The organism is Mesorhizobium sp. B2-3-4, assembly GCF_006442315.1.
In the GTDB taxonomy this organism is placed as follows: Bacteria; Pseudomonadota; Alphaproteobacteria; order Rhizobiales; family Rhizobiaceae; genus Mesorhizobium.
Map to the genome: position 1 here is coordinate 56718 of NZ_VFVY01000022.1, position 83821 is coordinate 140538.

Consider the following 83821-nt stretch of genomic DNA (forward strand, 5'->3'; position numbering starts at 1 on the left):
AGATCGGCGCCTTCGCTTCGCTGGCGCATAGCCCACACCCAATCCGACACGATGACGTCGACGCTGCCCGCAAGCAATGCGGTCTTGCCCGCTTCGGCGCCAGCAAGTCGCTGCGCCTCGATTGATACGCCGTATGCGGTGTCCAATGCATGCCGCCGCATGACATCGACTTCCCAAGCAGCAGTGCCATATCCCAGCACGCCAAACCGGACGCGCGGCTGTGGCTGTGCCGCGGCTTGCGCGGAAACCGCCAACAGCCAGCAACCGATAGCTGCAAGAGCCGTCCGCCGCGAGATGTGGCCGTGTTCGTGCCGGGTTAGCCATTCGCCTGGGAGGTTCGCAGTTAGCACGGGCCGCACCGATGTGGAGAACCTCACCTAACGTTGTGGCGGCAGGAATGTTCCTCGACGGGCACGAACCATGGTCATGGAATTGACCTTGCGCCCATTACGAAGCGCGGGATTGGTCAAGCGAACGGAAGGCGGTTGGCACGGGCTACGGGCCGCTCTTGGGATCATCGACGTCCAGGGCGTCCATTACAGGGGCCAGATCGCCCCCTTCGGATCTCACGCTCTGCCCCCCCGGGCCCGCCGTTCTTTATCGCTTGCTCGATAGCATCCTCGATGTTTCCGAGTTCGTCCTCCCTTACGTCGCGACCGTAACCAGCCACCTCGGCATCCTGTTCGAATTGCTGGGCGAGCACCGCGACGCTGACTTCCTCTCGGCCAGGAAGTGAGCCGACATTCTCCTGTAACCAATTTTCAAAAAACTCTCTGGTCGCGCTCATCTCAGACCCTTTCGCCAGATTAAGCGCGGCGGTGATCCGAAGTTCCATGACGGCTTCACTTTCAACGATGGCGCTGTATCCACGGGACAGCTACGACGTTTTCGGACACTTGGCAGTGGCCTTTCTCTTTACGCCTCGATTCGAGACTCGCTCTTCTCGCGTGTCGTTCGACACCACGTGGAACAAGGTTGTTTCGCGCGGGTTGGGCGCTATGCCACGTTCTCCCGGCTCACAAGTTTTTGACGTTGTTATCGTCGGCGGCGGCCCAGCAGGGCTCGCCGCGGCCACGTATTTAGCCAGGTTTCTGCGTTCGGTGATCTCGTTCGACGCTGGGGATGCGCGCGCCAAGCTCATTCCAAAATCCCATAACTGTCCCGGCTTCCCCAAGGGCATCAACGGGGAAGAACTGCTCGGCCGCCTACGAGCTCAGGCACGCTTATACGGGGCGAGCGTCGCCGATGGTTACGTCGCTCACGCCGAAAGACGTGAGGAATATTTTGTTCTGACGACGGCCTGCGGGGTGGTCCTAGCAAGGCGCGTAATTTTGGCAACGGGCATTGTGGACAAGGCACCTCCGATTGAAGGGCTGCAGCAGGCGATCGCAGATGGCATTGTCAGGCTATGCCCGGTTTGCGATGCGTATGAAGCCAGGGGTAGCCGCATCGGCGTCGTTGGCCCGGAGCATCTCGCCGTCAGGGAGGCTCTGTTCCTGAAGGAATATGGCAGCCGAGTTGCCCTGCTCGCCAATTACCCGGACGATATTTCCGAAGCTGCTCGCGCCGTCGCATTGGCAGGCGGAGTAGAAATCTGGGACGCTGTCGATGACCTGATCCCTCGACGAACCGGGTTCGATGTCGTCATGGCCGAAGGCGCCCCGCTGCGCAACATCGATGTCGTGTACCCTTCCATGGGCTGCGACGTACGCTCCGAACTCGCCGTTGCGCTCGGAGCTATGTGTGACGAAGAGGGCTATGTCCTGGTCAACCAGCATCTTGAGACTTCAACGCCAGGGCTCTATGCCATCGGTGACGTGGCGGAGGGACTCAATCAAATTGCTGTCGCGTTCGGACACGCCGCCACGGCTGCAACTCACATTCACAACGACCTGCGCGAGTGCGCCCAGCCGGCGACGATGTCGATGAAGTCGACCTGAAGATGCGAACGCACTCTACCGCCGCCCAACTCTTAGCTCCATTGTGGCCCGGAGCTTTTTCCATCCGGCTTCACCCTGCTGGCTTCGGCTTCGATCAAGTTCTCTCAGGCGCGGTGGCAGGGTCTATGAAGTCGTACACGCCGGCGAACGGCGGGAGGAAGGAATGAAAGTTCTCGTCACCGGCGCGTCAGGGCTGATTGGGAACGCGCTTTGCGCGCGCCTGACAAGTGAGGGACATGAGGTGGTTCGCGTGCTTCACCGCAAAGATACCGGCATCCATCCTGAGACCCCAGCGGTTTCGCTGGATATGGCGCGGGCCTTGCGACCTGAGGACTGGACCCCGCGTCTCGCCGGTGTGGATGCCGTCGTAAACTGTGCCGGCGTCCTGCAGGATAGCGCCCGGGAAAACACCCGGCATGTCCATTCGACCGGCGCCTCGGCTCTCTTCGTCGCGTGTGAGCAGGCTGGTGTGAACAAGGTCATTCATTTTTCCGCCATCGGGGTCGATCGCCAGCAGCCCTCCGCCTTTTCCGCCAGCAAGCTTGCCGGCGATGAAGCATTGATGACGCGTAGACTTGAGTGGGTAATCCTGCGGCCTTCGGTGGTGCTGGGAAGGCCGGCTTTCGGCGCAAGTGCGCTTTTTCGGGGACTCGCGGCTTTGCCGCTCTTGCCGTTGATGCCCCACACGGGCCGTCTCCAGGTCGTTCAGCTCGATGACGTGATCTCCACCGTTCTCTTTTTCCTCAAACCCGGCAGCCCATCGCGCCTCACGCTGGAACTTGCTGGGCCCGTGGCGCTTTCGATGAGCGAGGTCGTCGGTTGCTATCGCCGCTGGTTCGAATGGCGCAGTGCTCGGGAGTTCATCTTGCCCAATTGGACCGCAGCTATCTTGTACAGATTGGGGGATGCCGCGGCTCGGCTAGGCTGGCGCCCGCCAATGCGCACCAATGCTGCAAAAGAGATCACGCGTGGCGCTGTCGGTGATCCCCGGCCGTGGATGACCGCGACCGGCATTCAACCGTCCAGTCTCACAGCTGCACTACGTCTAAATCCTGCGACGGTGCAGGAGCGATGGTTCGCCGGTCTTTACTTCGTCAAGCCGGCGCTGTTTGTCGTTTTGCCGCTCTTCTGGATTCTGACCGGTATCATTTCCCTCACCATCGGCTGGCGCAGCGGAGTTGACTTGCTGATTGGCACTGCTGCCGGCGCCTTGGCCGAACCGGCGGTCGTCGCCGGCGCACTGGCGGACATCGTCGTGGGGGCGTTCATCGCTTACCGCCCAACCAGCCGGCTTGGTCTTTTCGGCGCAATCACGGTATCGCTTTTCTATGCAATCGCTGGGATCATTTTGCGGCCGGATCTTTGGTTTGAACCACTCGGGCCGCTGTTAAAAATCTTCCCGATCCTCGTTTTGCATTTTGCAGCGCTGGCCATTCTGGAGGAACGCTGATGATGTACTTGGTGATCAAATACCTTCACGTCATCGGTGCGGCTGTGCTGCTCGGGACTGGCGCCGGCATCGCGTTTTTCATGCTTATGGCACACCGGACCGGAAACGCCGCTACGATCGCCGCCGTCGCCCGCCTTGTCGTCCTGGCTGATTTCCTGTTCACGGCTACGGCCGTTGTCGTACAACCCCTGACCGGACTAGGCCTTGCTTGGCTTGCGGGGTATTCGCTGTCCGAAAGCTGGATCATTCTCTCGATCCTGCTTTACATCGTAACCGGCGTGTTCTGGCTGCCTGTCGTGTGGATGCAGATCGAGATGCGAAATCTGGCGACACAGGCTGCCCTGTCCAACCAAGCCCCGCCCGAGCGCTACAATCAGCTGTTCAGACGCTGGTTTGTCTTCGGCTTCCCGGCTTTCGCCGCGGTCCTTGCCATTTTCTGGCTGATGATTGCACGCCCGGCGATCGAGTGGCCAGCGTTGTAGCTACGCACGATCGGCAACCATCATCCTGTCAATTGGCCTGTCAGGTCTGGCAGGCTCACGGCGGCGCAATGTAGTGCGGTCGGGAACAAGGCTCGCCGCCGCAAGTTCTTTGGGATGGCCAACCATCCCGTCACCGGCGTGCTCACCTCGATCGGCACATGGACCTCCCGCCCCGCGGCATTCCTGATCTTGTTGGCGTACGCAATCCTTTGGCTAATCTTTGAACGACAGAGCCTGGACTGGCATGGAGCGGCTACCTTGTTCACCTGGGCCATGACGCTGTTCATTCAGCGGGCTGAGCACCGCGACACCCAAGCCATTCACGCCAAGCTCGACGAGATCCTGCGATCAGATCACAATGCTTCCAACATCACGCGGATCGACGACGAAGAGCCTGAGGAAATCGAGAAAGAACGCTATCGCAGGCAGCAGGGCGATTGATCAGCGGCTTCTTCGGTTTGCGACAGGGGCTTCTTTCGAGAATCTCCGCGATAAGGCCGAACTCTGGGGCCCTGCCGCCGCCAGGGAGCAGTTCGTCTACGCCCGTCGCGTCACTCCACCGACAGGCAGGGCGATAAGATTTCTTGGCTACGGGGCTCTCCGCCCTTGGCAGCGCTCTGATGGGGGGCGCAAGGGATTGAAAGTCTCACACCTCACTGCTGGCTCTCAAACCCGAAAGAGAGAGAGGACCTTCAAACAGGACAGAGTCCACGGCGCGTCGAAAGGCCTAAAAAAGCCCGCCTCGCACAATTGCGAAGGCGGGCTAGATGGCCTGACGAGATGGGAGCATCAAGCTGGCTCAAAACCTTGCTTGACCGAAAATGTTCCGGATGATGTGAGGAAATCCAAAAGCATTGTTACGAACCGCAAACCGGCCAAGAACAATGCAAAGAGGCCCCCGCCACCCAAAGCGAACGCGGGCCCAGGCGGTCCACGCGCAACTAACGCCGTCGAAACTGGCCAGGTTGGCGGGAGTGTTTCACCAGTCCCGGATATCAACGACTGCCGAGCGGGTCAGCCAAGAGTTCCAAGGTTTTGGCTGCAATCTCATTGCGCGGCTGGTTGCGACGGTTGTGTGCCTTGCTGGTCTCCGCCGGTGCCCGTTTGGGGCGTAGGATTCTTGTCGACCTCGGGATTTTGGTCGACTGGTTGGCTGTTCATGGTGTCGGTCTTGGATTGAACGGGATCGTTCGCAGCCGGGTTGGCACCTGACATAGCCGCCGGCGGGCTGTGCTGCTGATCCGTCGAAGGATCTTTGATAAGGACACCATAGACCTCGGCAACACCCCAGGCGACGATCGCCAGGAGCAGGGCAGCCAGGAGAACGAAAAGAACCGGACGGCCAAGCGTGGCTTGGCGGGCGCGGTTTTCAGGAACATTGTTCGTCATAGGGAACGCTCTTTCAAGAGAGATGGCCCGCGCTTTCGGTCAATGCCGCACGGGCGACCAGGACGAGGAACATCATGACCAGACGCATGAACCTGATGAGGACGTGCCGCTGTATCACAACATCCGGCACGGGAGAGCGTTCCGAAACCGTCTCGAAAAAGTCGCCGCGCGAACCAGCGCGCCGTCAGACTTGAAAAGATCGGCGTTGAAAGATTAGCTGCCAGTGAATTGATGGCATGCACAATCAGAAGCGTGTGCCAATCGACAACGTTCCAGAGTTCGCGCCCGGCAAATCTTCCGACTTAGTCTTTTGGAATTACCTGCTCCAATCAAAAAGCGCGGAACAGATACATCATCACTTTCCCGTACCCGCATGTTGAGGCAGCACCGGAAGGGACAGCCGAATTCGCTGACCATTCGCGAAATTCTTGGCGAACTGTTCAGTTTCGAAAAGCCGTTGGGTGACTTTGCCGTTTTCAACGATCTGAACGGCCCACTCTCCGTCGAGCCGTTCAACGCGAACAGCGTTCGCTGGCGTCTTCTCGGCGCCTGATGCCATCTTCAAACCTCAGCTTTTGATTGCTTGTTTATCAGCACACATATCAAACACTGCAAATTACATAGTTTACCTAAATCGAAAGATTGATGTGCGGACAGCCGGCACGGGCGGAAATGTCTGGCAGTCACCAGGTGCCAACGCAGCCGGCAACTGCGGTTCAGTCGGGTGCCTGGGCCACAAGCCAAACAGCTTTCATCGGGTAGTGTCACGGGCAGGTGCCGCTTTTCGTCCAGCCGAGACAGTATGGTGAGGTGCCGCCTCGACTACTCATTCCGATAGGGGCTCGAGGAAAATCCTGCGTTGGCGTTCATTTCAAGCTGCTGTCGGAACAAATCGTGCGCTCGCAAATTTGGAGGTGTTTGCAGGCGGTGCGGTGAGGATCAATGGCGCCAAAAGAAGATTCGCGAACCGGAGCGCCGAAAGCGTTCCTAACCCGGTTGACGCGAGAAGCTGTTCCCCGTCACGAGATCGACTTCATCAGCAAGATTGGTAGGCTCGGTCGCGAGGAAGTCATTGAACTTCTGAACAAGCACCGCGGTGATCGAGAAGCTGTATTCTCGGAACTGGCTTCGCGCATGATTAGGTGAGTCCACGGCCTGTTTTCAGCCTAGGCCTGACTGGGTCAGCTGAAGTCGGAACGAAGATTCGCTTTGCTGCAGGCAGGCCTCGCTGATCGCCGGCATACGGCGCGCTTGTTCAAGGGCGCGAAAAAATAGCCCGCGCATCGCGCTGGCTCGGACGCCAATTTTCGAGGACCTCTTTCACCACGACTGTTTCAAGCTGTTCGCTGAACCGCGATCGATAGAGTTCCATCGACGCGTCGTGTGTCTGATCGGCAGAACTGCAGACCGCATCGGACACGACGACGACGCGGTATCCGCGATCGACTGCGCCCAAAACCGTGGCGAGAACACAGACGTCCGTTTCGCCGCCGGTGATGACCAGCGTATCCACCTGCATGCCATTCAGGAGATCGTCGAGGCGACCTTCGGTCCAGGGCGAATAGACCTTCTTGTCCAAAATCTTGGCAGGTGGAACGAAACGCTTGAGATCCGGCATGAGTTCGATCAGTTCAGGATCGATATTCTCGATGGTGGCCTCTGCCCAGCGCCGGTAATATTGCGCCCACATACCCATGCCCTTCCCGGGTCTCTCCGCCGGTATGAATCGCGTGAAGATCGTTCGATCGGCATTGGCGCCGGCAAGCTCTTCGATGGCGGGCAACACCTCCTTCGCCCAAGGGACCGGCCAGGGGCCGGCGGTTCCGAAGAGGCCTTGCATGTCGACGCAGATGTGAACGGCAGATTTGCCGAGGGGGCCGTGAACCAGACCGCGTGCAGCCATCTCAAACTCCCGGGTGCGCAGTTGCAAAGTGGCTTCAAATCGACGCGTTGTCATTGGCCTTCCGCGCTGCCTCGGCTTCGGCAACATCGATCGTGCAAACCTCAGCACCGCTGTCGTCGCGCACGCGCACCAGCCATCCCGTCAGGTCGTCGTTGCCCGGCTGGAGGTCAACCAGCATATCAATTGCGCAACGCACAGCTTCGGCGCGCGCAGCCTCTGCACTTGGCATCTCACAAGGTGGAAGCACGCGAGCCTCGTCCCCGTCGCGGTACTCGAATGTGTAGATCTTGCTCACCATGCCATCGGTTTCGCCAGGATCTGTCGGTCGAGCGTCAGTTCTATCGCCAGACCCTTCGAAGGTGGCAGTCTGCACGAGAATGGCCTTGGCACGGTCGATAGCCCCGACCCCCGAGGCCTCATCGACAAGTTCGCCTCGTGCCATTTCCACCGACACGGATTCGCCTCCCTCGCCCTGGAAGACCACACGCAGCAGCGACCTGCCCTCAAGACCGGAGGTTGGCTCGACATTGACACCGACGATCTGCATAAAAACCTCCTTGGTTGTCTGTGACAAACAACGGTTTTCAGCGCTGGTTCCAGGACCAAAGCGATTGTTTGCACAAAGACCAAAACGCGAAGCCAACGAACGCCATTAAGCCTGTCTGCAGGTATTCAAAGACTTGCTCTGGTCCTCGCTTCGGCAGTCAAGCTGCTACTCGTTATGCTCGTTATACAATTCCCTGGTGGCGCGGTCGCTCTGGCGTTGCTCAGCCGGCTCTTTTCGGCGACGAGTGAACATCGCGTAGAGGATCGCCGCCAGAAGGATCAATGGACCAGCAGCAACCACCAATACCCACATATCAACGCCAGACATTGTTGCCTCCTCGAGAAATGGGACTATCCAGTCGAGTTCCCCCCGCTAACAGCCCGAATGCCGAAATGTTCCACCGTTTTGCCCCGTGAGAGCGGGGCGCTTATGGGAGCCGCAATTCTGGTCCTGCCGGGACCCTCCCCAGCCGCCGCTATCCGGAGCCAAACGCTGTTTGTCGAAATTTGACCGACAGATCACTTTTCGCGGGAACCTGCGGCGGCACTCTCAGTTGGGTTGGCACCCAAACGGGTGATTTCAACCAAAGGAGATTGTCAAATGGCAGCCACCAAGAAAGCAAGTGCGAGCACCAAGGGGCTTGAGGACCTCATGCTCGACGGCCTCAAGGATATCTATTATGCCGAAAAGAAAATCCTCAAGGCGTTGCCGAAGATGGCCAAGGGCGCGGAAGACGAGCAGGTCGCTGCTGCATTCGAAAAACACCGTGTAGAGACCGAGGGCCAGGTCGAGCGGCTTGAGCAGGTGTTCGAAATCCTCGGCGTCGCCGCGCGCGGCAAGACCTGCCCTGCCATTGACGGCATCATCGAGGAAGGATCCGAGATCCTCGAGGAATACAAGGGCTCGACCTCGATTGACGCCGGCCTTGTCGGCGCCGCGCAGGCGGTCGAGCATTATGAGATCGCACGCTACGGCACGCTGATCGCCTGGGCGACCTCGCTGGGCAAGGATGACATTGTGGAACTCCTCAACGCTACTCTCGAAGAAGAGAAGGCCACCGATGAGGCTCTGACGTCTCTTGGCGAGTCCGGCGTGAACGACAAGGCGGCCGAGCAGCAAAAAGCCGCCTGAACCATCAGACCGAGGCAACAGGGGCCACGGCATCGCCGCGGCCCCTGAGGTCAGCTAGGCCACCGCCAATCTGCTGTCAGGCAGGCAATCGGCCGCCGCGCCTGGGGGCACTGTTGCTCTTCGGGAAGCCACAACGCACGGCAGCCGCTTCGCACAATTTTGCGCTGCGTCGAGGAGCTCCTCCTCGCTGGTCAAGCCGTTCATGAAGAGCTTCAGCAGATGCGACGCCGTCCTTGCTGCCTCGGGCGAGGTAAATGGCAATCCGTTCTGTTTGCAAACCGATCGGCTCACACGAGCCAACATTTCGATCTCGGTCGGCTCAAGACAACGACCGGGATACAGCATGGTTGTTTCCTTTCGTGGCTTCGTGTGCTGCGTGTGATCGGCGCTGGCGTTCAGCACTTCACTCGCATGACTGATACGTGACGAGTACGCTGCGATCTGAGACGATCCTTCCACGAGCGCGCACGAGGATGGCTGGAATGTCCAAGCCGGTCATTCACCTTCGATTGGTGGGGCTGATTGGTAATTTCTGTACATTTGCGCAACATGCGAAGCTGGACGAAAGCTTGCGATCAAGTCACGCGGCCACAAATATCACGCGGATAGACGACAAGGAGCCTGAGGAAGTCGACGAACATCGCCATCGCGAGCAGCAGAGCGACTGACGCTGCACATCCCCTTATGGAAAATAGATCCGGATCTCGGCTTGCTGGGAACCGGTTTATTTGTGGCGATGATCTTTCGGTCGGCTGTGATTACGAACCGAAGCCAAGCGACTTCATGTAAGCTGGGCGAACGGGTGGGAACCACCAGCCGCCTATTGAGTTCGACCATTCTGAACCCGGATGCGGAACATGGCGGATATCAGCAACGCGCAACAGAAAGTCATGGCCGAACTTATCCGGCGGTGGATCACGTCAGACACAAACCGGCGCCAGATCCGGCAATTGCTGGACCGGCCCTCCGATATTGATCTTCCGCCTGAACATAAATCATTGCTGGATGAGCTTGACCGCAAGCTCAATGAGTAGCGGCCGGTACTGTATTGACCGTCGGGACGCTTCGACCGGAGACGAGAAGTTCTGAAGGACACTCACGCCGACCGCGACCTGTTACCGAGCCGTCAATGACACCGCCAGCCTGACAAGCTCTGATGTATTAGCCGGTTTGCCCACGAATTTGCCGGCTTTGAAAGCTTCGCTCCTGCCATCAAGATCTGTGCCGCTGTAAACAAGAAAGGGTATTTGACGCAAAGCCAGCTGCTCCGCGATCTCACCACTATCGCAGTCCCGTAGAATGATATCCAGGATCGCGATATCCGGTTGTAGATATGAGAGAATCTCTCTCGTGCGCTCGCATGAAGCAGCGGCGGATACAGCGAAGCCGGCGCGCTTCAGCGAAGCCTCAAGGTCGGCGACGATGAAGGCCTCGTCCTCCACAATGAGAGCCAAGGGTTTTCGCATGGCAGCCTCCCTTTGGCGAAGCCGTCGACAGCCGCTCGCCAGTTGAAGGCAGAGTATGCCATTTGCGGCCAGAGTCACTTTCAAATATTTTCCAGCCCGGCGGACGGCAAGACGCTCTTCGAGCCGTGTCCCGGGAAGCAATCCATGCCACCTGGAACCATCAGCCGACAGGACTCCGCCATCCGGCCACTGCAAAACCACTGCCGTCCACGGTTCGCGTCGAAACCCGAAAGTCCATGGATCATTTTGCAGTTTCGCCAGTTAGGCGCCCACATTCGCAAAACCGGCATCGTGCCAGATGCTGGGCAAGAAGGCTGGAATGGGCAAGGCGAAGAAATCCGAAGACAAAAAATACCAGCGGGTAAGTGCACGGGAAAAATGCCAGCGGGTAAGTGCGGGCATCGTATCCGAGGCGCAGTATTTTGCCCGCAGGTGCGGCTTGTGCACGGAAGAAGCGGTAGCACTGATGATCGCGGATCACGGTTACGAAGGCAGGACCGTCCCTCTCAAGATGTCCAGGCTTGTCGAAAAGCGGTGACAAAGTCCCATCGTACCGACGAGGGCGCCGATGCCGAATGAACGGGCCCTTGGGGAACAAAGCTCACTGCCGATGTTCGATTCCACCCGGTTGGCAAAGGAGCTCGGGATCAAGAACACGCGCACATTGTTTGCGCCGCCGGCACTCGCCTCGCCGCAGACTCTCGGGAGATCGATGTGAAACGCTTGCTATTGTCGCTTCTAATGACTGCAGTGGTTTTGGCGCTCTGCTACTGGGCCTTCCTTTATGTCGATCGGGGCTGGCCGACGTCGCCTTTGAAGCGGGCGCCGGAGCAAAACCAGGGCGGCAACGCGCCGCAGGACACGTCGCCGGCCGCTGGTATCCGCAAGGATCCGCAAAGCAACAATGAAATGCCCGGCAATCAATAATCAGGCGAGGCAGTAGCCGGACCTGTCAATTGCGGTCGACAAATTCGTTGCTGCGACTGGTGGCGCCGCTCTCCGTCGGGTTCTGGTGCAGAAAAGCCAGATTATTTCCGTCCAGTATACGGAAAAACTCATCCCATTCGACAGGTTGCACTCGCTCGCCATCCTCACCGAAGTCGACCCGCAGAGTGGCGCCTTTGGCTGAATCTCGCACCACAGCAGGCCTGCCTTCACGCGCTTCTATCCACGCCCGGATCACTTCGTGATTTGTGGTTTTCAGGGCCTCGCTCATAGTCGTCTCTCCTTGCTGCAATAGTGCCTATCCGAAGGAAACCAGGCGCCCGTTCTATTGTTCCTGGACCGCCTGAAGCATTTTCCCCAGTGACAAAAGGCCCGTTGCTTTGGGCAACGGGCCTGATGGATCCGAGTGGACCCGGGATCGCTTGAGGGGGAGCGATCTGTCGTCAAACCGGCACGATGCCCGAATGTTCCACCGATCGGCGGCTTTCTCTCCGGATCGCGCAGTTCCTGCATGGCAGGAAGGAGTTTGGCCGTACCCGACTTAGGACGCCCGGCCGCTGCTGGCTCTCCTGTTCGAAATAGCACTTTGGCCTCGGAGGCTTGGCGGGTGTTCGGCGTTGAGCAGGCAGCGCCGGTTGTCGGGAACCATTTGCCGGCCCGCCGGTTCGGGGACAAATTGGAGCCTCAATTGCTGAAGCCTCGCCAAATGCCTGGAGCCTCGCCATGTCCAACGCAGCGGAAATTCTCGTCGACACTTTGATAGCCTGGAACGTCGAAGTTGTGTTCGGCCTTCCGGGAGACGGCATAAACGGCATCATGGAGGCTCTGCGGCGCAAGCAGGAAAAGATATCCTTCATCCAGGTGCGGCACGAGGAATCGGCAGCCTTCATGGCGTGCGCGTATGCGAAATGGACCGGAAGGCTGGGCGTTTGCCTGGCAACATCAGGCCCCGGCGGCACGCACCTCCTGACCGGGCTATACGATGCCAAGCTCGATCAGGCGCCGGTGCTCGCCATCACCGGCATGCAGTTTCACGACCTCATCGAGACGTTCACGCAGCAGGACGTGGATCTGACACGCGTCTTCAACGACGTCGCCGTCTACAATGCGCAGGTCTCTGACGCGGCGCACATGGAGAATGTGGCCAGCCTTGCCTGCCGCACGGCGCTGTCACGCAAGGGCGTTGCCCACCTTTCGATCGCCAGCGACATTCAGGAACAGCCTTCGGACGCTTCCATGCGCTCCAAGCGCAACCGGCCGGCGCACACGCCGCAAGGGATGTTTGCGCCGCGCTGCTTGCCCACGGATGGGGAATTCGACAGGGCGGCAGCCATTTTGAACGACGCGGCGCGCGTCGCGATCCTGGCCGGGCGCGGCGCGATGGGCGCGGCGGCGGAGCTTGAGGAAGCCGCGACCTTGTTGCAGGCGCCGGTCATCAAGGCGCTGCTCGGCAAGGCGGTGCTGCCTGACGATCACCCTCATACCACCGGCGGCATTGGGATACTGGGCACCCTGCCATCGCAGGAAGCGATGGAAACCTGCGACGCCGTGCTGATTGTCGGTTCGACGTTTCCCTATATCGAATATTATCCGAACCCGGGCCAGGCGCGCGGCGTGCAGATCGACTGCGACGCACAGCGCATCGGCTTGCGCTTCCCTGTGGAGTCGGGCCTGGTTGGCGATGCCAGGGAAACACTCGCCGCGCTCAACCGCAGGCTCACCCGAAAGGCCGACAGCCGGTTCCTGGCCGAGGCGCAGGCGTCGATGCGGACATGGCGTGAGATGATGCGGCAATCGGAGGATGGCCAGTCGCATCCGCTCAAACCGCAGCTTGTCGCCCGTGCATTTGGAGAGCGGCTGGCCGGCAACACCGTGCTTGCTGCCGATTCAGGCCAGAACACCGAATTGGCTGCGCGGCACGTCGACCTGCATCATGGTCAGGCCTTCGGCGTCTCCGGCGCGCTGGCCTCGATGGCATGCGGCCTGAGCTATGCGATTGCCGCCGGCATTGCCTTCCCGGGCCGGCCGATCGCCGCCATTGTCGGCGACGGCGGACTTGCCATGCAGCTCGGCGAATTTTCGACGGCTGTCCGCTACCGCATCCCGCTGAAAGTTCTGGTCATCAAGAACAACATGCTGAACCAGATCGCCTGGGAGCAGATGATGTTCCTCGGCAACCCGCAATTCGGCTGCGAATTGCAGCCGATCGATTTCGCCAAGGCGGCCGAAGCGATGGGCGGCAAAGGCTTCAGCATAGAGAGCGCGGATCAGGTGACGCAAGTGCTCGACGAAGCCTTCGCCACGCAGGGGCCGGTCATTATCCAGGCGCTGGTGGATGCCTACGAGCCGATGATGCCGCCGAATTATGCAAAAAATTTCCGCAAGGCGCTGCCTGAGACGCCTGGGCACGAGCGCATCGCGGACAATGTCGCGCGCGAGCCGGCCAAGACGATGATGGAGGCCGGCGAATAGGACAGCCGATGCCGACGATCATGAAGGGCATTCAGTGACGAAGCGACCTGGGCCCGCCTGAGAAATATCGGTCGCAACGTCAAGTAGTCTGGGAACATGTCAAACTGCCGGAGGTTCGGGCTGTATCGCAATCAGGCGATCAACTCAGGAGACTTCGATGATCAAACTTCTCATGGCATCTGCTCTCGCGCTCGCTCTCGCGGGCTCGGTCATGGCGCAGTCCGGATCCGGCGGTACCGGAAGTGGAGACAATGGTACCGGCACAACGACGGGTACCGGCAACGGTGGCACCGGCACCAACAGCGGTACCGGCACCAACAGTGGCACCGCACCAGCCGATCCGAAAGCCACCAACAGCACGACCAATACGGACGGGATGACGGACCGCTGCAAGGATGCAGCAGGGAACGATACCGACACCGCAAGCGGCGCCACGACGTCCACCAAGCAGAACTGCAATAAGTAGAATTCTGCCGTCGGCCAGGCGGCACCGCCCCTCGCGGTACGCCCGTTGTCCCACTCGCAGCATGTAAACAGGCCCGCCGATCTCGGCGGGCCTTTTGTTGCCGGGCAGGACGCGTGCGGTCGCGCCGTATTCAGTCCTTTACATAAGCTCCCGGCTGGCGGCCGGTCTTGGGCGCCTTGGCGTCCTTGGAATGCTCCGCGATCGATGGACCGGCACCGGAGGTCTTTTGCGTTGCGGGGCTGGGTGTTGCGCGCCGCGGCGGGTTTTGACCGTCCGACTGATGGGTCTTGTCCTCGACCTCGCCTTGCTTGCGGGTGAGCCCCATTCCCCCAGCGGGCTCCTTATTGCCTGCCGCATCCTGGGAGAACTCATCGGCCGGATCGGGATCGTTATTTGCGGGGTATTTCCTGGCGCCCGTCTCGCGGCGGTTTTCCTGATTGCTCATGACGTCTCTCCGGTTTGACTGCGATGAACAACAACCCTCACCTGGCAAGAGCGTTCCCGCACCAAGGCCGTTCGACCCTGGCGTGGAACAAACATCAATGCCCGGGATTAGGGAACGCAACGGAGGATCGGTCATGGACAGGGAAGAGCGCATCAGACGCCGCGCCCACGAAATCTGGGAGCGCGAAGGCTACCCCGAAGGGCGCCAGCAGGAGCATTGGGACCAAGCGGTGCAGGAGGTCGAATCCGAAAGCTCGGAAGCCGAGCGCGGTCCGGTTGTCCCTGACCCGACGGTTGGTTTTGGCTCCGCCCCAACCATCAACAGACCTGGGGGCTAAGCGCGTCGCGCTGAAAAGGATTCACCGGGTCGACGAGCTCTACCTGCCCTTCGGCGTCGATACTTGTTGGACGAGCTTCAAGACCACTGCCGCCAACAGGGCTTGGTTCGTGGGCTTCTGCAGCACCGCCACCTTTGCGAAACGAGGCGGCAGGGAAGAATCGCCATAGCCGGTCACGAAAGCAAACGGGATCCCCTTTTCTCGCAGCGTGTCGGCCAGCACGTAGCTCGTCTCGTCATTCAATTGCACATCCAGAAGCGCGGAATCCGGTTGTTCCCGTGCGATGCTGTCGAGCGCCGCTTCGACTGAAGGCACAGGCCCGACGACTTCGCACCCTGCCCGTCGCAGATGCTCCGCATGGTCCGCGGCGATAAGCCATTCGTCTTCCACGATGAGGATGCGCAGAGCGGCTGCCAAAGGGTCAGGCCTTCCGATCGAGAAGAAAAGATATCCTTACTTTCAAACCCGTTGGCTCGAAGAATGTTTCAGCCGTGCCACCGAGACGGTATTCGATTTCGCCTTTGACCAGCGAAAGGCCAAAACCGCCCTGCTTTGGCTGGGTGACGGGCGGCCCATCGATTTCTTCCCAGGCCAGGCTGAGTTTCTCATCGCGAAGCGACCATTCGACATCCACCTTGCCGTCCTCCTTGGACAGCGCGCCGTACTTGGCCGCGTTGGTGGTCAGTTCGTGCATCACCATGCCGAGTGACAGCGCTTGTCGCGGCTTGAGCTTGACCGACGGGCCGGACAGCGAAAAGCGCGGGCGGCCGAAAGGCGCGGCTTCCTGGTCGACCAGCTCCTCGATCGAGACTTCCGTCCAGTTCTCCCGTGACAGCGCTCCGTAGGCGCGCGCCATGGCATGGAGCCGCCCGAGTAGTGACGTGGTAAATTCCTCCTTGGTCGAAGAAGTCTCCACCGTGCGGTTGGCAATGCTCGTGATGACGGCCAGCATGTTCTTGACGCGATGGTTCAACTCCGAGATCAGCACGTTCTGGTGCTCCTCGGCTTCGGCCAGCGAAGTGACATCCACCAGCGTCACCACCACGCCCTGAATGCGCGCGCCCTTGTCGCGATAGGGAATGAGACGAACCATGAAAAATAAGCCCCGCCTATCGCGCGCCAGATGATGAATGACCGGCTCGCCGGTCTCGAAAACCGTTGCGATCTGGTCGCGCATTTCGGGATAGTCGAGCTGGCTGGAAAGCTCGGTAAGTGGGCGGCCGACGTCGGACGGGCGCAGATTGAAGAAGGACGAGGCCGCCGGCGTGAAGCTGCGGATCACCAGCTCGCGATCGAGGAACACCGTTGCGATATCAGTGCTCTCGAACAGGTTCTTAAGGTCGCTGTTGGCGTGGTCGAGCTCCTCGATCTTGCCGGACAGTTCGGCGTTGATCGTGTTCAGCTCTTCGTTGAGGGATTGCATCTCCTCCTTGGAGGCCTCCAGCTCCTCATTGGTCGACTGCGCCTCCTCATTGACAGAAACCAGCTCCTCGTTGGAGGATTTCACCTCCTCCAATGCCGTTTCGTATTCCTCGATGGTCGATTGCAGGCGCTCGCGGGTTTCGCGCAGATCGCGCTCGAGATGGGCTAAGTCGTCGGGATGGCCGCTGCCGCGCTCGACTTCCGACTTGTCACGGGAGGCCCCAACCGGCTGGAACAGCACGAGATAGAACGGCTCGCCACTGCCGCGGTCCGGCAGAGGCTCTACGGTGATGGTTACCCGTTGCACGCGGTCCTCCTCGCCGTCGACGACGACGTTCTCGCGCAGCACGATCTGGCGTGTCGCCACCGCCTCGCGCAGCGCCGCGCGCAAATCGAGCCTGAGGCCCCGCCGCGCCATGTGGAGCAGGTTACGGCTGGGCACACCCTGCGGCGGTTCGAGATAGCGTCCGGTTCGCGCCGAATAATAGACGACGTCGCCTTCCGCATTGGCCACCACATGCGGTGGCGCGTGGCGTTCAAGAACCTGCGATTCAACTGATTGCCGCAGCGGATAACCGACGAGTTCGCCTGTCCTGCCGTGTCGCCCATCGGACAGGATTGGGGCCCGCCCGCCGCCTTCGCCAACCAAAAGCGGAAGGCGTGCTCTCGCCAAGACATCCTCGCGAGCTCTGAAGATGCGTTGTTTCTTGTCGACGGTTACAAACAAATCGGTGTGCTGGCCGACGCTTTCGGAAGTGCCGAGGAAGAGATAGCCGGAGGGCCTCAGCGCATAATGAAAGATCGGAATGACGCGGTTTTGGATATCCGGGCCGAAATAGATGAGAAGATTGCGGCAGGAGACCATGTCCATGCGCGAAAAGGGCGGATCCTTGATGACGCTGTGCGGCGAGAAGATACACAGTTCGCGCACCTCGGTGGCCAGCACGAAGCTCTCGCTTTCATTGATGAAGAATCGCTGGCGCCTCTCGGCGGAGACACCATCCAGCATGCTGGCGGGATACCGAGCCGCGCGCGCGACAGAGAGCGCCGCCTCGTCGATGTCGGTGGCGAATATTTGTATCCTCGGCACTGCCGACAGAGTGTCCATATGCTCGCGCAGCAGCATGCCGATTGAATAAACTTCTTCACCGGTCGCGCAGCCAGGCACCCAGATCCTGATCGTGTCGGACGCGGTCTTGCCCTGGAAAAGCTTCGGCAAGATCTTCTTTGCCAGGAGCTCGAATGCATCGGCGTCGCGAAAGAAGTTGGTGACATTGATCAGGAGGTCTCGAAACAGCGCCGTGACCTCGCGCGGCTCCTTGCGAAGCAGCTCGATATAACCAGACAGCGATGTTATCTGGCCGATCTGCATGCGTCGCTTGACCCGGCGAACGAAGGTCTTGGTCTTGTAGCCGGAAAAGTCATGGCCTGACCGGGAGCGCAGGACCTCGTAGATTTCCCCGCGCGCCCGGTCGATGTTTTCGGAAGCATCCTCATTGCTTTCGGCGAGTTGATCAAGCGTGTGGAAGCCGCGGGCGAAGCCCATCAGCCGCTCACCCATATGCTCCGCTGCAACGGCCATGTCGACGACGCCGCTGGCAATCGCGCTTTGCGGCATGTCGGGGTTGCGCGGTCCCGAACCATCTGCGGCCTGCGCCAGCACGAAGCCGCCATGTTCCTTGATCATCTTGGCGCCAAGCGTGCCATCGCCGTCACCGCCCGACAGGATGATGCCGACGGCGTACTCTCCCTGGTCCTCGGCGAGCGAGCTGAAAAAAATATCGATCGGCTTGCGTTCACGGCTCGCCGCGCTTGGCCGCCGTAGCTGCAATTTACCGCCTTCCATCGTCAGGACGGCATTTTGCGGCATCACATAGACTCTGTCAGACTCCGCTTCCATACCGTCTTCGGCGATCGCCACGGGCATTGCGGTGTATCGGCCGAGCACATCATGCAGCATGCTCTCGCGCTCAGGGCTCAGATGGGTGACAACGACAAAGGCCATGCCGGGCGCGTCGGGCAAACCCTTGAACAGCCCTTCCATGGCCGGGATGCCACCCGCCGAAGCGCCGATGCCGACGATCGGCAATCTTGAATTCCGCGACACTTAGCCCCCACCTCCGACCCATTGCGCCGCTGTACATAAGGCGGCAAACATCTTTGACACGCTGGTTTGCTGAGGAAACCAGACAGGATTTCGCCGTCAAGCGTTTTTGATCAGCAGCCGCATCTGTGCGAGATCGCGGCCAAGGCGCGCGGAGCGGTTTTTCTCGCGCGCCGCCGCGATCATTGCGCGCAGACCTTCGCTGGAATAGCCGAGCTCGCTCGCCGTGCGCCTGGACAAGCCCCGCAGCAACTCGGCCTCGTCGCGGAGTTCGCATTGCAAAATGCGCAAATCCTCCAGATGACGTCCAATCTGGTCCATGTCAAAGCATGCCCTCTCCGAACGGCTATCGCAAGCTTTGTTTACCCGATAGCGACCGGCTCTCCCGCAAGGCTCCAAAAGTCGACGCGCGGGAACAACTTGCAGCTATCGGCGTTGATCAATGTCTGGGAATGTCAATATTTCTCTTGTCTGCGAAGCGTTGGCGTCTCTTCTGAAAACGAAGGAAGGCCGTAAGCATGCCTGCGGACTGGCAGCCCGCTCCAACGCGGATGATTGTTGGCGAAAATCGAGACGATGAGGAGCCAAAGTGCAACGGCTGGCAGAAGCCAAGATTCTGATTGTCGAAGACGAATTTCTCGTGGCTGACGATATTGCGCGCTACTTCGCCGGATTGGGCGCGCGTATCCTCGGCCCGGTGGGCACCGTCGCAGAGGCGCAAGTGCTTGCCGAAGAGGCGGATGCCGCTGTGTTGGACATCGACCTGAACGGCGCGTCCGTGTTTCCGGTCGCTGACCGTCTTTCCGAGCGCGGCGTCCCCTTCGTCTTCTTCAGCGCCTATGACCGCAACGTCATCCCTTCCCGGCTCGATCATATCGCGAGCCTTGTGAAGCCGACGGACCGGCGAAAAATTATTGCGGCGCTTTTTCCCGACACAAACTCGAACGAGAGTGTGGATGACCCGCTTGATGTGCTGGCGCTGCTGCCGAAATTGCGGCTGGCCGCCAGGCTCATGCTTCCGGACGCGGGCGCCGCCGACCGCCTGGTCGAAATGACACTCGAACTCGCCATCAGCGAGAGCGATGATCGCCCGGCCGGTATGTCTACCGAGCGATGGCTGAACTCGATCCTGAAACGGGTCGCAAGCAGTTCGGCCGGTCTGCTCCATTAATTGCGAATGCAAGCTGCCGAAGGCACAGCTGGGGGCTATAAAAGACGCTCGAAGCTGCAGCGGGTTCTGAATCCGACTTGTGAATTCGTACAAAGCCAACGCGCCTTTCTCGCCATCCCACTCAACGTACTGTCACCGTGAAAACCCGCGCCTTTGAAGGCCTCGGCGCGGGCCGATCAGGTTGTCCACCGATCTTCAACAGACACCAGGCGGCGGCATCTGCAGCGACACCAAACTGGTCTCGTCCGCCAATGTTCCAGCGACTCGAAAAAATCTGTTTGGCCACAACCGCCGCGCAAGGACGGTTTTGTTGTCCAGATGGAACATCCTGACCAGCTCGCAGTTCGGAGAGCCGCCACAGGAGCAATCATTATGAGCGCTGAACGTAGCCCGGCCGAAAACAGGGGCGATATCCAATCTGGCACGACAAGCGACAAAACGCCCGGGTTCGACCCGGCGGCGGCCCCTCAGGAAACCGATGCCGAAGCAGCAGACGCAGGCACCGTTCCGGTTCCCGCCGCGACAGGCACGCCCGCCTTCGCCAATCAGGCAAGCTTCGCCGATGCGATGCGGCCGCCGCACGATGAGCGCACGCCATCCCCTGCCAGTAGCGGCCCGGTGCTGGTCATTGCAGCGCTGGTGGTGATTGCGGCCGTCGTGTTCGTTGGCGCTGCGATACTGGGGCGATAGCGAAGCGAGCCATCCAGCGCCCCGAAGCTCTGTCCTCCAACCGGACTTTCAAGACAAATTGTCATCATAAAGGTGTTCATGAATGATGCCGAGGATTTCCGACCGCACCGCTTCGCGCGCCTCGGGCCGGATCAGTGGCATCAAAAGTTCGACCGTGTCCTTGACCTTTTGTGAGAGGTCGGCGCTTGCGTCGGTCAGCTCGCTACCGTGAGCGTAGACATTCTCGGTAAGTTTTTTGTCCAAATCAGAAAACAGTCCCATGACGTAGCTCCGCGTTTTTGCCGCAACACCCGGCAAAGTGATTGGTTCCGCAGATTGGCCATCTGGTTCAGAAAACGCGCGATGTCGAAGGAACATCCGCGCCCGGCGCAAGTTCGGGTCTCATTCCGAATTGTTCTGGTCATCGGAGGATCAAATGGAAGACGCCAAGCTCGCCGTTGTAACCGGCGCTTCAAGCGGAATCGGCAGGGAACTCGCCAAACTTTGCGCCAAGGACGGTTATGACCTGATCGTCGTGGCCGACGAGCCGGCGATCCGCCAGGCTGCCGAGGCGTTTCAGTCGCATAATGTGACGGTCGAAGCTGTTGAGGCCGACCTTTCGACCGAGGACGGCGCTGATCGGCTGATTGCGGCAATCGGTGACCGCCCGATTGACTTGTTGTTTCTCAATGCCGGGCGCGGGTTGGGGCGCGGCTTCGTCGACCAGGATTGGGCACAGGTCCGCCGCGTCATCGACACCAATGTCACCGGCACAGTCTATCTTGCCCGCCAGCTCGGCGAGCGCATGGTGCGTAACGGCCGCGGCCGAATCCTGTTTACCGGCTCGATTGCCGGCTTCATGCCCGGCACCTTCCAGGCGGTTTATAACGGCACAAAGGCGTTTATCGATTCCTTCGCGGTCGCACTGCGTCACGAGCTTAGGGACAGTGGCGTTACCGTCACTGTGCTGATGCCCGGCGCGACGCAGACGCGGTTCTTCGAGCGTGCCGACATGATGGACACCAAGGTCGGAACCGCTGAGAAGGATAATCCTGCTGATGTCGCCAGGGACGGCTATGACGCCATGATGGCCGGCGAGCAGCAGGTGATCAGCGGCTGGAAAAACAAGCTTCAGGTCGCGGCGGCGCATGTCACTCCAGCCGGCGCCCTGGCCGAGCAGCACCGCGGCATGGCCGAGCCCGGCTCGGCCGCCAAGGGCTGAGACCGGCGGCCTAATCAGCGGCGGAACATTTCACCTCCGGGCAAGTTCGGCATCATCGATCTTGTCCAGCACATCCCAAGGGAGCAGCACATGAAAGCCCTCACCTGGCACGGCAAAGGCGACATACGTTGTGAACAGGTGGCTGATCCGACCATCCAGGATGATCGCGACATCATCATCAAGGTCACCTGCTGCGCCATTTGCGGATCGGATCTGCATTTGATGAACGGCTACATGCCGACGATGAAGTCGGGCGATGTGCTGGGCCATGAGACGATGGGCGAAGTGGTGGAAGTCGGCCGCGGCCACACCAAATTCAAGAAAGGCGACCGCGTCGTCGTTCCCTTCAACATCTCGTGCGGCGAATGCTGGTTCTGCCAGCGCGGGCTATTCTCGCTTTGCGACCGCTCAAATCCGAACGCCAAGGAGGCGGCGAAGGTGATGGGACAATCGCCTGCCGGCCTGTTCGGCTACTCGCATCTTGTCGGCGGCTACTGGGGTGGCCAGGCCGAGTATCTGCGCGTGCCCTTCGCCGATGTCGGCCCGATCAAGGTGCCCGACGGTATCGGCGACGAGCAGGTGCTGTTTTTGTCCGACATCTTTCCGACCGGCTACATGGCGGCGGAAAATGCCGGCATCGAGGGCGGCGATACGGTTGCCATCTGGGGATGCGGTCCGGTCGGCCAATTCGCCATACAGAGCGCCTGGATGCTGGGCGCCGGGCGCGTCATCGCCATCGACAAGGTGCCGGAGCGATTGGCGCTGGCACGTACGCACGGCCGGGCGGAGACACTCGATTTCAGCAACTCCAACATCTACGACGCGCTGATGTCGATGACCAACGGGCGCGGACCGGATCGCTGCATCGATTGCGTCGGCACGGAGTCCGATCCCGGCGCAAGCTTCGATGCCATGCTCGACAAGGTGAAGGCGGCCGTCTATCTCGGCACAGACAGGCCGCATGTCTTGCGCGAGGCCATCTACTCTTGCCGCAAAGGCGGCACGATCTCGGTGCCCGGCGTCTACATCGGGCTTGTCGACCATATCCCGTTCGGCGCTGCCATGAACAAGGGCCTGACGTTTCGCATGGGACAGACCCACACGCAGCGCTATCTAGAGCCGCTGCTGCAGAAGGTCCAGAACGGCGATATCGATCCGTCCTTCGTCATTACCCATCGGGCTGGCCTCGACGCCGGGCCCGATCTCTACAAGACCTTCCGCGACAAGGAGGATGGCTGCATAAAAGTGGTGATGCGCCCGCACGGCTGAACCTCCTGTCCAACGGGCCGATTGATGCTGAGTGATGAAGGAGATTGCAAATGGTCAGGGATAAGCCCATGCCGGCAAAACAGAGCGCCAGGCCGCCGGTGACGTCGCCCGGCGCCGATGGCCTGCCGCATCCTCGCCGCGACGCCGAAGACAGCGATGCCGGCGCCAGGCCGACGGCCCCCAAGACGGCCGGTGCGCAGGAAGCATCCGGATCGCCGCTCGACAGCCGCATTGCCAACCGAAATGCCGGCCGCCCTCGCCAGGCAGGGGCGACGCCTCGCCCCACCGACAAACCGCTGGGCTAAGAAAGCCTACGGTGCGGCGCCGAAGTCCGGCGCCGCTCCTCTTTTGCGGTCAGGGCCCGCCTCCGCCACCGACAGCACCATAGACCTGGCCGGTCGCGTAGCTGTCCTCCTGCGAAGCCAGGAGCACATAGATCGAGGCCAGTTCAGCAGGCTGGCCCGGCCTGCCCATCGGGCTGTCGGCGCCAAACTGCGGGAGCTTCTCTGGGAACTGGCCGCCGCTTGGCTGCAGCGGCGTCCAGATCGGCCCTGGAGCTACGGCATTGACGCGAATGCCTTTCTTGGCCACCTGCTTTGCCAGGCTCTTGGTGAAGTTCTGGCCGCAGGCCTTGGTCATGGCGTAGTCGATCAGCGCCTCGTCCGGATCGTAGGCGTTGACCGAACTGGTGATGATGATCGACGACCCCGCATCCATATGCTTCAGCGCCGCTTTGGTGATCCAGAACATGGCGTAGACATTGGTCTTGAAGGTCCAGTCGAAGGCTTCCGTCGTAATGTCGGCAAGGTCTTTTTGCGGGTGCTGACGGGCGGCGTTGCTGACCAGTATATCCAGTCCGCCGAGGCCGGCAACCGCATCCTCGACCAGCTTGTGGCAGAAGCTTTCCTCGCGGATGTCGCCAGGCAGCGGCAGCGCCTTCCTGCCGGCTGCCTCGATCAGCTGCACGACCTCCCTGGCGTCGGGCTCTTCAGCCGGCAGATAGTTGATGGCGACGTCGGCACCTTCGCGCGCAAAGGCGATGGCGGCGGCGCGGCCCATGCCGGAATCACCGCCGGTGATCAGCGCCTTGCGGCCGGCCAGCCGGCCGGAACCCTTGTAGCTATTCTCGCCGTGATCGGGCCGCGGATCCATTTTGGAGGCGAGGCCCGGCCAGTCCTGCTGCTGCGGCTTGAATGGCGGCTGCGGGTATTGCTTGGTCGGGTCCTGCTTGGCGGGCGCCGCGGCCGGGCCGGAAGCCGCCGCCGCGTTGGCCTGCTGCGCCTGAGCTGGCGTTGCCAGCGCGGCAAGCATGCCGCCGGCCATGCCGCCGACCACGGTGCGGCGCGACGTTCCGGCGGGAGTTGATTTGTCCGACATGTCTTACTCCTGCTAAATGCCGGCTCCGCCGGCGATGATGGTGGTGTGGCTGCGCTGATGCGCCTCAGCTTGTGGCGCCGGTGCGCTCCACGAATTTGTTGAAGCGGCTCTGTCCGCCGTTGCCGGACTCTTCCTGATGCAGGAAAGCCAGATCGTTTTCATCGAAGATGCGGAAGAACTCGTCCCACTCGATCGGTTCGAGCGTGTCTTCAGGCTCGCCGAAGTCGATCCGCAGAATGCCGCCCTTGCCGCCCGTGCGGACAACGGCGGGACGGCCGTCCCGCTCCTCCACCCAATTGCGGATTTCCTCGTGATTGGTTGTCTTTTTCGCTTCGGACATCGCTTACCCTTTCTCGCTGTCGGCCGATGAGCCGCCTAACAGCGGCGAAGGAGCAATGTTCCAATGCATTGCGTTCGGGCTTGCGCCGTCTGGTTGCACAATCGGGCGAAGGAACTTTCTTGAAGCAAGGGAACAAACCTTTTGCCCGACAGTTCGGGGCGCCAAAGCCATATCTTGCCCAAGCCAAATCTCAGAGGAGTTATCGTGAAACGCATACTGGTTACGGGAGGCTGCGGCTTCATTGGCCGTCACGTCGCCCAGGAGCTTGTCGAACATGGCTATGAGGTGCGCATCCTGGACGCACTGCTGGAGCAGGTGCATGGCGCTGAGGCCATCACTCTTCCCGCCGGCGCCGAGTTGATGAAGGGCGATGTCCTTGACCGCGAGATCGTGGTCGAGGCGTTGTCGAATGTCGATGCGGTCGTCCACCTGGCCGCCGAAGTCGGCGTTGGCCAATCCATGTACGAGATCGCCCGCTATGTCGGCACCAACGATCTCGGCACCGCGATCATCTTGGAAGCATTGATCAAGCGGCCGGTCGAAAGGGTCGTCGTCGCCTCCTCGATGAGCATCTATGGCGAGGGCCTCTACGAAACCGCGGACGGCCGGCGCATCGACGATGCGCGCCGCAAGGCCAGCGACATCAAGAGTGGCCAGTGGGACCTTTTGTCGGACGGCGGAGACAGGCTTGCCCCTGTGCCCACCGATGAAGAGAAGCGGGCCGATCTTGCCTCGATCTATGCGCTCACCAAATACGCACAGGAGCGGGCCGTGCTGATCTTCGGCCAGGCTTACGGCATCGACGCGGTGGCGCTGCGCCTCTTCAACGTATTCGGCGCCGGCCAGGCGCTTTCCAACCCCTATACCGGCGTGCTTGCCAATTTCGCAGCCCGCCTGGCGAACGGCCAGCGGCCGATGATTTTCGAGGACGGCGAGCAGAAGCGCGACTTTGTCCATGTGCGCGACGTCGCGCGGGCCTTTCGCCTGGCACTGGAGCAGCGTCAGGCGCAGGGCCACGCCATCAATATCGGCAGCGGCCGCTCCTACACAATCAGCGAGGTCGCCCGCCTGCTCGCAGACGCGATGGGCGAGCCCGGCCTGAGACCGGAAATCCTCGGCAAGTCACGCTCGGGCGATATCCGCAACTGCTTTGCCGATATTTCAAAAGCGCACGAATTGCTCGGCTTCGAACCGGAACACCGGCTGGAACACTCCCTCGACGAGTTTGTCGCCTGGGTTCGCAACACCGTCGCCATCGACCGTGGTGCTGACATGAAGCGGGAATTGGAAGAGCGGGGACTGGTTTCATGAGCCATCACCGCGAGGCTGTCATTGCCATCATCGGCGGCAGCGGCTTCATCGGCTCCAATCTCGCCGACAGCCTATTGTCGGATGGCAAGCCGGTGCTGGTCATCGACAATCTCAGCCGCCCGGGCGTCGAGCAGAACCTGCAATGGCTGGCGCAAAAACATGGCAACTTGCTTGCCGTGGAACGGGCCGATGTGCGCAATGCAGAGGCGATGACGTCCACGCTGACCTTCGCGAAGGCGATATTCCATCTCGCCGCGCAGACGGCTGTGACCACCAGTCTCGTCACCCCGAAGGACGATCTCGATATCAATCTAAGGGGCACATTCCATGTGCTGGAGGCCGCTCGTCAGACCGGCGCACCAGTGATCTTCGCCAGCACCAACAAGGTTTATGGCGCCTTGCCGCAAATCGCGGTGCGGCAAGCACGGGACCGCTACGAGCCTTGCGACGATGACATCCGCGCCCACGGCGTCGACGAGGCTGTCGGGCTCGATTTCTGCACGCCCTATGGCTGTTCCAAGGGGGCGGCCGATCAATATGTCCTCGACTACGCCAAGTCCTACGGCTTGCGCACGGCGGTGCTGCGCATGAGCTGCATCTACGGACCGCGCCAATTTGGCACCGAGGATCAGGGCTGGGTCGCGCATTTCCTGCTGAGCGCGCTCTCCGGCCACCCCATCACCATTTACGGCGACGGCCGGCAAGTGCGCGACGTCCTGCATGTCAGCGATGCGGTCTCCGCCTATCGCGGCGTGCTTGCCGGCATCGACCATCTCAAGGGCCAAGCCTTCAATTTGGGTGGCGGACCGCGCAATGCTGTCAGCCTGCGGATGCTGTTGGCCGAGATCGCAAGCATGACCGGCCGAAAAATCGCGCTTCATTACGACCGCGAGCGCACCGGCGACCAACCGTTCTTCGTTGCCGATACCCGCAAGATCGAAGCCGCGCTCGGCTGGAAGGCGAAATTCACATGGCGAGATGGCGTTCGCGACCTCGCCGACTGGCTGCGGCAGCATCGACTGGCGCCAGGCCTGCAAGCCGCGAGGTATGTTGCATGAAAGTCGCCTTGGTCAATCCCTGCTGGACATACGAACACAGCATCTATTTTGGCTGCCGCCAGCCGCATCTGCCGCTGGAGCTCGGCTACTCCAAGGCAATGCTGGAATCCGACGGCCACGAAGTGCTGATGCTTGACGGGCAATTGCAAAACCTTGACAACGCCGCGCTTGCCGAGCGGGTGGCAGCCTTCGCGCCCGATATGAGCGTCGTGACCACTGCGCCGACCTACCTGTTCTGGCGCTGCGCGCCGCCAGAGCTGCGGGTGCCGGCGGAATTCCTGGGCCATCTCGCGGGACGCGGCGGCCGCACCGTCGCGGTCGGACCGCATGGGTCGGCGACGCCGGCGCCGACGCTGCGCAAGCTCGGCGTGGATATCGTCGTCAAAGGCGAATGCGAGGAGATCGTGGCCGATCTCGCCCGCCGCCACGACTGGGAAAACGTGCCGCACACGGCGCGCCTCGCCAATGGCGCGCTCGCCGCCAATGGCGGCACACATGCAAGCCGCTTCGTCGACCACCCTGCCTTGCACTGGCCCTCCGAGTGGATCGCGGCACATGCGCATCATCACCATCGGTTCGACGCCAACCAGCTCGGAGCCGGCGCCGAGGTGGAGGCGTCGCGCGGCTGTCCCTACAATTGCAGCTTCTGTGCCAAGATCGATTTTCGCGACGGCTATCGCCGCCGCAATCATGACGCCGTCTTGGCCGAGATCGACGGACTGATCGCACAGGGCGTAGGCTATATCTACTTCATCGACGAGATCTTCCTGCCGCAGAAGGCCCTTCTGGAGGCGCTGGTCGATCGCGACATCCAGTTCGGCGTGCAGACCCGCATCGATCTCTGGAAACCGGAGCTGTTGAGGTTGCTGGGCGCAGCCGGCTGCGTGTCGATCGAAGCTGGTCTCGAAAGTCTCACCGTTGAAGGCCGCGAAATGCTGGCCAAGCGCTGCCGGCTGGGCACCGAGGAACTTGCCGCGCTGCTGGTCGATGCCCGCCGTCATGTCCCCTTCGTGCAGGCCAATCTGATCGGCGTCGTCGAGGACGATCCGGCGCTTGTGGATTATTGGCGCAAGCACCTCATCGACAATGGCGTCTGGGCCAATGAGCCGGTGCCGCTTTATCCGTATCCGAGTTCGCCCAGCTATCGCGAGCTGTGGGGTGAACCCGACGATTTAGCCTGGGAACGTGCTCACGAGCACTATCTCGCCTCCTTCGAGACCTTCAGCGACATCCAGGAAAAACGCCCGCGTGCCCTGGCGGAGTTGGAGGCCACATGCTGCAGTCATTGATCCGTCATCCGCGGCGCATTCTGATGACGACCGACGCCGTCGGCGGGGTGTGGCGCTATTCGCTCGATCTGGCACGCGCCATGGCAGCCGAGGGCAACAGCATCGTGCTGGCGGGGCTGGGACCCGAGCCGTCGCGAGACCAGGCGGCTGAGGCGCGCTCCTTTGCCACGCTGGCGTGGCTGAGGACGCCGCCGGACTGGATGACCCGCGACGAGAACGACCTCGACCGGCTGCCCGCAGAACTCGACGCCCTCGTCAGCGCTCATGCCATCGATCTCGTGCATCTCAATGCGCCGTCGCAGGCGGTTGGTCTCGAGCTTCGATGCCCAATCGTGGCGGTATCGCATTCCTGCGTGGTGACATGGCTGCATGCGGTGCGCGGCGACGTCATCGCAGGCGATTGGGTCTGGCAGTGGGAGCGCCACAGAGCAGGTTTCGAACGGGCCGATGCCGTCATTGCGCCGAGCCGAAGCCATGCCACCGCGCTGCAGGCCTGCTATGGGCCGATCGCAAGACTGTCCGTCGTCCACAATGGCGCCATTCCCGGCTGCACTGCCGAAGGACGCGATACTTTCGTGTTTGCCGCGGCGCGCTGGTGGGACGAGGGCAAGAACGCCGATGCTCTCGACAAGGCGGCAGCGATCGCGCCGTGGCCGGTCTACGCGGCCGGGTCGCTCAAAGGCCCCGACGGGCAGCGTGCCCAGCTCGACAATTGCAGCGCGCTCGGCCGGGTCGGCTATGCCGAAGTGCGCCGGATGATGGCGAGAGCAGGCATCTTCGTGTCGCCGTCCATCTACGAGCCGTTCGGGCTTGCCGCGCTTGAAGCCGCGTCATCCGGCACGCCTCTGGTTCTCGCCGACATTCCCACCTACCGCGAGATCTGGGACGGCGCAGCGCTGTTCTTCGAGGCACGCGATGCTCAAGGGCTTGCAGGCTGCATCGCCCGGCTGGCGGGCGACGACGAATTGCGGGGTCGACTCGGCAGGCACGCGGCGGAACGAGCTCGCAGGTTCTCGCTGCCAGCCCAGTCCGGCGCGACGAGCGAAATCTACGATCTGGCGGCCGTGGCCGCCGCGGGACGCTAGCCATGGATTTCCAGTTCTACACCCACTCGGCCGTCTCCGACTGGAACCACGGCAACGCGCATTTCCAGCGCGGCATCATGCGCGAACTCGTCGCGCGCGGACACCATGTGATCGCGCTGGAGCCGGCGGACGGCTGGAGCCGCTCCAACCTCCTGGCCGAACAAGGACGTTTTGCCATCGAGCGCTTCCGTAAGGATTTCCCGGAATTGATGCCGGTGACCTATGACGCGTCCTTCGATCACGAGGCCTGGGTCGCCGACGCCGATGTCGTGATCGTCCACGAATGGACGGAGCCCGACCTCGTCGCGCGCATTGGACGTGCGCGGGCCAATGGCGGCGACTTCACCCTTCTTTTCCACGACACGCACCACCGGGCGGTATCGGCAACGCAGGCAATTTTGGCCTTGGACCTCGAACACTATGATGGCGTCCTGGTTTTCGGCGAGGCCCTGCGCGATGGCTATCTCCGCGCCGGGTGGGGCAAACGGGTCTTCACCTGGCATGAGGCGGCCGACAACCGATTGGTCAAGCCATCCTCCGGTATACATCCGGGATCGGACCTGATCTGGATCGGCAATTGGGGCGATGACGAGCGCAGCGCCGAGATCACGGAATTCCTGATCGAGCCGGCGCGCGAGCTTGGCCTGTCGGGAACGGTTCACGGCGTGCGCTATCCACCGGAGGCTCTCGCCGCAGTGGCCGACGCGGGCCTGCGTTATGAAGGCTGGATCGCCAATGCCGACGTGCCGAAGGCGTTCGCACACCACCGCGTCACAATGCACATTCCGCGCCGGCCCTACCGGGAAAGCCTGCCGGGGATTCCGACTATCCGCATGTTCGAGGCGCTGGCTTGCGGCATTCCCCTTGTCTCGGCGCCCTGGTCGGACGCCGAAGGGCTGTTTCGGGCCGGCCAGGATTTCTTGTTTGCGCGCGACGGGGCCGAAATGCGCCAGCACCTCCGCGACATACTGAACGATCCGGAGCTTGCGAGATCGCTGGCCGCATCCGGCATCGAGACCATTCTCGCGCGGCACACATGCCGCCACCGCGCCGACGAACTGTTCGACGTCCTGGCCAGATGCGGCAATCGCCACGTGGCCAAAGAGATACCGGCAAAGGAGGCCGCCGCATGAAAATCGCGTTCTATGGCTCCAGTCTGCTCTCGTCCTATTGGAACGGCGCGGCGACCTATTATCGGGGGCTGCTCAAGGCGCTCGCCAAGCACGGCTACGACATCGTCTTCTACGAGCCTGACGCCTTCGACCGGCAGAAACATCGCGACATCGAAGCGCCGGACTGGTGCACCGTCGTCGTCTACGAGGCCACTCCGCACGCACTGATGCAGGTCGCCGCACGCGCCGCGCAGGCCGACATCGTCGTCAAGGCAAGCGGCGTCGGCTTCGAGGACGACGTCTTGCTGCGTGCGGTGCTGGACCATGCGCGGCCCGATGCATTGACGGTGTTCTGGGACGTCGACGCGCCGGCCACGCTCGAGGAATTGCGCAACGATCCGGATCATCCCTTGCACGAGGCGCTAACCAGGATCGATCTTGTCCTGACCTATGGCGGGGGCGATCCGGTGGTCTGGGAATACCGGGCATTGGGCGCCGCCGAGTGTATCCCCATCTACAACGCGCTCGACCCGGAGACGCATCATCCCGTCGCCAGCAATTCGCGCTTTGCCTGCGATCTCGCCTTTCTGGGCAACCGGCTCCCCGACCGTGAGGCGCGCGTCGAGGCGTTCTTCCTCGAGCCGGCGCGGGCGTTGGAGGGCCAGCGCTTCCTGCTTGGCGGCTCGGGTTGGGGAGACAAGCCGCTGCCGTCCAATGTCACATGGCTGGGCCATGTCGGGACGAGAGACCACAACGTCTTCAACGTCACGCCCAAGGCGGTCTTGAACATCAGCCGCGACAGCATGGCAGCCAACGGCTTTTCGCCGGCGACTCGCGTTTTCGAAGCAGCCGGCGCCGGCGCTTGCCTGGTGACGGACGCCTGGCTCGGCGTCGAGATTTTCTTGACGCCAGGCGAGGAAATCCTGGTCGCAAGAGACGGCGCCGACGTCGCCGAGATCATGCGCACGCTCTCGCCGTCGAGAGCCCGAGCCATTGGCGCGGCGGCGCTGCGCCGCGTTCTTGCCGATCATACCTACACGCTGCGGGCTGAACTGGTGGACGCCATCTTCAAGCGGCATTTCGAAAGCGAAAAGGCGGAGGCGGCGGAATGAAGACGCAACTCGACATCGTGTTCCTTGGCCTTTCCCTGTCGTCGTCCTGGGGCAACGGACATGCCACAACCTTTCGCGGATTGCTAAGGGGCCTGAACGAGCTCGGCCATCGCGTCACTTTTCTCGAGCGCGACGTGCCATGGTATGCACACCACCGGGATCTGCGCGACCCCGATTTTTGCACCCTGCGCTACTACGACACCGTCGATGAATTGCGCCGCAGCTACGAGCGAGAGCTGCAGCGGGCCGACATTGTGGTGGTGGGATCATTCGTTCCCGAAGGGATAAGTGTAATCGACAGCTTGAGCTCGTTGTGCACGGGGCGGTTCTGCTTTTACGACATCGATACACCGGTGACCCTGGCCAAGCTCGCGCAGAACGATTGCGACTATCTGGTCCGTCGTCAGGTTCCTTATTTCGATTGCTATTTCTCCTTTGCTGGCGGCCCGACGCTTGAGCGCCTGAAGTCGGAGTTCGGGGCGCGGCGCGCCGAGCCGCTCTATTGCGCAGTCGATCCCAAGCGCCACCATCGAACCGAAACCGCCATTCGATGGGACCTCGGTTATCTCGGCACCTACAGTGCGGACCGGCAGCAGGCATTGGAAACCCTGTTGATCGAGCCGGCGCGCAGGCTACCGAAGCGACTCTTTGTCGTCGCCGGTGCGCAATATCCATCAAACATCGTCTGGCCCGACAATGTCGAGCGGATCGACCATCTGCCGCCTGCCGAGCACGCGGCCTTCTACAGCAGCCAGCGCTACACGCTGAATCTCACGCGCGCGTCGATGATTGCGGCTGGATGGTCACCCAGCGTGCGGCTGTTCGAGGCCGCCGCGTGCGCTACACCGATCATCAGCGACCGCTGGCCGGGGCTGGACAGCTTTTTCCCGCGATCAGCGATCGAGACGGCCGGTAGTGCCGAAGACATCATCGCAATCCTGGAAAGACAATCCGACCGGGCAAGGTTGGGCATGGCAAGCAAGGCTCAGGCGATTGTCCTGGCCGAACACACGGGGGCTGCGCGAGCACGCGAATTCGTTTCCGCGCTGAAGCAGCCAAATCAGGCACGTCCGGTGCTCGCTCGGGACGTGGAAAGTGCAGCATGACAGGCAGACAGGAGACAAAGGCAATGCGGCAATCCAGAAAGACGCAAAGGCTGACGGTACTTGTTGCCGGCGGCGCCGGCTTCCTCGGTTCGCATTTGTGCGAGACCTTGCTCAATAGCGGTCACAGGGTGATCTGCGTCGACAACTTTCTCACTGGCAGGCTTGAGAACATAAATGCGATGATCGGGCGGCCGCGTTTTCGCCTGATCAGGCAGGATGTCTGCCAGCCGGTCACGGTCGATGAGCCCGTCGATCGCATCTTCAACATGGCTTGCGCGGCGTCGCCCCCCCGTTACCAGGCCGATCCGGTTCACACCACGCGCACATGTGTGATCGGCACACTCAATCTCCTGGAACTTGCCGTCGCCAAAGGCGCCCGTTTTCTGCAGGCTTCGACAAGCGAAGTCTATGGCGATCCCGAACAGCATCCGCAGAACGAGGATTATCTCGGTCATGTCAACTGCACCGGGCCGCGCGCCTGCTACGACGAGGGCAAGCGAACCGCGGAAACGCTCTGCTTCGACTATCTGCGGGCGGACCGGGCCGATATTCGCGTCGCGCGGATCTTCAATACCTATGGTCCCAGAATGGATCCGGCCGACGGCCGCATCGTCTCAAATCTCGTCATGCAGGCTCTCGAAAAACGGCCACTGACGATTTTCGGCGATGGTCGCCAGTCGAGGTCGTTCTGCTATGTCACCGACCTGGTGGAGGGACTGCTGCGCCTGATGGAGGTCGACCCCAATCCGCGCCTGCCCATCAATCTGGGCAATCCAGGTGAGTTTACCATTCTTGAGCTCGCAAGCCTGGTTCGCGAGATGACGGGTACACGCTCGACGGTTACATTCCTGCCCCTGCCGCAGGACGACCCGCGGCGGCGGCGGCCCGACATCACACGGGCCAAGACGCTGCTCGGCTGGCGGCCAAGGGTACCACTGCGCGAAGGCTTGCTGCCGACCATCGCCTATTTCGCCGACCAGGACGACGGCATGATCGAGCCAATCACCGCAGCGAAAAGCTCGGTAGCGGGTAAGGCGCAGAACCTTTCCGTGTGAGAGCGCCGTCCCGGGGGGCGCTCTCCGTTTCGCCGGCGGGGAACATCCGCCAGACCTGCCGGTTTGGTGCGTCAACCGGCAGGGAGAACAAAGCGGTGCAAAAAAGCGAAGTGTCAAGGACATCGATCGGCTCGCGGCCGAGGAAACGGCAGCGTTCTTGCGCCGCGCTTCCATCACCTATCTGGAATGCTGCGTCAGCCTGATGATGACGCATATGGGTCGCGATGAAATAGCCGCTATCCTGGAGCAGGAAGCCGATATGCTGCGCAAGCTCGATTGAGCGCTGGCGACTTCACTGCATCGTCCGATCCAGAAAGCGGGACAGGCGCGCCTGATACCGCTCGATGAGAGGCCGCAGCCGGTCGCTCTCACCGGTCTCAGCCTGGTCGGCCATGGTCCACAATCCCAATTGGAAAGCGAGATAGCAGGGCAGCATGTAGCTCAACGATTCGCGATCAACCGCGCGGTGCATTGCAGCCTCCGCGCCTACCGTCAGCTGGAGCAGCTCGGGATCCGAAAGATCATATTCGACAACGGCGCCGGCAATGTCCCATTCAATGCCCTGGCAGCCAATAAGGTCGTGCGACCGACAGTGATCGAGAGCGTCCGTCTTGAGCAGTTTACCGTCGGGGCAACAAAGGAATTCCCATGGGTGCAGGCGCCCATCGATCTGCACTCGATGTGTGGATTGCGGCAGCGGTTGGGCTTCGAACCAGTTGCGCAGTTCAACCGCGTTGCTTGGCCCCAATGCCTCTCCACAATTCTGCACGGCCATGCTTGCCAACACATCGGGCGCAGCACCCGTCTCGGATGTCCGAAGATGGGCGCCGCGCCAGCCAAGATAGCGCCCGAGCCATGCGATAAACCTTTCTCTGGATACACCGGCGCCGTCCAACCTGCTCGCCTCGACCCAACGCTCGACCAGGAAACCATGGCAGAGGCCTGCGACGGGCGGCCCGAACCCGGATTCATGGAGCAATGTGGCTGTGCGCAGCTTATGCAAGCCGCTCTCGCCAAGTCCGGCAAACTTGACCAGCCAACGCCCTGCCCCGGCTGACGCTAGAAATTTGCGTCGTTCGAAGCCAGCAAAGATCGGCGGCCACTGCCCTGGCGACAAAGGCAGATGATGGCGCCACGCTCCGCCGGATATCTCACGTAACTGAACATCGGGCATGGCCAGAAGCTTGACCACCCAGTCGGCGAGTTTCGCAGTCGTCCGGCCGTCGAACGTGCGTTCGAAATCCACGCAATGGATGCGGCAGCGAGACCAGGTGGCGAGGATATCTTCGGTTGCTTTTCCGCCCGGGCCGTTTCGATGGCTCGGGAACAGATGGATGCGGTCGAGATCGACGCCCTGCTCAAGCAACCAGCTTACAACGGCGTGGAACGAGCTGCCAGACAGACCGGGACCTTCGTCGACGATAGCATAGCTGGCCGCCTTACTGATAAGCCAGCGGCCGATCAGATCAGGCGCGGCGGAAATGCGCCGGGCAAACGGATGCCCGACCGGCCGCACGCTAACGGGCGGCGGCGCGCCGAGAGCGGCGGCGACCATCGCGGCGAGCCCCAGACCAATGCTGCGGAGGCCGATGACGCATGTGTTGGCGTCGAGGCCGGACTGCTGCGCGGCGGCAAGATAGGTTTCGGGATATAGCGCATAATGGGCATAACCTTCAGCGGCGCCTGTTGTGATCTCGGCCTGCCGATCCAGTTTGGCCAACATCTCCGATATGTCACAATCAAGCGCACCGGCAGAGGCAAATCCGCTTCGCCAGGACCGCGCGACCTCCGAGGCCAGCGCGACCAGAATTTGTGCGCCGCGTTGCTGCGAGGCTGAATTGCGGTCGACTCCTGCGACCTCGAACTCCGCGTCGGCAAGGCCTTGAACCAGCTCAGAGACGTTGACGAAGAGCCTGACCAGAGCGGAATGCCGCTCGAGGCCCGGCGGCATCGCGCTGATGTTGGTCGCAGCCGCGCTCGCTGCCTCGGCGAGCCGGCCGGCGCGGCACTTCCGCTTGTGGTCACCGAAGACGATCATCGCCCTGCCTTGCTGTCTGGCCGCCAACGCGAACGCTGCATTTTCGATCCGCAACCCGGCAACGCAATTTTTGGGCTCTGCAAAGGAACATTCCGGGCCGCTCACGGTTCGGCGCCAAGGAACTTACCTTAAAAAGCAGAGGCAGCGGTTTCGTGGCATCGAAGAAAGTTCGTATCGGTATCGTTGGCATCGGCAATTGCGCATCCTCCCTGGTGCAAGGCCTGACCTACTATCGTGACGCCAAGAGCAACGAGCCGATACCCGGGCTGATGCATGCCGATCTCGGCGGCTACCATGTCGATGACATCGAAATCGTCTGCGCTTTCGACGTGGCGAACGGCAAGGTCGGGCGCGATGTCGCCGAGGCGATCTACAGCGCGCCCAACAACACCTTCCGTTTCGCGGACGTAGAAGCGACCGGCGTTCGCGTCGAGCGCGGTCCCACCCTCGACGGCATCGGCAAATATCTGCGGGATGAAATCGAAGAGTCGCAGCAACCGGTCGCGGACGTCGTCGCCCGGCTGCGGCAAAGCGAGCCCGATGTTTTGGTGTCTTATCTGCCGGTCGGGTCGGAAGAGGCGACCCGCTTTTATGCCGAATGCGCGCTCGAAGCAGGATGCGGCTTCGTGAACTGCATACCCGTCTTCATCGCTTCTCGACCGGAGTGGCGCCAGCGCTTCGAGGAGCGCGGACTGCCGCTGGTCGGCGACGACATCAAAAGCCAGGTCGGCGCAACAATCGTGCATCGCATGCTGGCCAACCTTTTCCGTGAACGTGGCGTGCGCATCGACCGCACCTACCAGCTTAATTTCGGCGGCAACACCGATTTCCTCAACATGCTCGAACGTGAACGGCTGGAGTCGAAAAAGATCTCGAAAACCCAGTCCGTCACCAGCCAGATCGACGTCCCCCTCGCGGCAGGTGACATTCATGTCGGTCCCAGCGACCATGTTCCCTGGCTGACCGACCGCAAATGGGCCTACATACGTGTCGAGGGCACGACCTTCGGCGGCGTTCCCCTGAATGCCGAACTCAAGCTGGAAGTGTGGGATTCGCCCAATTCAGCCGGCGTCGTCATCGACGCCGTTCGCTGCGCCAAGCTCGCTCTCGACCGCGGAATTGCCGGAGCCCTGACCGGCCCCTGCAGCTATTTCATGAAGTCGCCACCAGAACAATTCACCGACGCCGAAGCCCGTCAACGCACGCTCGACTTCATCGCCGGCAGGAACGAGCCGATGCTCGACGCTGCACAATGACGACGACTTTCTTCCTGATCCGGCACGCCGCGCACGACAATGTCGGCAGCTATCTGGCCGGTCGCATGGACGGCATCTGTCTTGGCGCGGCAGGCCAGGCGCAAGCCCTGCATCTGGCCCGCCGCATGGCGCGCGAACCGCTGGCTGCGATCTGCAGCAGCCCGCGCGAGCGCACCCTGGAAACCGCCAAGCCTATGGCGATCGCCTGCGCCGTCGACAAGATCGCGATCTGCCAGGAGCTCGATGAAATCGACTTCGGCGCCTGGTCGGGAAAGACGTTCGACGAGTTGAACGGCGATGCCGCCTGGCGGATGTGGAACAGTCAACGTCAAAGCGCGCGCACCCCGAGCGGCGAGACGATGCAGGATGTTCAGCAGCGCGTGGTCGCGGTCATGGAGACGGTGCGCCAGACGGCGCAGAACCAATGTGTTGCCCTGATCAGCCATGCCGACGTTATCAAGGCAGCCGTTTGTAAAGTGCTCGGGCTTCAGCTCGGCGACTGCTTCCGCTTCGATATCGAGCCCGCCTCGATCACCACGATCGTCTATGGCGACTGGGGTTCCAAGCTGATCCGCCTGAACGAAAACGCCTGACGGAGTCGCCGAATGCGCATGCTCATTTTCGGTCTCACCGTCACCTCGTCTTGGGGGAATGGACATGCCACACTGTGGCGTGGTCTCATCCGCTCATTGGCGCGGCTTGGCTGGTCCATCAGTTTCTTCGAGCACGACACCCACTACGCGGGCACCAGGGATCTTCATCAGCTCGATGGCGGCAATGTCGTGCTCTACCCGAGTTGGGAGGACATCCGGCACGCTGCGGAGACCGAAATCCGGCATGCCGATATCGTCATTGTCACCTCCTATTGTCCCGATGCGGTCGAAGCTTCCCGGCTTGCACAGCAAAGCTGCCGCGGGCTGACGGTTTTCTATGATCTCGACACACCGGTGACACTGGCAAGGATAGCGCGCGGAGACTATCCGCCCTACTTCGGCCCCGAAGGACTGCGCGATTTCGACCTGGTGCTGAGCTACACCGGCGGGCCGGCCCTCGACGCCTTGAAAAATATCCTGGGCGCGCGCCACGTCTTGCCGCTTTATGGCCATGTCGACCCGGAACGGCATCGCCCCGCCGAGCCAAGGGCAGAGTTCGCGGCCGATCTGTCTTATCTCGGGACCTACGCGGCAAATCGTCAGGCCGGGGTCGAAAAACTCCTGGTCGCATCTGCGGCGCGTTTGCCAGACCAGCGCTTCATCATCGGCGGGGCACAGTATCCGCCAGAATTCCCGTGGAGCAAGAATATCTTCTTGGTCAGGCATCTGCCGCCCGCCGATCATCCCGCCTTCTTCTGCTCGTCGCGCCTGACGCTGAACGTCACCCGCGAGGCGATGGCGCAGACGGGCTGGTGCCCTTCGGGCCGCCTGTTCGAGGCGGCGGCGTGCGGGGCAGCGGTGATCTCCGATGACTGGCCGGGCCTGGACAGTTTCTTCCAGCCGGGATGCGAGATCCTTCTTGCCCATTCTACGGATGATGTCGTTGCCGCGCTCAGCCTCCCGAACGACGAACTCCGGCCCATCCGCGGCCGCGCCCGTGAGCGGGTTCTCAGCGAGCACACCTCGGCAGTGCGCGCGGCGGAGCTGGACCGGATGCTGAATGACGCCTTACGAGCCCCCGCGAACGTACCGATGAAGGAAGCTGTCTGATGTTGATCATACCTGCGGAGGAAGAGGCGACGCTTATGGTCTTGCCGCAGGGCCGGACAGGAACGCCATCCTTGCCGGGCGAAGGAGGCTAGCTGTGCTGCATTCCAATGCTGAGCTGAAGGCTCGCATCGACGCGCTTGGGCCGTGGTTCCACAACATGAAACTAGGCGGCGTGGAGACCGCCCCCGATCATTTCCTCGGCAATTACCCCTTCATCAAATGGCGAAAATTCGCAGACGCCATCCCGCACGACTTGTCGGGCAAGTCCGTGCTTGACATCGGCTGCAATGCCGGATTCTACTCCATCGAGATGAAAAGGCGCGGCGCCGAACGCGTGCTGGGCATCGACTTCGATGAAGCATATCTGGCGCAGGCGCGTTTTGCTGCCGAGATCGCGGACTGCGAGATCGAGTTCCGCCAGCTCTCGGTCTATGACGTCGGCGCGTTGGGTGAGACCTTCGACATCGTGCTTTTCATGGGGGTGCTCTACCATTTGCGCCATCCGCTGCTGGCGCTCGATCTCATCCGCCAGCATGTCGCAAATGACCTCTTGGTTTTCCAGTCCATGCAGCGCGGCAGCAACGAGACTCTGCCGGTCGAAGAGAACTATCATTTTTGGACGCATGATCTGTTCGATCGCGCCGCTTTCCCAAAATTGCATTTCATCGAGCATCGCTACGCGGACGATCCTACCAACTGGTGGATTCCCAACCGCTCCTGCACCGAAGCGATGCTGCGAAGCGCCGGATTTCAAATCCTGCAGCACCCGGAAGATGAAGTGTTTTTCTGCCGTGTCGCTGGCGAACCGGGCGGCGGCGGCGCGGTCTATCCTGCGAAAGGACGAACCAATGATTGAAGCCGCCATGATCTGGAACGAGCCCAACAACAAATCCCATTGGGATCCCGAACTCGATCCGGACTGGAGCCGCTTCGCCGAGATGGCAATCCTGGCCGCAGATGCGATTGCCAGGGAGAACGCCGCCCTCACCAAGGTGCTGGGCGGGATTTCGCCGATCGATGCCGGTTTCATAACACGCATGAAGGAATTTGGCGTGCTCGACCACGTCGATGCCGTCGCCGCCCACGGCTTCCCGCTCGACTGGAACCTCTGGCAGATTCACGAATGGCCGCAGAAGCTTGGAGAGATTGCGGCTGTCACTGATCTGCCGATCTGGGTCAGCGAAGTCGGCGTCTCCACCTTCGGCGCGGAGGAAATCCAGCTCTGGGGCCTGCGTCGGACAGCCGAATTGCTGCTTGGCAATTCCCCGCGCATCCAGTGGTACAGTCTCTACGATCTGCCGCTTGCGTGGGGCGCGACGACCCGCCACCGCGAGGCAGAGGGCTCTTCCTACTACCGCCACTTCTACATGGGCCTGCTGCGCGAGGATGGCACGCCCAAGCCGGCGCTTGAAGAGTTCGTGCGTCACACACCGCAGATGGGGCTCGTACAGTGGTTCCATTTCGAAGACCCTCGCCTGGACGACGCGGTCGCGTGGATGAAGAGGCTTGGCGTCACAAATTTGCGGACCGGTCTTTCCTGGGCAGACAGTTTCAGGCCGAACGCACTCGACTGGTTTGACAGGCAGATGGCGGCGCTTGCGGATTTTGACGTCACCGTCACGTTCTGCTTCACGCCGGAGCATCGCGGCCTGCAACCGCACCATACCAGCCCACCCCAAATACCTGAGGAATTTGCCGAGTTCTGTGCAGCGATGACCCGCCGATATGCACCAGGGGTTACTGCTGCCACGGCATCCCCGCCTCGAGCTTCGGCTGCATGAGCCCCCCCATGCCTCCCTATGATCAGCACCCGAAGGTCCTGTTCGAAGAGCTCAGGCTCGATCACCCATGACCCACATCGTGTAACGTCGCTTATCCGCTGCATCCGCGCCTGATAGGATCGGTGGCGCCGCCGATGACGGCACTGCGTTTTTGCTACGGTGCTTCAGCGGAACATAATAGGAAAGCGCGGTTTGGTTCGCAACGATTGCAACTCAGGAGCCGGAAGATGCCGTCCGGCAGTAAGAAGCAGATAGGCCGCGGTGGTCGGGGCAAACACCGAGAACGGGAGCTGCAACCAGTTTTCGCAAGGCGATGGCTGGCGAAAATGACATCCACTCAACGGTATAAACAAGCATATTGAGCAATGCGGCGTCGAGGGGCAGTGGACGAAGTCCGATCAATATCAGGACCATGCAGCCACCGATCCCACCGCAACGCGGACAGCCGGCTAAGTCGATCCGGCGATGCAGGTTTTCGGCAGAATCTTGTGCAGAGTCGAAGCAGTCTGGTCTGTTGCCGTGAGCGCATTGCAAATGTCAGCCGTCTGTGGTGACAGTGACGCAAAGGGACTGTCATTTGTTAAGAGAAAATACATGCCTCGCACCGGCCCACCTAATCATGCTACCCAAGCCAGCCTGGGCATGGATCAGGAGATTGCAACGTTGTTGAGTGCCATTGAGCAGGAGAAGGTTCCTGATCGCCTGACGCAACTCGCAATCGACCTGCAAAATGCGCTTATCCAAAAGCGGCGGCACGAGACGTCGAATTGACGTTCGATCCCCTCATCCGGCATCGGAATCCCAGTGATTCTCGGCCAACGGGTGCCGCCGCTCCACTAACGCTTGCGATGACGTCTCGCCCAGAAACTCCAGTACACTGGCCCGAGCCCGATTGAGACGGCTTTTGACGGTTCCAACCGCACAGCCGCAAATTTCGGCTGTCTCCTCATAGCTGACGCCGAGAACGCCGATCAGCATGAGAACCTCGCGCTGGTGTTCAGGCAGCTTTTGGATCGCATGGTGGACTTCCTTACTCTGCATTGACCAATCTTGGGGCGCTTCCGTAACAGGGCGGCTTGAGGCGCAGTCGAGCAGACCGGGCGCCTCGCGCGCCGCGGCCTTGATGCGCGTATAATGCGTGTTGCGCATGATGGTGAAGAGCCAGGATTTCATGCGCGTTCCGGGCTCGAATTTGTCGAGATTGGCAAGACCCTTGGCCAAGGTCTCCTGGACGAGGTCATCAGCATCGTCCGGCACGCGGCAGAACGTGCGCGCGAAGGCGCGCAATGCCGGAATAAGATCGACGACAGAAAGGCTGTCGCCTTCGTTGATAGCGGTTGCACGGTCTCTGAGTAACAAGGTTTTTATCCCGCAGGTTGATGGATGCAGATTACGAGGAATGTACCAAAATGAGGAAAGTTCCTTCCGACCCAAACTCCCTTGAGGTGGGTGAACTCCGCCCAAAGTGATCGCATCGCAAACCAAAAGTCGCGATAAAGACATGCCTCATTGTTCAAGTCGGAACCAATCTCGCAACAGCAGTTCGGAACCGCTCAGGGAGGCTGGTATAGACTTTTGCCTGTCGGCGCTTTGCGCGGTACAAACAACAATTCCACCGCCTCAGGCGAGCGGTTTTCCACCGGCCTTGGAGCGCAATTCTGGAGACCTTGACGGAGCGGCGCAAAATCGGGCAAGGAAATGCTTCACTGCAGGGCCGAATAGCTGCTGCCGTGACCAACTTTGCCGGCAGCATGGGATCGATTTTCTCCATATGTCCTCGTCGATGCTTGGATCCTGGCCACCTCGGAATGCTAGGGTTCACCGCGTGGATTCATCGCTCTGGTACTGGCGATGATCGCCTCGGTCGAACCGATCTATCTGTCGAACTTCGTCAATAACCAGCTGGTGGATGGCGTTACGGGGTGAAATCCGTGTCGGGGCGCACATCGCGGCAAAACGCACACACCAGCTCGATCGTCGCTTCGACGTCGGCGAGACACAAAACCTCGGATGGAGTATGCATGTAGCGTAGCGGCACGGACAGGAGCCCGGTGGCGACACCGCCTCGGTTGGTTTGCAGGAGGCGGGCATCGGTCGGGCTTTTGTCTCCGTAGGCCTGCAGCTGATACGGAATTCCCCTACGATCCGCAGCTCCCTTGAGAAGATCGAACACTACAGGGTTGGTGCTTGGACCTTGCGAGATCCCGGGACCTTTCCCAAGGTCCAACTTACCCTGGTCTTCTGCCCTGGCGAGCGGGTAATCCATGGCCACCCCCATGTCTACCGCAAGCGCAGCATGCGGTGCGAGATTGAAGGCTGCTGTCTGGGCGCCCCTTGATCCTATTTCCTCCTGAACCGTTCCCAACACGTATACGCCCACGTCGGGGTGCAGGCCGCCACCCTCTTTGAGCCGCCTCACGATCTCCGTACCAATAAAGAGGCCGGCCTTGTTGTCGAAAGCGCGCGCCATCGCGCGATCACCAAGAAGCATCGTGAAGCTTGCATTCAGAGTGACCGGGCTACCAACTTTCACCACCTTTTCCGCCTCTTCGCGCGACCTGGCGCCTATATCGATCCACAGATCCTTCAAGCTGGGCGTCTGGCTGCTATCGGACACTTTGAATGTCTGTACGGCCTTGCGCCCAATCACGCCGGCAACCCGCTCAGCGCCGTGTACCCAGACGCGCTGCCCGATCTCTGTAGCGACGTCGGTGCCACCAATCGTGTTGAAGAACAGGAAGCCATTTTCATCGATGTAATGAACAATGAAGCCGATTTCATCCATGTGCCCAGCGTACATGACGCGAAAGCCGGCTTCCGGGTTCAGGATTGCGCTCACATTGCCCAGCACATCGGTCGTCACCTTATCTGCAAACTCGCAGACATTGTCCCGATATAGTTTGGCGACGGGCTGTTCGAAGCCGCTAGGGGAAGGCGTCGCAATGAGCGCCTCCAGATAGGAAAGGGACTGGTCGCGCACGTTTTCCTCCGGGTGCTGGAACGAACATGTTGTCTGGGCTAATCTACGCCCGACGTGTTGGTTCCAAGCGGAGGAGCAAGACACAAAATCCTTTGTCTTGTGACCTGGATGGTGGGTCACCGTGTGCACTAGGACGGCTTATTAACAAGGCGAAGGCCGCCCTTGGCTTGTGAGCCACCCTTCGAGCGTCGGGCCTTGAGGGCGGATGCATCACCAGAATTCACAACTTAAGCTTCCGATCGGAGTAAAGACAGGGACAGCATCCACGATCCCGATCGTGATCTTCGTGCCGCCTATCACGACCAGGCTCCAGCTGTTTGTAACTAAGCCCGAGATTTTCTCCGTTGTGGCAGGTATGCCAAAGGTCGAGTTGCCGTGGCTCCAGTGCCGCCGCGCAAAGACGGGGCGCGCAGCCAAGGCGCCCGAGATGCACGGGAATCCGACAACGAAACTTAGGACCAGAATGCCAATCGCGTCAGGAAGCTGCATCCGCGAAAGCTTCAATTGCTCCATGCGGGCCAATGAAGATGCGGGCTAATCGTTCCCGCCGAGAAAACGCAATCCGGTCCATGTCCTACGCCTTGCGGCAGCTGGCACGCTCGCATTCTGAGCATCGCGTTGGCATACGCGTCCTTCCGGCCTGAATTACTCCGACCCAAAGCGAAGTGCCGTAAATGCGGAGCCGACACCGAGCATCTCAATCAGAGCCGCTTCGGCCGAATCATTTGGTCAGCGAAATGCTCATGGTCCAGAAGGAGAGGCCAGCATGAGCCGAGCGCTGCTGTTCGGGTGACGGACGAGGTTGTCTCAGGTGTGACTAAGATCGAGGGCTATTCCTGCAGCGAATTCTCCGCTAGCGGGATGGCGCTGTCCGGCGCGGCGACCACCCAAGGGAACATCAGGCCGTGTCCAAAGTTCGGAGCAACACGACAATGGATGATAGTCATGGCTGATGTATTGCTGGAATTGATTGAAGGTTTTGCACCTGGTTTTCCGGATGACATCGAACAAATAATACGGGCCGAACCGGTCGAGCCGGGACAGGCAAGTCTGGAGGACCGCGGCGATGAAGAAATATGAGCCGTGGCGAAGTTTATTGAGAACGCTGGACGCGCCGGAGGTTGTCGTCACGTTTGAACAACTGAATGAAGTCGTACCTTTGCCTCGAACGGCCCACATGGACCCGAATTGGTGGTCGAACGGCCTGGGTGGCGACAGGTCGGTCCAAGCGGAAGCTTGGCATCAGGCTGGGTTCTGCGCTCACGCCGATCTGCAGTCGAAAGTCGTTACCTTCAAGAAAATAAGACGGCGGTAATGCGACCATTGGGGATTAGAGGCTTCCTCCAGTTGCTGGTCAAATGCGGAAATCCTCACTGGCTTTTGCCTTTCCATGAGAATGCCACGACGGGGACTCGGTAAAAACCAAGAACAAGGTGAACGGGCCAATCTCCGCAAGAGGTGCGCATTCATTTGTTTCGCAGGCCATTCACCGTCACCATGATCGCCTCCTCGACCGTAGGACCGAGCTGGCGCTCCAGTTCATATGGAGTGAAACCACGTTCGCCCCAGATACGGCAGGCAGTAGCCAGGTCAAAGACAGACAGAGTTCCTTCCTCCAGAGACTGCAGGGTCACGGTTTCAGTCAACCAATTCGTCAGAAAGCTGTCTATCTCCTTCGCTCGATTTGACCCGTACTTCATTGAAGGATTTCGGCGATAAGGCCGAACTCGAGTGCTTCTGCGGCCGTCAGGTAGCAGTTCGTCTTAGCCCTTCGCGTCAGTTCCTCGACAGACAGCGAACTACCCTCGGCGAATTGGGCAAACCCTTCTTGTTCAAGTTTCTCGGCGGTCTTGAGGAGTTCCAATTGCTCTTGCACGATTTGAAGACATGACGAGATTGGACCGTTGAGCTGCAGGGTGGTTTCAAGGCGGCGCTGATGTACCAGCAGGATTGTGTCCCGCGTCAGGTATCGCGCCTCTTTGGGAAACGCGGCCAAAATCAAAATGCCGGCGGAATAAACGTTCGTTTTCCCCACACACGCGGAGGGACGTCCGGCGTGGTGCTGAAACAACTGCAGCTCAAGCGCAATGCGGCGGGCGGCATCGGCGTCCCCGCCCTGCGTGTTCAGCTCCACTCGCAGAGGACTGTTTTCACTGCGGACCTGCTGAAGCCTGTCCAGCACGAACGTTACGGTGTCGGCGGTGATCAAGCCGTTGATGGAGAGGCTGGGCGAGAACAGGAGGTCAGTGATGGCCTGGACATCGGCCATCTCAGACTTTGGCCTCTTCGCCGACGCTCTTCAGTTCCGCGAAGTGACGGGTCACGTCGGCGAGGCTCGCCTGCAGCCACCTTGCCATTCCTTCTTCTTCGGACAGATTCTGGCGCAGTGGACCTTCAGCCCGTGTCTCTCCGGCCAGGTCAGCAATTACCAGCAGCGAATTGTAAGCCGCGATTTCGAAGTTCTCGAACGCGAAATTGGCGAAGCTGTTCTTGAGGATTTCATCACCGGCAACCGTATGGCCCATCGCGGCCATGGTTCCGCCCAGCGAAAGCGCCATGTCCTTGATCGTCGAATTGGACTCTCCCAGCCCTTCCAGAAGGCTGTCGAGCCGTCCGATCTGACCCTCGGTCTCCCTGATGTGTTGATCCAGCTTCTCGGCGACCTGTGGGTAGTTTTCGATACGCTCCAGTTGCGGTTTCATGATGCTCAATGCTTGGTTCTCCATCGCATGAGCGTTGCGAAGCCCAGTGACGTAAAGGTCCCGGACCCGGTTATGTGCATCGTTTGCCAAAGCTTGCTCCTTTTGCCGGTTGGAAGTTCTCCCAACTCCGAAATGTGCCTCATGTTCCATAGAGACTCGAGCCACGCCGGCGTCCTCGACCGGCCGAGGCAATTGCGGCTTGCGGAGCCGCTACTTACCTCGCCAGAAGGCCGTGCGAGAAGGCGTAGGAGGCTACGCGCGCCGTCTCCAGCAAGCCTACGCCACGAGGAGATTCGCCGTTAGAGCGATGGCGTAGAGCGATGGAGTGGCCATCTCGGAGCGATGCTTAGGTGGGTTCTTCCTGCGGGCTTGCGCCAGCGTCGAGCAGAAGCCCAAACGGCACAAGCTTGCCGGCCAAGCTTCCATCGCTGTTTCGGCCTCGGATTGAGCTTCCATTGTCTCTGCCTGATAGGGCCGGCAATCGTTATGCCGAGCCGCGTTCGGGCAGCTCGGTTTCTTCTGCCACCTCGCTTTGCAGATCTCGGCGCAATCGTTCCGCTTTGTCGGGTTTATTTTCGTCGTCTGTCCGCTCGAGTTCGCGATCTATTGTCTCGCGTGAGCCCTCCACCGGATCCTGTTGCGGAGATGTTTTCGAGCCGGCTTCGATCTTGCCTTCGCCGGGAACGGCGCGGTCGGGAGACTTAGACATCTTCAGCTTCCCTTCGTCTGTCATCATGCCTCGACACTTGGCATGAGCCTGGTATGGATCTTGCCGAACCGGATCGTCGGCAATTTGTTCCGGGACAAGGCCGTGTGGTTTCGTTGGCCAACCCCACATCAAGTCGATGCCTTCCCGGCTCCGGAGCATTCGAGCGATGGCAAGTTCAGCTTGCACGTACCAGGTCCGCGCTTTTGTTCTCAATTCACCCTCGGAAATCCTCATTCGCAAGCTGCAGAGAGTTCCGAGTACGATCTCGCGGTCCTAAGAGGCGTCCGATCCGTGAGAAGGGATTCCAAGCCATCATGACCCGGCGCTTTGAGCATGCGCCCTCCGAACAATCCCGATAGCGCAGTGGGGCCGTGCAGCGGTCGACCTGTGCTGTAAGATCGGTCACCTGATCGCACGCGGCGGCCAACGGCGCGGGCTCTTCATTTCCATACAGGATGTGGCCCGACGGCTCCCCATCTTGTCGTGAGACGGTTGCTCCGTACGAGACTGGCGGGATGTCGTTTGTCAGCCACACCAAGCACACGCTTCTTCAGGTCAACAGAACGCGGCAAGGGAACAACCCAGTGCTGTGATGGTTCGGTGCCATCGAAGATGATAAAAAGATGAGCGAAGAATCCAACTATTGTGCAAAGCCCGGGCATTGAACATCAACAGCTTGCGCTACGAGCAACGGAACCAGGTGATTTCAGGAAAGCAAGATGGCTGACAGCCCCTCATTCAGAACTCCGCTGGCTCGGGTGCGGGGCCTTGGATCAGCTCAACACGGAACCGAAGCGTTCATACTGGAACGGCTGACATCTGCTGCCCTGTTGATCCTCGTCATTTACATCGTCGCGGTCGTTATTAGACTGATCGGAGAGCCTCGAGATGTCGTCGTGGGCGTCATCGGGTCGATCTATGTCGCACCCGCCCTCATCGCGTTCATTGTGGTCAACTGCATCCACATGCGGCTGGGCATGCAATCGATCATCGAAGACTACTGTCACCCTATCGTGGCGAAATCGGTCCTGCTGATCGCCAACTGGTTGTTTTGCTGGGCAGTAGCCCTCGTCAGCTGCTTCGCCGTGCTCGTGATCAGCTTCCGATAGGCGGAGCTTCTCCCTTCAAGATTCACGGCGGCGCGCGCGCCTTCCAACTCAGCACCGTCCCGTCACCTGTCGCGCAGCGAACCGTCTTCATCTGATTTTCGGCAGCCTGTCCCATTGATGGAAAGGGGGTGGAGAGGTCAACTCCCACTCCAATGTGGTGGCTCCTGCCCCCCATGGGTTCATGCCAGCGACCCTGCGCCGGTAGAAAGCCTCCAAAATACCGAAGAGGAAAATCAGGACACTCGTGGCCGACAGATATGATCCGTACGACGATACCATGTTCCAGCCGGCGAATGCGTCGGGATAGTCGATGTAACGACGCGGCATGCCCGCTATTCCAAGGAAATGATGGGGGAAGAAGACGAGGTTGACACCTATGAAGGTCGTCCAGAAATGGATTGCAGCCAGAAGCGGGTTGTAGAGATATCCCGTCATTTTCGGGAACCAGTAATACCAGCCCGCGAAGATGCCGAAGATCGCTCCCAGTGAGAGTATGTAGTGGAAATGCGCGACGACAAAGTATGTGTCGTGCAGTTCACGGTCGAGGCCGGCATTAGCGAGTTGAACGCCGGTCACCCCGCCGACGGTGAACAGGAATATGAAGCCGAGCGCCCAGAGCATCGGCGTCCGCAGGCTGACCGAACCGCCCCACATGGTGGCAATCCAGGAGAATACTTTTATCCCGGTCGGCACCGCAATCACCATCGTGGCGAAGGTAAAGTAGCGCTGCGTGTCCAGGCCTATCCCGCTGGTGTACATATGGTGAGCCCAGACGACGAAGCCGATCGCCCCGATAGCCACGATTGCGTACACCATCCCCAGATAGCCAAAGATCGGCTTTCGCGAAAAAGTCGAGATCACCTGGCTGACGATGCCGAAGGCCGGCAGGATCATGATGTAGACTTCCGGGTGGCCGAAGAACCAGAATAGATGCTGGTAAAGCAGCGGGTCGCCTCCGCCGTCAGGTGCGAAGAACGTGGTTCCGAAATTGCGATCGGTCAGGAGCATGGTGATGGCGCCAGCCAGCACCGGCAGCGCCAGCAGCAGCAGGAACCCGGTGATCAGGATCGACCACACGAACAGGGGCATCTTGTGCAGCGTCATGCCCGGCGCGCGCATGTTGAAGATCGTTGTGATGAAATTGATGGCACCCAGTATCGAGGAAGCGCCCGCGATGTGCAGCGACAGAATGACCAGATCAACCGCGGGACCGGGGTGGCCGGAGGTCGACAGTGGCGGGTAGAGGAACCAGCCGGTCCCAGGGCCATAGCCGCCGGGCACGCTGGGCACGAAGATCGACAACAAAAGCAGCATGAATGCCGGCGGCAGCAGCCAGAACGATACGTTGTTCATCCGCGGGAACGCCATGTCGGGGGCCCCGATCATTATTGGGACCATCCAGTTGGCGAAGCCACCGATCATCAGGGCGGGCATCACGGTGTAGAAGATCATGATTAGCGCGTGGGCCGTCGTGAAGACGTTGTAGAGCTGCTTGCCGGCATCGATGGCTTGGTCGCCTTGGTAGCCATAGATCATCGACGCCAGGCCCGGTAAAAACTGGATCCCGGGTTGCTGCAGCTCAATTCGCATGCCCACCGACAAGAGCATGCCGATGACGCCCGCGATGCAAGCGAAGATCAGATAGAGTGTGCCGATGTCCTTATGGTTGGTCGAGAACAGCCAGCGGGTGATGCCGCTCAGCTTGTGGCCGTCCTGACTGCCCGAATCTGATGCTGCCGTATATTCGCTCACGACCGTCTCCGCTTGAGCCGTCTCCTGACAAGGCATCAGAACCGCGGTGGCAGTTGAATGTTCCCTCCACAGAACCGACGGTCGGGAACATTCAATGCACGCGATGGTTTGGCTGGGCGCGGCATGTCCCTGCGCGGCGGAGGATCGACATCCATGCTGGCGATGATTGCTGCGACATTGGTTCTGACCACGGTGGTTGGGGGCCTGATATCCGCCTTCTGGATCGAGGCGCGTCATGGTCTCCATGACCCCATGCCGGACATGTTGGCTCCTACGCAACGGCCCACCTCGGCCTGGAGCCGGTGGTTCTGATGGACGCGATCCTCGCAAAACTCGATCGAGAATCCGAGCCGGTTGGCTGCTGCTTGGCTTCGCGCTCGGTGGTTTCCTCGATGGCATCGTCTTGCATCAGATTCTGCAATGGCATCATCTTCTCTCGGGCCTCGGCGACCCGGCGGGCTCCGACCTGCGCTTCCAGATCATGGCCGACGGCATATTCCATCTTTTCATGTATGTGCTGGCCGTCATCGGCACAGTGCTGCTGGTGGCCGCCAGGGTGGCCGGCGCGCGCCCCGGGAGGACGACCGAGATCCTGCGGCTCGCCTTGGTCGGGTTTGGCGTCTGGCATGTTGTGGATGCCGTTGTCTTCCATTGGCTGCTGGGCCTGCACCGGATCAAGATGAACAGCGACATGCCGCTGGCCTGGGATATTACGTGGCTGGTCATCTTCGGCGTTGTGCCGCTGCTGTTGGTCATGGTGCTGCCCAACCGCGGCGGACCGGCACGGGGTGCTTCTGCGGCGCTGATCAGTATCGTCCTGCTTGCCGGATTGGCAGCGGGCGCCGGCCCGCTCTTCAACGGCGCGTCCAATCCCATCATCGTCTTTCGGGGCGGCATGGAACCGGCCAAGATGATGCGAGCCCTCGAGGTCGCCGACGCCCGCCTGAAATGGGTCGACTCGAGCGGCACCGTCTGGGCGGTCGACCGCGTCTCGTGGCGCGGTTTGCTGGCCCTTTATGCGCAAGGCGCCTTGGTCGTCAGCACGACGCCTATCATTGCCGGATGCTTCGCCTGGACTGATGCCGCCGGAGCGAGCAGCGGCTCCAGCCAGCAGCGAGGCATCCGGCAATGACTAACGGGCCGAACAGGGGGAGTATCAAGGATCAACGCGCCATCGAGAGCAGCCACGGCCCGATATTGATACCGCGCATCGTCGTGGTCGGCGGAGGCTTTGCTGGTCTGGAGGTAGCCAAGGCGCTCGGCAAGGCGGAGATCGGGGTCACGATCATCGACCGCCACAATCACCACCTGTTCCAACCGTTGCTCTATCAAGTTGCAACCGCCGCCTTGTCGGCGCCTGACATCGCCGAGCCAATCCGCAAGATACTTCGCAGCTATCCCTCGGTTCAGGTCCTCTTCGGCGAGGTGGCCGAGATTGATACCGAGGCCAGGATAGTGGTGCTGGCCGATGGAACCACGGTCCGCTATGACCTGCTGATCCTAGCAACCGGATCGCAGCCATTCTATTTCGGTCAGGACAGCTGGGCTCGGGTTTGTCCGGGCTTGAAGAGCATCGAGGATGCCCGCACGATCCGGTCGCGGCTGCTGCTTTCGTTCGAGCACGCGGAAAGGACCACCGATCCAGTCGAGCAATCCCGGCTGATGACGATCGCCATCATCGGCGGCGGGCCGACCGGTGTAGAACTCGCGGGCTCGATCGCAGAACTCAGCCGGCACACGCTGGCGCGCGACTTCCGGAACATCCGTCCGGAGAAGACAAGGATCATACTCATCGAGGCCGGCAACCGTCTTCTCGCCGGGTTCGCTCCGGAGCTTTCCGAATATGCACGTCTGCGCCTGGAAAGCCTGGGCGTCGAAGTGGCGCTCGGCAATCGCGTCGAGGCGATCGAGGCACAGAAAATCACGGTCGGCGGCAAGGCAATCCCGGTAGCCTTGACGCTCTGGGCGGCCGGAGTGGCAGCTTCGCCGCTGGCGGCCAAGCTTGGTGTTGGGCTCGATCACGGCGGTCGGGTGAAGGTCGGATCCGACCTGCAGATCATCGGTCTTTCTGACGTCTTCGCGCTTGGCGATGTCGCGCTGTTCCTCGACGAGAACGGTCAGCCATTGCCGGGCCTTGCCCAAGTCGCCAAGCAGCAGGGCCAGCACCTCGGCAAGGCACTGGCTCGGCGGATAGATACCGGCGAAGAGCTGCCGGCTTTTGTTTTCAACAATCGAGGTAACACGGCGATCGTCGGCCGCCATGCTGCCGTGTTCGAGTCCGGCAGATTGAAACTGAAAGGCTGGTTCGCATGGTCGGCCTGGGCGATCATCCATGTTTACCTCCTCGTCGGTTTTCAACACCGCGTCCAGGTCTCGATCCAATGGCTGTGGCGCTACCTCACCTATGAACGCGGCGCCAGGCTGATCGCCGAGGAACGGGTCGACCCGGGTCCACCACCGTCGCCCGCAGCGGAACAGGCAGCCCCGAGAGAGGTTTTGCCACCGGATGCAGAAGCCCTCCCCGGCGTTGCTCGCGCGCGCTGAGAATGGAGCGCGTGAATTCAGGGCTCGGCCGGCGCGCTCAGGGTTGAAGACCCAGGCTTGAGCGACAGGCAAACGGCCGCGGTTCGAGAGCCAGCGTGAAACGCCCAGATCGTCGGTGCCCGCCCTCGTCATCGGTGCGGATCAGGCCGGGTGCAATCGCGTTGGCGCCGAGCCTAAGGTTCGGCATCCAGCGCCAAGCTGCGCATCAGAGTGAGCAGGCCACCCCTGGCAGACCGTAAGCCGCGTCCTGGGGTTCGGAATGGCTTCGTGGGCGAGTTGATGTTGATGATCTGGCCTGTTTACGCCCGAGCTTGACGCCGGCGCACGAATTCGCGGCAGCAGAAAAAGAGCGGTCTTGATCAATGTCCCAGGCTTGCTTCGTCGTCTGGGCCGGAGGCAAGCCGCTCCGTCCGGTCCGGGCATTGTTGACCAGTATGTGCGGCGTTCCCAGCGTCTGGCCGAGAGCTTGGAAAAAATCGGCCGCGTTCCTTCGTCGCGAAATCCAGGCGCTGTACAAGGGCGCGGTCTCCCGAATTGCGACGCGGCCACGATGCTTCATGTTCCGCGGCGGCACGCGTATCTCGCCATCCTCGACTGTGGCCATGACTCATCTGCGTTAATCATCAAGTCCGTCCGTCGTCCATCGGCCGCCAGGACGACAATCGACAGCCCGGCTCGTACGGCAGCCCCTAACCTCGATGTAGCGGGTGGTTCCCAGCCTTCATCCGGTGCCGGCCTGATGGATCCGGATGGCACCAGCGACGTTGCGTCCCTATATGCACATGTAAATACAGGCTCCTCGCAACAGGAACCGTCCCTCTCTTCAGAGCCCGCTCGTCATGACGTCACCTGCGACCGCGGAACCCCGAGCCATTCAGATGGGCCTTTCTGCCCTCAACAATAGCTATGCGCAATTGCCGGAGCGCTTCTTTGCGCAAACAGATCCGAAGCCGGTATCCGAACCCCGGCTGATCCGATTCAACCGGCCCCTCGCCGAGGAACTCGGGCTCGACGCCGACCAGCTTACCGGCCCCGACGGAGTGCAGATGCTGGCCGGCAACAGATTTCCGGAAGGCTTGCAAGCAATCGCCCTTGCCTATGCGGGCCACCAGTTCGGAAACTTCGTGCCTCAGCTCGGCGACGGGCGCGCTCTGCTGCTTGGCGAAGTGGTTGACGTCAACGGCATTCGCCGAGACATCCAGCTGAAGGGGTCGGGACCGACGCGGTTCTCGCGCAACGGTGACGGCCGCGCTGCCCTCGGCCCGGTCCTGCGCGAATATGTCGTCAGCGAAGCGATGGCCGTCTTGGGCATTCCGACGACGCGAAGCCTGGCGGCGGTGCTCACCGGGGACCCGGTCTATCGCGAGGTCCGGCTGCCCGGCGCCGTCCTCACAAGAGTGGCGGCCAGCCATATCCGCATCGGCACCTTCCAATATTTCGCTGCTCGCCACGATACCGAGGGGCTCAAGATCCTAGCCGACTATGCCATTCAGCGCCACTTCCCGCAGTCGGCTGGACAGGCGCGGCCGTACCGCGCTTTGCTGGAGGCCGTTGTCGCCGCACAAGCCGATCTGGTGGCGCGCTGGATGCTGGTCGGCTTCATCCATGGCGTCATGAATACCGACAACATGGCGATCTCGGGCGAGACGATCGACTATGGCCCGTGCGCCTTCATGGACGCTTATGACCCGAGCGCGGTGTTCAGTTCGATCGACCGCGCCGGCCGCTATGCCTATGCCAACCAGCCTCGGGTCGCAACATGGAACCTTGCACGCTTTGCTGAGACACTGCTGCCGCTGATGAGCACGGACGAGAATGAAGCCGTCTCTGAAGCCGAAGAGGTGCTTAGGTCTTTCCAGTCCTCCTATGAGACTGTGCTGCATCGCGGATTCCGCAGAAAACTCGGATTGCTGACCGAGGCGGAAGGCGACTTGCAGCTCGCTGCTGATTTTCTGGATGTACTGGCCCGTGGCGAAGCGGACTTTACGCTCGGCTTCCGGCGCCTGGGCGACGATCTTGACCCTGCGGATGCTGAGGGCACGGCACGGCAGCTGTTTCAGGATCCAGGCGCATTCGATGTTTGGTCGGCACGATGGCGCGAGCGCATCGCCAGCGAAGCAGCCGACACGGCCACGCGCCGAGCGGCCATGCATGCCGTCAATCCCAAATTCATCCCTCGCAACCATCGCATCGAGGCGATGATCCAAGCGGCGCTGGGCGGCGACTTCACACCGTTCGAGGAGATTCTGGACGTCGTCACGCGGCCCTTCGATGAGCAGCCGGGCATGGGACGCTATGCTGACCCGCCACGCCGGGATGAACGCGTCCTACAGACATTCTGCGGTACATGAGACATTCAAGATGGCCGTTTAACAGGTGCATCGGAAGATCCACGCGTAAGCCACAGAATATTCCTGAGTACTTTTGATCTGACCCATGGCGGTTACAGAATTAAGAATTCGAATTGCTCGCGCAAAAGCTTGTCGACATACTGGAATATCCGACCGCGAGTGCTCGGCTCGGGCAGCTGATTCCATCTGCTAATTCATGCCGCCTCGCTGAGCCCAACTTCGCTGCCAGAGAGCTTCAGAACAGTCATTCGTTGACGCCGAGCCCGGTTTCTCTCGGCATCCAGCAATTCATCCTCCCCAGCCAAGCCGTTCATGAATAGCTTGAGCAGGTGTGCAGCCAAGCGCTCCCGCTCTGGCGACTTAGGCGCGACACCTCGCTCGCTACTGATCGTCTCAGTAACGCGGGCAAGCATTGCGATTTCCTTCGGCTCCAAAAAACGACCTGGGTAAAACATGCCGCTCTCCTGAAAAAGTCATCGCATCCAATTACGCAGGCGGCCGGAGGCTCGCAATTAACTATGATAATAGCCCCTTTCAGATTGGATGCCGCGTTGCTGTTCAGTGATTGAAAACTTGACAGCTGAAAGCCTGCTCCAGTCGCAGTTCCAACAGTACGAGGGCCGTTTCAGCGGACGAGTAACGAAGGCTCCTTGCCGCAAACAGGGCGATCTCGGCGGCAGTCCTGTCCGCTACGGCTCGCATGCTGAAGTTTTGGGGCATCGATCTCACCAATGGAACTGAAGCCAGAATGGAGCCACCAGCTTAGGAGTGGGCTGGGTTCCGCCTATTGAACTTTGATTCAAGAGCGCGTCGGCGCCTTTCGGAGGTCTACGCGAATGAAAATGGGTTGGCGGGGCTATGAACTCGTATCGTGTTGAGGAATGGAAAACGATGCTGTCTTGGCTACCCATCAAGCCGATGCGCTGGCGTCTTTCGAAGCCGCGGCAAAGGCAGTTCACCGAGCGATCACCTTGCGCAACGGTGAAGCCAATTGGATTAGAGTAACGCAAATCTCGCTCCAGAGTCACCGCAACGAACGGCGAGTTACGGTCTTCGAATACCGAGCAATCGGGCCGACGCGGCGTTAATGCACGCATTACAATTGAGCGGCGGCCGTGGGCTAGTGCACTAGCGTGTTGAAAGTTTAACTCAGTCGGGCGCCCCGCAGAGCCGATCAGTGCGGTTGGCCGATTAGCCAGCGTACTCGGCTTCAGCCTTGCCATAGGATCCCGCAGCCAGCGCAATGAGAAGCGCGCGATCAGGGATGACGACCTTTCCACATTCAGTCGGAGCAAGCCGTGCCGCTCCAAGATTTGAAGCGCGACGGTGACATGCCTGCCGAGCGTCAACATCGCCGTTTCCAGCGTTGGTTGGCCAGGCCTGGGGCTAGGAGCCGTCCAGCGAGCTTTTCCCTTGCGCCTGCCGACCCGTCGCTTTTTGTCATCCAAGGGAACAACGTTATCTCCGCCGAGTTCGGAGCCAAATTGAGTGCATTATTGAAGGAGATCAACATGCATTTTGTGAAAGCGTTTATTGCCGCGATCGCGATCGGTCTCATCAGCCCAGTAGCAATAGCTCAGACCGCGATGACGTCCCCGCAGGAATTTGTCAAAGCGGCTGCAACTTCGGACATGTTGAATCGCTTGAGTGAATTGGCGCTGCGCAATCGCAGACCTGTCGAGTGAAGGAATTCGCCAGCATGTTGATCAACGACCACACGACTTCTTCCAAGCGGCTCCTATCGGCCGCAAAGAAGGACGATCTGGCGGTTGAGCCGGAGACGACAAGCAAACATGCTGCCCAGTTGGATGCGCTGAGCAACGACAGAGGCGAGGTATTCGATACGCCTATCTCAAGGCCCAGGTGGCAGCGCATCAGCAGGTCCTGGCACTAATGACTTCCTATGCGAGCAACTGAGCAAGGGCGGCTGTTTAGGGCTGAGTAAATGTCTGGTTCGTCGGCAGGTTGTCTACTGCAGTATGGACAGGTGGTCCTCGCCACCAACCGGAGAATCGAAGCCTCGGTTCCCGGTATCATCGCGCTCCTCTTGAGACCGCAGTGTCCAAGATGAGCGAAATTCTCCAAGCAATACAATGACGGCGGCGACCCATGCAAACCGAGACAATGCAGGCAACGCCGGAGATCTGGGGAGGCGTAGAGTGCAGCATCATTCGGATGTGGAATCGATGGCGTGACGAATCGTCGGAGACGGGACATGCTGGCAGGCTGGACGATCTGGACCTGATCCGGCATCTCGGCATACGCACGATTCGGTACCCACTGCTGTGGGAATCGATCTCACCGAACGACATCGAAACCGCCGATTTCGCCTGGCACGACGAACGACTGGCGCGGCTGAAAGAGCTCGGCGTCGACGTCATAGCTGGACTGCTTCATCATGGAAGCGGTCCCCACTACACCAATCTGCTCGACCCGGCCTTCCCCGAGCTCCTGGCGAGGCATGCCCGGCGTGTCGCCGAGCGCTACCCCGAGGTTCACCGTTTCACCCCCGTGAACGAGCCGCTGACCACGGCCCGTTTCAGCGCTTTGTATGGGCATTGGTATCCACATCGCCGACACATGCCAGATTTCGCGCGGGCGCTGATCAACCAGTGCCGCGGTGTGGCGCTTGCCATGCGGGCGATCCGCGAGGTGACGCCGGACGCGGTCCTCGTCCAGACCGAGGATCTCGGCAAGACGTTCAGCACGCCACTACTTGATTACCAGGCGGATTATGAGAACGAACGCCGCTGGCTGACGTTCGACTTGCTGTTCGGCCGCGTCGACCGTAGCCACCCCTGGTTCTCCCGGCTTATTGATCATGGGATTCCCGAGCACGAGCTCCAGGCCTTCGTCGACGAGCCCTGCCCTCCCGATATTGTGGGCGTCAACTACTATCCGACCAGCGAGCGTTTCCTTGACCACCGCCGCGCCAAACTCCCTGCCGGAGCCTTGGTCGGAGGCAATGGCAGGCATCATTATGCCGATCTCGACGCAGTGAGGGTGCATCTTCCGCTCGGATCGGTGGGACCTGAGCCGCGCCTGCGCGAAGTGTGTGCACGATATGACCGGCCAGTCGCCGTCACCGAGGTTCACCATGGCTGCAGTCGGGATGAACAGCTTCGCTGGCTGAACGAAGTTTGGAGCGCCGCAAACCGCCTGGCCGGCGAAGGAAAGAACATTGCCGCCGTAACCGTCTGGGCCCTGTTCGGGTGCGTCGACTGGAACAGCCTCCTACTGCGCGAGGACGGCGCCTATGAGGCCGGAGCTTTCGATGTCCGCAGCCCGTCGCCGCGCATGACCGCTTTGGGCAGCGCGGTGCGGCAGATGGCGTCTGGCGCAGGCCTTAGTCATCCGGTCCTCGACAGTCCGGGTTGGTGGCGCAGGGACACGCGATTTTTCAGTTCTCCTTTGGCGGCCGCCAGATCCACCGTCGAAGGCAGCGCGCGCAAGGTGCTTATCTTTTGCAAGGATACAGTGTTGGGTAGTGCCTTTTGCCGGATAGCAGCTCATCGGGGCCTTGAGTTTACTGCCCTTGCAGACATCACGGAGCCACATTCCGTGCGCCGCGTGCTGCTTAAGCATCGGCCATGGGCCCTCATCCACGTGACAAGCGCCCACGGAGCCGATGGGCACCTCGACGGCTCGCAGAGAAATCTCGAATGTCCGGCAGACGCGGCGGTGCTGGCGTCCGTCTGCGCCGCCGCCGGGGTGGCGTTGATGACCGTGACTTCGGGCGCACTGGTCGGCAAGAGCCTATCCTGCCGTTTGGTCGAGAGCAGTCCGGTAGGCCCGGGGTCGGGAATCCGGAATCTCAACGCGGCAGCCGAATCGATGGCGATGAAGCATCATCCCGCTGCGCTCGTAATCCGCACGAGCGCCGTCTTCGGACCGTGGAACACCGGTGACGTGCTTTCCCAGATTCTCGATGAAATCGCTGCCCACCGGTCGTTTCGCTTGCCGGCTGAAGCAGTGTGCTCCCCGACTTACCTGCCGGACCTGGCACACGCCGCCCTCGACCTGTTGATCGATGGCGAGACGGGAATATGGCATCTCGCCAATGACGGCGCGGTTAGCTTGTACGACTGGGCGAGAGAGGTCGCCCATTCCGTTGGTCTCGATGCACGTCTGGTGCTGGCCGATCATCGCGGCAGTGTCCTCACGCCTGCCGCCCTGGCCAGCGAGCGGGGGCAAGTGATGCCTACCGTGGTAAGCGGCGTAGGACGCTTCCTGCGCGATCGTGATCTTCGCTGGAACAGCACCTGCGCTGCCTTGGACGGCTAAGAATCGAGAGAGTCCTCGACGCGCAAAGGAGAGAACCGGCAGCGTTCAACAGCTTTTTCGTTGGCGGATTCGAGTGCGCTGCTTGTAGGTCGCCCGACACGAACTCGCCTGCCGGCACGGTTGAAGGATTGGCCGGTTTGGGCCGCGATCCGGCTTCCCAGCGCGTCGAGTTCTCTTCGGCGCAGACTCTCGATCAGGTCTTCGGAAAAGACGCTACCGCCCGGCTACCGCTCTGCCAGTTACAATCCGGCCGGATGCTCGGCACGCCGGTCAATCGCCTGACGGCGCTCACGGCCTGGGAGATGCTGTTCGATCGCTTCGACGACGAATTGACGTCGGCGGCAGCTTCTTGCGCACCCTTTGGCACGGAGGCGGCCGCCACGCTCGAACATGCCGTCGTCTACGATCAGCGCCAGCAACCCTGGCGGGCCGATCGACCCGTTGTGAATGACGAACGGAGCCCGCTTGCAGAGGGTTTGTTCGCTGTCCCGCGCGAGGTGCGCCGCGTCGGCTTTGAGCTGTTTGAAGCGGTTGTCGTTGGTCGATGGCCAATTGTAGAACCGTCAGACGTCGGCGTTTGGGACGGAAGCAGCCAGACAGCTCCGAAGCCTATTGGCAAAATAGAACATTCACCGAAGCACGCTGAATTGCTAAAGCTGTGCCGATGGCCACGCGCCACGGGGCGATCGTCGCCCCTTGTGGATCAATCATGAAAATGACTGTTGGAGTGCACTGGGAGATGGCCGGCAAGGCGCTCAAGGACTGGGCAATCGAGATTGACCGAGATCCCTGCGATGCTCACGTTCCCCAGTTATTCCGCTCATCCAGCCAGAACCCCAGCCAATCCAGAGCAGGCGCCAGCCCTTTTAGCGAAACTGATAGCGGCACCTCCTTCTGATCGACGCTTTTGACCTCGATCTCCTGCACGGAGGCGGCGCGCAGAGCAGCTACAGTTCCTTGATCGAGGGTGAGCGGCACGATGCAGCCAGCAGGCACGCAGGTGGAGAAGCGCTGCGCCACGAGCGGCCGCCATCGATCTGCAGGCTTGCGCCAGCGTCAAGCTGAAGCCCAAATGGCAGCACGAGATCGCCGGCCAAGGTTCCGTCGCCGTTCGACAGCCAGGATGCGCTGGCCGTCCTGCTGCGTCTGTTGCTATGATCGGCCTGCAGAGGGAATTACTGGCGACAGCTGGCCGCCCCCATCCGTGTTTGCTTTGCCAGCTACATCGTCAATGGCCTTTCGGTGACCCTCAACGTGGGTATCAATGCGCATCTCCGTCTCTGGTAGTAATGTCTTCCAGCCGCTGGTGGCGACAAGAATATGGCACCTTATTCCGGAGGGTCGGGGCTCAATCTGGGCGCTGGCGAACTCCACAGGCAAGACGTCGAGGATCATTCTTAGGCCGAAGGCCTTGTTGAGCTTTGGAGGGACAGGAGGTCCATCAGTCTCCTGCCAATGGAGTTCGAGCCCTTTGGTCGTGATCTCCCAGCGGAGGCTGACCGACCCGTTCGCATTCGAAAGCGCGCCGAATTTGGCCGCGTTGGTGCACAGTTCGTTGAAGACAAGGGCAAGCGGTACATTCAACCGCGCCGGCAGTTGGACGTCCTTGCCGGCAATCTTGAACCTGGTTGGCGACCGAAAAGGTTCGGTAACGGTGGCTATCAGGTCGGCCAGGCCAAAGGCCTCACCCTGTTGTGCAACAGCAAGATCGGTAGCTTTCGCCAAGGCCGCGAGCCTGCCGAGAAACGCGTGCAGCGCATTTGGATCGGCGGCACCTCGTCCAAACGACTGTGTGGCGAGAGCCTGGATGATGCTGAGCGAATTCTTGACGCGATGATGGACCTCACGGAGTAGCAACTGCTTCTGCTCATTCGCCCGCTTCCGCTCATCGATATCCATCAACACGCCGATGATGCGCCTTGGCTCTCCGCCAGCCGACGTCTGGACCTCTGCCCTCAACAGGCGCCAGCGCAAAGAGCCATCCGGGAATCTGCAGCGGAACTCCGCTTCAAAGTGAGGGTCATTGGCAGATGCAACTCGGTTGCGAACCTCCGTGATCTTGTCGAGATCACCTGGAGCCAGAAGGTTCCGCAGTTCTGCAACTGTAGGACAAGCATCCGGCACCAAGCCGAACATGCGATTGAGTTCAGCAGAGACCGTCAACCGGTCGTTCTCAACATCCAGTTCCCAGACGGCCATTCTAGCTGCGTCAATGGCCAATCGTTGTCTCAACTCAGCCTCTCGCAGCGCATTCTCTGCAAGTTTTCGGCTCGTGATATCTTGAATTGTGCCGAGGAAGCGCACCGCCTGCACACTGTCGCCAACCCTTCGAAAAACCGCTTCTCCGTGAGCCAAAGCCCAACGAATCTCGCCGGTATCTGCGCGCACGATACGATACTCGTAGGGGTCATTGTTCCTGATCTCGGGGTCCAGCGCCATGCGTGCCAAGGCACTCGTGCCAGGCAAATCTTCCGGATGGGTGACGGCGCGAACCTTGTCGATGGTAATCGGCTCGTCTGGGGAAAAGCCTGAAATCACCCGTGCTCTGGGCGAATAGTTCATCTCGCCCGTTTCGAGATTCCAGTCCCAAATACCTATCGGGGCCGCCCGTAGAGCAAGCCTAAGCTTTAGATTGTCGTCTCGGATTTTATCAATCGCCCGACGCACCTTGCCCCCCAAGCCCTCAGCATTGTTGCGAATGTTGCAATCACCCCGTTCGAATCATTCCGCTCCCGCCGATAGCACTGCCCGAAGTGAACTCTCCAGGTTCTCCCTCGAATAGGGCTTGTCGATGATCGGCGAGCCTCTCGCGAAATCAGCTGCGCCCTCTCCGTATCCTGTTGCGCATACCATTGGGATCCTATGGAGCCTCAACGCGTCAGCGACACGCTTGCTCAGTTCCCCACGTATGTTGAGGTCCAACACGGCGGCGTCGATCTCGTGTGTTGAAATGATCGTCAAGGCGGCGTCGATTGATGTGGCGGGGCCGATGACCGTTGCTCCGAGGTCCGTCAGGAAATCACTGGCCATCATGGCAATCAGGGACTCGTCCTCGACCACGAGCACGCGCCTGCCGGACAGTGCAGTCATTGTGTGAGCACCCTCTCTGGCAATGGAGCGTCGATCCTACAAACAAGCCCTTGAGGCTGGAACTCCATTGCGACCTCCGCCTGGAGATCTGCCGCCAGACCCCCGACAATCAGCCGGGAGCCAAAACCTCGTCGTGATGGAGACGAAACCAAGGGACCGCCGAATTCACTCCAACTCAGCTTTAGCCGGGGCTTGGGCCTGTCGCTGCAAGACCATTCGACCGAGACTTTGCCGGCCTCGTTGGAAAGGGCTCCGTACTTGACTGCGTTTGTCAGCAATTCATGGAGGGCAAGGGCTATGGGAAGCGCCTGGTTGGGCTGCAGCAGAACTGCGGGCCCGCTGCTGGCTATCCGGTTGGAAAAGGTGCCTCTGATCTGCAGGCTGTCGGAAACGAGCTGATCCAGGGCGGCATGCTGCCAACTGGTCTGCGTCAATATATTGTGAGCGGCCGAAAGAGCCATGAGCCGCCCCTCAAAGGCGGCGAAGGCCTCTGTGGCAAGCGTTCCCCTGAATGTCTGATGGGCAATACCCTGGACCACGGCGAGTGTGTTTTTCACTCGGTGGTTGAGCTCGGCCATCAGAAGTTCTCTTTGCATCTCTGACCGCCTCGCTCACTGATGTCGACGACCGACGCGAGCGTCATCAGTCCTTCGCTTGTCTCAATTGGGCTGAGGCCGATCTCGACCGGCACTTCCGTGCCATCTTTGCGCCTTGCGTATAGGTCCCTGCCCGCGCCCATGGCGCGCGCCAAAGGCCGGCGGCCATAGGTGTCGCGAAACACCGGGTGGGAGCTGCGAGATCGGTCCGGTACCAGCATTTCGACTCCTTTGCCGATCATCTCCTCGCGCTGGTAACCAAACACCGCTTCGGCATGCAGGTTGACAAGGACGATGCAGCCGTTGCGATCCGTCATCACCATGCCGCTGGGCGCTGCTTCGACCGCCGATCGGAACCGTTCTTCGCTATGGCGAAGCGCTGCTTCCGCCTTTTGGCTTTCTGTCACATCGACATTGACCCCAATCAATCCTCGGAACCGGCCTTTGATGGAGAAGTGAGGGCGAGCGGCCGTAAGCAGCACGCGATATTTGCCTTTGCAGTTCTTGTAGCGACCCTGGACAGAGACGGTAGATTGGGTTGCCAAAGCCTCCGCCATGCGGGCTTCAATTTCCGCAGCGTCCTCTGGATGAATGGTCGGGTGCCAGTTGAAGTACGGGATATCCTCGCTCGACGCCGCTAAGACCCTAATGCGACGTTTGGAGTAGCTTGGCGGCCCTGAAACTCGACGCTCCTTCACATCGAGGCTTGATTTAATTGGCTTCCGACTAATTAAGCGGCGATCACGTTCTCGTCCGTCGTTGGCGCGAACTCGACCGCCCGCATTGCCGGACCCTCCCGGCTCCAATTCTCAAAGATCATCGTCACCATGCGTTCGCCTGGTAGCACGGGCCGTAGCTTGCGTTGCAATAGTCCCGCCAGCCGCTCTTCGTGCGTTGAAACGATGATCTGCCGGTGAGCGCGGAAGCGCCGCAGGACGTCGACGAGGCCCAGCAGACTAATTGAATCGAGACTTTGCAGGGGATCATCGAGGATCGTAACGCCGAGCCGGACGCTGGGGAGAGCGAGGTTCATCGCGAGGAATAGCGAGACCGCGAACGAGTTCATCTGCGAACTGGATAGCAGCGGACCCGCGTCCCGGGCGCGCGCGAAAGCGTCAGGATCGGAGACTCCTACGTCCAGCTTGCCGCGGCCGCGCTCCATTCCGGCTACGATCTGCGTCACGCGGAAAGTGGGGTGCGGATCGATGCGACTGTAAATCCTCTGGAATAGCGGCGAGATCTGGGTGATCTGCTTCGCCGTCACCGCGAGCGACGCGTCCCGTAAACCGTCGATGATCTGGCCGGAGAGGACGCGGGTGGCCTCCTCGCCAGCAACTCGGCTATTTGCCGCATGTAGACGCGCTGTCACTTGGACGCGTTCGGCAATGAGCTCGTCGCGCTGGCGCTGCTCGCCCAGCCGCAGGACCTGCAGAGACAGACGCTCGCCATCTGACAGCAGCCTAGCGAGCGTTCCGAGGATCTGCTCAATTGCGTTCTCGCGCTCGCGCAGGGTCGTGCCGGCATCACCGGTGCCGCCAATCCCGAGGTCCGAAAGTCGGGCCGTGAGGATCGAGCGCCGCGCTTCGCGCTCGCGCAGATCGTTCTCCTCTCGTCGTAGATCCTCACGGACACGATTCAGCGATGCCTGGATATCGGCGCGCTCATCTGTCAGCGGACCCAACCGGTCAGTCGTGGTGGCCTGGCCGACGTCCGAGGCGACCTCGATGAGCGCCTGAAGATGGGCGATCGTGTGGCCGACGTCGTGGGTTTGCTGACATACAGGACAGTGTTCGCCGAGATCCTGTAGGGCTAGCTTGGCCATTGTCGCAGCACGTTGCGCGCGGTCGGCCGCGGCAACTTGGGCCTGCCTCTCGGCGGCTAGCCGGGCTTGTTCCGTCCGTATGGCTTCATCCGCTCCTGACAATTGGCCGACCAGATTGATCTCCTCCTGACGGAGCTTGTCGCCCGTATCGTTGGAGGCCACCGAGGTGAGCAGTTCTGGGATCTGCTCCAGCAGGTTGCGGGTTGTGGCCAGATCACGCTCAAGCCTACTGCGCTCAGCATCCAGCGTCTTGAGAAAGCGGTCCAGCCGGGCCGGGGTGGTCGGCGTCGCGTCGGGGCCAAATCGGGATTCGCTCAACAGTGCGACCGCTTGCTGGAAGAGCGCGTTGGAGGCTTGGCGCGCGTCGTCACTCACTACCGTGCCGCCGTCGGAGAGACGAGCGAGGTGCTCGTCGATCTGCGCGACCCGCGCCACCAGCGGATCCAGTTCCTCCTTGCGGAAGGTGGTTATGCTCGCTGCCCAGGACCGGCGACTCTTCTCGAGCGCGGCCTGTAGCTCGAGCACGGCGCCGGCGCCGATCACCTCGCTTACGAAGGCGAACCGGTCCGCCGCGCTATCGTCGTCGATGAACTGGCGGACGAGATCCTGCTGGAGGTAGACTCCGCGCGTGAGGACTTGGTTCAGGGCGTCTCGGGCGCCGACGCGGTCCTTCAGGTGAGGAAGGAGCAAGTTGCAGAGCTGCTGCGTTGCGGCCGCCTGCTCGTATTCCCTATCGTTAATCCGGAGCCGCACGAAGTCCTCTGTTGTGCCGTCTGTCGCCCGGGTGAGGACGACGTCACCGTTATTGCCCGAAATGGTGAGTTCGACGCGCGCGCGGCCCTCCCGGGCGTATGTCGAGATGGGCGTGCCGCGCTCGGCGAAGCGGGCGATCGTCCCGGCCAGCGCCCAGAGGATGGCGTCGAGAAGGGAAGTCTTGCCGACGCCATTGGGGCCTTGCAGGAGGATGACGTCGGCGTTGAGATCGATCGTCGCCTGACGGCTGAACGCCCTGAACCCCTCGATTGTGATGGACTTCAACCTCATCGCCCGCCACCGCTTTCGTGCAGTCGCTCGAGCGGGGGTTCGCCGTCACGGAAGGCGTCGACGACTATCTTTAGCTTCGCACGGTCGACGGAATTTTTCATGAGTTCAGGCAGCGCGTCGAGAACGTCCTCAAGGGCGGAAAGATTGTCCGGCAGCTCGAGCGGGAGCAGGAGGTCCAGAACGCGGTTTATGTCGGCGCTGGTGCGCAGCTTGCCACCTGTGGCGACAATCTTCCGAACCCTGGAGGTATCGCGCTCGATCCGGTCGGTGTCGAGGCGATCCGAAGGCTCGCCGGCGCACAGAAGCACGAGATAGCCGTCCCACGCCTTCGGCGCGGAGCGGGAGAGGCGGCGGGCGAGGAGGTCGACGAGGTCGGCCTGAGCTTCCGCCCAGTCGTTCTCGAGCTGTTGCCAGGTCTCGAAGGCGACGACAGAAATTACGCTATAGGCGTCCTCAGCCAGGAGGGCCCGATCACCGAGCTTCTTCATGTCGGTCATGTCGCGGACAACGCGGTAACCGTTTAGCGAGAGAGTTTCGCTGGCGAGAGCGATCATGGACGATGCCGAAAGCGAAAAGCCGTCAGGCGACATGCAAGAGCCCTCCTATACGGTCGATGTAGCGCGGATCGTTGGCAGAGACCAGCAAGGGGACGGCGAGGCCGCCGATGATGTCGTCCGGCTTCTCGTCGGCAATGAGGTCGACGTGATCGAATGCGGGCGCCGCGTCGATAAGGCCGCCGATCAGAACGATGTCGACGGGCATCGGGGCGTTCTCCGCGATGGTGGCGCAGATGGTTTTGGCGCGGGTTTCAACGGCGGCCATGCGGCGCACGCCCCTGCCGGTCGCGAGCACGATCTGTGCAATCGCCTGGCCGTTCCGCCGCAGCGCCCAGGTACCGGCGGGCGTCGGTGCCGTGTCGAGCCCGAACCGCTCCGCGACTTTTACGAGCCGGAGCATCGGCTCCGACATGAACTCGTCGTCGCGGACGCTGTGTGGCCGGTAGAGCTTATCGCGATCCAGATCGGCGAAAGCACGCATCTTGCCAAGCGTGAGCAGAGATTGACCGGCGAGCTTGGCGGCGATGCCGGTGAACCGCTGGAGATCCGCTTCGCCGTAATGGTTCTCCGTCAATAGTGCGCGGCCGCTGCGCGAAAGGGAGTCGACCTGTTGCGCGGCGATGCGCTCAGCGAGGCGCGTTACGACCGCGTCCCACGATCCTTGGATGTAGCGCTGCTCGGGTATCTCGAGCTGCGCGGCAAAGCCGCTTTGCGCGAAGGGAACGATGTCGGCTTGATATAATGCCTTGTTACCGCCCAACGCGCCTTGGATCATCGCTATCGTTGCGGTGAGGACGGGGGCCGGCGAACCGAGGCCAGCAAAGAGTACCGTCGGAGCCGCCAGCACCTGCTGAGCAACGACCTGGTGCCATTGGCCAATCCATTCCCCGTCCATGACTTCCGTTCGAAGGACGAGGTGGTCTGGCTCGCTGTTCGCATTTCCGTGCAGCTGTACCAGCGCCGCGCGGATCGGCACGGGCTCATTCACGGCCGCGATCGTTGCGATCTCAATGCCGAGTTCGGCAGCGGCGTTTTGGATCGCCAGATCGAAGTTGAGCGATAGCACATGACTTATGGCGCCCTCCGACATCAGCGCCACCAGCAGCTTGTAGCCGAAGTTGGCTCTCGCGAGCCGCATTCGCTGAATCGGAAAACACTGAACCAACTCGACCTGATTGTTGCAGATCTGGAAAACCAGGCTCGCCAGTGCGGCAAGGTCGCGCGGGTTCGGGCACTGATTCGCTTGCAGGCGGCCGTTGAGCACCAGTTGGCGTTCGACTGCTTCCGAGAGGTCGCCAGCGAGCGGGATGCTGGTCGGATGGCCCACCGAGCAGCCGGCCCCAATAACGAGGGCGACCTGTCCTCCGCCGGGAGCGGCAAGACTTTGAAGCAGTTCTGCCGGTATGGCCAAGGCTATCCCAATGAGCTTGATGACGACTATTCTGTAGCGTCGTTAGCAGCACTCTGCATCTCGAAACGTTACAAGATCGCGAAGTTTCTTGGTCCTCTTGATTGTCTTTCAAGGTAACGAATGGCCGCTATCAGGCATTGCTAGGCCGAAGAGTGCAAGAGCCGCTATCCACCAAAATAATGCTCGTCAGCCACTTCCTGCCCCATGAACGAACGACTGCTTACGCCAGTCCGGCTCAAAAGCGGACAGTCCGTTATCCACCAATCGTGTCTTCAGTGCACCCAAACGAACGGCGGGCTTTGGGATTTTCTGCCGCTCCTGCGAACGACCGATATGAGGCGCATAGCTGCCGTGCGACAAATAGAATTAGACGCCCTGCGTGCTGACGTGAACGACCTACAATGTCCCGAGCGTCAGAAAGTCGAAGTCTCCCCAATCTATCCTAATTCCGAATTTAGTGGCCTAATTTGTCCAATAAGCACGCGCAATTCCGGTTGAGGTGCGACCCAAAAAGTTCGAAAAGCTTCTAGGAACCCCAGCCAAATTGGATGCCTCGTCAACGACACATCCCCACCAGCTTTTGCAGCTTCCGCAGACGTGGCCGTTTCCGCAAGTAAATCAAACGGTTGCCTGAAGACCGCGCGGACCTGGCCGCGATTCCATTCGCAGTTCGACAGCACCAGATTCAGCAGTCGTTTTTTCTCATTTGGGGCCTGACGAGTGAACATTTGGCCCGCGTTGCGGGCTAGCTCAAGCAGTTGGATTCCATCGTCCATGTATGATTCTTGCGCCTCGCCATGCCGCTCTATCTCACGCAGCAGGCGCGCTTGTTCGACGCGCCATTGCGCCGACATGCGGTCGTAGAAGGCATTGTCGATGCGGCCGTCGAGCTTGTCCAGGTACATGGCGTTGAGGCGGTCTTCGAGACGCTTGTACTGAGTCTGACACCGCTCAATCGCCTGTTCCTGCTCCCGACGCTCATCTGCATGGCTCGCCTTCAGCGCGTCGCGTACCCATTCCAGAACCTCCTCATCGAAATGGAGTTGGTCCAGGAGGCCGGCAAAGGTCTTATCCAGCACCTCCTCCCGGACATATTTGCGGCGACAGTCGGCATAGGCGCCCCGGCCTTTGTCGGCATGTCCCGTGCAGTGGTAGTAGATGTATTTTCCCTTCTTGACCTCCGCTACGACCGCACAGCCGCACTCAGCGCAGGTCATGAGGCCAGAGAAAGCGAATTCATAGCCATAGGAATGGATCGGGGTCGCGTGCCGGCCTGCCAGGACGCCCTGGACCCGTTCCCACAGGTCGATCGATACCAGCGGCTCGTGCTTGCCCTGGTGCAGCCTGCCATTCCATTGGAACAGGCCCGTATAGAGCCGATTGCGCAAAATCGTGTGCACGGTACTGACCGGCGCCGGATTGCCGCTCTTTGGATGGATGAGGCCGTCGCAATGCGCCGCCTTCGTGAGCGCCTTGAGTGAATACAGGCCAGTCGAATAGCGCTCGAACAGCTTGGTGACAACCGGCGCCACCACCGGGTCCGGCTCGATGACCTTCTTACCGTCCTTGGCCGTGACGTTGAGATAGCCGAGCGGCGCCTTGGACGGCCAGATGCCCTGCTCCGCCTTTTCCATCTGCCCTTTCCGGGCTTCCTCCGAAAGGTTGTCGATGTAGTTTTTGGCCATCAGCACCTTGATGCCATGCATGAACTTTTCCGAGGATCGTGAGTCGCGCGACAGCACCACGCCTTCCTTGGCGAGGTGGATCTCGACATCGAGTTCGTCGAGCGTCACCCAATCCTTGAGGTTGCGGTAGAGGCGATCGGTCTTCTCGACCAGGATGACGCGTACGCCAGGGTGCTTGCGCAGATATTTGACCATCTCGCCGAAGTTGGTCCGCCCGGTGTTCTTGGCAGTCTCGACATCGACATATTCCTCAACAATGCCAAACTGCCGCTGAAGCGCATATTCTCTCAGCAGCTTGCATTGCGCCGGGATCGAAAAGCCCTCCTTCTCCTGCTCTTTCGAGGACACGCGCGCATAAAGCAGCGCTTTCACGAAACTGCCGGGCCTTGCCTTCGGTGCTGCTCGCCTATCGATCGGCTTCATCTCCGCTCCTTCGCGGTCACGAAACGGCGCATGTGATTGACATGTCGGCGGTCAGGACTGGCTACAACGTGCGAACCCGCAGTCGGCGGAACCGGCTTTCCTCGTGTCATTTGAGGCCGCCAAGCGCCATAGCGCGATATCAGGCGTGCAGCCGCTCCGCTCAATCCATCTTGTGCCACTCGGCAAGGATGCGAAAGAACCCGCTGACGTTTTCCACGATCTGGCGCGCATCTTCCTTCGACAGCGAACGACCGGTGCGTGCCTCGAAGAGCCGAACCGTTCGCTCCAGAAAGGCGTCGTCGACAGCGCGCACCCGAGAAGATGGGGCGGTCTCGATCTGCCGACCGGCATCTCTGCGTGTTGCCTTCATCGCATTTGCCCGGTTTCCAACACGCGATTGCGCGGTCAGAGCAAGGATCGTCGAAATCTGCATAATCTCCCATGACCGTTATGTACGCTCCCGTTGCCTTTTCTACGTCCGCCCCACTTCCGGGGTCGTTCCGGGGCTCTGGAAGTCGCGGCGCCTGCTAAACGACGAGGCTGTAATCAACGGAGCACTCGCGACCTTTCGACAATGAATCGTCAAGCCAGCCTGCGTTCGACCGGCATGGGTTCGCCGGGCCTTCCGCTCTCCTGCTTTGGATCGACGATCGCCAGTTCTTCCCTCAGTGCGGCGATCAAAGCCGACACACGGCTGCGCACCCGCGGATGAAGTTGCATCAGTCCCTCAATCAGGCGTCGGCCTTCTGCGCTGGCAATAAAATTGATGCGCTCGTCGACCGGCAGCGGCGGAGCGGCACTATCGGTCTCATTGCCCGGCAGGCCTTCGAAGAAACGGTTGACCGGGACGCCCAGCGAACTGGCGATCTCGTAGAGCATCGACGCGCTAACGCGGTTTCTCGCGTTCTCATATTTTTGAAGCTGCTGGAAACTGATGCCTATAGATCGGGCAAGCTGGGCCTGCGATACGTCCGACTGCACGCGAACCGCAGCGATCTGCCTGCCGACATATTGATCAGCAGGGTGCGGGCCACTCTCGGTTCCATGGTTTGCCGGTGCGTTGAAGACGCTGCGGCGTCCTGGCTCCGCAAATGCCTTTCGGAACTGCATCAGTCACCCCATAGATATGAATTTTGATTCGGTACGTCCGGGCGAGAATCGTCAAACTGCCGAATGATCGCGATTTCGATACCTTCGTGCCGAAGATTCGCCTCGACACTTCCTGCTCCCTAACCGAGCTATATCGTCTGAGGCCGAGCGAATCTGTGGCCACGGAGGTTCACCGCCGTGCAGCGAATACTCCCCTTCCCTAAGCACTGCATCCAGCTTAGCGGCTATACCAGCAAGCGACGTAGCAGGCACTTGGGAAAAGGCTTCCAGCAATTCCCGCGCCTTCTCGGCAGCTTCGCGCTCCGCAAGCAAGCCCGTCGAGTAACCAATCACTCTATCGGCCGCATCCCAGCGCGCCTGATGGGCTACGATTTCGGCTTCAGCCTGAGCGCGGGCTACTGTGTTCGCCGGACGAACACCCAGCAATTCTTGGAGGGCTCCAAGAGAGTGAACGGTCACGCTCTCGCCGTCGGACAACTTCACTGTAGTGCAAGGGAAACCAACGGTCTCGATAAGTACCCTCTCCAACCGCTGCTGCTCATTGCAAAGCCGTTCAGTCTCCTCCCAAGCCGGCTGCCATCGTCTCCACACCGCCACCGCAGGATCAATGGCGTCATCACCCTCCAAGTCGCTGTGAGCAAGCGATGTAGCCTGTGTCGCCGCCATTGCGATTGCTGTTCCCGCAAGCACCTTCCTGCGCGTGACGAAAGGCAAAGTCGTGTTATTGTCGGAATCAGCCATGATCCGAGCTCCCAGAAGCTTAGGCGTGGTCAGGCTAGGCATGGTGCGTCAACACCGCGTCTAGCCGCGCCCCGGACCAAAGGCCAAGGGTATCCACTGATACCTTTGGATCATAGCGCAATGATCTAAAGGGATCAAATAGAAATTGGTGACAGCAGCACAAATGCGAGCGGCTCGAGCGTTGATAGCTCTCTCACAATCGGAGCTTGCCCGTAGGGCTGGTGTTTCTATTCCGACGGTAAAACGATGTGAGAGCGACAGTGAGCGCGCCGCCGTCGTCTCCGAGGAAACCCAGGACAAAATCCGTGCTGTTCTTGAGGCCGAGGGTGTCGAATTTACGAATGGCAATCATCCGGGCGTGAGGTTGCGGCGACCGTGATCGACTACGAATGAAGTAACGTCTGGTGGGCTGGCGTTGAGTTGGGGCGAGACGCGTGGCGGCCAATCAGACGAGTTGCGAAATGGCCGCAACGGGCCGGAAGCGGAATGACAGGTTTCTGGGATCGCTGAGTCTCCGAAAGACGATTGCTCCGCTTCGGCCGCGCTGAATTCAGCGCCGCAAACTACGCAAATAAGATTGTCTTCTGAGACTTCGTGGCTGTTCGGGCAGCGCCTCAAAACTGACTTCTCAGTTGGTGAGGGCGGCGCAGCATCCTGCCCGTGTCCGCAAGCGTTCCGATCCTCACCCACCGCGTTGACGATCGCCTCCTTGATCGCTGCGGGTAGTGGCATCACGCCTTCAAAGCTGTTGCGAATGCGGACAGACAGGTTGGGAATGCCACGCGGACGGCCAGCGGGGTTGCCAGACTGGCCCGGTTTGAACTGATGCTCAACGGGCGGCTTTCTTGCCCTGCTGTTCCTTGATGACACGCTCTTACTGCTCATTACAGGGGAGTATGAGCCAAAGCAGCGGGCTGGCTACAGAAACTAGTGCGCCGTCACTGTATGCAGTTCCGTAAGGCCAGTTGTATGAGCGGACCGGCATTCGTGAACGAAACTGTGAGCATTTGTTGTAGGTCGTAGGCATAATGGGGGACAAACTTGCCCTCTCCGTCCACGGCTGTGATCGTTGACGCCTCCGCGAGATCTCCTACCGACAGCCCCTCCAGCGCCCAAGCTGTGGCGAGCGTGTGGACACTGTTGGCGTTCATTACCGATTTCAATCCTGCAAGCGTGGGATGTACTGTGACATCCAGACCGAGGTCGTTGGTGACTTTGAAGTCAATATTATTTGCCACCGCACCCTGCATAGCGCTTTCATAATCGAACCTGTCGGTGATGATAGCGGCCAGGTACGGCGTCGCCGATTTGCCACGACAGTACAATCTGAACTTGGTCGGCGTGGCGAGGTTCGCGAAAACACCTTTTACGTGTTCGACCTCTAGCGCGGCACCACGGGCGCCGAATGGGATTATCTTGGGATCGGAGTATTGGTCGACGGTGTTGTCGACCCCAAATTTTTTGATTTCGTCTTCAGAGAGCCAATGAACCTCGACGGGAGGCGTCGACTGGGCCAGGACGGCATACTCCGGGTCAATACCCATGCTCACCACATAATCGAGAATGATGGCTGTGAATATCTGATCCATTGAGCGGTCGACGGCTGTAGCTGTCAACTCAAGAGGTTTTTCGACCGACTTCGGCGAATAGTGTTGGTGGACCCCTAACTTGCCCGTATTGCTTAAATAACGCTTGTTACCGCCCAAGATAGCGTAGGCGCATGACGAAGCGCATACCCCTGCGGTGGGGTTGTCCGAGCGTACGATGTCGTTGCTGATTTCCCCGGTAGTTTTGCCAATAGAGGTGTCGAGCCCCCACTCCCGGATCAGGCGACCGATCTTCAACGCCTCAATAACGTCGCCACCATTGGAATTGAAGTAGACGGTGAGAGGCCGCGATTTTTCCGGGGTGTGAAACCTCTTTTGTAGATATTCAAGAAACGCACCTGAAGAGCCGTTGACGATTGTTCCTTCCGCCAGAATCCACTCGCAGGTGCTGCAATTGCCGCCATTGTACGCGTCATGGAAGGTCATGTCCTGGTCGTCAGACCAATCGAAGGGTGCCTGTCCAAAGGCTGTGCGACTTGGGAATAGCGCGGAGCCCAGGACTAGAGCAGTGATAAGCCAGCGTTTCACTTCTTCCCCCGCAGACAACAGCCGCGGATAGCTCACCATCAGTTGGCGGCTTTGACAACCGCAATGATAGCCACGGCGATCACCGCACAGGCCACCCTTTTGGTTGGGACATTCCAATATCGTTCGTGAGGGGTTCCATCGGCTGGAGTCTAAGGGGAAACCGATTCAGCCGCAGAGTGCAATCTGGTGGATCAACAATCAGTAGAACGCCATACGCAGATCGGCCGGCATGGCGTTGATGAACCGAATTTCAGCCTGCTCATCGCGGAGTTGCTTCTCTTTGGCCCGTTGCTGGTCTCCTATCGGTGCCGCTTTGCGTGCTGCCGCCGCTTTACGCGCTGCCGCGTCTTTGGCTAACCGTTCTTTTCTATCTCTCTCGGCAGTCCAGGCGAAAAGGTCATCATCCGGTTGAGGCTTCGGAGAAAGCAGAGACCCGCTTCCGGTTGCTGGCGCGCTTCGCCCGCCATGGATTCAAAGATGTCTCACACACACCCAGGTGCTAGAAGTGGAAGATTGTCGAGGATGAGGCAAACGCCGGTGCCAATGCCTTGGTCGCGATTGCAAAACAGAATGACTGGCGAGTAACGTCGTCGCCGGGCCAGCCTTGGCTCTGGGGCTTGTGATCGACGTCCGCGAATTTCTCTTGGAGGGCCGGTTTCAGCCCCCAAGTCATCCTCAAGCACATAGACAAGGTCCGCACCACTAGTCCGACCGCCAACACGTCATTTATTGCCCAGGACTACGAATACTGGCTCGCGATCCTAACCACGGCCGTTGAAACGACTGACAGCGTGACGGAGGTCGAGAAGATTCGCGCCATCAAGTCGGCACTGAATGACCGAACCGTCAACTTGAACCAGCACAAGCTCTTTCCGGATCATTGCGAGCATCATTATCAGCGGATTTTGGCGCGGCCGTTGGTTGACTATCGGCTTTTTGCCTCGATGACATATCACGGCCCAAAACTCATTAACTGGCTTGCCGACGACGGGAAGCGCGTGTTTTGGATGCCCTCTGAAAAATCGAAATTCATGGTCGGCTAACCAGGCCAGGGACAGCACCCGAGAACGGCGAGAGAGGCAGGGCATTAAAGAGCCGACCGACCACTTGGACCCAATTATCGTCCATGTCCGTGCGCGTGACATCCACAGTGCCTACGAAGGCGGCATAGAGACCATCGACCGCCTTCGCGGCCTTCTCAATCTCTTCACCAACCGGCGTACCGGACCGAAGCTTTCTTGGTACATAGACGGCCCGCACGCGATTAATCGGTTCCGGCTTGGCCCCTTTCAGACCATCCACAAACCGGATGGAGACCTGGTGACTGAAATGTTCTGGTACGAGCCACGGTGGGTCCACGAAAGGGCGTCGATGACAACGCCGGTGGACGACATCGGGCGAAGCCGGAAAGCGATTATGGGGTGGTGGCGGAAAATCAATCGCTCACCCTTCCGCAAGGAGATTTTGGCCGGGCTGACGCGCTATTGCCGGGCTCTAGACCAGCACGACCATGATGCCTGCCTATTAGGCCTCTGGCAGGCTATTGAGCAGCTTACCGTCACGCCTTGGGCCAAATACGAGATCACTGTGCGTCGAGCATCGAAGGTGACTAGCAATCGGCTGGTCGGTCAACAAATCGCGCAGCATTTGCGGATTCGGCGGAACACGAACATCCACGCTGCAAGGTCACCGGGCGAGGACGAACGGGACATCATCCTTTTCCAAGCGGAGAGGTTGGTGAGTGATATCCTGTTTTTTCACATCATGAACGAAAAGCACTTCAAGTCGCATCAGGAGCTGATCTCCTACCTCGACACCTAAGCTGCGTTCTCGCTTGCGCGGAAATTCCGGGCTCCCTAAGATTCGACCTCTTTCAGGAGGCGCGAAATGGACGACCGGCAGTACGCATTCTTCGGGACGATTGCATGGTGTTTCAAGGATTGCCATGGCGAGGCATCCGCCCGCGCGTTCGGCAAAATGCAGAAATTCAAGAAGGCCGAGGTTGACGCGCTGTTGGCCGAATACCGGGATCACCAAGGCCAATCCGTCGCCAATGGTTCACCTCTCCCAGCGCCAGCTTGATGCGATGCTGGAACAGGCAGCCTTCCGGCTGGTTTCGGTGCCGAGAGAGTTGAGTGCCTAATCCCATCATTTACCCACAACGGCCCGGGCCAGCGATTTGGGCGCGTTCCGATGTGGATAAATGGGCTTTACATGGAGGAGCGGATTACAGTGCGCTCATTCTTGCAGAGGCTACATTCGCCCCTCTCGCGCTTGAAATCCGATGTCGTGCCCAGCGCCGCGGTTATTTGTGCGGCATGGGCCTGGGTGGTGAGCTTCAGACCATCAACGATGCAGCCGTCACACACCGGCTTCGATTTCCGCTCTGTGATGAATTGATTGACCCGTTCGGCTACCAACATCGGCTTTCCCCCCTCATTTGCCGGGGGACAGTAGACCATTCAAAGCCTAAGAACAAAGGCACCCACCGCGAGCGGCCCTCGCCAAGCCGCCGAACGTTGGTTTTTGGGAGAGGCGTTAGTGAGGATACCAAGGCGAAGCGTCCCCCAGATTCTGCGCTAGGGGCCGCTCTTAGAGGTACTACGTGACTGCAACACAGCTGGACGCAACCGGGTGGAGCGCTACGCCTCTTTCTGCGCCTACGTTGCACCCAACAGGTCACCCTACCGCAGTAAAATCAATTACATACGGCACGCAATTGTATCGTTCCAGAAATATGCGAGGAAACTGCCTTTCGGAGTTGAGGCAGATGTCGGTATCGGAAGCGGATAGCCAGGCAGTCTGATGCGTACTGGAATTTGACCGGTGGGCACAGTCTGCTTCAGGACGTGAGTTGACGCGGTAGGCAATCCCATGTCGGCTTTCAGTTGATAAGAATTTCGGCTCAACGTCTGAAATGAGGCGCAAAACCGCCGCCCGCTCAGCAACAAGCCAACCATCAGTGATATCGGTCCTCACTAAAAAATCGAAGTTGAACTGCACTAATTCCCATACTCCAGTTTTGGGTATAGTTTGTTGGGAGGGAGGACTTGGTACGTGGGGGCGGCGCGCTTTCTAGGACAGGCAACAATCGAGATTCCACAGGGCTTTCAGTGTTTTGTGGAAGGCGCGTTAATTCGACTACAAGTCCAATATCCGTCGCTGCGGTTTTCGGCATCCGGTCAGGGCGTAGTGGTAGAAGAGCTTCCGCCGGACAGGCTGGACGATCTGCGAAAGAGCGTCCTTCACGCCATCTATCGTGAGAAGATCTACTCGGAAACGCTTCCGCTGCGACAAGCGTTGGTCGGGGCGGTCACCGCCAGATGACCGTGTGGCCGCTCAAATTTAGAGATCGCCCGGACGGAACGCTGCTGTTTAGCGACGATGCCGGTGGGTTCTTTCTCGGTAGCGGCGAATTTCTAGGGAGATACGCACGCGATACGCTCTCGCCCGACGACCTGAGATTTCTTCGTGGCAATGGACATACGTTTGAACGCGAAGGCGATCCTGATTGGACATCCTTTGCCTATCGTTGGGCGGGCAGGCAATCGAAGCAGAAAGAGCTTTCGTATCTTATTCTCGTCCCAACTTTGCGTTGCAATCTGACATGCGGCTATTGCCAGGTTTCCCGGGCCCCTGAGGCCGCGCGGGGCTTCGACTGGTCCAACGAAACATTGAACGCCGCCCTCGATTTCATCGGCGATTTAAAAGGTCCGGACATTAAGATCGAGTTTCAGGGCGGGGAGCCTTTGCTTCGCGTCGATCTGCTCGAGCAGATCCGGGCCTTCACTCGTTCAAAGTTTCCGCGCAGCCAGTTTGTCGTCTGTACCAACCTCCAGCGCATGGGCGAGGTGGAGTGGGCCTTTCTTGATCAGCCGGACACGTTCGTCAGCACGTCATTGGATGGGAACCATGAGACGCATACCCGGCAGCGCACTGGCGACGGCCTCGCTACGGACACCTTCTTTGGAAATTTGGCTGAAGCTGTGCGGCGTCTCGGCTCCGGCAAAGTTTCCGCGCTGCCAACCATCGACGTCGAGCGCCCGCCAGATTTCGAAGACCTCGTCGGCAACTTCGAGCGCCACGGGATACAGTCGATATATTTGCGACCGATAAACCACCAAGGTTTTGCGCGCCGGCGAAAGAGCGATCCGAACGCGATCGCGCGGTGGAATGCGCTACATTCAGGTTTCATCGATTATCTCATAGAGCGTAATCACCGCACCGGCCGATATGTTGAAGAGTACTATTTCGGCCAGTGCCTGCGGCGATTTTTGCGATCAGGCATCGATGATCACGTCGATCTTCGCAATCCGAATTTCTTCGCGTCCGACTACATCGTTGTCGATTACGATGGGCAGTTGTATCCGAGCGACGAAGCCAGGATGCTGTCGCGGATCGGACGTGTCGACCTCTCGATCGGAACAGTGGCCGACGGCATCGATCAGCAAAACGTGCAGATGCTCAATGGCGCATCGATCAACAATTTCGATGCCGACTGCATCCACTGTGTTTATCAGCCTTTTTGCGGCACGGACGTCGTCGACGATTTGTCACGCGACGGCCATATCGATCTCATTCGCAGTGAGACGTGGTTCTGCAGACGGCATATTCTCTATTCGACAAAGTCGTAGAGGTGATGACGCGTCGCGACGACGCAGCTCGGCAATCCGTCGCCAAATGGGCCAGAGTTGCGTCCTGGGGGGATCACATGGTCCCGGTCCATACATGATCCCGCTTCGCCTCAAAGTCGAGACGGAGGCTATCGATCCGTATGTGGTTCGGCTCCGGTCCTTCGAGGGCGTTGCCCACGACATGCCGACGCTCAGCTCGTTTGATGCGGTGCTGGGTAACGCAACCGGCGAAAGCGCAGACTATTCGGGCGGAGAGGGAACCCTCCGTGTCTTCGGAATAGACGCCAGTGATATAAATGGCGACGTGCTGTTCGTTGTGCCTCGACGTGGGACTGCACACCGTCTTATCCGGGCAAATTCCCGTCATAACACACTGCTGGTTACCGAACGCTGCGACCAGCTTTGCCTTATGTGTTCGCAGCCGCCGAAAAAGCAGCACGTAGACATGTTCCCCTTTTTCGAGACGGCAGTCCTGCTCTCGCCAGAAAACGCAACGATTGGTCTATCTGGCGGAGAGCCGACGCTGTTCAAATCGGAGCTGCTGGAATTCCTGGGACGAATGCTAGCAGCGCGGCCCGACATTGATTTCCACGTTCTGACCAACGCGCAACACTTTGACCGCGATGACCTGGCTAGGCTCGGCGAGCTGGATTTGAACCGTGTCCTTTGGGGCGTTCCTGTCTACTCGAGCGACCCTAACGTTCATGACGGGATCGTGGCAAAGCCGGGCGCGTTCGACAAAGTCAGAGAAGGCCTGTCGATCCTTTGTCAGGCCGGCGCAAAAATCGAACTGCGTACTGTGCTTATGAAGCCGAATGCAGCCGGTCTGGCGGATCTGGCCAGGTTCGTAACGACATCGCTGCCCTTCGTCGACAAGTGGGCGATCATGCAGCTTGAGAACATCGGCTACGGCAGGCAGAACTGGGACTCGTTGTTCTTCGACAGTTCCAGAGGCTTTGACACGGTTGGAAAGGCGCTCGATCTCGCCATCAGCCGCGGAATCAACGCCATGCTGTATAATTTCCCGCTATGCACTCTTCCGCCCAACTACAGAACATTTGCTCCGTCGACGATTTCAGACTGGAAGCGAACCTACGTCTCGGAGTGCTCTGGTTGCCGACTGCGTGACGATTGCGGCGGCTTCTTCGAATGGCACCCGAAAGCCCATGGATATGCAAGGTTCGGCCTCACATGAGAAAGCGGCTCTTTACTATCCCGTCGTTGCTCGCAGCCGGCTTTATGCCAATCGAGAGCACCGCAATGCCGATCGCTCCATTCAATGATGGAGGCAAGTCGAAATCGTTGTTCGACATTTTCAAGCTGGATCACAAATTCACATTGGCGGGGCATAGTTCGCATTCGAGCCATAGCAGCCACAGCAGTCATCGATCTTCCACGGGAGGCACTTACTACCCACCTGCCGCACCCGTCTATCAGCCTCCAGCACCGGTGTATCAGGCGCCCGCGCCAACCTACCAGGCGCCGACTGCCCCTCCGACGGCTGCAGCTCCTCTGGTTGTGCTTCCCGGGAACGCTGCCAAATTCAAGGAGATCGTCCTCCAGGTTCAATTCGCGATGCTGTCGTTCGGCTATTACAATGGCGAGTTGGATGGGAAGATGAGCCCTGCGATGCGATCTGGGCTCCTGAAAATGCAGTCGGATTACAATCTAAAGGTAACCGGCACCATTACGCCGGAGACGCTGAACGCCTTGCGCATCACAGCGGATTAATTCCACCGAATCAGCGGCCGCCACTCCCTGCACCGGTGCCCTTCATTCTTCGGTGGATAGAGCCCCTCACCAAATTTCGAAAATGCCGGCTTTTAGTAAACAGCGAGACTGATCTCACGGCCAACACAAGCGGCACCCCAAGTTCAGCATCGCTACCAACAAGTTTGCTTTTGGCAGGCGGTTAAGTCAGAAGGAATGACCGAGATGAGGCGCATACCAGATATTCATTACCTGACCATCCGCGCGCCGGTCACATCAACCCTTCAACATCGTCGATTGAAGAATGGCCTGCGTATGCTCTGCGAGGTCGAGTTCGCCGCGCGCCTCGATCTCTAAAAGGTATCGGGCCTTGGCCAGGCGGTCCCCTTCCCCGACGGCAGGATAGCCGCAGATGGCGAGCAGCGCCCTCTCCTCTTCCCGGCTGGCTCTGGCGGGGTCGCAGTTGCCACCGCCTGTCTCGTGCAGAGCTCTGCCGAACTCAGCATAGGCTGCCTTGTGCGCCTCAATCAGCGCTCGCAGATAACTGGACGGCTCTTGGTCTCGGCTCGGCGGGTTTGCGCCGAGCGCCGTTGCCGTCATCGACGAGGCGACGACTGCGCTGCCGGAGTGGAGGAACAAGGCGCGGCGGTTGATCCTAAACACGGCAACCTCTCCCATTTGCTTTGATGGCGATCAGGCCAGTGGCGTAAAAACCATCAAACCATAACACGACGGTTTGCGAATTCGTGTCAGGATAGCCAGATCTCTGGCCGTCGAGAGCCCGTGCGGCTGGGCGATGCACAGCGGCTGCATCTCGGAAAGGATGCCGCGCCCGAGCGCCCTGCGGAAGCTTCGATTTGGGCGCGGGCTTATCGCGACCGGGCGCTTCCATTAGGGCGGTGAAGCCTATTTATTCGCCGTGCGGAGGATGGCGCCAGCCGACAAGCCTGCACTCGGCTGCCACCCTATGGCCGGCGCTGGCGACGTCGGCTCCACCGGCCGAGGTGAATCCCCTCTGCTGCAGCGAGTCGTTCTCCGATCGCGGGCCACCTCAGGCTAGGTCGGCGAGGTTCTAACGTGGTCCATCCAACAGCTCGTTATCTACCGACGAGCGGCTACCTCAAGAACAGTCTCTGACCACGCCCTCCCTTCCCGGCCCCGGCCCCCACAAAGGCCAGCCAGGCGGCCGCACATCGCGCTAAGCTACGGACGAAGAACGAAAATCGACGATCTTGGGAGGTGCAGGGAAAACCCGCACCTCCCGAAAATTGGGTATAACCTATTGAAATAACACAACCGATCGACGCCGCACCTCGCGGCCTTTTATCTCGCCATCTTCCGGTTGTTCTGCCCACCTTTCGCCTCCATCCACGCCACGGTGCGCCGGAGCTTGCGGTTGCGCGAAAACGCCCATGCGCGCTCATGGCTGGATCCCTACGCCGGCTCGCGCCTCGAAGAGGCCTTCGGACAGCGGCACGATGGCGGAGACATCGTGCCCTGGAGCTACAGAGCCAGCGTCATTTGGCGGTCGTTCGGCCGGTACGGAAGCGACAGCCTGTTGGCGGCTCGGCTGGTCTGCAAAGAGCGAGGCATGCTTCCATGGAATGGCCTCGGCAGACGTGACGGCGAAAGGGCGGATGGACGCGCGATCTCCGACGAGCCGGGCAAGTGCTGCGACATAGGCCCGGGTCTCGGCCGGTAACGGACGCCCGGCGAGGTAGGCTTCGTACCGTGCAGGTCCCGCGTTGTAGGCGGCCAAAAACCCCGGCGAGCCGAAGCGATCGCGCAATTCGCGCAGATACGCCGTTCCTGCCAGGATGTTGTCCCGGGGATCGAACGGATCGCGGCCAAGCGACCAGCGGGCGCGCAGATCATCCCATGTGCCGGGCATGATCTGCATCAAGCCGCGGGCGCCGGCGCTGGAGACGGCGCGCGCGTCGCCCGCGCTTTCCTTGCGGATGATGGCGCGTATCCACGCGGTCGGAACGCCGAAGCGCTGCGAGGCTTCTGTGATATGCGCGCCGAACGCATCGCGTTGCGAAGACCCCGCGAGGACCAAGTCCTGCGCCAAGGTCGCCGCCGGCACGACGGTCGCGATGGACAGGCCGCAAAGGAGTAAGAGAGCCATGCGCCGGGCGGCGCGAAGCGGCCCGGGCGCACCGCGATGGCTCGTCGAGGGACGGCGAGCGCGCATCGTTTAATCCTTCTCGCTGCGGTCGCGCGGTCGCGCCCAGTGCAGCGACCAGGACGTCTTGTCGTCGCCATTGCGAAAGAGGTTCGCGCGTATCGGCTGCGCGAAGGTCGGGTCGTCGAGCTGGATCGAGACATAGTCTCTGGCCTTCTCGCTGGAGCGTTTCCAGCCGGCGCCAATCTCGGGGCCGTCCTCGTTGCTGGCGTGAACGCGGTAGTCAGGCGCATTCTCGGTTTCGTTCGCCTCTGCCGCCACAATGGCGATATCCAGGTTGAGGCTGAGCGTGTGGATGCGCCCGCTGTAGCCGGTCTTCTGGCGCGTGAATTCCCCGATCTGTTGCATGTCAGGCTCCTGTTCTAGAGTTGTGCGGTGATGAAGGCTTGCGGCACGACGCGCGCCGCCGGTCGCGCGCTCACCGCGTTGGCGCGCGCCATTCGAAGTGGCCGTTGCCGTTCTCGTCAGTCCACAGCGGGACGGCGCGGCCGATGATCTGGCTGGTGGCGAGGAGGCCGAAGTAACGTCCGTCGAGACTGTCGTGGACCTGCCAGTTCATCAGGAAGACTTCGCCGGTCGGGATGCGGCGGCAGCCCTGCCAGACAGGCAGGTAACGGCCGGCTCGATCACGCTCGAGCGCCACGCCCGCCTCGACACCATCGACAGCGATGGTGAGGTTCGAGCGACAGACAATTTGCCCGGAAACGCCAAGGATGCGCTTCAAGAGTGGCACGCCCCTCGGCAGATAGCCGCGATCAGCGAGGAACGCCGCGAGTGGCTCGGGCGCGTCGACCGCGACAAGATCGGTGACCTCCAACGGTCCATCGACGTCGATCGTGTAGAAGCCGATCGGCGCGCTAGCCGACGCATTCCAGATGAGCTTCGTGGGCATCGAAGTGACGCCGGGATAGCCGACGCCCACGGTAGCGAGAACGCCAGCGACGATGATCCCGGCGCGGCTCACGGCTCGGTCCTCGTGCGCAGCAGGAAGGCGCGATGTTGGTCGAGCGTGTAGGCGCGCGGCCCCTGACCGGCAGTTATCCGGTTGTGGATGTGCCGCCAATGATCGGGCGACACCAGCTCAGGCTCGATGTCGAGGCCCTGGATGGCGTCGATCGCCTGCAGCACGCGTTCGACCTTGGGCCAGCTCTCGACCTTCAGAAGGATGTCGCCGCCGGGGCGCACGAAGGGCAGTGTCTGATAGGCATCGCCAGGTACGACCGCACGCACGATGTCGATGCGTGAGATGATCGTTCCAAAATCGTTCGCCGCCCAGCGCACAAAGGCGAATACCGCGCCGGGGCGATAGGACAGGATGCGCCGGCGACGATCGATGATCTGTTCCTGGGCATGCGTGCCGAAGCGTATCCAGTTCTCAATTTTCTTCTCGACCCAGGTCAGTTCGACCTGGACGAGTTCGTCGCGAGCGTGGTGCGTGGCGGCGATCATCGGATGGCTCCCGAGCGCAGATCAAGAGGCGGATTCGGGGTTTCGGAGACGCTGGTTACCGTGCTGCTGCCGTCAGAAACCGATGGCGCATTCGAGGTCTTGTCGGTGTCTCTGCTGAGTGCGTCGCTGGCTCGTCGGATGAGTCTTTGCACACCACGCGCGCGCGCTCTAAGGTTAGATTCGGGGTTAGACTCTAAGTTAAGGGCGCGATTTCGGGTTTGGTTTCGGGAGGTTAGGCCCCGTTTGGGTTCCTGATAGCACGAGCCTCCGGTTCCCGATGGCACGATAGGTCCGGTTCCCGATAGCACGAGGCCGTCCACAGGCTTTCCACAGGAGGCGATCCGC

At 60.4% G+C, this 83821-nt stretch carries 90 protein-coding genes and 1 pseudogene (1 of these 91 running past the window's edge); 46 read left to right on the forward strand and 45 right to left on the reverse strand.

Annotation, left to right across the window (positions count from 1 at the left end; all coding sequences use genetic code 11):
- Window positions 1-254, reverse strand: the 5' end (the start) of a protein-coding gene (locus FJ967_RS27210; protein WP_246675401.1) for an ABC transporter substrate-binding protein. The gene continues 685 nt to the left of window position 1, outside the view; only the first 254 of its 939 coding nucleotides appear in the window; it begins with the start codon at window positions 252-254; its stop codon lies beyond the left edge, outside the window.
- A gap of 350 nt (window positions 255-604) precedes the next feature.
- Here FJ967_RS27210 and FJ967_RS34035 point away from each other — a divergent pair, with 350 nt between their 5' ends.
- The 5 genes from FJ967_RS34035 (at window position 605) to FJ967_RS27235 (ending at window position 4313) form a co-directional block, all read left to right on the forward strand.
- Window positions 605-736, forward strand: coding sequence for a hypothetical protein (locus tag FJ967_RS34035; RefSeq protein WP_281405689.1), 132 nt, complete (start codon window positions 605-607; stop codon window positions 734-736).
- 97 nt (window positions 737-833) lie between these two features.
- Complete coding sequence (locus tag FJ967_RS27220) at window positions 834-1940, forward strand: NAD(P)/FAD-dependent oxidoreductase (RefSeq protein WP_246675402.1); 1107 nt, start codon at window positions 834-836, stop codon at window positions 1938-1940.
- A 163-nt stretch (window positions 1941-2103) separates the two neighbouring features.
- Window positions 2104-3390 carry an SDR family oxidoreductase gene (locus FJ967_RS27225; RefSeq protein WP_140735400.1) on the forward strand — a complete coding sequence of 429 codons (1287 nt, stop codon included), beginning with the start codon at window positions 2104-2106 and terminating at the stop codon, window positions 3388-3390.
- Window positions 3390-3872 (forward strand): DUF2269 domain-containing protein, encoded by a 483-nt coding sequence (locus FJ967_RS27230; protein ID WP_140735401.1) that lies wholly within the window; start codon window positions 3390-3392, stop codon window positions 3870-3872. Before FJ967_RS27225 ends, FJ967_RS27230 begins: the two co-directional genes overlap by 1 nt.
- 114 nt (window positions 3873-3986) lie before the next feature.
- Window positions 3987-4313: a low affinity iron permease family protein gene (locus tag FJ967_RS27235; protein WP_140735402.1), complete on the forward strand. Its 327-nt coding sequence runs from the start codon at window positions 3987-3989 to the stop codon at window positions 4311-4313.
- Window positions 4314-4919: 606 nt separating this feature from the next.
- On the opposite strand, the gene FJ967_RS27240 is transcribed toward FJ967_RS27235, so the two are convergent.
- The 5 genes from FJ967_RS27240 to FJ967_RS33530 all read right to left on the reverse strand — a co-directional run bounded on the left by FJ967_RS27240 (window position 4920) and on the right by FJ967_RS33530 (window position 8038).
- Entirely contained in the window at window positions 4920-5261 is a 342-nt protein-coding gene (locus FJ967_RS27240) for a hypothetical protein (RefSeq protein ID WP_140735403.1), read from the reverse strand.
- Window positions 5262-5616: 355 nt separating this feature from the next.
- Window positions 5617-5820 carry a hypothetical protein gene (locus FJ967_RS27245; protein WP_140735404.1) on the reverse strand — a complete coding sequence of 68 codons (204 nt, stop codon included), beginning with the start codon at window positions 5818-5820 and terminating at the stop codon, window positions 5617-5619.
- Between the two features lie 696 nt (window positions 5821-6516).
- Window positions 6517-7218: an isochorismatase family cysteine hydrolase gene (locus FJ967_RS27250; protein ID WP_246675403.1), complete on the reverse strand. Its 702-nt coding sequence runs from the start codon at window positions 7216-7218 to the stop codon at window positions 6517-6519.
- On the reverse strand, window positions 7199-7711 hold the full coding sequence (locus FJ967_RS27255) for a hypothetical protein (protein ID WP_140735405.1): 513 nt from the start codon (window positions 7709-7711) through the stop codon (window positions 7199-7201). The genes FJ967_RS27250 and FJ967_RS27255 overlap by 20 nt, the downstream gene beginning before the upstream one ends.
- Before the next feature lie 165 nt (window positions 7712-7876).
- Window positions 7877-8038 (reverse strand): hypothetical protein, encoded by a 162-nt coding sequence (locus FJ967_RS33530; RefSeq protein WP_181176159.1) that lies wholly within the window; start codon window positions 8036-8038, stop codon window positions 7877-7879.
- Window positions 8039-8311: 273 nt separating this feature from the next.
- Here FJ967_RS33530 and FJ967_RS27260 point away from each other — a divergent pair, with 273 nt between their 5' ends.
- Window positions 8312-8842: a ferritin-like domain-containing protein gene (locus FJ967_RS27260; RefSeq protein ID WP_140735406.1), complete on the forward strand. Its 531-nt coding sequence runs from the start codon at window positions 8312-8314 to the stop codon at window positions 8840-8842.
- A 54-nt stretch (window positions 8843-8896) separates the two neighbouring features.
- On the opposite strand, the gene FJ967_RS27265 is transcribed toward FJ967_RS27260, so the two are convergent.
- On the reverse strand, window positions 8897-9187 hold the full coding sequence (locus FJ967_RS27265; RefSeq protein WP_181176160.1) for a hypothetical protein: 291 nt from the start codon (window positions 9185-9187) through the stop codon (window positions 8897-8899).
- Between the two features lie 137 nt (window positions 9188-9324).
- Between FJ967_RS27265 and FJ967_RS27270 the strand changes: the two genes are divergently transcribed.
- Window positions 9325-9510, forward strand: coding sequence for a hypothetical protein (locus FJ967_RS27270; RefSeq protein ID WP_140735407.1), 186 nt, complete (start codon window positions 9325-9327; stop codon window positions 9508-9510).
- A 189-nt stretch (window positions 9511-9699) separates the two neighbouring features.
- On the forward strand, window positions 9700-9876 hold the full coding sequence (locus FJ967_RS33535; protein WP_181176161.1) for a hypothetical protein: 177 nt from the start codon (window positions 9700-9702) through the stop codon (window positions 9874-9876).
- A gap of 81 nt (window positions 9877-9957) precedes the next feature.
- On the opposite strand, the gene FJ967_RS27275 is transcribed toward FJ967_RS33535, so the two are convergent.
- Window positions 9958-10308 (reverse strand): response regulator, encoded by a 351-nt coding sequence (locus FJ967_RS27275; RefSeq protein WP_140735408.1) that lies wholly within the window; start codon window positions 10306-10308, stop codon window positions 9958-9960.
- Window positions 10309-10606: 298 nt separating this feature from the next.
- Between FJ967_RS27275 and FJ967_RS27280 the strand changes: the two genes are divergently transcribed.
- On the forward strand, window positions 10607-10846 hold the full coding sequence (locus FJ967_RS27280; protein WP_140735409.1) for a hypothetical protein: 240 nt from the start codon (window positions 10607-10609) through the stop codon (window positions 10844-10846).
- 414 nt (window positions 10847-11260) lie between these two features.
- Here FJ967_RS27280 and FJ967_RS27290 read toward each other — a convergent pair whose 3' ends face one another.
- Complete coding sequence (locus tag FJ967_RS27290; RefSeq protein ID WP_140735410.1) at window positions 11261-11524, reverse strand: hypothetical protein; 264 nt, start codon at window positions 11522-11524, stop codon at window positions 11261-11263.
- A 452-nt stretch (window positions 11525-11976) separates the two neighbouring features.
- Between FJ967_RS27290 and FJ967_RS27295 the strand changes: the two genes are divergently transcribed.
- Window positions 11977-13725, forward strand: coding sequence for a thiamine pyrophosphate-dependent enzyme (locus FJ967_RS27295; protein ID WP_140735411.1), 1749 nt, complete (start codon window positions 11977-11979; stop codon window positions 13723-13725).
- Between the two features lie 157 nt (window positions 13726-13882).
- Window positions 13883-14191, forward strand: a complete 309-nt coding sequence (locus FJ967_RS27300; RefSeq protein ID WP_140735412.1) for a hypothetical protein — start codon at window positions 13883-13885, stop codon at window positions 14189-14191.
- A gap of 130 nt (window positions 14192-14321) precedes the next feature.
- Here FJ967_RS27300 and FJ967_RS27305 read toward each other — a convergent pair whose 3' ends face one another.
- Entirely contained in the window at window positions 14322-14636 is a 315-nt protein-coding gene (locus FJ967_RS27305) for a hypothetical protein (RefSeq protein WP_140735413.1), read from the reverse strand.
- Between the two features lie 133 nt (window positions 14637-14769).
- Here FJ967_RS27305 and FJ967_RS27310 point away from each other — a divergent pair, with 133 nt between their 5' ends.
- A complete protein-coding gene (locus FJ967_RS27310) occupies window positions 14770-14973 on the forward strand; it encodes a DUF2934 domain-containing protein (RefSeq protein ID WP_140735414.1) in 204 nt (67 codons plus the stop codon).
- 39 nt (window positions 14974-15012) lie between these two features.
- On the opposite strand, the gene FJ967_RS27315 is transcribed toward FJ967_RS27310, so the two are convergent.
- From FJ967_RS27315 to FJ967_RS27325, 3 genes are all read right to left on the reverse strand, one after another.
- Entirely contained in the window at window positions 15013-15390 is a 378-nt protein-coding gene (locus tag FJ967_RS27315; protein ID WP_140735415.1) for a response regulator, read from the reverse strand.
- A 4-nt stretch (window positions 15391-15394) separates the two neighbouring features.
- Window positions 15395-18484: a CheR family methyltransferase gene (locus tag FJ967_RS27320; RefSeq protein WP_281405690.1), complete on the reverse strand. Its 3090-nt coding sequence runs from the start codon at window positions 18482-18484 to the stop codon at window positions 15395-15397.
- Window positions 18485-18598: 114 nt separating this feature from the next.
- The gene (locus tag FJ967_RS27325) at window positions 18599-18820 is read right to left on the reverse strand and encodes a hypothetical protein (protein ID WP_140735417.1); all 222 of its coding nucleotides are present in this window, start codon (window positions 18818-18820) and stop codon (window positions 18599-18601) included.
- A 268-nt stretch (window positions 18821-19088) separates the two neighbouring features.
- Between FJ967_RS27325 and FJ967_RS27330 the strand changes: the two genes are divergently transcribed.
- Both FJ967_RS27330 and FJ967_RS27335 read left to right on the forward strand, forming a co-directional pair.
- Entirely contained in the window at window positions 19089-19670 is a 582-nt protein-coding gene (locus tag FJ967_RS27330) for a response regulator (RefSeq protein ID WP_140735418.1), read from the forward strand.
- A gap of 372 nt (window positions 19671-20042) precedes the next feature.
- Window positions 20043-20360 (forward strand): hypothetical protein, encoded by a 318-nt coding sequence (locus FJ967_RS27335; protein WP_140735419.1) that lies wholly within the window; start codon window positions 20043-20045, stop codon window positions 20358-20360.
- A 48-nt stretch (window positions 20361-20408) separates the two neighbouring features.
- Here FJ967_RS27335 and FJ967_RS27340 read toward each other — a convergent pair whose 3' ends face one another.
- Entirely contained in the window at window positions 20409-20621 is a 213-nt protein-coding gene (locus FJ967_RS27340) for a hypothetical protein (protein ID WP_140735420.1), read from the reverse strand.
- 154 nt (window positions 20622-20775) lie between these two features.
- On the opposite strand from FJ967_RS27340, the gene FJ967_RS27345 reads away from it, so the two are divergent.
- From FJ967_RS27345 to FJ967_RS27355, 3 genes are all read left to right on the forward strand, one after another.
- Window positions 20776-21561 (forward strand): SDR family NAD(P)-dependent oxidoreductase, encoded by a 786-nt coding sequence (locus tag FJ967_RS27345; RefSeq protein WP_140735421.1) that lies wholly within the window; start codon window positions 20776-20778, stop codon window positions 21559-21561.
- 90 nt (window positions 21562-21651) lie between these two features.
- Complete coding sequence (locus FJ967_RS27350; RefSeq protein ID WP_140735422.1) at window positions 21652-22830, forward strand: zinc-dependent alcohol dehydrogenase; 1179 nt, start codon at window positions 21652-21654, stop codon at window positions 22828-22830.
- 68 nt (window positions 22831-22898) lie between these two features.
- Entirely contained in the window at window positions 22899-23135 is a 237-nt protein-coding gene (locus FJ967_RS27355) for a hypothetical protein (RefSeq protein ID WP_140735423.1), read from the forward strand.
- Between the two features lie 49 nt (window positions 23136-23184).
- Here FJ967_RS27355 and FJ967_RS27360 read toward each other — a convergent pair whose 3' ends face one another.
- Window positions 23185-24207 (reverse strand): SDR family oxidoreductase, encoded by a 1023-nt coding sequence (locus tag FJ967_RS27360; RefSeq protein ID WP_140735424.1) that lies wholly within the window; start codon window positions 24205-24207, stop codon window positions 23185-23187.
- A 64-nt stretch (window positions 24208-24271) separates the two neighbouring features.
- Window positions 24272-24547 (reverse strand): hypothetical protein, encoded by a 276-nt coding sequence (locus FJ967_RS27365; RefSeq protein WP_140735425.1) that lies wholly within the window; start codon window positions 24545-24547, stop codon window positions 24272-24274.
- A gap of 204 nt (window positions 24548-24751) precedes the next feature.
- On the opposite strand from FJ967_RS27365, the gene FJ967_RS27370 reads away from it, so the two are divergent.
- From FJ967_RS27370 to FJ967_RS34040, 9 genes are all read left to right on the forward strand, one after another.
- Entirely contained in the window at window positions 24752-25858 is a 1107-nt protein-coding gene (locus FJ967_RS27370) for an NAD-dependent epimerase/dehydratase family protein (protein ID WP_140735426.1), read from the forward strand.
- Complete coding sequence (locus FJ967_RS27375) at window positions 25855-26916, forward strand: NAD-dependent epimerase/dehydratase family protein (RefSeq protein ID WP_140735427.1); 1062 nt, start codon at window positions 25855-25857, stop codon at window positions 26914-26916. The genes FJ967_RS27370 and FJ967_RS27375 overlap by 4 nt, the downstream gene beginning before the upstream one ends.
- A complete protein-coding gene (locus FJ967_RS27380; protein ID WP_140735428.1) occupies window positions 26913-28205 on the forward strand; it encodes a TIGR04295 family B12-binding domain-containing radical SAM protein in 1293 nt (430 codons plus the stop codon). Before FJ967_RS27375 ends, FJ967_RS27380 begins: the two co-directional genes overlap by 4 nt.
- Entirely contained in the window at window positions 28190-29290 is a 1101-nt protein-coding gene (locus tag FJ967_RS27385) for a glycosyltransferase family 4 protein (RefSeq protein WP_140735429.1), read from the forward strand. Before FJ967_RS27380 ends, FJ967_RS27385 begins: the two co-directional genes overlap by 16 nt.
- 2 nt (window positions 29291-29292) lie before the next feature.
- Window positions 29293-30423: a glycosyltransferase gene (locus tag FJ967_RS27390; protein ID WP_140735430.1), complete on the forward strand. Its 1131-nt coding sequence runs from the start codon at window positions 29293-29295 to the stop codon at window positions 30421-30423.
- A complete protein-coding gene (locus FJ967_RS27395; RefSeq protein ID WP_140735431.1) occupies window positions 30420-31514 on the forward strand; it encodes a glycosyltransferase in 1095 nt (364 codons plus the stop codon). The genes FJ967_RS27390 and FJ967_RS27395 overlap by 4 nt, the downstream gene beginning before the upstream one ends.
- Window positions 31511-32620, forward strand: a complete 1110-nt coding sequence (locus FJ967_RS27400) for a glycosyltransferase (RefSeq protein ID WP_140735432.1) — start codon at window positions 31511-31513, stop codon at window positions 32618-32620. The genes FJ967_RS27395 and FJ967_RS27400 overlap by 4 nt, the downstream gene beginning before the upstream one ends.
- Before the next feature lie 23 nt (window positions 32621-32643).
- Window positions 32644-33675 carry a UDP-glucuronic acid decarboxylase family protein gene (locus FJ967_RS27405; RefSeq protein WP_140735433.1) on the forward strand — a complete coding sequence of 344 codons (1032 nt, stop codon included), beginning with the start codon at window positions 32644-32646 and terminating at the stop codon, window positions 33673-33675.
- A 157-nt stretch (window positions 33676-33832) separates the two neighbouring features.
- Window positions 33833-33955: a hypothetical protein gene (locus tag FJ967_RS34040; protein WP_281405691.1), complete on the forward strand. Its 123-nt coding sequence runs from the start codon at window positions 33833-33835 to the stop codon at window positions 33953-33955.
- A 12-nt stretch (window positions 33956-33967) separates the two neighbouring features.
- Here FJ967_RS34040 and FJ967_RS27415 read toward each other — a convergent pair whose 3' ends face one another.
- Window positions 33968-35818, reverse strand: coding sequence for a hypothetical protein (locus FJ967_RS27415; RefSeq protein ID WP_246675404.1), 1851 nt, complete (start codon window positions 35816-35818; stop codon window positions 33968-33970).
- A gap of 47 nt (window positions 35819-35865) precedes the next feature.
- Here FJ967_RS27415 and FJ967_RS27420 point away from each other — a divergent pair, with 47 nt between their 5' ends.
- The 6 genes from FJ967_RS27420 (at window position 35866) to FJ967_RS33540 (ending at window position 41224) form a co-directional block, all read left to right on the forward strand.
- A complete protein-coding gene (locus FJ967_RS27420) occupies window positions 35866-36969 on the forward strand; it encodes an inositol-3-phosphate synthase (protein ID WP_140735435.1) in 1104 nt (367 codons plus the stop codon).
- Window positions 36966-37562 carry a histidine phosphatase family protein gene (locus FJ967_RS27425; RefSeq protein ID WP_140735436.1) on the forward strand — a complete coding sequence of 199 codons (597 nt, stop codon included), beginning with the start codon at window positions 36966-36968 and terminating at the stop codon, window positions 37560-37562. Before FJ967_RS27420 ends, FJ967_RS27425 begins: the two co-directional genes overlap by 4 nt.
- 12 nt (window positions 37563-37574) lie before the next feature.
- A complete protein-coding gene (locus tag FJ967_RS27430) occupies window positions 37575-38672 on the forward strand; it encodes a glycosyltransferase (protein ID WP_140735437.1) in 1098 nt (365 codons plus the stop codon).
- Window positions 38673-38766: 94 nt separating this feature from the next.
- Window positions 38767-39528: a TIGR04290 family methyltransferase gene (locus tag FJ967_RS27435; RefSeq protein ID WP_140735438.1), complete on the forward strand. Its 762-nt coding sequence runs from the start codon at window positions 38767-38769 to the stop codon at window positions 39526-39528.
- Window positions 39521-40453 carry a beta-xylosidase gene (locus FJ967_RS27440; RefSeq protein ID WP_140735439.1) on the forward strand — a complete coding sequence of 311 codons (933 nt, stop codon included), beginning with the start codon at window positions 39521-39523 and terminating at the stop codon, window positions 40451-40453. The genes FJ967_RS27435 and FJ967_RS27440 overlap by 8 nt, the downstream gene beginning before the upstream one ends.
- 594 nt (window positions 40454-41047) lie before the next feature.
- Window positions 41048-41224, forward strand: coding sequence for a hypothetical protein (locus tag FJ967_RS33540; protein ID WP_181176162.1), 177 nt, complete (start codon window positions 41048-41050; stop codon window positions 41222-41224).
- A gap of 12 nt (window positions 41225-41236) precedes the next feature.
- Here FJ967_RS33540 and FJ967_RS27445 read toward each other — a convergent pair whose 3' ends face one another.
- Both FJ967_RS27445 and FJ967_RS27450 read right to left on the reverse strand, forming a co-directional pair.
- The gene (locus tag FJ967_RS27445; RefSeq protein WP_246675405.1) at window positions 41237-41812 is read right to left on the reverse strand and encodes a sigma-70 family RNA polymerase sigma factor; all 576 of its coding nucleotides are present in this window, start codon (window positions 41810-41812) and stop codon (window positions 41237-41239) included.
- A gap of 556 nt (window positions 41813-42368) precedes the next feature.
- Window positions 42369-43433 (reverse strand): M20/M25/M40 family metallo-hydrolase, encoded by a 1065-nt coding sequence (locus FJ967_RS27450; protein ID WP_140735440.1) that lies wholly within the window; start codon window positions 43431-43433, stop codon window positions 42369-42371.
- A 945-nt stretch (window positions 43434-44378) separates the two neighbouring features.
- On the opposite strand from FJ967_RS27450, the gene FJ967_RS34045 reads away from it, so the two are divergent.
- Entirely contained in the window at window positions 44379-44513 is a 135-nt protein-coding gene (locus FJ967_RS34045; RefSeq protein WP_281405692.1) for a hypothetical protein, read from the forward strand.
- A 386-nt stretch (window positions 44514-44899) separates the two neighbouring features.
- On the opposite strand, the gene FJ967_RS27455 is transcribed toward FJ967_RS34045, so the two are convergent.
- From FJ967_RS27455 to FJ967_RS27470, 4 genes are all read right to left on the reverse strand, one after another.
- On the reverse strand, window positions 44900-45133 hold the full coding sequence (locus FJ967_RS27455; RefSeq protein ID WP_140735441.1) for a hypothetical protein: 234 nt from the start codon (window positions 45131-45133) through the stop codon (window positions 44900-44902).
- The gene (locus FJ967_RS27460; protein WP_140735442.1) at window positions 45130-45702 is read right to left on the reverse strand and encodes an ATP-dependent Clp protease proteolytic subunit; all 573 of its coding nucleotides are present in this window, start codon (window positions 45700-45702) and stop codon (window positions 45130-45132) included. The genes FJ967_RS27455 and FJ967_RS27460 overlap by 4 nt, the downstream gene beginning before the upstream one ends.
- A 1-nt stretch (window position 45703) precedes the next feature.
- On the reverse strand, window positions 45704-46225 hold the full coding sequence (locus FJ967_RS27465) for a ferritin-like domain-containing protein (RefSeq protein ID WP_281405693.1): 522 nt from the start codon (window positions 46223-46225) through the stop codon (window positions 45704-45706).
- Window positions 46226-46619: 394 nt separating this feature from the next.
- Window positions 46620-47078, reverse strand: coding sequence for a hypothetical protein (locus tag FJ967_RS27470; protein ID WP_140735444.1), 459 nt, complete (start codon window positions 47076-47078; stop codon window positions 46620-46622).
- A 485-nt stretch (window positions 47079-47563) separates the two neighbouring features.
- On the opposite strand from FJ967_RS27470, the gene sdhD reads away from it, so the two are divergent.
- On the forward strand, window positions 47564-47953 hold the full coding sequence (gene sdhD, locus FJ967_RS27475; protein WP_140735445.1) for a succinate dehydrogenase, hydrophobic membrane anchor protein: 390 nt from the start codon (window positions 47564-47566) through the stop codon (window positions 47951-47953).
- Between the two features lie 87 nt (window positions 47954-48040).
- Here sdhD and ctaD read toward each other — a convergent pair whose 3' ends face one another.
- Window positions 48041-49654: a cytochrome c oxidase subunit I gene (gene ctaD / locus FJ967_RS27480; RefSeq protein WP_181176169.1), complete on the reverse strand. Its 1614-nt coding sequence runs from the start codon at window positions 49652-49654 to the stop codon at window positions 48041-48043.
- A gap of 286 nt (window positions 49655-49940) precedes the next feature.
- Here ctaD and FJ967_RS27485 point away from each other — a divergent pair, with 286 nt between their 5' ends.
- The 3 genes from FJ967_RS27485 (at window position 49941) to FJ967_RS27495 (ending at window position 54600) form a co-directional block, all read left to right on the forward strand.
- Complete coding sequence (locus tag FJ967_RS27485) at window positions 49941-50837, forward strand: DUF2243 domain-containing protein (protein WP_246675406.1); 897 nt, start codon at window positions 49941-49943, stop codon at window positions 50835-50837.
- The gene (locus FJ967_RS27490) at window positions 50834-52249 is read left to right on the forward strand and encodes an NAD(P)/FAD-dependent oxidoreductase (protein ID WP_246675407.1); all 1416 of its coding nucleotides are present in this window, start codon (window positions 50834-50836) and stop codon (window positions 52247-52249) included. The genes FJ967_RS27485 and FJ967_RS27490 overlap by 4 nt, the downstream gene beginning before the upstream one ends.
- A gap of 878 nt (window positions 52250-53127) precedes the next feature.
- On the forward strand, window positions 53128-54600 hold the full coding sequence (locus FJ967_RS27495; protein WP_140735447.1) for a protein adenylyltransferase SelO: 1473 nt from the start codon (window positions 53128-53130) through the stop codon (window positions 54598-54600).
- A gap of 194 nt (window positions 54601-54794) precedes the next feature.
- Here the strand turns inward: FJ967_RS27495 and FJ967_RS27500 are convergent, their stop codons facing one another.
- Window positions 54795-55055: a hypothetical protein gene (locus FJ967_RS27500; RefSeq protein ID WP_140735448.1), complete on the reverse strand. Its 261-nt coding sequence runs from the start codon at window positions 55053-55055 to the stop codon at window positions 54795-54797.
- Between the two features lie 843 nt (window positions 55056-55898).
- Here FJ967_RS27500 and FJ967_RS27505 point away from each other — a divergent pair.
- The 3 genes from FJ967_RS27505 to FJ967_RS27520 all read left to right on the forward strand — a co-directional run bounded on the left by FJ967_RS27505 (window position 55899) and on the right by FJ967_RS27520 (window position 59597).
- Window positions 55899-56285 carry a hypothetical protein gene (locus FJ967_RS27505; RefSeq protein WP_140735449.1) on the forward strand — a complete coding sequence of 129 codons (387 nt, stop codon included), beginning with the start codon at window positions 55899-55901 and terminating at the stop codon, window positions 56283-56285.
- Window positions 56286-56709: 424 nt separating this feature from the next.
- Window positions 56710-58884: a sugar nucleotide-binding protein gene (locus FJ967_RS27515; RefSeq protein ID WP_140735451.1), complete on the forward strand. Its 2175-nt coding sequence runs from the start codon at window positions 56710-56712 to the stop codon at window positions 58882-58884.
- 137 nt (window positions 58885-59021) lie between these two features.
- The gene (locus FJ967_RS27520; RefSeq protein ID WP_140735452.1) at window positions 59022-59597 is read left to right on the forward strand and encodes a hypothetical protein; all 576 of its coding nucleotides are present in this window, start codon (window positions 59022-59024) and stop codon (window positions 59595-59597) included.
- Between the two features lie 85 nt (window positions 59598-59682).
- On the opposite strand, the gene FJ967_RS27525 is transcribed toward FJ967_RS27520, so the two are convergent.
- The 13 genes from FJ967_RS27525 to FJ967_RS27595 all read right to left on the reverse strand — a co-directional run bounded on the left by FJ967_RS27525 (window position 59683) and on the right by FJ967_RS27595 (window position 73396).
- Window positions 59683-59904, reverse strand: coding sequence for an invasion associated locus B family protein (locus tag FJ967_RS27525; protein ID WP_140735453.1), 222 nt, complete (start codon window positions 59902-59904; stop codon window positions 59683-59685).
- Window positions 59905-60036: 132 nt separating this feature from the next.
- Window positions 60037-61551 carry a PAS domain-containing protein gene (locus tag FJ967_RS27530; protein ID WP_181176163.1) on the reverse strand — a complete coding sequence of 505 codons (1515 nt, stop codon included), beginning with the start codon at window positions 61549-61551 and terminating at the stop codon, window positions 60037-60039.
- Window positions 61552-61605: 54 nt separating this feature from the next.
- Window positions 61606-61974 carry a response regulator gene (locus FJ967_RS27535; RefSeq protein ID WP_246675408.1) on the reverse strand — a complete coding sequence of 123 codons (369 nt, stop codon included), beginning with the start codon at window positions 61972-61974 and terminating at the stop codon, window positions 61606-61608.
- The gene (locus FJ967_RS27540) at window positions 61971-62552 is read right to left on the reverse strand and encodes a sensor histidine kinase (protein ID WP_181176164.1); all 582 of its coding nucleotides are present in this window, start codon (window positions 62550-62552) and stop codon (window positions 61971-61973) included. Before FJ967_RS27540 ends, FJ967_RS27535 begins: the two co-directional genes overlap by 4 nt.
- Entirely contained in the window at window positions 62552-63268 is a 717-nt protein-coding gene (locus FJ967_RS27545; protein WP_246675409.1) for a PAS domain S-box protein, read from the reverse strand. Before FJ967_RS27545 ends, FJ967_RS27540 begins: the two co-directional genes overlap by 1 nt.
- A gap of 32 nt (window positions 63269-63300) precedes the next feature.
- A complete protein-coding gene (locus FJ967_RS27550; protein WP_181176166.1) occupies window positions 63301-65430 on the reverse strand; it encodes an AAA family ATPase in 2130 nt (709 codons plus the stop codon).
- Between the two features lie 2 nt (window positions 65431-65432).
- A complete protein-coding gene (locus FJ967_RS27555; protein ID WP_140735458.1) occupies window positions 65433-66026 on the reverse strand; it encodes a hypothetical protein in 594 nt (197 codons plus the stop codon).
- Window positions 66016-67404, reverse strand: a complete 1389-nt coding sequence (locus FJ967_RS27560; RefSeq protein ID WP_140735459.1) for a hypothetical protein — start codon at window positions 67402-67404, stop codon at window positions 66016-66018. Before FJ967_RS27560 ends, FJ967_RS27555 begins: the two co-directional genes overlap by 11 nt.
- A gap of 437 nt (window positions 67405-67841) precedes the next feature.
- Complete coding sequence (locus FJ967_RS27565; protein ID WP_140735460.1) at window positions 67842-69512, reverse strand: recombinase family protein; 1671 nt, start codon at window positions 69510-69512, stop codon at window positions 67842-67844.
- Between the two features lie 160 nt (window positions 69513-69672).
- Window positions 69673-69945 carry a hypothetical protein gene (locus tag FJ967_RS27570; RefSeq protein WP_140735461.1) on the reverse strand — a complete coding sequence of 91 codons (273 nt, stop codon included), beginning with the start codon at window positions 69943-69945 and terminating at the stop codon, window positions 69673-69675.
- Window positions 69946-70094: 149 nt separating this feature from the next.
- The gene (locus FJ967_RS27575) at window positions 70095-70622 is read right to left on the reverse strand and encodes a helix-turn-helix transcriptional regulator (RefSeq protein WP_140735462.1); all 528 of its coding nucleotides are present in this window, start codon (window positions 70620-70622) and stop codon (window positions 70095-70097) included.
- Between the two features lie 51 nt (window positions 70623-70673).
- Window positions 70674-71363, reverse strand: a complete 690-nt coding sequence (locus FJ967_RS27580) for a hypothetical protein (protein WP_181176167.1) — start codon at window positions 71361-71363, stop codon at window positions 70674-70676.
- Between the two features lie 938 nt (window positions 71364-72301).
- The gene (locus FJ967_RS27595) at window positions 72302-73396 is read right to left on the reverse strand and encodes a hypothetical protein (RefSeq protein WP_140735464.1); all 1095 of its coding nucleotides are present in this window, start codon (window positions 73394-73396) and stop codon (window positions 72302-72304) included.
- 893 nt (window positions 73397-74289) lie between these two features.
- Here FJ967_RS27595 and FJ967_RS27600 point away from each other — a divergent pair.
- The 3 genes from FJ967_RS27600 to FJ967_RS27610 all read left to right on the forward strand — a co-directional run bounded on the left by FJ967_RS27600 (window position 74290) and on the right by FJ967_RS27610 (window position 75580).
- Entirely contained in the window at window positions 74290-74541 is a 252-nt protein-coding gene (locus FJ967_RS27600) for a hypothetical protein (RefSeq protein ID WP_140735465.1), read from the forward strand.
- 64 nt (window positions 74542-74605) lie between these two features.
- Window positions 74606-75319: a hypothetical protein gene (locus FJ967_RS27605; RefSeq protein ID WP_140735466.1), complete on the forward strand. Its 714-nt coding sequence runs from the start codon at window positions 74606-74608 to the stop codon at window positions 75317-75319.
- A gap of 66 nt (window positions 75320-75385) precedes the next feature.
- Entirely contained in the window at window positions 75386-75580 is a 195-nt protein-coding gene (locus FJ967_RS27610; protein WP_140735467.1) for a hypothetical protein, read from the forward strand.
- 128 nt (window positions 75581-75708) lie between these two features.
- On the opposite strand, the gene FJ967_RS27615 is transcribed toward FJ967_RS27610, so the two are convergent.
- Window positions 75709-75921, reverse strand: coding sequence for a hypothetical protein (locus FJ967_RS27615; RefSeq protein ID WP_140735468.1), 213 nt, complete (start codon window positions 75919-75921; stop codon window positions 75709-75711).
- 900 nt (window positions 75922-76821) lie between these two features.
- Here FJ967_RS27615 and FJ967_RS27620 point away from each other — a divergent pair.
- The 3 genes from FJ967_RS27620 to hxsA all read left to right on the forward strand — a co-directional run bounded on the left by FJ967_RS27620 (window position 76822) and on the right by hxsA (window position 79863).
- The gene (locus tag FJ967_RS27620; protein WP_348643115.1) at window positions 76822-78132 is read left to right on the forward strand and encodes a radical SAM protein; all 1311 of its coding nucleotides are present in this window, start codon (window positions 76822-76824) and stop codon (window positions 78130-78132) included.
- 94 nt (window positions 78133-78226) lie between these two features.
- On the forward strand, window positions 78227-79327 hold the full coding sequence (gene hxsC / locus FJ967_RS27625) for a His-Xaa-Ser system radical SAM maturase HxsC (protein ID WP_140735469.1): 1101 nt from the start codon (window positions 78227-78229) through the stop codon (window positions 79325-79327).
- A complete protein-coding gene (hxsA, locus tag FJ967_RS27630) occupies window positions 79324-79863 on the forward strand; it encodes a His-Xaa-Ser repeat protein HxsA (protein WP_140735470.1) in 540 nt (179 codons plus the stop codon). Before hxsC ends, hxsA begins: the two co-directional genes overlap by 4 nt.
- Before the next feature lie 255 nt (window positions 79864-80118).
- Here the strand turns inward: hxsA and FJ967_RS27635 are convergent, their stop codons facing one another.
- The 6 genes and pseudogenes from FJ967_RS27635 to FJ967_RS33825 form a co-directional block, all read right to left on the reverse strand.
- Window positions 80119-80505, reverse strand: a complete 387-nt coding sequence (locus FJ967_RS27635) for a hypothetical protein (protein WP_246675411.1) — start codon at window positions 80503-80505, stop codon at window positions 80119-80121.
- Between the two features lie 757 nt (window positions 80506-81262).
- Window positions 81263-82036, reverse strand: coding sequence for a lytic transglycosylase domain-containing protein (locus tag FJ967_RS27640; protein WP_140735472.1), 774 nt, complete (start codon window positions 82034-82036; stop codon window positions 81263-81265).
- 3 nt (window positions 82037-82039) lie between these two features.
- On the reverse strand, window positions 82040-82375 hold the full coding sequence (locus FJ967_RS27645; protein WP_140735473.1) for a DUF736 domain-containing protein: 336 nt from the start codon (window positions 82373-82375) through the stop codon (window positions 82040-82042).
- Window positions 82376-82445: 70 nt separating this feature from the next.
- Window positions 82446-82991: a S26 family signal peptidase gene (locus FJ967_RS27650; RefSeq protein ID WP_140735474.1), complete on the reverse strand. Its 546-nt coding sequence runs from the start codon at window positions 82989-82991 to the stop codon at window positions 82446-82448.
- Entirely contained in the window at window positions 82988-83476 is a 489-nt protein-coding gene (locus tag FJ967_RS27655; protein ID WP_140735475.1) for a DUF2840 domain-containing protein, read from the reverse strand. The genes FJ967_RS27650 and FJ967_RS27655 overlap by 4 nt, the downstream gene beginning before the upstream one ends.
- Window positions 83473-83821: pseudogene (locus FJ967_RS33825) on the reverse strand (replication protein); the annotation flags it as partial. The pseudogene FJ967_RS33825 and the gene FJ967_RS27655, both read right to left, overlap by 4 nt.

Excerpts from the sequence above, each read along its gene's own strand:
- FJ967_RS27460 (WP_140735442.1), bottom strand. The coding sequence starts at position 45,702 with ATGGCCGATGTCCAGGCCATCACTGACCTCCTGTTCTCGCCCAGCCTC.
- FJ967_RS27245 (WP_140735404.1), bottom strand. The coding sequence starts at position 5,820 with ATGGCATCAGGCGCCGAGAAGACGCCAGCGAACGCTGTTCGCGTTGAA.
- FJ967_RS27610 (WP_140735467.1), top strand. The coding sequence starts at position 75,386 with ATGGACGACCGGCAGTACGCATTCTTCGGGACGATTGCATGGTGTTTC.
- FJ967_RS27390 (WP_140735430.1), top strand. The coding sequence starts at position 29,293 with ATGGATTTCCAGTTCTACACCCACTCGGCCGTCTCCGACTGGAACCAC.
- FJ967_RS27455 (WP_140735441.1), bottom strand. The coding sequence starts at position 45,133 with ATGAAGTACGGGTCAAATCGAGCGAAGGAGATAGACAGCTTTCTGACG.
- hxsA (WP_140735470.1), top strand. The coding sequence starts at position 79,324 with ATGAGAAAGCGGCTCTTTACTATCCCGTCGTTGCTCGCAGCCGGCTTT.
- FJ967_RS27300 (WP_140735412.1), top strand. The coding sequence starts at position 13,883 with ATGATCAAACTTCTCATGGCATCTGCTCTCGCGCTCGCTCTCGCGGGC.
- FJ967_RS27260 (WP_140735406.1), top strand. The coding sequence starts at position 8,312 with ATGGCAGCCACCAAGAAAGCAAGTGCGAGCACCAAGGGGCTTGAGGAC.
- FJ967_RS27580 (WP_181176167.1), bottom strand. The coding sequence starts at position 71,363 with ATGGCTGATTCCGACAATAACACGACTTTGCCTTTCGTCACGCGCAGG.
- FJ967_RS27360 (WP_140735424.1), bottom strand. The coding sequence starts at position 24,207 with ATGTCGGACAAATCAACTCCCGCCGGAACGTCGCGCCGCACCGTGGTC.
- FJ967_RS27565 (WP_140735460.1), bottom strand. The coding sequence starts at position 69,512 with ATGAAGCCGATCGATAGGCGAGCAGCACCGAAGGCAAGGCCCGGCAGT.
- sdhD (WP_140735445.1), top strand. The coding sequence starts at position 47,564 with ATGGCTGACAGCCCCTCATTCAGAACTCCGCTGGCTCGGGTGCGGGGC.
- FJ967_RS27595 (WP_140735464.1), bottom strand. The coding sequence starts at position 73,396 with ATGACCTTCCATGACGCGTACAATGGCGGCAATTGCAGCACCTGCGAG.
- FJ967_RS27255 (WP_140735405.1), bottom strand. The coding sequence starts at position 7,711 with ATGCAGATCGTCGGTGTCAATGTCGAGCCAACCTCCGGTCTTGAGGGC.
- FJ967_RS27540 (WP_181176164.1), bottom strand. The coding sequence starts at position 62,552 with ATGGCCGAGCTCAACCACCGAGTGAAAAACACACTCGCCGTGGTCCAG.
- FJ967_RS27375 (WP_140735427.1), top strand. The coding sequence starts at position 25,855 with ATGAGCCATCACCGCGAGGCTGTCATTGCCATCATCGGCGGCAGCGGC.
- FJ967_RS27335 (WP_140735419.1), top strand. The coding sequence starts at position 20,043 with ATGAGCGCTGAACGTAGCCCGGCCGAAAACAGGGGCGATATCCAATCT.
- FJ967_RS27400 (WP_140735432.1), top strand. The coding sequence starts at position 31,511 with ATGAAGACGCAACTCGACATCGTGTTCCTTGGCCTTTCCCTGTCGTCG.
- FJ967_RS27295 (WP_140735411.1), top strand. The coding sequence starts at position 11,977 with ATGTCCAACGCAGCGGAAATTCTCGTCGACACTTTGATAGCCTGGAAC.
- FJ967_RS27640 (WP_140735472.1), bottom strand. The coding sequence starts at position 82,036 with ATGCGCGCTCGCCGTCCCTCGACGAGCCATCGCGGTGCGCCCGGGCCG.
- hxsC (WP_140735469.1), top strand. The coding sequence starts at position 78,227 with ATGATCCCGCTTCGCCTCAAAGTCGAGACGGAGGCTATCGATCCGTAT.
- FJ967_RS27355 (WP_140735423.1), top strand. The coding sequence starts at position 22,899 with ATGCCGGCAAAACAGAGCGCCAGGCCGCCGGTGACGTCGCCCGGCGCC.
- FJ967_RS27655 (WP_140735475.1), bottom strand. The coding sequence starts at position 83,476 with ATGATCGCCGCCACGCACCACGCTCGCGACGAACTCGTCCAGGTCGAA.
- FJ967_RS27615 (WP_140735468.1), bottom strand. The coding sequence starts at position 75,921 with ATGTTGGTAGCCGAACGGGTCAATCAATTCATCACAGAGCGGAAATCG.
- FJ967_RS27325 (WP_140735417.1), bottom strand. The coding sequence starts at position 18,820 with ATGGACCAGATTGGACGTCATCTGGAGGATTTGCGCATTTTGCAATGC.
- FJ967_RS27220 (WP_246675402.1), top strand. The coding sequence starts at position 834 with ATGACGGCTTCACTTTCAACGATGGCGCTGTATCCACGGGACAGCTAC.
- FJ967_RS33535 (WP_181176161.1), top strand. The coding sequence starts at position 9,700 with ATGGCGGATATCAGCAACGCGCAACAGAAAGTCATGGCCGAACTTATC.
- FJ967_RS27620 (WP_348643115.1), top strand. The coding sequence starts at position 76,822 with ATGACCGTGTGGCCGCTCAAATTTAGAGATCGCCCGGACGGAACGCTG.
- FJ967_RS33530 (WP_181176159.1), bottom strand. The coding sequence starts at position 8,038 with ATGTCTGGCGTTGATATGTGGGTATTGGTGGTTGCTGCTGGTCCATTG.
- FJ967_RS33540 (WP_181176162.1), top strand. The coding sequence starts at position 41,048 with ATGCCTCGCACCGGCCCACCTAATCATGCTACCCAAGCCAGCCTGGGC.
- FJ967_RS27440 (WP_140735439.1), top strand. The coding sequence starts at position 39,521 with ATGATTGAAGCCGCCATGATCTGGAACGAGCCCAACAACAAATCCCAT.
- FJ967_RS27405 (WP_140735433.1), top strand. The coding sequence starts at position 32,644 with ATGCGGCAATCCAGAAAGACGCAAAGGCTGACGGTACTTGTTGCCGGC.
- FJ967_RS27280 (WP_140735409.1), top strand. The coding sequence starts at position 10,607 with ATGCTGGGCAAGAAGGCTGGAATGGGCAAGGCGAAGAAATCCGAAGAC.
- FJ967_RS27430 (WP_140735437.1), top strand. The coding sequence starts at position 37,575 with ATGCGCATGCTCATTTTCGGTCTCACCGTCACCTCGTCTTGGGGGAAT.
- FJ967_RS27515 (WP_140735451.1), top strand. The coding sequence starts at position 56,710 with ATGCAAACCGAGACAATGCAGGCAACGCCGGAGATCTGGGGAGGCGTA.
- FJ967_RS27645 (WP_140735473.1), bottom strand. The coding sequence starts at position 82,375 with ATGCAACAGATCGGGGAATTCACGCGCCAGAAGACCGGCTACAGCGGG.
- FJ967_RS27310 (WP_140735414.1), top strand. The coding sequence starts at position 14,770 with ATGGACAGGGAAGAGCGCATCAGACGCCGCGCCCACGAAATCTGGGAG.
- FJ967_RS27490 (WP_246675407.1), top strand. The coding sequence starts at position 50,834 with ATGACTAACGGGCCGAACAGGGGGAGTATCAAGGATCAACGCGCCATC.
- FJ967_RS27555 (WP_140735458.1), bottom strand. The coding sequence starts at position 66,026 with ATGTCGCCTGACGGCTTTTCGCTTTCGGCATCGTCCATGATCGCTCTC.
- FJ967_RS27345 (WP_140735421.1), top strand. The coding sequence starts at position 20,776 with ATGGAAGACGCCAAGCTCGCCGTTGTAACCGGCGCTTCAAGCGGAATC.
- FJ967_RS27225 (WP_140735400.1), top strand. The coding sequence starts at position 2,104 with ATGAAAGTTCTCGTCACCGGCGCGTCAGGGCTGATTGGGAACGCGCTT.
- FJ967_RS27500 (WP_140735448.1), bottom strand. The coding sequence starts at position 55,055 with ATGTTTTACCCAGGTCGTTTTTTGGAGCCGAAGGAAATCGCAATGCTT.
- FJ967_RS27380 (WP_140735428.1), top strand. The coding sequence starts at position 26,913 with ATGAAAGTCGCCTTGGTCAATCCCTGCTGGACATACGAACACAGCATC.
- FJ967_RS27425 (WP_140735436.1), top strand. The coding sequence starts at position 36,966 with ATGACGACGACTTTCTTCCTGATCCGGCACGCCGCGCACGACAATGTC.
- FJ967_RS27470 (WP_140735444.1), bottom strand. The coding sequence starts at position 47,078 with ATGAGGATTTCCGAGGGTGAATTGAGAACAAAAGCGCGGACCTGGTAC.
- FJ967_RS27350 (WP_140735422.1), top strand. The coding sequence starts at position 21,652 with ATGAAAGCCCTCACCTGGCACGGCAAAGGCGACATACGTTGTGAACAG.
- FJ967_RS27265 (WP_181176160.1), bottom strand. The coding sequence starts at position 9,187 with ATGCTGTATCCCGGTCGTTGTCTTGAGCCGACCGAGATCGAAATGTTG.
- FJ967_RS27570 (WP_140735461.1), bottom strand. The coding sequence starts at position 69,945 with ATGCAGATTTCGACGATCCTTGCTCTGACCGCGCAATCGCGTGTTGGA.
- FJ967_RS27340 (WP_140735420.1), bottom strand. The coding sequence starts at position 20,621 with ATGGGACTGTTTTCTGATTTGGACAAAAAACTTACCGAGAATGTCTAC.
- FJ967_RS27290 (WP_140735410.1), bottom strand. The coding sequence starts at position 11,524 with ATGAGCGAGGCCCTGAAAACCACAAATCACGAAGTGATCCGGGCGTGG.
- FJ967_RS27270 (WP_140735407.1), top strand. The coding sequence starts at position 9,325 with ATGTCCAAGCCGGTCATTCACCTTCGATTGGTGGGGCTGATTGGTAAT.
- FJ967_RS27305 (WP_140735413.1), bottom strand. The coding sequence starts at position 14,636 with ATGAGCAATCAGGAAAACCGCCGCGAGACGGGCGCCAGGAAATACCCC.
- FJ967_RS27575 (WP_140735462.1), bottom strand. The coding sequence starts at position 70,622 with ATGCAGTTCCGAAAGGCATTTGCGGAGCCAGGACGCCGCAGCGTCTTC.
- FJ967_RS27495 (WP_140735447.1), top strand. The coding sequence starts at position 53,128 with ATGGGCCTTTCTGCCCTCAACAATAGCTATGCGCAATTGCCGGAGCGC.
- FJ967_RS27385 (WP_140735429.1), top strand. The coding sequence starts at position 28,190 with ATGCTGCAGTCATTGATCCGTCATCCGCGGCGCATTCTGATGACGACC.
- FJ967_RS34045 (WP_281405692.1), top strand. The coding sequence starts at position 44,379 with ATGGCTGATGTATTGCTGGAATTGATTGAAGGTTTTGCACCTGGTTTT.
- FJ967_RS27240 (WP_140735403.1), bottom strand. The coding sequence starts at position 5,261 with ATGACGAACAATGTTCCTGAAAACCGCGCCCGCCAAGCCACGCTTGGC.
- FJ967_RS27395 (WP_140735431.1), top strand. The coding sequence starts at position 30,420 with ATGAAAATCGCGTTCTATGGCTCCAGTCTGCTCTCGTCCTATTGGAAC.
- FJ967_RS27535 (WP_246675408.1), bottom strand. The coding sequence starts at position 61,974 with ATGACTGCACTGTCCGGCAGGCGCGTGCTCGTGGTCGAGGACGAGTCC.
- FJ967_RS27235 (WP_140735402.1), top strand. The coding sequence starts at position 3,987 with ATGGCCAACCATCCCGTCACCGGCGTGCTCACCTCGATCGGCACATGG.
- FJ967_RS27275 (WP_140735408.1), bottom strand. The coding sequence starts at position 10,308 with ATGCGAAAACCCTTGGCTCTCATTGTGGAGGACGAGGCCTTCATCGTC.
- FJ967_RS27365 (WP_140735425.1), bottom strand. The coding sequence starts at position 24,547 with ATGTCCGAAGCGAAAAAGACAACCAATCACGAGGAAATCCGCAATTGG.
- FJ967_RS27485 (WP_246675406.1), top strand. The coding sequence starts at position 49,941 with ATGGTCTCCATGACCCCATGCCGGACATGTTGGCTCCTACGCAACGGC.
- FJ967_RS27250 (WP_246675403.1), bottom strand. The coding sequence starts at position 7,218 with ATGACAACGCGTCGATTTGAAGCCACTTTGCAACTGCGCACCCGGGAG.
- FJ967_RS27230 (WP_140735401.1), top strand. The coding sequence starts at position 3,390 with ATGATGTACTTGGTGATCAAATACCTTCACGTCATCGGTGCGGCTGTG.